This window comes from Streptomyces sp. NPDC020898 (assembly GCF_044333925.1).
Taxonomy (GTDB): Bacteria; Actinomycetota; Actinomycetes; order Streptomycetales; family Streptomycetaceae; genus Streptomyces.
In genome coordinates this window covers 53,637-166,533 of record NZ_JBIRRV010000016.1, presented here as the reverse complement: position 1 = coordinate 166,533, position 112,897 = coordinate 53,637, and the positions used below count along the sequence as shown (strand labels likewise).

Annotated in this window: 110 protein-coding genes, 1 tRNA gene and 1 riboswitch (2 of these 112 only partly in view); of the genes, 61 read left to right on the top strand and 50 right to left on the bottom strand. The window is 70.2% G+C overall.

Going from position 1 to position 112,897, the window contains the following annotated elements:
- Window positions 1-1,443, bottom strand: partial view of a sacsin N-terminal ATP-binding-like domain-containing protein gene (locus ACH4TV_RS37640; RefSeq protein ID WP_398405797.1) — the start only. The gene continues 1,704 nt to the left of window position 1, outside the view; the window shows 1,443 of its 3,147 coding nt (coding positions 1-1,443); it begins with the start codon at window positions 1,441-1,443; the stop codon falls past the left edge of the window.
- A 180-nt stretch (window positions 1,444-1,623) separates the two neighbouring features.
- Here ACH4TV_RS37640 and ACH4TV_RS37635 point away from each other — a divergent pair, with 180 nt between their 5' ends.
- Both ACH4TV_RS37635 and ACH4TV_RS37630 read left to right on the top strand, forming a co-directional pair.
- On the top strand, window positions 1,624-2,508 hold the full coding sequence (locus ACH4TV_RS37635; RefSeq protein WP_398405796.1) for a prohibitin family protein: 885 nt from the start codon (window positions 1,624-1,626) through the stop codon (window positions 2,506-2,508).
- An 87-nt stretch (window positions 2,509-2,595) separates the two neighbouring features.
- Window positions 2,596-3,000, top strand: a complete 405-nt coding sequence (locus ACH4TV_RS37630) for a hypothetical protein (protein WP_398405795.1) — start codon at window positions 2,596-2,598, stop codon at window positions 2,998-3,000.
- 37 nt (window positions 3,001-3,037) lie between these two features.
- On the opposite strand, the gene ACH4TV_RS37625 is transcribed toward ACH4TV_RS37630, so the two are convergent.
- Window positions 3,038-3,985, bottom strand: coding sequence for a DUF3027 domain-containing protein (locus ACH4TV_RS37625; RefSeq protein WP_398405794.1), 948 nt, complete (start codon window positions 3,983-3,985; stop codon window positions 3,038-3,040).
- 486 nt (window positions 3,986-4,471) lie between these two features.
- On the opposite strand from ACH4TV_RS37625, the gene ACH4TV_RS37620 reads away from it, so the two are divergent.
- The 4 genes from ACH4TV_RS37620 (at window position 4,472) to ACH4TV_RS37605 (ending at window position 8,023) form a co-directional block, all read left to right on the top strand.
- A complete protein-coding gene (locus tag ACH4TV_RS37620) occupies window positions 4,472-5,926 on the top strand; it encodes an MFS transporter (protein ID WP_398405792.1) in 1,455 nt (484 codons plus the stop codon).
- Between the two features lie 72 nt (window positions 5,927-5,998).
- Complete coding sequence (locus ACH4TV_RS37615) at window positions 5,999-6,478, top strand: DUF2771 domain-containing protein (protein ID WP_398405791.1); 480 nt, start codon at window positions 5,999-6,001, stop codon at window positions 6,476-6,478.
- Window positions 6,448-7,176, top strand: coding sequence for a futalosine hydrolase (locus tag ACH4TV_RS37610; RefSeq protein ID WP_398405844.1), 729 nt, complete (start codon window positions 6,448-6,450; stop codon window positions 7,174-7,176). Before ACH4TV_RS37615 ends, ACH4TV_RS37610 begins: the two co-directional genes overlap by 31 nt.
- Window positions 7,154-8,023: a 1,4-dihydroxy-6-naphthoate synthase gene (locus ACH4TV_RS37605; RefSeq protein ID WP_398405790.1), complete on the top strand. Its 870-nt coding sequence runs from the start codon at window positions 7,154-7,156 to the stop codon at window positions 8,021-8,023. Before ACH4TV_RS37610 ends, ACH4TV_RS37605 begins: the two co-directional genes overlap by 23 nt.
- Window positions 8,024-8,079: 56 nt before the next feature.
- On the opposite strand, the gene ACH4TV_RS37600 is transcribed toward ACH4TV_RS37605, so the two are convergent.
- A complete protein-coding gene (locus ACH4TV_RS37600) occupies window positions 8,080-8,463 on the bottom strand; it encodes a cold-shock protein (protein ID WP_398405789.1) in 384 nt (127 codons plus the stop codon).
- A gap of 182 nt (window positions 8,464-8,645) precedes the next feature.
- Between ACH4TV_RS37600 and ACH4TV_RS37595 the strand changes: the two genes are divergently transcribed.
- Window positions 8,646-8,900, top strand: coding sequence for a hypothetical protein (locus tag ACH4TV_RS37595; RefSeq protein ID WP_398405788.1), 255 nt, complete (start codon window positions 8,646-8,648; stop codon window positions 8,898-8,900).
- Here the strand turns inward: ACH4TV_RS37595 and ACH4TV_RS37590 are convergent.
- Window positions 8,873-9,511, bottom strand: coding sequence for an HAD family hydrolase (locus tag ACH4TV_RS37590; protein ID WP_398405787.1), 639 nt, complete (start codon window positions 9,509-9,511; stop codon window positions 8,873-8,875). The genes ACH4TV_RS37595 and ACH4TV_RS37590 overlap by 28 nt on opposite strands.
- Before the next feature lie 35 nt (window positions 9,512-9,546).
- On the bottom strand, window positions 9,547-10,605 hold the full coding sequence (locus tag ACH4TV_RS37585; RefSeq protein WP_398405786.1) for a hypothetical protein: 1,059 nt from the start codon (window positions 10,603-10,605) through the stop codon (window positions 9,547-9,549).
- A 225-nt stretch (window positions 10,606-10,830) separates the two neighbouring features.
- Here ACH4TV_RS37585 and ACH4TV_RS37580 point away from each other — a divergent pair, with 225 nt between their 5' ends.
- Window positions 10,831-13,368 (top strand): helicase-associated domain-containing protein, encoded by a 2,538-nt coding sequence (locus ACH4TV_RS37580; RefSeq protein ID WP_398405785.1) that lies wholly within the window; start codon window positions 10,831-10,833, stop codon window positions 13,366-13,368.
- 28 nt (window positions 13,369-13,396) lie between these two features.
- Here the strand turns inward: ACH4TV_RS37580 and ACH4TV_RS37575 are convergent, their stop codons facing one another.
- The 6 genes from ACH4TV_RS37575 to fxsA all read right to left on the bottom strand — a co-directional run bounded on the left by ACH4TV_RS37575 (window position 13,397) and on the right by fxsA (window position 22,193).
- Window positions 13,397-13,942 carry a hypothetical protein gene (locus ACH4TV_RS37575; RefSeq protein ID WP_398405784.1) on the bottom strand — a complete coding sequence of 182 codons (546 nt, stop codon included), beginning with the start codon at window positions 13,940-13,942 and terminating at the stop codon, window positions 13,397-13,399.
- Window positions 13,943-13,985: 43 nt separating this feature from the next.
- Complete coding sequence (locus ACH4TV_RS37570; protein WP_398405782.1) at window positions 13,986-15,116, bottom strand: aKG-HExxH-type peptide beta-hydroxylase; 1,131 nt, start codon at window positions 15,114-15,116, stop codon at window positions 13,986-13,988.
- Between the two features lie 44 nt (window positions 15,117-15,160).
- Window positions 15,161-16,369, bottom strand: a complete 1,209-nt coding sequence (locus tag ACH4TV_RS37565) for an FxsB family cyclophane-forming radical SAM/SPASM peptide maturase (RefSeq protein WP_398405781.1) — start codon at window positions 16,367-16,369, stop codon at window positions 15,161-15,163.
- A gap of 94 nt (window positions 16,370-16,463) precedes the next feature.
- A complete protein-coding gene (gene fxsT / locus ACH4TV_RS37560) occupies window positions 16,464-20,507 on the bottom strand; it encodes an FxSxx-COOH system tetratricopeptide repeat protein (RefSeq protein WP_398405780.1) in 4,044 nt (1,347 codons plus the stop codon).
- Between the two features lie 27 nt (window positions 20,508-20,534).
- On the bottom strand, window positions 20,535-21,875 hold the full coding sequence (gene fsxC / locus ACH4TV_RS37555) for an FxsC protein (RefSeq protein ID WP_398405779.1): 1,341 nt from the start codon (window positions 21,873-21,875) through the stop codon (window positions 20,535-20,537).
- Window positions 21,876-22,007: 132 nt separating this feature from the next.
- Window positions 22,008-22,193 (bottom strand): FxSxx-COOH cyclophane-containing RiPP peptide, encoded by a 186-nt coding sequence (gene fxsA, locus ACH4TV_RS37550; protein WP_398405778.1) that lies wholly within the window; start codon window positions 22,191-22,193, stop codon window positions 22,008-22,010.
- Window positions 22,194-22,416: 223 nt separating this feature from the next.
- On the opposite strand from fxsA, the gene ACH4TV_RS37545 reads away from it, so the two are divergent.
- Entirely contained in the window at window positions 22,417-24,072 is a 1,656-nt protein-coding gene (locus tag ACH4TV_RS37545; protein WP_398405777.1) for a DNA repair helicase XPB, read from the top strand.
- 21 nt (window positions 24,073-24,093) lie between these two features.
- Here ACH4TV_RS37545 and ACH4TV_RS37540 read toward each other — a convergent pair whose 3' ends face one another.
- Window positions 24,094-24,282 (bottom strand): hypothetical protein, encoded by a 189-nt coding sequence (locus ACH4TV_RS37540; RefSeq protein WP_398405776.1) that lies wholly within the window; start codon window positions 24,280-24,282, stop codon window positions 24,094-24,096.
- A gap of 330 nt (window positions 24,283-24,612) precedes the next feature.
- Between ACH4TV_RS37540 and ACH4TV_RS37535 the strand changes: the two genes are divergently transcribed.
- Window positions 24,613-26,679, top strand: coding sequence for a HelD family protein (locus ACH4TV_RS37535; RefSeq protein WP_398405775.1), 2,067 nt, complete (start codon window positions 24,613-24,615; stop codon window positions 26,677-26,679).
- A 916-nt stretch (window positions 26,680-27,595) separates the two neighbouring features.
- Here ACH4TV_RS37535 and ACH4TV_RS37530 read toward each other — a convergent pair.
- The gene (locus ACH4TV_RS37530) at window positions 27,596-27,796 is read right to left on the bottom strand and encodes a hypothetical protein (protein WP_398405774.1); all 201 of its coding nucleotides are present in this window, start codon (window positions 27,794-27,796) and stop codon (window positions 27,596-27,598) included.
- Between the two features lie 184 nt (window positions 27,797-27,980).
- Window positions 27,981-28,424 carry a hypothetical protein gene (locus ACH4TV_RS37525; protein ID WP_398405773.1) on the bottom strand — a complete coding sequence of 148 codons (444 nt, stop codon included), beginning with the start codon at window positions 28,422-28,424 and terminating at the stop codon, window positions 27,981-27,983.
- Window positions 28,425-28,583: 159 nt separating this feature from the next.
- Here ACH4TV_RS37525 and ACH4TV_RS37520 point away from each other — a divergent pair, with 159 nt between their 5' ends.
- From ACH4TV_RS37520 to ACH4TV_RS37500, 5 genes are all read left to right on the top strand, one after another.
- Window positions 28,584-29,738 carry a helix-turn-helix domain-containing protein gene (locus ACH4TV_RS37520; protein ID WP_398405772.1) on the top strand — a complete coding sequence of 385 codons (1,155 nt, stop codon included), beginning with the start codon at window positions 28,584-28,586 and terminating at the stop codon, window positions 29,736-29,738.
- A gap of 512 nt (window positions 29,739-30,250) precedes the next feature.
- Window positions 30,251-30,793, top strand: coding sequence for a winged helix-turn-helix domain-containing protein (locus tag ACH4TV_RS37515; protein ID WP_398405771.1), 543 nt, complete (start codon window positions 30,251-30,253; stop codon window positions 30,791-30,793).
- 166 nt (window positions 30,794-30,959) lie between these two features.
- Complete coding sequence (locus ACH4TV_RS37510) at window positions 30,960-31,133, top strand: hypothetical protein (RefSeq protein WP_398405769.1); 174 nt, start codon at window positions 30,960-30,962, stop codon at window positions 31,131-31,133.
- Between the two features lie 671 nt (window positions 31,134-31,804).
- Window positions 31,805-35,560 carry a hypothetical protein gene (locus ACH4TV_RS37505; RefSeq protein WP_398405768.1) on the top strand — a complete coding sequence of 1,252 codons (3,756 nt, stop codon included), beginning with the start codon at window positions 31,805-31,807 and terminating at the stop codon, window positions 35,558-35,560.
- A gap of 20 nt (window positions 35,561-35,580) precedes the next feature.
- A complete protein-coding gene (locus ACH4TV_RS37500) occupies window positions 35,581-36,117 on the top strand; it encodes a hypothetical protein (protein WP_164323952.1) in 537 nt (178 codons plus the stop codon).
- 450 nt (window positions 36,118-36,567) lie between these two features.
- On the opposite strand, the gene ACH4TV_RS37495 is transcribed toward ACH4TV_RS37500, so the two are convergent.
- Together ACH4TV_RS37495 and ACH4TV_RS37490 are read right to left on the bottom strand one after the other, a co-directional pair.
- Complete coding sequence (locus ACH4TV_RS37495; protein ID WP_398405767.1) at window positions 36,568-37,269, bottom strand: copper homeostasis protein CutC; 702 nt, start codon at window positions 37,267-37,269, stop codon at window positions 36,568-36,570.
- Between the two features lie 83 nt (window positions 37,270-37,352).
- Window positions 37,353-38,048 (bottom strand): maleylpyruvate isomerase family mycothiol-dependent enzyme, encoded by a 696-nt coding sequence (locus tag ACH4TV_RS37490; protein WP_398405766.1) that lies wholly within the window; start codon window positions 38,046-38,048, stop codon window positions 37,353-37,355.
- A 63-nt stretch (window positions 38,049-38,111) separates the two neighbouring features.
- Here ACH4TV_RS37490 and ACH4TV_RS37485 point away from each other — a divergent pair, with 63 nt between their 5' ends.
- Window positions 38,112-38,756, top strand: a complete 645-nt coding sequence (locus ACH4TV_RS37485) for a hypothetical protein (RefSeq protein WP_398405765.1) — start codon at window positions 38,112-38,114, stop codon at window positions 38,754-38,756.
- Between the two features lie 65 nt (window positions 38,757-38,821).
- Window positions 38,822-39,916 carry a GNAT family N-acetyltransferase gene (locus ACH4TV_RS37480; protein WP_398405764.1) on the top strand — a complete coding sequence of 365 codons (1,095 nt, stop codon included), beginning with the start codon at window positions 38,822-38,824 and terminating at the stop codon, window positions 39,914-39,916.
- Here ACH4TV_RS37480 and ACH4TV_RS37475 read toward each other — a convergent pair.
- Together ACH4TV_RS37475 and ACH4TV_RS37470 are read right to left on the bottom strand one after the other, a co-directional pair.
- Window positions 39,898-40,254: a DUF4031 domain-containing protein gene (locus ACH4TV_RS37475; protein ID WP_398405763.1), complete on the bottom strand. Its 357-nt coding sequence runs from the start codon at window positions 40,252-40,254 to the stop codon at window positions 39,898-39,900. The two genes, ACH4TV_RS37480 and ACH4TV_RS37475, sit on opposite strands and share 19 nt — an antisense overlap.
- Window positions 40,251-40,655 (bottom strand): hypothetical protein, encoded by a 405-nt coding sequence (locus tag ACH4TV_RS37470; RefSeq protein WP_398405762.1) that lies wholly within the window; start codon window positions 40,653-40,655, stop codon window positions 40,251-40,253. Before ACH4TV_RS37470 ends, ACH4TV_RS37475 begins: the two co-directional genes overlap by 4 nt.
- Window positions 40,656-40,711: 56 nt before the next feature.
- Here ACH4TV_RS37470 and ACH4TV_RS37465 point away from each other — a divergent pair, with 56 nt between their 5' ends.
- The 8 genes from ACH4TV_RS37465 (at window position 40,712) to ACH4TV_RS37430 (ending at window position 46,729) form a co-directional block, all read left to right on the top strand.
- Window positions 40,712-41,656, top strand: a complete 945-nt coding sequence (locus ACH4TV_RS37465; protein ID WP_398405761.1) for a MurR/RpiR family transcriptional regulator — start codon at window positions 40,712-40,714, stop codon at window positions 41,654-41,656.
- A 51-nt stretch (window positions 41,657-41,707) separates the two neighbouring features.
- On the top strand, window positions 41,708-42,688 hold the full coding sequence (gene murQ, locus ACH4TV_RS37460; protein WP_398405760.1) for an N-acetylmuramic acid 6-phosphate etherase: 981 nt from the start codon (window positions 41,708-41,710) through the stop codon (window positions 42,686-42,688).
- 192 nt (window positions 42,689-42,880) lie between these two features.
- Window positions 42,881-43,414 (top strand): GNAT family N-acetyltransferase, encoded by a 534-nt coding sequence (locus ACH4TV_RS37455; protein ID WP_398405759.1) that lies wholly within the window; start codon window positions 42,881-42,883, stop codon window positions 43,412-43,414.
- A gap of 120 nt (window positions 43,415-43,534) precedes the next feature.
- Window positions 43,535-44,128 (top strand): hypothetical protein, encoded by a 594-nt coding sequence (locus tag ACH4TV_RS37450; RefSeq protein ID WP_398405758.1) that lies wholly within the window; start codon window positions 43,535-43,537, stop codon window positions 44,126-44,128.
- 14 nt (window positions 44,129-44,142) lie between these two features.
- Entirely contained in the window at window positions 44,143-45,003 is an 861-nt protein-coding gene (locus ACH4TV_RS37445; RefSeq protein WP_398405757.1) for an aldo/keto reductase, read from the top strand.
- A gap of 114 nt (window positions 45,004-45,117) precedes the next feature.
- On the top strand, window positions 45,118-45,675 hold the full coding sequence (locus tag ACH4TV_RS37440; protein WP_398405756.1) for a hypothetical protein: 558 nt from the start codon (window positions 45,118-45,120) through the stop codon (window positions 45,673-45,675).
- Between the two features lie 39 nt (window positions 45,676-45,714).
- Window positions 45,715-46,287 (top strand): hypothetical protein, encoded by a 573-nt coding sequence (locus ACH4TV_RS37435; protein ID WP_398405755.1) that lies wholly within the window; start codon window positions 45,715-45,717, stop codon window positions 46,285-46,287.
- 70 nt (window positions 46,288-46,357) lie between these two features.
- Window positions 46,358-46,729 (top strand): iron chaperone, encoded by a 372-nt coding sequence (locus ACH4TV_RS37430; RefSeq protein ID WP_398405754.1) that lies wholly within the window; start codon window positions 46,358-46,360, stop codon window positions 46,727-46,729.
- A 13-nt stretch (window positions 46,730-46,742) separates the two neighbouring features.
- On the opposite strand, the gene ACH4TV_RS37425 is transcribed toward ACH4TV_RS37430, so the two are convergent.
- From ACH4TV_RS37425 to ACH4TV_RS37415, 3 genes are all read right to left on the bottom strand, one after another.
- A complete protein-coding gene (locus ACH4TV_RS37425; RefSeq protein WP_398405753.1) occupies window positions 46,743-47,642 on the bottom strand; it encodes a hypothetical protein in 900 nt (299 codons plus the stop codon).
- A gap of 107 nt (window positions 47,643-47,749) precedes the next feature.
- The gene (locus ACH4TV_RS37420; RefSeq protein ID WP_398405752.1) at window positions 47,750-50,701 is read right to left on the bottom strand and encodes an AAA family ATPase; all 2,952 of its coding nucleotides are present in this window, start codon (window positions 50,699-50,701) and stop codon (window positions 47,750-47,752) included.
- Between the two features lie 215 nt (window positions 50,702-50,916).
- Complete coding sequence (locus ACH4TV_RS37415; protein WP_398405751.1) at window positions 50,917-51,960, bottom strand: ArsR/SmtB family transcription factor; 1,044 nt, start codon at window positions 51,958-51,960, stop codon at window positions 50,917-50,919.
- 226 nt (window positions 51,961-52,186) lie between these two features.
- On the opposite strand from ACH4TV_RS37415, the gene ACH4TV_RS37410 reads away from it, so the two are divergent.
- The gene (locus ACH4TV_RS37410) at window positions 52,187-52,780 is read left to right on the top strand and encodes a peptidase inhibitor family I36 protein (RefSeq protein WP_398405750.1); all 594 of its coding nucleotides are present in this window, start codon (window positions 52,187-52,189) and stop codon (window positions 52,778-52,780) included.
- 189 nt (window positions 52,781-52,969) lie between these two features.
- Complete coding sequence (locus ACH4TV_RS37405) at window positions 52,970-53,260, top strand: DUF6355 family natural product biosynthesis protein (RefSeq protein ID WP_398405749.1); 291 nt, start codon at window positions 52,970-52,972, stop codon at window positions 53,258-53,260.
- A gap of 55 nt (window positions 53,261-53,315) precedes the next feature.
- Here the strand turns inward: ACH4TV_RS37405 and ACH4TV_RS37400 are convergent, their stop codons facing one another.
- Window positions 53,316-53,531 (bottom strand): hypothetical protein, encoded by a 216-nt coding sequence (locus ACH4TV_RS37400; protein WP_398405849.1) that lies wholly within the window; start codon window positions 53,529-53,531, stop codon window positions 53,316-53,318.
- Window positions 53,512-53,745, bottom strand: a complete 234-nt coding sequence (locus ACH4TV_RS37395) for a hypothetical protein (protein WP_398405748.1) — start codon at window positions 53,743-53,745, stop codon at window positions 53,512-53,514. Before ACH4TV_RS37395 ends, ACH4TV_RS37400 begins: the two co-directional genes overlap by 20 nt.
- Window positions 53,746-53,862: 117 nt before the next feature.
- Here ACH4TV_RS37395 and ACH4TV_RS37390 point away from each other — a divergent pair, with 117 nt between their 5' ends.
- From ACH4TV_RS37390 to ACH4TV_RS37370, 5 genes are all read left to right on the top strand, one after another.
- Window positions 53,863-54,705 (top strand): helix-turn-helix domain-containing protein, encoded by an 843-nt coding sequence (locus ACH4TV_RS37390; RefSeq protein WP_398405747.1) that lies wholly within the window; start codon window positions 53,863-53,865, stop codon window positions 54,703-54,705.
- Window positions 54,686-54,895, top strand: coding sequence for a DUF397 domain-containing protein (locus ACH4TV_RS37385; RefSeq protein WP_398405746.1), 210 nt, complete (start codon window positions 54,686-54,688; stop codon window positions 54,893-54,895). The genes ACH4TV_RS37390 and ACH4TV_RS37385 overlap by 20 nt, the downstream gene beginning before the upstream one ends.
- Window positions 54,896-55,006: 111 nt before the next feature.
- Entirely contained in the window at window positions 55,007-55,384 is a 378-nt protein-coding gene (locus tag ACH4TV_RS37380) for a type II toxin-antitoxin system RelE/ParE family toxin (protein WP_398405745.1), read from the top strand.
- Window positions 55,381-55,716 (top strand): helix-turn-helix domain-containing protein, encoded by a 336-nt coding sequence (locus tag ACH4TV_RS37375; protein WP_398405744.1) that lies wholly within the window; start codon window positions 55,381-55,383, stop codon window positions 55,714-55,716. Before ACH4TV_RS37380 ends, ACH4TV_RS37375 begins: the two co-directional genes overlap by 4 nt.
- A gap of 162 nt (window positions 55,717-55,878) precedes the next feature.
- The gene (locus ACH4TV_RS37370) at window positions 55,879-56,457 is read left to right on the top strand and encodes a Uma2 family endonuclease (RefSeq protein WP_398405743.1); all 579 of its coding nucleotides are present in this window, start codon (window positions 55,879-55,881) and stop codon (window positions 56,455-56,457) included.
- Between the two features lie 69 nt (window positions 56,458-56,526).
- Here the strand turns inward: ACH4TV_RS37370 and ACH4TV_RS37365 are convergent, their stop codons facing one another.
- The 5 genes from ACH4TV_RS37365 to thrC form a co-directional block, all read right to left on the bottom strand.
- Window positions 56,527-57,651, bottom strand: a complete 1,125-nt coding sequence (locus tag ACH4TV_RS37365; protein WP_398405742.1) for an NADH:flavin oxidoreductase — start codon at window positions 57,649-57,651, stop codon at window positions 56,527-56,529.
- Between the two features lie 253 nt (window positions 57,652-57,904).
- The gene (groL, locus tag ACH4TV_RS37360) at window positions 57,905-59,533 is read right to left on the bottom strand and encodes a chaperonin GroEL (protein WP_398405741.1); all 1,629 of its coding nucleotides are present in this window, start codon (window positions 59,531-59,533) and stop codon (window positions 57,905-57,907) included.
- Between the two features lie 388 nt (window positions 59,534-59,921).
- On the bottom strand, window positions 59,922-60,128 hold the full coding sequence (locus ACH4TV_RS37355; protein WP_019057200.1) for a cold-shock protein: 207 nt from the start codon (window positions 60,126-60,128) through the stop codon (window positions 59,922-59,924).
- A gap of 452 nt (window positions 60,129-60,580) precedes the next feature.
- On the bottom strand, window positions 60,581-60,856 hold the full coding sequence (locus ACH4TV_RS37350; RefSeq protein ID WP_307628056.1) for a MoaD/ThiS family protein: 276 nt from the start codon (window positions 60,854-60,856) through the stop codon (window positions 60,581-60,583).
- 117 nt (window positions 60,857-60,973) lie between these two features.
- Window positions 60,974-62,296 (bottom strand): threonine synthase, encoded by a 1,323-nt coding sequence (thrC, locus tag ACH4TV_RS37345; protein ID WP_398405740.1) that lies wholly within the window; start codon window positions 62,294-62,296, stop codon window positions 60,974-60,976.
- A 14-nt stretch (window positions 62,297-62,310) separates the two neighbouring features.
- Window positions 62,311-62,459: riboswitch (SAM riboswitch) on the bottom strand.
- A gap of 161 nt (window positions 62,460-62,620) precedes the next feature.
- On the opposite strand from thrC, the gene ACH4TV_RS37340 reads away from it, so the two are divergent.
- A complete protein-coding gene (locus ACH4TV_RS37340) occupies window positions 62,621-63,565 on the top strand; it encodes a glucosyl-3-phosphoglycerate synthase (protein WP_398405739.1) in 945 nt (314 codons plus the stop codon).
- An 87-nt stretch (window positions 63,566-63,652) separates the two neighbouring features.
- A complete protein-coding gene (locus ACH4TV_RS37335; protein WP_398405738.1) occupies window positions 63,653-65,062 on the top strand; it encodes a trehalose-6-phosphate synthase in 1,410 nt (469 codons plus the stop codon).
- Here the strand turns inward: ACH4TV_RS37335 and otsB are convergent.
- The 4 genes from otsB to ACH4TV_RS37315 all read right to left on the bottom strand — a co-directional run bounded on the left by otsB (window position 65,052) and on the right by ACH4TV_RS37315 (window position 69,391).
- The gene (gene otsB, locus ACH4TV_RS37330) at window positions 65,052-65,897 is read right to left on the bottom strand and encodes a trehalose-phosphatase (protein ID WP_398405737.1); all 846 of its coding nucleotides are present in this window, start codon (window positions 65,895-65,897) and stop codon (window positions 65,052-65,054) included. The genes ACH4TV_RS37335 and otsB overlap by 11 nt on opposite strands.
- 392 nt (window positions 65,898-66,289) lie before the next feature.
- Entirely contained in the window at window positions 66,290-66,529 is a 240-nt protein-coding gene (locus ACH4TV_RS37325) for a DUF3263 domain-containing protein (protein ID WP_398405736.1), read from the bottom strand.
- Window positions 66,530-66,583: 54 nt separating this feature from the next.
- On the bottom strand, window positions 66,584-67,861 hold the full coding sequence (locus tag ACH4TV_RS37320; RefSeq protein ID WP_398405735.1) for an extracellular solute-binding protein: 1,278 nt from the start codon (window positions 67,859-67,861) through the stop codon (window positions 66,584-66,586).
- A gap of 276 nt (window positions 67,862-68,137) precedes the next feature.
- Window positions 68,138-69,391: an ABC transporter substrate-binding protein gene (locus tag ACH4TV_RS37315; RefSeq protein ID WP_398405734.1), complete on the bottom strand. Its 1,254-nt coding sequence runs from the start codon at window positions 69,389-69,391 to the stop codon at window positions 68,138-68,140.
- A gap of 143 nt (window positions 69,392-69,534) precedes the next feature.
- Here ACH4TV_RS37315 and ACH4TV_RS37310 point away from each other — a divergent pair, with 143 nt between their 5' ends.
- Genes ACH4TV_RS37310 through ACH4TV_RS37300 form a run of 3 tightly spaced genes read left to right on the top strand, consistent with a single transcriptional unit; the run spans window position 69,535 to window position 72,679 of the window.
- Window positions 69,535-70,479 (top strand): ROK family protein, encoded by a 945-nt coding sequence (locus ACH4TV_RS37310; RefSeq protein ID WP_398405733.1) that lies wholly within the window; start codon window positions 69,535-69,537, stop codon window positions 70,477-70,479.
- A complete protein-coding gene (nagA, locus tag ACH4TV_RS37305; protein WP_398405732.1) occupies window positions 70,479-71,711 on the top strand; it encodes an N-acetylglucosamine-6-phosphate deacetylase in 1,233 nt (410 codons plus the stop codon). Before ACH4TV_RS37310 ends, nagA begins: the two co-directional genes overlap by 1 nt.
- A gap of 23 nt (window positions 71,712-71,734) precedes the next feature.
- On the top strand, window positions 71,735-72,679 hold the full coding sequence (locus tag ACH4TV_RS37300) for a 1-phosphofructokinase family hexose kinase (protein WP_398405731.1): 945 nt from the start codon (window positions 71,735-71,737) through the stop codon (window positions 72,677-72,679).
- 55 nt (window positions 72,680-72,734) lie between these two features.
- On the opposite strand, the gene ACH4TV_RS37295 is transcribed toward ACH4TV_RS37300, so the two are convergent.
- Window positions 72,735-73,742, bottom strand: coding sequence for a CBM35 domain-containing protein (locus ACH4TV_RS37295; protein WP_398405730.1), 1,008 nt, complete (start codon window positions 73,740-73,742; stop codon window positions 72,735-72,737).
- 167 nt (window positions 73,743-73,909) lie between these two features.
- Complete coding sequence (gene cdgB, locus ACH4TV_RS37290; RefSeq protein ID WP_398405729.1) at window positions 73,910-75,631, bottom strand: diguanylate cyclase CdgB; 1,722 nt, start codon at window positions 75,629-75,631, stop codon at window positions 73,910-73,912.
- A 331-nt stretch (window positions 75,632-75,962) separates the two neighbouring features.
- Here cdgB and ACH4TV_RS37285 point away from each other — a divergent pair, with 331 nt between their 5' ends.
- The gene (locus tag ACH4TV_RS37285) at window positions 75,963-76,559 is read left to right on the top strand and encodes a flavin reductase family protein (protein ID WP_398405728.1); all 597 of its coding nucleotides are present in this window, start codon (window positions 75,963-75,965) and stop codon (window positions 76,557-76,559) included.
- Between the two features lie 48 nt (window positions 76,560-76,607).
- Window positions 76,608-77,075: a GNAT family N-acetyltransferase gene (locus ACH4TV_RS37280; protein ID WP_398405727.1), complete on the top strand. Its 468-nt coding sequence runs from the start codon at window positions 76,608-76,610 to the stop codon at window positions 77,073-77,075.
- A gap of 57 nt (window positions 77,076-77,132) precedes the next feature.
- On the opposite strand, the gene arfB is transcribed toward ACH4TV_RS37280, so the two are convergent.
- Complete coding sequence (gene arfB, locus ACH4TV_RS37275) at window positions 77,133-77,570, bottom strand: alternative ribosome rescue aminoacyl-tRNA hydrolase ArfB (RefSeq protein ID WP_398405726.1); 438 nt, start codon at window positions 77,568-77,570, stop codon at window positions 77,133-77,135.
- 200 nt (window positions 77,571-77,770) lie between these two features.
- On the opposite strand from arfB, the gene ACH4TV_RS37270 reads away from it, so the two are divergent.
- The 4 genes from ACH4TV_RS37270 to ACH4TV_RS37255 all read left to right on the top strand — a co-directional run bounded on the left by ACH4TV_RS37270 (window position 77,771) and on the right by ACH4TV_RS37255 (window position 80,364).
- Entirely contained in the window at window positions 77,771-78,346 is a 576-nt protein-coding gene (locus ACH4TV_RS37270) for a TerD family protein (protein WP_398405725.1), read from the top strand.
- 195 nt (window positions 78,347-78,541) lie between these two features.
- On the top strand, window positions 78,542-78,790 hold the full coding sequence (locus tag ACH4TV_RS37265) for a hypothetical protein (RefSeq protein ID WP_398405724.1): 249 nt from the start codon (window positions 78,542-78,544) through the stop codon (window positions 78,788-78,790).
- A 5-nt stretch (window positions 78,791-78,795) separates the two neighbouring features.
- On the top strand, window positions 78,796-79,737 hold the full coding sequence (locus ACH4TV_RS37260; RefSeq protein WP_398405723.1) for an SgcJ/EcaC family oxidoreductase: 942 nt from the start codon (window positions 78,796-78,798) through the stop codon (window positions 79,735-79,737).
- 126 nt (window positions 79,738-79,863) lie between these two features.
- Entirely contained in the window at window positions 79,864-80,364 is a 501-nt protein-coding gene (locus ACH4TV_RS37255; RefSeq protein WP_398405722.1) for a hypothetical protein, read from the top strand.
- Between the two features lie 8 nt (window positions 80,365-80,372).
- On the opposite strand, the gene ACH4TV_RS37250 is transcribed toward ACH4TV_RS37255, so the two are convergent.
- Window positions 80,373-81,089, bottom strand: a complete 717-nt coding sequence (locus tag ACH4TV_RS37250) for a pentapeptide repeat-containing protein (RefSeq protein WP_398405721.1) — start codon at window positions 81,087-81,089, stop codon at window positions 80,373-80,375.
- Window positions 81,090-81,233: 144 nt separating this feature from the next.
- Here ACH4TV_RS37250 and ACH4TV_RS37245 point away from each other — a divergent pair, with 144 nt between their 5' ends.
- The 4 genes from ACH4TV_RS37245 (at window position 81,234) to ACH4TV_RS37230 (ending at window position 86,043) form a co-directional block, all read left to right on the top strand.
- On the top strand, window positions 81,234-82,427 hold the full coding sequence (locus ACH4TV_RS37245) for an FAD-dependent oxidoreductase (protein WP_398405720.1): 1,194 nt from the start codon (window positions 81,234-81,236) through the stop codon (window positions 82,425-82,427).
- A gap of 75 nt (window positions 82,428-82,502) precedes the next feature.
- Entirely contained in the window at window positions 82,503-83,483 is a 981-nt protein-coding gene (locus ACH4TV_RS37240; RefSeq protein ID WP_398405843.1) for a zinc-binding dehydrogenase, read from the top strand.
- An 80-nt stretch (window positions 83,484-83,563) separates the two neighbouring features.
- A complete protein-coding gene (locus tag ACH4TV_RS37235; RefSeq protein WP_398405719.1) occupies window positions 83,564-85,060 on the top strand; it encodes an MFS transporter in 1,497 nt (498 codons plus the stop codon).
- Window positions 85,061-85,149: 89 nt separating this feature from the next.
- Entirely contained in the window at window positions 85,150-86,043 is an 894-nt protein-coding gene (locus ACH4TV_RS37230; RefSeq protein WP_398405718.1) for an aminoglycoside phosphotransferase family protein, read from the top strand.
- Between the two features lie 57 nt (window positions 86,044-86,100).
- Here ACH4TV_RS37230 and ACH4TV_RS37225 read toward each other — a convergent pair.
- A tRNA-Thr gene (locus ACH4TV_RS37225) sits at window positions 86,101-86,175 on the bottom strand.
- 177 nt (window positions 86,176-86,352) lie between these two features.
- On the opposite strand from ACH4TV_RS37225, the gene ACH4TV_RS37220 reads away from it, so the two are divergent.
- From ACH4TV_RS37220 to ACH4TV_RS37205, 4 genes are all read left to right on the top strand, one after another.
- Complete coding sequence (locus ACH4TV_RS37220; RefSeq protein ID WP_398405717.1) at window positions 86,353-87,768, top strand: RNA-guided endonuclease InsQ/TnpB family protein; 1,416 nt, start codon at window positions 86,353-86,355, stop codon at window positions 87,766-87,768.
- 310 nt (window positions 87,769-88,078) lie between these two features.
- Window positions 88,079-89,215 (top strand): ABC transporter ATP-binding protein, encoded by a 1,137-nt coding sequence (locus tag ACH4TV_RS37215; RefSeq protein WP_398405715.1) that lies wholly within the window; start codon window positions 88,079-88,081, stop codon window positions 89,213-89,215.
- Between the two features lie 225 nt (window positions 89,216-89,440).
- Window positions 89,441-89,890 (top strand): hypothetical protein, encoded by a 450-nt coding sequence (locus ACH4TV_RS37210; protein ID WP_398405714.1) that lies wholly within the window; start codon window positions 89,441-89,443, stop codon window positions 89,888-89,890.
- 170 nt (window positions 89,891-90,060) lie between these two features.
- Window positions 90,061-90,792 carry an NDP-sugar synthase gene (locus tag ACH4TV_RS37205; RefSeq protein WP_398405713.1) on the top strand — a complete coding sequence of 244 codons (732 nt, stop codon included), beginning with the start codon at window positions 90,061-90,063 and terminating at the stop codon, window positions 90,790-90,792.
- Between the two features lie 109 nt (window positions 90,793-90,901).
- On the opposite strand, the gene ACH4TV_RS37200 is transcribed toward ACH4TV_RS37205, so the two are convergent.
- The 6 genes from ACH4TV_RS37200 to ACH4TV_RS37175 form a co-directional block, all read right to left on the bottom strand.
- Window positions 90,902-92,608 carry a DoxX family membrane protein gene (locus ACH4TV_RS37200; protein ID WP_398405712.1) on the bottom strand — a complete coding sequence of 569 codons (1,707 nt, stop codon included), beginning with the start codon at window positions 92,606-92,608 and terminating at the stop codon, window positions 90,902-90,904.
- A 117-nt stretch (window positions 92,609-92,725) separates the two neighbouring features.
- The gene (gene rlmB / locus ACH4TV_RS37195) at window positions 92,726-93,667 is read right to left on the bottom strand and encodes a 23S rRNA (guanosine(2251)-2'-O)-methyltransferase RlmB (RefSeq protein WP_398405711.1); all 942 of its coding nucleotides are present in this window, start codon (window positions 93,665-93,667) and stop codon (window positions 92,726-92,728) included.
- Window positions 93,668-93,799: 132 nt separating this feature from the next.
- Window positions 93,800-95,203 (bottom strand): cysteine--tRNA ligase, encoded by a 1,404-nt coding sequence (cysS, locus tag ACH4TV_RS37190; RefSeq protein ID WP_398405710.1) that lies wholly within the window; start codon window positions 95,201-95,203, stop codon window positions 93,800-93,802.
- A gap of 220 nt (window positions 95,204-95,423) precedes the next feature.
- Window positions 95,424-95,942, bottom strand: a complete 519-nt coding sequence (gene ispF / locus ACH4TV_RS37185) for a 2-C-methyl-D-erythritol 2,4-cyclodiphosphate synthase (RefSeq protein ID WP_398405709.1) — start codon at window positions 95,940-95,942, stop codon at window positions 95,424-95,426.
- On the bottom strand, window positions 95,932-96,684 hold the full coding sequence (ispD, locus tag ACH4TV_RS37180; RefSeq protein ID WP_398405708.1) for a 2-C-methyl-D-erythritol 4-phosphate cytidylyltransferase: 753 nt from the start codon (window positions 96,682-96,684) through the stop codon (window positions 95,932-95,934). Before ispD ends, ispF begins: the two co-directional genes overlap by 11 nt.
- A gap of 371 nt (window positions 96,685-97,055) precedes the next feature.
- Window positions 97,056-97,538: a CarD family transcriptional regulator gene (locus ACH4TV_RS37175; RefSeq protein ID WP_006380568.1), complete on the bottom strand. Its 483-nt coding sequence runs from the start codon at window positions 97,536-97,538 to the stop codon at window positions 97,056-97,058.
- Between the two features lie 659 nt (window positions 97,539-98,197).
- Here ACH4TV_RS37175 and ACH4TV_RS37170 point away from each other — a divergent pair.
- Window positions 98,198-98,881 (top strand): DUF461 domain-containing protein, encoded by a 684-nt coding sequence (locus tag ACH4TV_RS37170; protein ID WP_398405707.1) that lies wholly within the window; start codon window positions 98,198-98,200, stop codon window positions 98,879-98,881.
- Window positions 98,882-99,038: 157 nt separating this feature from the next.
- Here the strand turns inward: ACH4TV_RS37170 and ACH4TV_RS37165 are convergent, their stop codons facing one another.
- Complete coding sequence (locus ACH4TV_RS37165) at window positions 99,039-99,719, bottom strand: response regulator transcription factor (protein ID WP_105974768.1); 681 nt, start codon at window positions 99,717-99,719, stop codon at window positions 99,039-99,041.
- Window positions 99,716-101,041: a sensor histidine kinase gene (locus ACH4TV_RS37160; protein ID WP_398405706.1), complete on the bottom strand. Its 1,326-nt coding sequence runs from the start codon at window positions 101,039-101,041 to the stop codon at window positions 99,716-99,718. The genes ACH4TV_RS37165 and ACH4TV_RS37160 overlap by 4 nt, the downstream gene beginning before the upstream one ends.
- A gap of 202 nt (window positions 101,042-101,243) precedes the next feature.
- Here ACH4TV_RS37160 and phoU point away from each other — a divergent pair, with 202 nt between their 5' ends.
- From phoU to ACH4TV_RS37135, 5 genes are all read left to right on the top strand, one after another.
- Window positions 101,244-101,933 (top strand): phosphate signaling complex protein PhoU, encoded by a 690-nt coding sequence (gene phoU / locus ACH4TV_RS37155; RefSeq protein WP_398405705.1) that lies wholly within the window; start codon window positions 101,244-101,246, stop codon window positions 101,931-101,933.
- Between the two features lie 152 nt (window positions 101,934-102,085).
- Window positions 102,086-102,238 (top strand): hypothetical protein, encoded by a 153-nt coding sequence (locus ACH4TV_RS37150; protein ID WP_398405704.1) that lies wholly within the window; start codon window positions 102,086-102,088, stop codon window positions 102,236-102,238.
- 298 nt (window positions 102,239-102,536) lie between these two features.
- Window positions 102,537-103,673: a sugar ABC transporter substrate-binding protein gene (locus ACH4TV_RS37145; RefSeq protein WP_398405703.1), complete on the top strand. Its 1,137-nt coding sequence runs from the start codon at window positions 102,537-102,539 to the stop codon at window positions 103,671-103,673.
- Between the two features lie 141 nt (window positions 103,674-103,814).
- The gene (locus tag ACH4TV_RS37140; protein ID WP_398405702.1) at window positions 103,815-104,063 is read left to right on the top strand and encodes an SCO4226 family nickel-binding protein; all 249 of its coding nucleotides are present in this window, start codon (window positions 103,815-103,817) and stop codon (window positions 104,061-104,063) included.
- A 74-nt stretch (window positions 104,064-104,137) separates the two neighbouring features.
- Window positions 104,138-104,347, top strand: a complete 210-nt coding sequence (locus tag ACH4TV_RS37135) for a hypothetical protein (protein WP_398405701.1) — start codon at window positions 104,138-104,140, stop codon at window positions 104,345-104,347.
- A 64-nt stretch (window positions 104,348-104,411) separates the two neighbouring features.
- Here ACH4TV_RS37135 and ACH4TV_RS37130 read toward each other — a convergent pair whose 3' ends face one another.
- Entirely contained in the window at window positions 104,412-105,218 is an 807-nt protein-coding gene (locus ACH4TV_RS37130; protein WP_398405700.1) for a hypothetical protein, read from the bottom strand.
- Window positions 105,219-105,393: 175 nt separating this feature from the next.
- The gene (locus tag ACH4TV_RS37125) at window positions 105,394-106,155 is read right to left on the bottom strand and encodes a phosphoglyceromutase (protein WP_398405699.1); all 762 of its coding nucleotides are present in this window, start codon (window positions 106,153-106,155) and stop codon (window positions 105,394-105,396) included.
- 150 nt (window positions 106,156-106,305) lie between these two features.
- Here ACH4TV_RS37125 and ACH4TV_RS37120 point away from each other — a divergent pair, with 150 nt between their 5' ends.
- Window positions 106,306-107,616: an MDR family MFS transporter gene (locus ACH4TV_RS37120; protein ID WP_398405698.1), complete on the top strand. Its 1,311-nt coding sequence runs from the start codon at window positions 106,306-106,308 to the stop codon at window positions 107,614-107,616.
- Here the strand turns inward: ACH4TV_RS37120 and ACH4TV_RS37115 are convergent.
- Window positions 107,591-108,049, bottom strand: a complete 459-nt coding sequence (locus ACH4TV_RS37115) for a DUF2000 family protein (RefSeq protein ID WP_398405697.1) — start codon at window positions 108,047-108,049, stop codon at window positions 107,591-107,593. The genes ACH4TV_RS37120 and ACH4TV_RS37115 overlap by 26 nt on opposite strands.
- Between ACH4TV_RS37115 and ACH4TV_RS37110 the strand changes: the two genes are divergently transcribed.
- Window positions 108,048-108,953: an AraC family transcriptional regulator gene (locus ACH4TV_RS37110; RefSeq protein WP_398405696.1), complete on the top strand. Its 906-nt coding sequence runs from the start codon at window positions 108,048-108,050 to the stop codon at window positions 108,951-108,953. The two genes, ACH4TV_RS37115 and ACH4TV_RS37110, sit on opposite strands and share 2 nt — an antisense overlap.
- A 216-nt stretch (window positions 108,954-109,169) precedes the next feature.
- On the opposite strand, the gene ACH4TV_RS37105 is transcribed toward ACH4TV_RS37110, so the two are convergent.
- Together ACH4TV_RS37105 and mshA are read right to left on the bottom strand one after the other, a co-directional pair.
- Window positions 109,170-109,661 carry a YbjN domain-containing protein gene (locus tag ACH4TV_RS37105; protein ID WP_398405695.1) on the bottom strand — a complete coding sequence of 164 codons (492 nt, stop codon included), beginning with the start codon at window positions 109,659-109,661 and terminating at the stop codon, window positions 109,170-109,172.
- Window positions 109,654-110,958, bottom strand: a complete 1,305-nt coding sequence (mshA, locus tag ACH4TV_RS37100) for a D-inositol-3-phosphate glycosyltransferase (RefSeq protein WP_398405694.1) — start codon at window positions 110,956-110,958, stop codon at window positions 109,654-109,656. Before mshA ends, ACH4TV_RS37105 begins: the two co-directional genes overlap by 8 nt.
- A 125-nt stretch (window positions 110,959-111,083) precedes the next feature.
- On the opposite strand from mshA, the gene ACH4TV_RS37095 reads away from it, so the two are divergent.
- On the top strand, window positions 111,084-111,899 hold the full coding sequence (locus ACH4TV_RS37095; RefSeq protein ID WP_398405693.1) for a class I SAM-dependent methyltransferase: 816 nt from the start codon (window positions 111,084-111,086) through the stop codon (window positions 111,897-111,899).
- Window positions 111,900-112,206: 307 nt separating this feature from the next.
- Window positions 112,207-112,897 carry the 5' portion of an NlpC/P60 family protein gene (locus tag ACH4TV_RS37090; RefSeq protein ID WP_398405692.1) on the top strand. The gene runs 389 nt beyond the window's last position, so the window shows 691 of its 1,080 coding nt (coding positions 1-691); its start codon is at window positions 112,207-112,209; its stop codon lies off the right edge, out of view.

Sequence of the window (112,897 nt, the reverse complement as noted above, 5' to 3'; positions counted from 1 at the left end):
CCCGGCGAGCCGGTCGACGGCGTCCGTCAGGGGGACGCGGGCGACCCCCAACGTCCGCAGTTCCACGCGGCGTTCGAGACCGGCGGGCAGCAGGGTGGGCAGCACCTCGGCGAGGACCTGGACGGTCTCGGCGCCTGCGCCCTCGACGACCTCGGCGTCACGGGGCCGGAGCGCGGACGGCAGTTCCTCGTCGTCCCCGGGGTCAAGTGCGGGCGGAAGAAAGGCGGTTCGGGGCAGCCGTTCGAGAATCGCCTGGCGGAGGTTCCCGTCCAGCTCACCCTTGCCCAGCGGGCCGGGCACGAGCGCGATGATGCCCTCCCCCACCGGGCGCCAGTCGGCGAGGAGTTCGGTGTACGCGTCGGCGGCGCGCTGCACCAGGAAGTCGGTGAGCGGACCGGGCGCGGCATGCCGGCGGGCGGTGTCCAGCGGGAGCGAGGCGATGAGCAGCGCCGGTACGCCCAGCGGCTCGTCGCTCGGCGTGGGCGCGTGCACGACGGGGCTGGTCCGGGGCGGTACGGGAGCGCCGTCCGCGTCGACGGGCACGGCCCAGGTGACCGACCAGTGCGGACGCAGCCGCTCCTCGACCGGCCGCCCGACCAGCAGGGCCGCCTCCAGGGGGCCGTGCGCGGAGACGGTACGCCAGCGGCTGACGCCGTCCCGGGAGTCCTCCACGAGGGTCAGCGCGCCGTCGGTGCGCCGACGCACCGTACGGGCCTCGTGCTCCCCCACCTCGATGACGACCTCTTCGAGACCGGGCAGCGTCAGCAGAAGCGCATCGTCGACGCCGCTGAGCAGCCGCTCGGCGAGATCCTCGGCGGCGGTGTCGCGCAACGGGAGGATGACAGCCGTGTCGTACGGGTCCGGGGCAGTCCCTTCGGCCGCGAACGGCAGCCGGAGAAGCGGCACATGACCGTCGCGCCGCCGGACCTCGTCACCGAGTCCGGGACTGTGCCGGGCGATGTCGGCGGCCAGCTCGCGAGCCTCCGTGAGGCTCCACCGCACACCGCCGTGCCGCCCGACGACGGCGGGCTCGTCAGTCACGGCGAGCACGGCGGCGAAGCCGACGCCGAACCGCCCGACGGCGCCCGTCTCCTTGCCGTCCTCCTGGACGTCCCGCTTGGCGGAGGCGCGCAGCGTGGAGAGGGACTCGACACCGGTGGCGTCCAGCGGAGCACCCGTGTTGGCGGCGACGAGGACACCCTCGCGGAGGGTGAGCCGCAGCCGCCCGGGCACCCCGGCCCGCGCCGCCGCGTCCGCCGCGTTCTGAGCGAGCTCGACGACGAGCCGGTCCCGGTACCCACCGAGGACGAGATCCTCCTCGGCGTTGGCATCCTCACGGAACCGGGCGGGGCTGGTGGCCCAGGCGTCCAGAACACCCCGGCGCAGACGGGCCGTACCGAAAGGGTCCGCGCCCTCAGCTGCCGGCCGCACGAACTTGCTCACGTTGACTCTCCTCATCGGCGTGAGCATGAAGGTACCGTGCGCCGCGAGCGCGCCCGCGCACCCGCCCGGGAGGGGGACCGGGCCCGCCCGGCAGCGGCGGCGCCCCTTACGATGCGCTCCGGACCGCGCCCGAGCCGGCGCTGGTCCGTTTCGTGTTCCTGAGGGGGAATCTCTGTGTTCGTGCTGTCCATTCTGCTGCTCATAGCGGCGGTAGTGCTCTTTCTCGTCGGCCGAAGCAGAACCGAAGCCGGTGGCTGGCGGATCGGGGCGGCGCTCAGTGCCGTCGCCGCCGTGCTGGCCGGTGTCTTCGCCTGCGTCCATGTCGTGCGTGCCTACGAGGTCGGGGTGCCGGTGACCTTCGGCAAGGTCGGCCAACCGCTCAACTCCGGCGTCCAGTTCAAGTCGCCGTTCACCGACGTCACGTCCTTCTCCACCCGTCCCGTCGATCTGAACCTCTACGACAAGGACGTCGTCGAGGTCCGCTCCGCACAGGGTGGCGTGCTGTACGCGGACGTCACCATCAAGTGGGCCGTCGTACCGGCCAAGGCGGTCGAGCTGTACCGGCTGGCGGGCAGTGAGGAGGCCGTCCAGGAGCGGCTGGTGTTGCCGGACAGCCGCGAGATCATCCGCAACGTCTTCGCCAAGCACACCAGCGAGGAGGGCTACGCCTCCGCCCGTGAGCAGATCGGTGCGGAGATCGCCGCCCTCATCAAGGAGCGGCTGGCGCCGCGCGGGATCGACGTCACGACCGTCAACCTGCGCAATGTGAGGCCGTCGGACAAGCTCCAGGACCAGATCGACAAGAAGATCCAGCAGGAGCAGGCCACCGAGCGGGCCGTCGAGGCCTCGCGTACGGCCACGGCGGAGGCCGAGCGCAAGCGGATCGAGGCGGAGGGCATCGCCCGCGCCAACACGATCCTCTCGAAGTCGCTGAGCGACAAGGTGCTGTACAACCAGTGCCTGGAGGCCTACAAGGAGGCCGCCAGGGCCAACCCGGTGTACGCGGTCCCGTGCGGCACGGCCGCGAACGGCACCCCGGTGATCGTGGACAGCACCAAGAACTAACCAGCATGGAGCAGACCGCCAAGTACTCAGCCGGCACTGAGTACTTGGGCTCTGTCCGCTCCCTGACCGAAGCGGAACGCTGGGGCCATGCGACAACAACGGCACCTGGCGTTCCACCTGTCGGCGACTCTTCTGCTGGCCGTGGTGGCATCGGCGATGTGGGCCGCCTGGCTGGGCTGGGACCAGCAGTACGACGTGCACCCCGACGGCTCACAGACCGGCCCGTACGAGGCGTGGCAGGTGATCGGGCTGGTGCTGACCCTGCTGGCGCCGGTGTGCTGGGTGGCATCCCGGCGCCACTTCCCGGTCGCCGTGATCGGCGTCCCGATCGGCCTGACCGTTGCCGCCTTCTACGACTGGTCGGACGACGGCAGCGGCCTCTACGTGATCGGCGGGGGGATGGTCATGATGGGAAGCCTCGCCGCGACCATCGCCGTCTCCGCCGTGATCATCTTTCTGAAACGAGACCGACGGGACCACGTAGACCGCTGACCAGCATCCCTCGGGGAGCGTGCGCTCCCCCACGGGCCTACGAGTGCCCCAACTCCGCCACAGCCTCGTCCGCCCCGCTCACCGGGACCGACCCCGAGTCGGCCGCGGGCCGCAGCGGGAACGGGTCCACCTTCATCTCGTCGATCACCGGCGGCGGCGGCACCGGCGGCGTCGGCATGACCGCTGCCTCCGAGTGCCCCCCGCAGCCGTACGCCAAAGACACCACACGCCCGTCCGCCGGAGCGAACTCGTTCGTGCACACGCCGAAGGCCTGCCCGAGCGAGCCCCCGATCGCCACGAGGAACCCGCAGCTCACGCAGCTCGCCGGGGCGGCCTGGGCCATGGGCGTCTGGGAACCGTAGGAGTCCTCCCAGCGGTCGGCGGCGCTGTGGAGGCCGTACCGGGACAGGACACGCGCCCGGCGCATGCCCAGTTCCTCGGCCACCGCCGCGATCGACCCGCGGGCCGGTACGACCGTGAAGTCCGCCGGTGAGCCCGCCGTGACATCCGCGTCCTCGGCGTCCGCCAGATCCGCGGCCAGTTCCACCGTCGCCGTCGCCTGTGCGAGAACGGAGTTGGGCAGGGGTTCGTCCTCGCCCGAGTAGCCAGGCTCCAGACGCAGGTCCTCCGCGTCCGTGGGGAGCAGGTCCCCCGGGCCCATGTCCCCCGGGCGCAGGCGCTCGCTCCACGGCACCCATTCCGGTGCCTGGAGGGCGTCGGGACCGGGGAGGAGGACCACCTCGTCCAGGGTGACGAGCTTGGCCCGGGACGCCCGGGCGACCGTCACCGCCCAGCGCCAGCCCCGGTAGCCGAACTCCTTGCACTCGAAGAAGTGCGTGACGACCCGGTCGCCCTCGGACACCAGGCCCGAGTGCTCACCCACCACGCCTGGTGCCGCCGCTTCCTCCGCCGCGGAACGGGCGAGGTCGACGGCCTCGGCGCACAGGCGGTCGGGGGTGCGGCTTCGCGTTGTCGCTGCGCTCACAGGTATCGCTTCTCTCCTACGCCGTCTCACGAGTGCGCCCGTCCCGACGGGATGCGAACGGTTGCGAACGGAGCGGACCAGAGGGCCGCGTCAACGTTCACACCCGATCACGCTCGGGCGCACCTACGTCATCCATTCTGCGGGATGGCCGAGAGGCGCGCGGCCGAGAACAACCGCCACTGCGCGCTACGCACGCTACCTTCTCCAGCGCCCGGGGCCCACACCGACGGGACGGTTCACGGCGACAGACATGTATCAGTCCCATCACCGTCCCGCCTCCGATCGCCCGCAGATCACCCCGCCGATCACCCGCTGATCACGCCTTCGGGCCATCCCTCACCCACTCTTCCCACCCTCCGATGGCCGGAAAACACCCCGTCCGAACCGCCCGAGAGACACGCCCCGCCCCACCCGCCCCGACACCACTCGGCCCCTATACGTGCGGTAACCGCACTAGGTACGCCCGTCTCGGGGCACTATTGCGGAGTGGCAAGCGAGAGGTCGCCCCACGGCGCCACCGGGATCGGTGGGGTCCAGGGCGACAACCGGAGCGGCACCGGCACCGAGAGCGGCCGGCGTGGCGTACGGGACCGGGTGAACGGGGCCGTACGCGCGGTCGGTCGCGCCCTGCATTTCCCCGTGACCGGTACCGCCCGCGGCATCCGCAAAGCCACCCACGCGCACGGCGCCGGAGAGTCCGGGCTCGGAAAACTCATCGAACTGCACGCGGTGAACGGCGCCGGCGACATGATGATCACCGTCGCCCTCGCCTCCACCGTCTTCTTCTCCGTCCCCACCGACGAGGCACGCGGGCGCGTGGCCATCTACCTCGGCATCACCATGGCGCCCTTCACCCTCCTCGCCCCCGTGATCGGCCCGCTCCTCGACCGCCTCCCGCACGGCCGCCGCGCCGCGATGGCCTGCGCGATGCTCGCCCGCGCCCTCCTCGCCCTGCTCCTGGCCGGCGCGGTCGCCACCGGCAGCATCGAGCTGTACCCGGCCGCACTGGGCGTCCTGGTCGCGTCGAAGGCGTACGGCGTGGTCCGCAGCGCGGTCGTCCCCCGCCTCCTGCCACCCCTCTTCTCCCTCGTGAAGGCCAATTCACGGGTCACCCTCAGCGGCCTGCTCGCCACCGGCATCGCGGCCCCCATCGGCGCGGGCCTGCAGGCCCTCGGTCCACGCTGGCCGCTCTACGGCGCCTTCGTGATCTTCATCGCGGGTACGTTCCTGTCCTTCACGCTCCCCCACAAGGTGGACTCCGCCAAGGGCGAGGACATCGCCCTGCTGGCCGCCGACCCGGAGCACCTGCACGGCCCGCACCGCGCCGAGACCCTGCGCCGCCCGGGCCTGCGCACGGTCGGTACGGCCGTCACCCACGCCCTCGGCGCCAACGCCGCCCTGCGCTGCCTCTCGGGCTTCCTGATCTTCTTCCTCGCCTTCCTGCTCCGCGAGCACCCGCTCACCGGCGAGAGCGCCGCGTGGTCGCTGGGCATCGTCGCCGTCGCGGCGGGCACCGGCAACGCGCTCGGTACGGCGGTCGGCGCGGCCCTGAAACAACGCGCGCCGGAGCTGATCATCGTGACGGTCGTCGCCGTGGTCCTCGGCGCGGCGATCGTCGCCACGGTCTTCTTCGGCGCCGCCATGGTGGCCTGCCTCGCCGCGGTCGCCGGGTTCTGCCAGGCCCTCGCCAAGCTGTCCCTGGACGCGCTGATCCAGCGGGACGTCCCCGAGCACGTCCGCTCCTCCGCGTTCGCCCGTTCGGAGACGCTGCTCCAGATGGCCTGGGTGCTCGGCGGCGCGATCGGTATCGCGCTTCCCCTGATCGGCACCCTGGGCCTCGGGGTGGCCGCCGCGATCGTCGCCACGGGCTGGCTGACGACCGTCCGGGGCCTGGTCGGGTCGGCCCGGCACGGGGGCACGGCACGCCCCCGCGTCGCGTAGCGGGACCCGCCGGGGCACGGCACGCCGTACCCACGTGACAGCCGTGCCGTACGTGCCCGATAGCCTTCGGCCATGACCTCGTTGCGTTCCGCTTCCACTGCGCGCCGTCGCCGCGCTGTTGCCGCCGTCGCCGCCGTTGGTGCCGGACTGCTCGTCCTGTCCGCCTGCGACAAGCCGACGCCGATCTCCACGATCACCGTCGGCAGTTCCTCGGTGAACTCGGAGGCCTCCTGCTACGACGACGGCAAGGAACTGAAGACGGCCGCCGTGGCCGAGTGCCTCAAGGACACGGACATCAAGAGCATCACGGTCGACCCGGACGAGACCGTGCGCTTCGGCGTCGACCCGGAGATCGCCGACAAGGGCTGGACGATCCTGATGAACGGTCAGCCGCTGACCGACGCCAGCACCAAGACGTACCGCACGATCCCGGGCAGCGTGTTCTTCAACGCCCAGTACGGCGCGCAGGGAAACTCGACGCTCGTCTCCGTCAAGGAGGGCGAGAACGAGGTCAGCGGCCTCTGGTCGTTCAAGCTGAAGAAGGACTCCTGACAACGTCAGGAGTCCGGGTCCTCGTAGCCACCGCGGTCCCCGCCGAACGGGACGCGGTGGCACAGGCGTTCCCGGCCGACCCCGCTGACGTCGACGTCATCGACATCATCGCCGTGGGCGTCGGCCCCGCCGCCGCCGCGGCCTCCGTCGCCTCGGCGCTCACCGCCGCCGACCTCCTGGGCGCCCCGTACCACCTGGTCGTCTCGGCGGGCATCGCCGGCGGTTTCCAGCCGGAGGCCCCCGTGGGCTCGCTCGTCGTCGCCGACGAGATCACCGTCGCGGACCTGGGCGCCGAGACCGCGGACGGGTTCGTTCCGGTCACCGGACTCGGCTTCGGCACCGTCACCCACCGTCCGCCGGAAGCACTCGTACGAGAGGTCACGGCCGCGACCGGCGCCCGCGCCGGTGCCGTCCTGACCGTCTCCACGGTGACCGGCAGTGCCGAACGCGCCCGCGTACTGCGCTCCCGGCACCCGAGCGCGCTGGCCGAGGCCATGGAGGGCTTCGGGGTCGCCGAGGCCGCCGCCCGGCACGGTGTGCCGGTGCTGGAGATCCGGGCCGTGTCCAACCCCGTCGGCCCCCGCGACCGCGCCGCCTGGCGCATCGGCGACGCGCTCACGGCCCTGACGGAGGCCTTCGGGAAGCTCACACCGGCACTGGAGAGTTGGAACCCGCATGAGCACCCAGACGAACCCTGAGAAGCCCGGGAAACTGCGGATCGCGTACTCGCCCTGCCCGAACGACACCTTCGTCTTCGACGCCTGGGCCCATGACCGGGTGCCGGGCGCGCCCGCCCTCGACGTGACCTTCGCGGACATCGACATCACCAACGGCATGGCCGAGCGCGGCGAGTTCGACGTACTGAAGGTGTCGTACGCCGTGTTGCCGTACGTCCTCGACCAGTACGCGCTGCTGCCCTGCGGGGGCGCCCTGGGGCGGGGCTGCGGCCCGCTGGTGCTCACCCGGGAGGCGGGGGCCGACCTGACCGGGCGTACGGTCGCCGTGCCCAGCGAGAGGTCGACGGCGTATCTGCTGTTCCGTCTCTGGGCCGCGGACACGATCCCCGGTGGGGTCGGCGGGATCGTGGTCATGCCGTTCCACGAGATCATGCCGGCCGTGCGGGACGGGAAGGTCGACGCGGGGCTCGTCATCCACGAGGCGCGCTTCACGTACCAGAACTACGGGCTGCACAAACTCGCGGACATGGGCGAGCACTGGGAGGCGACGACCGGGCTGCCGATCCCGCTCGGCGCGATCATCGCCAAGCGGTCGCTGGGGGCACAGACGCTGGAACTGCTGGCCGAGGCCGCCCGGACGTCCGTACGGGCGGCCTGGGACGATCCCGAGGCCTCCAGGGCGTATGTCCTGGAGCACGCTCAGGAGATGGACCCGAAGGTCGCCGACCAGCACATCGGTCTGTACGTCAACGAGTTCACCGCCGACCTCGGCGAGGACGGATACGCGGCGGTCAGGGGGCTGTTGACGCGCGCGGCGGCCGAGGGGCTGGTGCCGCCCCTCGGCCCGAATGCGCTCGATTTCCCCTAGAAATCCCCGAAGCCGCCGAAGTCTCCGCAGTCCTTCTCAAAGCCCCCGGAAACCTCTTACACGTCCAACTGGTCCGCGACCGCTCGCAGCAGGCCCGCGATCTGCTTGCCGGAGGTCTTCTCGGGGTAGCGGCCCCGCTCCAGCATCGGGGTGATGTTCTCCAGGAGGGTCGTCAAATCCTGGACGATGGAGGCCAGTTCGTCCGGCTTCTTGCGCTGCGCCGCCGCGACCGACGGGGTCGGGTCCAGGATGACGACGGAAAGTGCCTGGTCACCGCGTTGCCCGGCGACAACTCCGAACTCCACCCGCTGGCCCGGCTTGAGGGAATCGACTCCGGCGGGCAGGACCGAGGAATGGACGAAGACGTCACCGCCGTCGTCGCGGGAGAGAAAGCCGAAGCCCTTCTCACTGTTGAACCACTTGACCTTGCCGGTGGGCACGTCTGTTCCTCGTCCTCGTACTCGTCGGAAAACTGCTTCGGGCTGCTGTTAACTCTTCAAGAAACCGGGTCTGGATAGCACTTGGGCGGGTCGTGGACCCGCCGATACCAAGGCTAGTGGGCGACAGGCCGGTGACAAGACGTCGCCGTGTTGTTCCTTCGGGCAGGAACTACCCTGGTCGAGTGCGTGACAAAACCCAAACGAATTCCGCCGCGGCCGGAGATCGGCTGATCCGTGTCGGTGCCATCGTCTTCTTCGTCGGTACGGTGGCCACTTTGGTCACCGTGGCCCCATTGCTCCTCGGCACGACGCCATTTCCGACGTACATGTTCGGCTTGAGCATGCTGATGGGCGTCGGCTTCCTTCTCGCGGGCGCGGGAGTGCTGCAGTCGGCGGCCGAGGGCCGCCGTCAGGCCCGCGCGGCCACACCTCGGTAGGAGGCCAGCCAGGCCGGGAAGTGGGTGAGGTCGTCGAGGACGACGTCCGCGCCCGCCGTACGCAGTTCGGTGGCGTCGCAGGGCCCGGTGGGCACGGCCACGGACAGGGCACCGGCGGTCCGGGCGCCGCGTACGTCTCCGACGTGGTCGCCGACGTACACGCTCGCGCCGTGCTCGCGCAGCGCCACCGCCTTCTGCTCGGCCCACAGGTTTCCGATGACCGCGTCGGGCTCGATGCCGAGGTGCGCGAGGTGCAGTTTCGCGTTCGGTTCGTACTTGGCGGTGACGACGATCGCCCGCCCGCCGGACTCCCGTACGGCCGCTATTGCCTCACGGGCGCCGGTCATCGCGGGGGTCGCGGTGATGGCGATGGCCGGATACATCGCACGGTAGAGGTCGCTCATGGCCGCGATCCGATCGGCCGGAAACCAGTGCACGAGTTCGTCCGCGAGCGGCGGGCCGAGCCGTGTGATGGCCAGATCGGCGTCGATGAAGGTGCCCGTGCGCTCGGCGAGGGCCACGTAGCAGGCGTGGATGCCGGGGCGGGAGTCGATGAGGGTCATGTCGAGGTCGAACCCGACGGTGAGCGCGCCGGAGGTCGTCGATGTCATATGCACCATTGTGCGGGAGCGGTCGGGGGCGGTGTTCAGCGCGAACGCTGGGAGCGCCAGACCAGGAACAGCGCGGAGGCGATCGCCGCGCCCCGCACGACCCACGGCCAGGTCCCGGCGAGGGCCTCGTTCATGTGCCCCTCGGCGATGGGATCGCCCCAGCGGCCCTCCGTACGCCCCCACAGCCATCCGGCGCCGGCCGCGACCGCCGCGCCCGGCAGGTAGACGACCGCCCACTTCGTCTCGGCCTGGGAGAGCCGGCGGGAGGCGTAGGCGATGGCCCAGCCGAGGAGGAGGGCGTACAGGTTTCCGAGGACCGCCCCCGCGACGAGGAGTCCGGCGGCGATGAGGAGCAGCGGGTTGCTCCAGCGGCCGGAGGGGAGAGGCAGCGGGATCCGTAGCCGGCGGCGCCGACGCGGGGCGGCCTCCGCCTCCGCGTCTCCTCCGGCGGCCTCGGGCTCGGCCTCCTGCTCGACCGCCTCGTCCGCCGCGGGCTTGGCCTTGTCCGGCCTGGGCGGCGGCTTGAGCAGGTCGGCGATCTCCACGCCACCGACGAACCCGGGCGGCAGGCTGTCCGCGTCCACGAACGGCCCCCCGGGGTTGGTCCGCCACCAGTCCGGGTGCAGCCGGGCGTCCCCGAGCTCGTCCGCGCCCGCGAGGTGGGGCGGGGCGGGGCCGTCGCCGGAGGGGAAGGGCGCGAACGCTTCCGGCACCTCCGAACCCGGTGCCGTCCCCTTACTGGCCTTACCGGCGTCCGCCGAACGCGGGCGCGGGACGAGACGCCCGAGCCTCTTGCCCTTGGGCTGCGGCTCGTCACGGTCACGCTGTACGGGTACGGCGGCGCGCGGCGCCTCGGGCGCACCGGCGGCGGTGCCGGCCCCGGCCACGATCTCGTCCGGGGTGCCGATGCGGTCGAGGATGCGGCGTACGGCGGCGGGGCTGTCGACCGGTGCCTTGGCGCGGCGCCGGTCGATCTCCTCGCGCAACTCCGAGACGAGCCGCATCCGGGCGCCGGACGGCAACTGGCGCTGCTGGGCCAGGTCTCCGACCCTGCTCAGATACTCGTAGACGACCTGGTCGCTCTCGATACCCACGAAGTCAGACGTTACCTCTGCATTCCGCGACACCGACCCGCATCTCCAGAGCACCGACCTGTATCTCCACAGCACCGGCCCGCACCCCCAGCCCGTCCGGCGTTTGAGGACGAGCGCGTTCAGCGCGAAAGGGGGGTCCGGGGGCGCAGCCCCCGGTGACGCCCACACCAACTCCCCGCACCGACGAAAGACACCTCACCGCACCCACCCGCTACCGTGGGCGGGATGAGCACCGAGGAGACACCGGCGCCGCGTTCTCTCGCGGAGGCGCTTCGCGCGCGGGACGACGCGTCGCTGGCCGCGCTGCTGCGCAGCCGTCCGGACCTCATCACCCCCGTCCCCACCGACCTCACCCAGCTGGCCACCCGCGCCGGCACCCGCGCGTCGGTCGTGCGCGCGCTGGAGCGGCTGGACCGGTTCACGCTCCAGACGGCGCAGGCGCTGGCCGTGGCCCAGGACCCGGCGGCGTACGACGAGCTGCTGGCCCTGCTCGCGGGCGATGCCGCCGATCCGGCCGTCACGGCGGCCCTCCCCCGTGCCCTGGGCGTGCTGCGGGAGCAGGCGCTCGTATGGGGGCCCGTGGATCGGCTACGGCTCGTCCGTACCGCACGTGAGCTGCTCGCGCCCTCGCCGCAGCATCCGTCTCCGACGGGGCTCGGTCCGACGGTCGCGGAGGCGACGGCGGGGATGTCGCCGGGGCGTATCCAGGAGATCGTGGCGGCGGCGGGGCTCACGTCGACGCACGACGCCGTGAGCGCGGTGGCCTCGCTGACGGCCCTGTTCACCGACCGGAAGCGGATGGCGGCGCTGCTGGCGGAGGCGTCCCCGGACTCCCTCGACGTGCTGAACCGTCTGGTCTGGGGCCCGCCGTACGGCCAGGTCACCGCCGAGCCGGCCGCGCATCTGCGTCGGCTGCTGGACCGGGGTCTCCTGCTGCCCACGGCGCCCGGGACGGTCGTACTGCCGCGCGAGGTGGCCCTGCATCTGCGGGGCGGCCGGGCGCATCGGGTCACCGAGCCGTTGCCGCCCGGGGTGGAGGCCGCCGCGACCCATCGTCCACAGGTTGTGGACAGCGCGGCGGCGGGGCAGGCGTACACGGCGCTGGCGACCGTCGAGGAGCTGCTGAAGGAGTGGGACGAGGGCGGTCCGGCGGTGCTGCGGGCCGGCGGGCTGAGTGTCCGTGATCTGAAGCGGACGGCCGTCGCCCTCGACCTGTCCGAGCCGGTGGCCGCCTTCTGGGTCGAACTCGCCTATGCGGCGGGCCTGTTGGCGTCCGACGGGGAGGCCGAGGAGCGGTACGCGGCGACCCCTGCGTACGACGAGTGGCTGGAGCAGCCCGCCGCGCGGCGCTGGGCGCGGCTCGCGGAGGCCTGGCTGACGGCGACCCGGACGGCCGGGCTGATCGGCGGCCGGGACGTCAAGGAGCGCACGCTGTCCACGCTCGGCCCGGGTCTGGACCGCTCGGCCGCCCCGGAGGTACGGCACCGGGTGCTGACCCTGCTGGCCGCGCTCCCGGAGGGCACGTCCCCCACCGCCGACTCGGTGCTGGCCCGGCTGCACTGGGAGCGTCCGGTGCGCGGCCCGCGGCAGGAGCGGGGCGGTGACGAGGACCTGCGGACCAGGCTCGCCCGCTGGACCCTGTCCGAGGCCGAGTCGCTGGGCGTCACGGGCCGGGGCGCGCTCTCGTCCCAGGGCCGGGCGCTGCTCGGCCTCCCCGCCGCGCCGGTGAAGGCGGCCGAGCCGACCGGCCCCGGCGACAAACTCCCCGTCCACCACCGCGACCACCCGCCGATGGAGCCCCTCTCCGCCCCCGAGCAGGCCACCGCGTCGGCCACCGCCGCCCGTCTGCTCACCCCGCTCCTCCCCGAGCCGCTCGACCACGTCCTCCTCCAGGCGGACCTGACGGCGGTGGCCCCGGGCCCGCTCAAGCGCGCCCTGGCGGACGTGCTCGATGTGCTGGCGGATGTGGAGTCGAAGGGCGGCGCGACGGTCTACCGCTTCACCCCGGGCTCCGTACGCCGTGCCCTGGACGCCGGACGCTCCGCCTCCGACCTGCACGACTTCCTGACCGCCCACTCCCGTACGCCGGTTCCGCAGCCCCTCGCCTACCTCATCGACGACGTGGCGCGTCGCCACGGCCACCTGCGGATCGGCGCGGCCTCGGCGTACGTGCGCTGCGACGACGACGGGGTGCTCAACGAGATCCTGGCGGACAAACGGTCCGCGAACCTGCGTCTGCGCCGCCTGGCCCCGACGGTCCTGGCGGCCCAGGCCGACCCGGCGACGCTTCTCGACGGCCTGCGCGCGATGGGCTTCGCGCCGGCCGCCGAGTCCGCCGAGGGCGACGTCCTGATCACCCGCGCCCACGCCCACCGCACCCCGCCCCGCACAGCTCCCGACCCGGTTCCGGAGGGCCCGCCGACCCCCGACGCCACGCTTCTCTCGGCGGCGATCCGTGCCATCAGGGCGGGCGACCTGGCCTCCACGGCCCCCCTCAAGCCCACCGAGACCCCGGTTGCGAACGGCGACCTCCCGCGCACCAGCTCCGCCGAGACCCTGGCCACCATGCAGGCCGCCGTCATGACGGGCGAGGCCGTATGGATCGGGTACGTCAACGCCGAGGGCGCCGCCAGCCAGCGCGTCATCGCCCCGATCCGGGTCGAGGGCGGCTTCGTGACGGCCTACGACCACACGGCGGACGAGGTACGGACGTATCCGCTGCACCGGGTCACGGGCGTGGCGGAACTGGCGGAGGACGGATAGGCGGGGACGCTCTGCGGTCAGCAGACCGTCAGCAGGCCGTCACCCGAGCGTCCCCGGGCAGACCGAAGTGGGCTCGGGCGGCGGCTTCCAGGGAGGTGGGTGACACGGTGTCGTCGACCTCGGACTCGGTGAGGAAGCCGAAGTGGTCCTGCGTCCACTCCGCGTACCCCGCGCCGTCCGGTGGTTCCTCCCGGGACACGACGCGGTAGTCGCCGTCCGCCTCGCGCTCCAGCCGCACCACCTGCGGGTATCCGGAGCCGCCGCACTCCACCAGAGCGCCCCCGCTCACCCCGTACTCCATGCACAGGGTGTTGACGCCCGCCCGTACGACGCCGCCGGGGTCCTCGCGGAGCTCCAGCGCCCGCGCCCCGCAGAACCACCGCGCCCTGAGACCGGGCACGGTCTCCCCGTAACCGGTGCCCCGTGAATCGGCCACGAGCCGGGTCTCGATCACGGGCCGCACCTCGGCCCACAACCCCGCGTCGACCTCCTGGGCCGCCATGACCCACGACCCTGTGGCCACCAGTACCGCCACGGCTCCGAAGCCGGTTCCCCAGACGCGTACGGATGTCACCGAGAGCTCCTCCCCGCCCGCGCGCACCGCACGGGCCGCCCGTTCAGACCGTCGGAGTGCGTTCTTGGTTGCCGGAGACCTCTCGCGAATTGGCGAGGGCACGGCGCATCCCCTCGGCGAAGCGGCGGCCGGGTGGCAGGAGTTCGCCGCTGGCGAGGAGCGTGTCGACGGCGCTGCGTGTATGCCGGTACCAGGTGGTGTGCTCCTGCTCGGCCCGGGGGTCGGGCCGGGCGGCGGTCCGTTCGGTGTGCCAGAAGTCACAGACTCCCAGGTGGGCGTACGTCCCCTGGAGGAGTGCGTCGAGCGGGCGGGGGTCGGGGCGCCAGGGGGCGTGGTAGCGGGCCGTGGAGGGCGGGCCGTGGAGCGGGACCAGGTCGAGCAGGGCGCCGAGCTGGACGTGCAGGAACTCGTGGACCAGGGTGAGCGCGAGGAGCACCGGGTCGTCCGGCGGGGAAAGGGCGACCGCGCCGTGGGCCCGGCGGGCCGCCGAGCTCACCGACGTACCGCCGGGTGCGGGGTGCAGCGGCACCAGGGTGGACAGGCAGGCGGCGACGGCCCGGGCGTGCCAGGGGTGACGGCGGACCAGAACCCGCCAGGCGCCGTCCAGCGACCGCTGCCAGTGGCGAACCTCGTCCGGGGTCTGCGGGCCGGCCGGGGGGTGGCCGTGGACGGCGCGGAACGGCCCGCGGTCGTCCAGTCGAACACGCAGTACGGCGCCGTCACACTCGGTGGACAGCGCGTGCGGGCCGGACAGCGCGGCCGGTCCGCCCTGGACCAGTTCGCCGAACCAGGCGAGATCGGGGCGTCCGCCCTGGGCGCACTCGGCCAGCGCGCGGGCCAGGCCCTCGTCCAGGTAGGGGTAGAGCATCGTCCGCTGCCAGCGGTCCGGATCCTCACGGTGCATCTCCGACAGCCGCCGGTAGGGCTCCTCCAGGCCGGCGTCGGGGAGCAGCGCCCGGCGTGCGGCCACGGTCAGCAGCATGCGTTTGCTCAGCTGGCCCTGGCGCAGCACCACCACGGCCGCGGCGCCACCCCGGGCGCGAGCGACGGCGTCGAACAGGTCCGGGTCGAAGTCGTGGGGGGCGAGGGAGCCGGTGGCGGAGGAGGACCCCAGGGCGTCGGAGGGGGTGTCGGGGGGCGGACCGGAGGGCGGGAGGGGGGTCGGGGCGGACACTGCGGGATTACTCCTCGCGGTCGAGGCGGTGCGGGGCGCCGCCGTCATCTCGATACCGGGCCCACCGGCGCGACGAGGTCCGTGACGTCCCGGCGCAGGCGGCCGGCGATGTGGTCGACGAGAACGGCCAGGTCGGGGCAGTAGACCGACGGGGCGGCGAAGGGGTTCGGCGCGGCCCCGGGACGGTAGCGGTGGGCGTACAGGCCGCCGCCGCAGACCGTCGCTCGGGGGCAGGCCGCGCAGACCGGGGCGAGGCCGGCCCTGCCGCGCTGGCGGGCCCGGAACGCCTCGTGGCGGGCCGCGTCCGCGAAGGTGTGGCCGAAGACGTCCAGGCCGGTGGCCGGGGCGCCCGGGTAGGTGACCTTGAGGGAGTCGGCCTGTTCGATCGTGCCGTCGGTCTCCACGACCACCAAGTCCACCGGGGCGAGGCCGACCGACTCGCTGCGGGCGGTGCCGCCGAGCAGCAGGATCGCGATCTCCTCGAAGAGCCGGATGCCGGTCCGCCGGCTCGGGGCTCCGTACCAGTGGTCGAACACCGTGCAGAGCCAGCGCGCGTACGGCACCGGCTCCTCGGGGTCGGCTCCCGGCGCGGTCCGGGGCGGGAGGGTGCGGCCGGGCAGGCCGGGCGGCGGGGTGTGCCAGGTGGCATGCGGCAGGAGCAGGTCCAGGCGGGGCGGGGCGAACTCCAGCAGGGCCTCGTACGTCTCCACCGGGTCGGCCGTCAGGTCGATGGCGCACAGTACGCCCGCGTACAGGGGGCGGTACGGACCATCGGCGAGGAGGCGCAGCGCCCTTGCGACACCCGCGTGGCTGCCCCGGCCGTCCGGGCGGCGGCGGTGCCGGTCGTGGTTGGCCGGGGTGCCGTCGAGGCTGACGCCGATCCGTACGCCGTACCGGGCCAGGACGGGTAACAGCGCCGGGTCCTCGGCGAGCCGCAGGCCGTTGGTCTGGAGCGTGAGCCGCAGGGCCGCCACCCCGTCGAGGGCGTCGACGAGCACCCCCAGCAAGGCTTCCAGCCTCGCCGCGCCCACCAGCAGCGGCTCGCCGCCGTGCAGGATGACCTGGACCTCGGCCAGGGCGTGGGTGCGGGCGTGTTCGGCGATGAGGGCGGCGGCGCGGCGGACCGTCGCCAGGTCCATGGTCCGGGGACGGTCGCGCCAGCTCTGGTCGGCCGACTCGTACACGTAGCAGTAGTCGCACGCGAGGTTGCAACGGCTGTGGATCTTCAGCAGGAACTGCCGGAAGGGAACCATGGTCCGGCCTCGCTGGATCAGGGTATGCGGGTTGCAGGTGGCGGCAGCCTACAGCCTGTCAGTTACCGCCCGAGCGCCCTCCCATGACGCCGGCTCATGTCGTCGGCGGCTCGATGTCCGAGTCCAGGCGTATCCCCTCCGCGACCGCACGGGTCGTCGGATGGTCCGGACCCAGGGTGCGCCTGGCCCGTTCCAGGGCGTCGTTGTGCAGGTCGTCCGCCTCTGTCGTGCGGTTCAGGGCGCGCAGGGTCAGCGACAGATTGGAGGTGCAGCCGATGACGTCGTAGTGGTCAGGCCCGAGGACGGGCAGCAGTCCGTCCCGTACGGTGGTCTCCAGGGCGACCGCCTCCTCGGTCCGGCCGGCCGTCACCAGGTCGTTGGCGTGGTTGAGCATGCAGCTGTACGTGTACAGGTGCGACTCCCCGAGGACGGTGCGCAGCTGTTCCGTGGTGCGGCCCGAGAACGCGAGCGCCTCCTCCACGCGGCCCAGCAGCCGCAGGTACACCGACATGTTGCTGGCGCAGACCAGGGTGACCGGGTGTTCCTCCCCCAGGTAGTCCTTGTAGCGGCCGAGGGCCCGTTCGGCCAGCTCCAGCGCCTGGGTGATCTCGCCGAGCGCGGCGTAGTCGCTGGCCAGGTTGCAGGCGGCGGCGAGGGTGTCGTAGTGGTCGGCGCCATGGGCCAGGAGGAGGCGGTTGTAGATGTCCTGGTCGATGTCGTGGGCGTCCGCGTAGCGGCCGTCCCGGCGCAGGGCGACGGCCAGGTTCTTGCGGGCCCGGAGGGTGTCGCTGTGCCCGTCGCCGAGGATCTGCTGGTAGAGGCGGGTGATCATCTCCAGCAGGCGCAGGGCCTCCGCCAGTTCGCCGGTCTCGCGCAGGTCACGGGCGTAGTTGTTGGCCAGGTTCAGGGTGCGCGGCTTCAGGTTGCCCTGGTTCTGCCGCTGGCGTTCGTAGGCCGAGCGGTGCAGGTGCAGGGCAGCCCGGCGGTCGCCCGCCAGATACTCGGACATGCCGAGGTTGTTGAGGTACATCAGGGTCCGCTGGTGGTCCTCGCCGAACTCGCGGAGCGCCACCTCGCAGGTGTGCCGGTCCAGTTCACGGGCCTCCCGGTAGCGGCCGAGGGCCCGCAGGTCGGCGCCGACGTTGCCGGCCGCGGCGAGGGTGGCGGGGTACTCGGCTCCCTTGGCGGCGGTGAATCTCCGCAGGACGTCGGAGTCGAGTTCGTACGCCTCCGTGAGCCTGCCCTGCGAGCGCAGTACGTTGCCCAGCTGGGTCCGGAGCAGCAGGGTCTGTACGTCGTCGGGGCCGCCGCCCTGGAAGCCCGGCCGCCCCCAGCGTTCCAGGGTGCGTACGGCGAGGTCGTGGGCCGTGCCGTAGAGGCTGCGCCGCCACAGGTAGCGCACCGAGTCGGTGATCAGCCTGCGGACCTCGGGGTTGGGGTCGGCCGACGCGCGCGACGGCTCCAGGTGCGGCAGGAGTTCGTCGTACGCGTCCCAGTCGGCGGTGGCATCCGGGTTGCCGGGGTTGGCGTCCGCCAGTGCCGCGTGCACCACCCCGCGCAGCTCCTTCCAGCGCTGTGCGCCGACGCCGTCCCGGATGACCGCCTGGACCAGCCGGTGCACGGTCAGGGTCTCGCTGCCCTGGTCGCTGCGGGCCAGTCCGAACCTGCTGAGGGCGCGCAGCAGCATGGCGACGGCCATGTCGTCGCGGGATTCGTCGTCCAGGGTGAGGGCGCGGGTGACGGCACGGCTGTAGAGCAGCCGCATGGGAATCGGGTCGGGGCCGAAGAAGGAGCAGATCTCCAGCATCTCGACGGCGGCCTGGTTGCGCCCGCGCAGTTCGTCCACCGCCATCTTCCAGGTCCGGGCGGCGGAGGTGGGGTACTCCTTGGGCGGCAGCGAGGTGTCGTCGAGGATGTCCGTGGGCCGGTCGCGCAGCCGGGCGAGGTACGTCTCGACGGGCATGCTGCTCTGGCTGAGCCAGACCGCCGCCTGGCCCACCGCGAGCGGCAGGTCGCCGAGTTCGTGGGCGACCTGTTCGGCGTCCTCCAGGGCGAGCCGCGGGCTGAACCTGTTCAGCAGTTCCACGCTCTCCGCACGGGTGAACACCTCCACCTCGGCCCGGCCCACGATGTTGACCCAGGCCCGGTCACGGGAGGTGACGAGCACATGCCCGCCGGGCGGCCCCTCGGGCAGCAGGCCTTCCAGCTCGGTGGGGCTGCCCGCGTTGTCGTACACCAGGAGCCAGCGGTTGTACGGTCGTCCCTGCCCGAGCGCGCGCAGCACGGCCTCGGCGGTGCCGCGCACGTCCTCGACCTCCTCCAGGTCGAGGTACGGGGCGAGGTCGGCGAGGGCGGAGCGGATGTAGCCGGGCTGGGCGGCGTCGATCCACCAGACCACGTCGTAGGCGGACTTGTAGCGGTGGGCGTACTCCAGCGCGGTCTGGGTCTTGCCCATGCCGCCGAGCCCGTACAGCACCTGGCTGGGTACGGCGGTCGTGGGTCCGGCGGTGAAGTGGTCGCGCAGCCGCTCCAGGAGCGGTCCGCGTCCGGTGAAGGTGAGGTTGCGGGAGGGCAGGCGCTGGGCCATCGGGTCCGAGCCGGGGAAACCGGGCAGGGTGGTGCCCACGGCAGGGGCCGAGCCGTCCGGGAGACGGCGGCCCGGGGGCAGTCCGAGCACGGCGACGAGCTGGTCGAAGGCCTCGGCCGGGCCGTGGCGGCTGAGGTCGGCGGCCGTGCTGTCGAGGTAGGGCTCGGAGGCGGCCGGGTCGAGGTCCTGGAGGCGGACGGCGATCAGGCCGGGGGCGCCGGCGGTCTCGTGCCCGGCCAGCTGGAAGCGGATCGCGGCGGCCCGGGGCTGGGCCGCGTACTCGGGGGACAGCAGGGCCAGCAGCCGGCCCTGGCCGCTGAGGGTGCCGGCCACCTCAGGCAGCACACCGCCGGCCGGGGCGACCGTGCTGTGCAGCGAGACCTGGTAGCCGACCGACTCCAGGGCCTCCACCGCCCACTCGGCCCACATCCGGCCCAGCGGTGCGTAGCTGACGTAGATCTGGGTGGGCAGGGTGCGGGAGACGCGCAGATAGGCGGTACGCAGTTCGGCACGCCGGTCGGCGGGCAGCGGGGCGAGCCGGCGCACCTGCCCCTCCGAGATCCATTCGGTGAGCCGCTCGAAGGCGGTGAGCAGCGAGCGTTCCTGCCGCGGCCGGTCGGCGACCGTGGCGGGTATCTCCTCGTAGGCGTAGAACGCCTTGTACGGGATCTCGATCTCGCCCCAGTAGCGGGCGTGCTCCTCCTCCCCCAGCCAGGACAGGAAGGGCGCGAACTCGGTCCGGCTGAAGTCCCGGCCGGCCTCCAGCCGTTCGGTCTCGGCCTCCTCGACCCGCATGGGGACCGGCAGCACCCTGATGGGGCGGGGCGCGGAGCGCTGTACGGCGGCTGCCGCGTCCACCCCGCCCCGGATGCTCTGGACGCTCATGGTGAAGCAGTCGACGAGGATGTCGGGCAGGAGGATGGTGCAGATGCCGGAGGTGTCGCTCACGCCGGTCCGGCTGTCGATCAGCACATAGTCGTAGGAGGAGATCATCTCCTCGCGCAGGGCCTGGAGAAAGTGCCCGCCGCCGCGCTGGTCGTAGAAGGTGTGCCAGTTGAAGCTGGTGACCGCGGCGGAGTAGGCGGCCGACTGGCGTCCTGCGGGCACGAAGTCGAGCCGGCCGCCGGACGGCAGTTCCAGCAGCAGCCCGATGGTGTACGGCGCGAGGTCCGTCGCGGCCCGCAGCCAGTCGTCGGTCTCGGCGGTGGTGGTAGCCGTGGTGGAGGCGGAGGCGGCCGGGCGTGACTGCTGCGGGCCGCCACCGGCGGGCGTCGCGCGTACCGCAGGCTCCTGGGGACTCAGGACCGTACGTACGTACGACTGCACCATGTTGATCAGACCGTTGGAGGAGCGCAGCTCGGGATCGACCAGCAGCGGGTGCAGATAGCGGTGCAGGCCGGGGGCCTCCAGGTCCCAGTCGACCAGCAGGACCCGGTGCCCGGCGCTGGCAAGGATCCAGCCGACGTTGGCCAGCGCCATGGTGCGACCGGTGCCGCCCTTGTACGAGTAGAACGTGACGATCTTGCCCGGTCCGGTAGGCCTGGTGGTCATCGTCCTAGTGGTCATCGTCGTGTGTCCTTAGTAGCGAGGCGCGGGCGGTCCGCCGGGCTCCCCGGGCTCGTGGGGGTCATGGGGGTCGTGGGCGCTGTGTCCGCCGAAGTCCCGGGGCGGCTCCTGCGGAGCCGAGGGCGGCGGGCCCGGGATGGTGAGACCGTTCAGCGGCGGCGGGGGCGGGCCCACCGGAAGCCGGTAGGGGGTGGTGCTCTCCATCTCCATCAGCCGGTTCTGCGCCACCGTCAGCATCACGGCGAGGCGGTCGTCGAACTCCTCCGCGTCCACGCGCACCCGGAACAGCTGGTCGTGCGGGTCGTTGCGCCGGCGCCAGTTGCGCCACAGCACCTGGCTCAGGTCCTGCCAGATCGCCTCGCCGACGGACTCCTCGTCGGCGTCGTGGCAGGGCACCAGGACGCCGGTGGCCGGGCGGTACTGACCGTCGTACTCGGCGAGCACGTCCCGGTAGGCCTCGGAACGCACCGCCCACGGGTCGACCAGCAGGATGCTCGTCTGGTTGTTCACCATCGTCTCGTCGAGGCGACCGCTCAGACCGGCGTCGACGACCTCGATGTTGCTGGTGTACCCCTCCTCCACGATCACCTTCTGCGCCCGGTGGGCGACCGTGGGGTACTTGGGCGGGTGGTACGGCGTCCACTCCCGCGGTAAGCGGCCGTAGTACTCCGTCCTCTGCCGCCCTTCCGGCAGCGGGTCGGCGACCCCGGCGGCCAGGAAGAGCTGAACATGCCCGGTGCCCGGTTCGGCGGGCCGCTGCTGCTCGGCCACCGGGAACAGGCCACGTACGTCGCCGAGGTCCAGGCCTGGCGTGAGAGGCAGCCGGAAGCGGTCCGCGGCCATCCGCACCCGGGCGGCGACCTTCTCGACGACCATGCGGTACACCGGGCCCGTCGGGTCGGTGCGCAGGATGTGCATCAGACCGTGGGTGGCATAGTCCTGGCCCATGCCCGCCTCGTTGTACTGGTAGCGGGCTATCCCCTCCGGCAGCTCACCCTCCATGGGGACCCACAGCACCGGAACCAGGGCCGGCACCTCGATCTCGGTCTCCTGGCGGTACTTGTCCAGCCGCTCCCGGAACGCCGTCCACTCCTTGCCGCAGTACTCACTGCTCAGATAGGAGGGGGAGTACAGCGCGACGAACGCACGGCAGTGCCCGACGGCCCCGCCGAGCACCCGCGCCCAGTCCGCGCCGAGGCCGAGCCGCTCGACGTCCCGGAACGGCGGCTGTGCGGACGGATCGGCGCCGATGCGGCGCAGCTCCAGTGCGAGATCGTCGTAGAACCGCTTCACGAACTCGTCGCGATCGTCCTTCCGCGCATAGCTGAGGAAGAAGTACGGCTCCTGAACCAAAGCGCCCCCCGATACCTCCCGGGCCGACCTGACGGCATGCCGCATGTCCGCCGGTGCACGTCCGGGTCATGGTCATACCCAGAGCGGTACCGGCTCAAGCTGCCCAACCCGATCTCGAACGCCGGCCGGATGTCAGATCGACGATTCGAACGCGGCGTACGGCACCCCGACCGGATTGACCGCCTCGTCGACCACGCGTCGCAGCATCGCACCCAGCACGTTGTCGGGCAGCTTTTCGAGCAGGTCATCCAGCGCGTCCATGCTCAGGTCCGTGACATCGAGCAGACATGAGTCGATCCGGGCGGCGCTGGAGTCCATCGGCATCCTTCACACGTACACGCATACACATGCGCCGTCGAGTCCGAGGCACACGAAACCTCACGCAGCGTATAGGGACTGGGACGCCTGATCCAGAACAACAAGCCACTCCGTACACCCCGGTACGCCCTTCCCGTCGGGCTCGGGCCCCGGGATCACCGGCGCGATGGGGCACACTGGACGTTTGGCCACACGAACAGGCCATGCTGAAAGGGTGCCGCGCGTGAATGGTCCACTCATCGTCCAGTCCGACAAAACCCTGCTCCTCGAAGTCGACCACGAGCAGGCCGGCGAGTGCCGTCGGGCCATCGCGCCGTTCGCCGAGCTGGAGCGGGCGCCCGAGCACATCCACACCTACCGGGTGACCCCGCTGGGGCTCTGGAACGCGCGGGCGGCGGGCCACGACGCCGAGCAGGTCGTCGACGCGCTCGTGCAGTACAGCCGCTATCCCGTGCCGCACGCGCTGCTCGTCGACATCGCCGAGACGATGGACCGCTACGGACGCCTCACCCTCTCCAAGCACCCGGCGCACGGACTGGTCCTCACGACCACCGACCGTCCGATCCTCGAAGAGATCCTGCGCTCCAAGCGGATCATTCCGCTCATCGGCGCGCGTCTCGACCCGGACACCGTGGCCGTGCACCCCTCCGAGCGCGGCCAGATCAAGCAGGTGCTGCTGAAGCTGGGCTGGCCGGCCGAGGACCTCGCCGGGTACGTCGACGGCGAGGCGCATCCGATCGAGCTGGCCGAGGACGGGTGGGCGCTGCGCCCGTACCAGAAGCAGGCCGTGGAGAACTTCTGGCACGGCGGGAGCGGAGTCGTCGTCCTTCCCTGTGGTGCGGGGAAGACGCTGGTCGGGGCCGGTGCGATGGCCGAGGCGAAGGCGACGACGCTGATCCTCGTCACGAACACGGTCTCCGCGCGGCAGTGGAAGAGCGAGCTGATCAAGCGGACGTCGCTGACCGAGGAGGAGATCGGCGAGTACAGCGGGACGCGCAAGGAGATCCGGCCGGTCACCATCGCCACCTACCAGGTGCTGACGACCAGGCGGAAGGGCGTCTATCCGCACCTGGAGCTGTTCGACTCCCGCGACTGGGGGCTCATCCTCTACGACGAGGTGCACCTGCTGCCCGCACCGGTCTTCAAGTTCACGGCGGACCTGCAGGCCCGCCGGCGCCTGGGCCTCACCGCGACCCTCGTACGGGAGGACGGGCGCGAGTCGGACGTCTTCTCGCTCATCGGGCCGAAGCGGTTCGACGCGCCCTGGAAGGAGATCGAGGCGCAGGGGTACATCGCGCCCGCGGACTGTGTGGAGGTCAGGGTCAACCTGACGGACTCGGAGCGGCTCGCCTACGCCACCGCCGAGACCGAGGAGAAGTACCGCTTCTGCGCGACCACCGCGACCAAGCGCAAGGTGACCGAGGCGATCGTGCGGCGCTTCGCGGGGCAGCAGATCCTCGTCATCGGCCAGTACATCGACCAGCTCGACGAACTGGGCGAGCACTTGAACGCGCCCGTCATCAAGGGCGAGACCCCGAACTCGCAGCGCGAGAAGCTCTTCGACGCGTTCCGGCAGGGCGAGATCAGCGTGCTGGTCGTGTCCAAGGTCGCGAACTTCTCGATCGACCTGCCGGAGGCGACGGTCGCCATCCAGGTCTCGGGCACGTTCGGGTCACGGCAGGAGGAGGCCCAGCGGCTGGGGCGGGTGCTGCGGCCCAAGGCCGACGGGCACAAGGCCCACTTCTACTCGGTGGTCGCCCGGGACACCATCGACCAGGACTTCGCCGCGCACCGCCAGCGGTTCCTGGCGGAACAGGGATACGCGTACCGGATCGTGGACGCGGACGAGTTGCTGGCTTCCGACGTCGACGAGCTCTGACCGGGGCGCCGCATCGGTCGCTCACCTGCGGCGCACGCCCGCCTCTTCCCCGTACTCGCCGAGGAGTACGACGCTCAGGGCGGCGCCCGCGAACACCTTGACGGCGCGCAGGGCGTCGCCGACGGGGTGCCGGTGGCCGCCCCGCGCGGGGGTGGCGCCGGGGCGGCTGACGGAGGTCACGGACGCTGGGGTGAAGGTCGCTGTACTCATGTGTCCATGGTGGATCGCGGGGCCCGCGTTTCCATCGCCCTGCGGGCCGAGCCTCCGTCGTCCCCCTGTACGACTCCGGGCGGACGTGTCCCCCATAGGAAGGGGGAGTACGCCCCCTAGGGGACTGCGGATGACGTACACCACGGCGTGCGGCATGAGGTGCGGCACGAGGTACGGCATGGGGTGCGCCGAAATTGATTGGCCTCCGCCCCCTCCCCTCCCCTAAAATCTCCGCTCTTGCCCGCCTCCCTCTCACGGAGTGCCGCTGCCCGGACGGAAACCGGTCGGCTCTCGACGTCACATGCCAGCAGGCCACCCGGAGGCACCCCCTTGTCCAGCGCCGTTTCCGAAGCCGTATCCGACGATCCCCTCGGCCGCGAACGCTCCCACCTCACCGCCTCCCGAGCGGCTCTCCGTGCCATGCGTGAGGACGCGGAGGCCCTCGACATCAAGGACGTCACCGCGAACTGGGTCAACGCGGCGGTCCTCTCCCACCAGATCGAGGAGCGGATCAAGGCCCTCGCCGATCTCAGTCACACGCCACTGTTCTTCGGCCGCCTCGACTATCTGCACGCCCCCGGCGCCGAGCAGGCCGAGGGCGCGGAGGGCGAGCAGTTCTACATCGGGCGCCGGCACGTCCACGACGCCGACGGTGACCCCATGGTCATCGACTGGCGCGCCCCGGTGTCCCAGCCGTTCTACCGGGCGTCCAAGAACGCCCCGATGAATGTCGGGCTGCGCCGCCGGTTCGGTTACACCGGCGGAGACCTCACCGCCTACGAGGACGAGCACCTCTCCGACCCCACGGAGTCGGCGGCCACCAGCAAGCTGCTCCAGCAGGAGATCGAGCGCCCGCGCGTGGGCCCGATGCGCGACATCGTGGCGACCATCCAGCCCGAGCAGGACGAGATCGTACGCAGCGGGCTGGGCGGCTCGGTGTGCGTGCAGGGAGGTCCGGGGACCGGAAAGACGGCCGTCGGTCTGCACCGGGTCGCGTACCTGCTCTACGCCCACCGCGAGCGACTGGCCCGCACCGGCACCCTGGTCATCGGTCCGAACCGCTCCTTCCTCCACTACATCGAGCAAGTGCTGCCCGCACTGGGGGAGTTGGAGGTCAAGCAGGCCACCGTCGACGACCTGGTCGCCCATGTGGAGGTACGCGGCACGGACGACGCCCCGGCGGCGATCGTCAAGGGCGACGCGAGGATGGCAGAGGTTCTCAGGAAGGCCGTCTACTCCCATGTGACGATGCCCACCGAGCCCGTGATGGTCGTACGGGGGTCACGGCGCTGGCGCGTTCCGGCGTACGAACTCGAAGGCCTCGTCCGGGAGTTGCTGGACCGGGGCATCCGTTACGGCGCCGCCCGCGAGGCGCTGCCGCAGCGCGTCGCGCACATGGTCCTCGTCCAGATGGAGCGGTCGGGCGAGGCCCCCGACGACCGCGTCCAGGACTCCGTCGCCCGCAACGCGGCGGTGAAGGCGGCCGTGAAGACCGTCTGGCCGCCCGTCGATCCCGCGAAACTCGTCCTGCGCCTGCTCACCGACGCCGACTTCCTCGCCGTGCACGCGGCCGGAATCCTCGACGAGGACGAGCAGAAGGAGATCCTCTGGGCGAAGCCGGTACGGTCGGTCAAGGCGGCCAAGTGGTCAGCTGCGGACGCCGTGTTGATCGACGAGACGACCGACCTGGTCCAGCGCACGCACTCCCTCGGCCATGTCGTCCTCGACGAGGCGCAGGACCTCTCGCCGATGCAGTACCGGGCGGTGGGCCGGCGCTGCACGACCGGTTCGGCGACGGTTCTCGGCGACCTCGCGCAGGGCACCACCCCTTGGGCGACCCGGAGTTGGGAGGAGGCGTTGGCCCACCTGGGCAAGTCGGACGCCGTGGTCGAGGAACTGACGGCCGGTTTCCGCGTCCCGACGGACGTCATCACGTACGCCTCACGGCTGCTGCCGTACATCGCGCCCGGTCTGACCCCGGTGGCGTCGGTCCGCGAGAACCCGGGGTTCTTCGACGTACGGGCGACCGGCGGGACGGATTCCCCGGACGCTCAAGTGGTGGGCGCCTGTGAGGAGTTGCTGCGCAATGAGGGCTCGACGGGCCTGATCGCGGCGGACGCCAGAATCCCGGTGCTGGCCCAGGCGCTGACGGCGGCGGGCATCGGCTACCTCTCCCCGGGTGAGGAGACGACGTACGAGACCCGGCTGACCCTGGTCCCGGCGTCGCTGGCGAAGGGCCTGGAGTACGACTACGTGGTCCTGGACGAACCCCAGGCCGTGGTCGACGCCGAACCCGACGAACGCACCGGCCTGCGGCGCCTGTACGTGGCGTTGACGCGAGCGGTGTCGGGGCTGATCGTGACGCACGCGGCTGCATTGCCACGCGAACTGGCCTGACGGCTTCTCTTTCCCACCCACCCACCCGTTGCCAGTCCGTCAGCCGGGCGCCCTCGAACCTCTCGACGCCGCCCGGCATTTCAGGTCCGAGCCGCTCAGCCTGCTTTCCCGCCCACCCGCCCCAGCCGCTTCTTCAGCCCAGCCCTGGCCCGGTCCAGCGTGTCCGGTGCCTGAGAGGCTGGGTCAGTGCCGCCCAGGCCGTGTTTCCCACCCGCCCACCCGTCTCGCCTCGATTGCCGGACGACCTCGGAACTTCTCACCGCCGGCCCGCGCCTTCAGCCCATCCGGCGTTCGAGGACGAGCGCATTCAGCGCGAAAGGGGGGCTGGGGGCAGGCGCCTTCCCAGTAGCGGATCTCTTCCGTGTGCAGTTCGATCCCGACCCGTTGGCCTCACGGATGATCTGCTCGGTTTCGTGGTGTCTGGTCATCACGGGTCTCCCCCTGCCGCCGGTTCGGGCACCCGAAGTGGGGCAGCCACGAACCCTCGCGCGGGGCCTGGTGAGTGTGGACAGCCACGGCGTCCGCCTCGTACGACCACCCCTCGGGACTGTCGGCAGCGGCACGTACGGCTTCGGGGTCTGCGATGGTTCCCGGAAGGCAGCCACGGAGACTGACTAGCATGCTCGGTACGTCCCGTCCCGTGAGCGTGCCCTGTTCCCACGCGCGCCCGTCCCGGGTGATCTCCCAACACACGCGGTACCAAGTCGCCCTGGTGTCAGGGGAGTTCATGCGCTCCCTCCCTTCACCAGGACTGGAGTCATCCGGTGACAGCAGCACGTGCAGACCAGGTAGCGCAGTCCCGGCACACCGCTCTCGCGGGGTTCCGCGTCACGGCACCGGTCGTGTGTGCCGATGGTGCAGCGGCCGGACACGTACGGGGGTTCTGGCGTCCAACTCGACTGCTCCAAAGGGGATTTCATCGCTCACCCGCCCCCTTGTCGGTGTTGGTCATGGGGTGGAGCCGGATCACGCCCCACGTGCGGCCCCAGGGGTCGCGGTGGTCCCCGTCGTGCCCGTGGGGGAGGACACAGGCGCCCAACTCGCTGAGGATTGGGGCACCGTAGAAGAGCGACGCGCGCGCCTTCCCGCACCGGTCTGTGTTCATCGGTGTCGTCATCGAGACTCCCCGTGTGCACGGCGGTAGGTCGCCCACAATTCACGCCCGGTCTCGCAGCCATCCAGAGCCCGGCCCGCACCTTTGCAGCCGTCGGCGCACCTGCGGGTGTGCTCGTGCCACAGCCGGTAGGCACGCAGCATGGCGTCCTCGGCGAGCCTCACGGACGCTCTGACCCTCGCGCCGGTCATCGGGACCTCACGCCGTCCAGAACGGCGTGAATGTTGCGGGTGTCCACGTCGAGCCCGAAATCTGCGGCCAGTACAGAGGCGGTACGCCTTCCGAATTGGGCCACGCGTTCCCATCCCGTCCAGTACGGCCGGACACTCACCGTGCGCGGACTCAGGGGCTCCTTGGGTGCCATGTCGGCGAGAGCGGGCAGGTAGGGCCGCGACAGGCGCGACGCGGAACCGTCCAGTGCTCCCCGGTCTGTGCTGTACGGCGACCGGCGCTGAACTGGCACCCGCGCCACCAGGTGCACATGATCCTCTATGTCCTTACAGGTCACGGCGGTTCGAATTGCCGTCGACACCTTCCGGCGCGTGCCGGTCGGCGGGAACAGGCGGGTGAGCCCCCAAATAGCCAGGGGCACCACAAGCCAGTGCAACGCAGCCGCGCTACGCTCGGCCATGTTCATCAACTCCCGTTCAGTTGGTGGACCACGCCCCCGGCCGGTCGCACGGCGCGGGGGTCTCTCCATCAGTTGACCAGCATCGATGCTCAGCAAGGCCGCACGGGAGTTGACCAGCGTTGACTACGATGAGAGTCAACAGTCAACGGGAGCGGTTCCATGATCGACTTCGGCACTGAAGTGAGGGCGGCACTCAAGGCGCAAGGCAAAAGCCTGAGAGGTGCAGCCAGAGAGTTGCACTATGACGTTGCGTACCTGAGCCGAGTCATCAACGGGAAGCAGGCTCCTTCTTCTGAAGTCATCCAGGCCGTTAACGAATACCTCGGTCTGTCGCTCAAGGCAGAAGACGCCAGCGGTCCCCAGGATGACGAAATGGACGCTTGGGAGCTTGCCCGGCGAGTACAGGCCAGCGATGTCGGTAACGCCACCCTCGAACGCCTTGAACACACCTTTGACCGTTTGGCCATGGCTTACCCAAGGGCGACACCAGAGGACTTGTTGCGTCAAGTCCGTAAGCATTCTGGTTACGTTGTAAAACTTTTAGACGGTCGGAAAACTCTCGCCGAACACCGACGCTTGTTGGTTCTCGGGGGTTGGCTCTCCCTGCTCGCGGCAACAGTCCATATCGACTTGATGCAGAACGATGCAGCTACGGCCAGACTAGAGGCAGCTGCGACCTTGGCGAGGGAAGCCAGACATCCGGACATTGAGGCCTGGTGTTATGAAACCGAGGCTTGGCGTGTACTCACCGATGGTGATTACGTCCAGGCAGTAGACCTTTCCAGAGCGGCTCAGGAAGTAGCTCCGTCAGATAGTTCAGCATTGATCCAGGCGTCGGCTCAAGAGGGCCGTGCACACGCACGGTTGGGCAACGCAACTGAGACCTATGCGGCTATTGAGCGGGTACAGGAGTTGTCGGCATCGCTAGGCACTCCTGATACGCCAGATCATCACTACCGATACGACCCCAGCAAGTCGCTCTCCTATGCGGCGACAACCCTTGCTTGGCTAGGAGATCCAGCCGCAGAGCCCTATGCGCGGGAAGTCATCAGACGACTGAGCCCAAGCAACGATCTCACTAAGTGGCCCAGGCGAGTAGCGTCCGCCAACATCGATCTAGCCCTAGTTCTGTTGAAGGAAAACCGGCTTGACGAAGCATGCGACTCGGCGCAGAAAGCCATACTGTCGGGACGCGTAGTTCCCTCGAACCATTGGCGTGCGCTGGAAGTCGTAAAGGCGGTTGAGGTCCGACAACTCCCCGAGAGCGTTGATCTGAGAGAGGCGTACCAAGGTCTAAAAGCCATTGAACAATAGGCGTACCGACCGCAGAGCAGGAGCCGGCGAATCCTCCAACCTCCAGGGGAGAGTCTCCCGAGTGGGAAGCATGGCCATACGGTGAGCCCGGCTCAAAAACTCCGCACTCATTCCGCCTGCAAACTTTCGGTACGACATACGATGAACGCAATGGATCACACGTCGACAGCCTGAAAGCGTACGAGATCGTCAGCTACGACGAGGTAGACGGCAACGTTGATCGATGCGGCATCGAGCACGAGGTGGCAATATGTCGAGCGGGAACGATTGCAAGCGCGACCTACTAGAGAGATTGAAAGGATTCGGGAAAGAGATCGCGTGGGATGTTTGGAATATGCCTAGACGCGAGGGCTTCAATGAAGCAGCCGATATCCGCTTGAACCTTATATCGAATAACATCGAGGGATTGTCGATAAAGATAAAGTCCTCTTGGGCGTCAGAGTCAATACTGAGGTTGAACTCGTAGGGCTGGGTTGGCCGACAGGTCTTGATCGTCGCGGTATGCCGGATGTATGAGGTATGCGCGAGGTGGTGGGCTGACGCCGAAGCAGCAGGCGGCCCGTGAGCGGGTGCGGTTAGAGGCGGCGGAGTGGTTCGAGCGGGGAGAGAAGACCACGGACATCGCCGAGGCGTTTGACGTCGGGGTGAGTCGGGTGGAGAAGTGGCGGCGGGCTTGGCGTGAGGGCGGGGTGGAAGCCCTGCGGTCGAAGGGGCCGATGTGCGTGGAGCTGTTGAGTCCTGCGCAGTGGGAGCGTCTGGTGCGGGAGTTGGAGCGGGGGGCCCTGGCGCACGGCTGGGACGAGGAGCAGGGCTGGACGCTGGTGCGGATCCGTGCGCTGATCATCCGGTTGTTCGGAGTGGGGTACACGGTGCAGGGGATGTGGAAGCTGATGCGGCGGCACGGCTGGTCTGCGCAGGTGCCGGCGAGGCGGGCGCTGGAGCGGGACGACGCGAGTGTCGAGCGGTGGTGGAGTGAGGTGTGGGAGACGGTAGAGCCACCGCGGCGGCCCGGGACGCCTACATCTGCTTCGAGGACGGGGCGGGGCAGGGGCTGAGGCCGCCGAGGGGACACACGTGGGCGCCGCGCGGGCGGACGCCCGTGGTGCGGGTGCGCGGTGCGAACCGGGGACGGGTCTCTGTGGCGGGCGTGGTCTGCTACAGGAGCGGCGAACGATCGCGTCTGTTCTACCGGTTGCACGTGTACCGAGGGCGGAAGGACGAGTGAAGAGCTTCGTCCGGCAGGACTACCGCGACTTGATCGTTGTGGCGCATCACCGGCTCAAGGCCCCCGTGGTCTGGGTCTGGGACAACCTCAATGTCCATCTCGCCGAGGAGCTCGCGCTGTTCTTCGTGGAGAACGAGGAGTGGCTGACGGTGTTCCAGTTACCCAGTTGAGCTCCTGAGCTCAACCCGCAGGAAGGCATCTGGTCGCTGGTCAAGCGCGGCCTGGCCGACTTCGCCGCCGCCAACCTCGACCGCCTGGCCCGTGTCATGAAGCGCAAGCTCAAGAAGATCCAGTACCGGGCGGAGTTGATCGACGGCTGCCTCACCGAGACCGGACTGATCATGGGAGCCACTTGATCGCCTGAACCACCCTCACGAGTTCAACCTCAGCACAAGGGGACCGCCGGGGGAACCATTGATTCCGGAAGGGAGCTTGCGGGACTTCCGTCGGGAACGGCACTTTCTAAATCGCTTACGAAAATTTATTCGGTATGTAAAGATCGCTCTGCAAACGGGGGGAAGGGGCGGAAGGACGAGGACGGGTGTGCCTGACCAGCGCACTGGTGTTTCCTCAGCCTTGTTGGACCGTGACCGGCATGTCCTGTCGGCAGGTATTGCCCTGCCGGTATTTGGTGATCCGTCAGTTTTTAGTGTCCCACTATGGGCACGCACTGTCGCGCTTCCTCCCGGGTCGATTCATCGCGATCGTTCCGACGAGGAGAGCAGGAATCGAAGTGCGCGGATCGCTACTTTTACGGGGTAATCGCCTGCGGGGTAATCGCCGCGGCCGTTCCAGACGGCACGCGGGCTTAGCCGGAATCGCGCTGCTGACAGCGGTCTCCGTGGTGACGGGACTGGTACAGGCGGTTCCCGCGAGCGCCGCCGTCGCCGTGGACCCGCTACCGGACACCGGTGGCTCACGGATCTCCTTTGGACAGGATGCCCGCGCCAACCGCTGCGAAGCCGGTTTCGGCCTGCACATCGGCGGTCCGGCGCTCAAGGCCGCCGCGGCAAAGGCCCTCAACGGCACTGACGCTGACCTGGCTGCCGACCTGCTGCGCCCCAGCAACATCTATCCCAGCGTGCTGGACGACGCCGTACGCGTGGACGTGAGCGGCGTCTCCGACTACGTGGACGCGTCCAACGCCAACGAAACGCGCTGGGAAGCGGCCAACCGGACCTACGCGCTCTCCTACTTCGGTGGTGACGACGCCGTTACGGTGAACGCGCCCGAGTTTGACGCAGACATAACAACTTTCACCATCGGCCCGCAGCTGAAGCTGTACGACATGTTCGGCCAGGACGGCCGCAGCATGCCGGGTGCTGCCGCCATCACCGCGGCGAAGAGCCTCAACGCCGCCATCAAGGGCCAGAACCCCGGCGACGACCGGCTCGCCGACCTGATGCTGTCCCCCAGCGGCCTCTCTGCGCCCTACAACAACACCACCGCCAGCGACATTGCCCGTTATCTGCGCCAGGGCGGTTTCCCGAAGCAGGCCCCGGTGGATGGGTCAGCGGAGTACCGAATGGAGGTCGAGGCACTCAAGATCGCGTGGGGGAGCTGCGACAGCTGGAACCCCACCGACCCGCGCCGAGTGCTGGCCTCCGTGACGGCCACCGCCTATGCGGAGTGGGAGCAGGAGTACGCGGCCCAGGCCCAACCCCGCAGAGACATCATGGCGGCCGAGGTGACCGCCGCCGCCCAACTGCACAAGGCCACCGACGCGATGATCGAGTCCATCGCGCAGGCATGGCTGGCTGAGCAGATCCTGCTCTGGCAGAAGTACTGGGCCGGTCAGTCCGCAACCGACCCGCTGCGGCCCAAGGCGGCCGTCTTCACCCAGGCCACCACCAACCTCGCCAGCGCCCGTACCCGGGCCGCCGCCCAGCTCACCCTGGCCAACACCGCCGTGACCGCCGCCGGTGCGGCCTCCGCCAAGGCCACCAACGCCCAGACCACCGCGTACGCCATCGCCGACGCGGCCAAACTCCCGCGCGGGCGGGGCCTGTTGTACGCCCAGCAGTCCGTGCAGTCCGTCAAGGCGTCCTACGCCGCAGCCCAGGCAGCGGCCAAGGCCACCCAGACCGCGGTGAACGCGGCGAAGGCGACGGCCGCCGACAGCAAGGCGCAGCTCGCGCTGTCGCAGACCCAGGCGCACGCTCTCAACACCGAGTTCCGCCGGGCCGCCGCACAGGAGGCGGCAGCGCAGGCCAAGGCCGCCGCGACCGCCGCAGCGGCCCAGGCCACCGAAGCCGCCACCAACGCCACCAAGGCCAGGACGGCGCAGACCACCGCCGAGACCGCCGAACAGACCGCCAAGACCGGCGCGGCGAAGGCCAGGTCGGAACGCGGCAAGGCCGAAGCGGCCCGCGACACCGCCAAGGCCGAACACGCCAACGCCACCCGCGAACGTGGCAAGGCAAGCGACGCGGAATCCCGCGCCCAGGCCGACCGGGACGCCGCAGCCACCGCCCGCAGTGCGGCGGAAACGGCCGGTGCCACGGCTTACACGAAGTTGGAAACGGCGGAAGACGCCGAGGCCGACGCATATCGGGCACGTGATGCCGCTCGGAACGCCGAGGTCGACAAGCAGGCGAAACTGTCCCGCGCCTCGGCGCTCGAAGCAGCCGCGGCCGCCGCGGCCGGTTCCGCTTCCGCCGACGAGGCCAGGACCGCGGCCACGGAAGCCCGGACAGCCGCCAACAGCGCGACAAGCGCGGCGACCAGCGCCCGCGCCAACGCCAACATCGCGAGCAATGCGGCTGTGGCGGCCCGTGCCGCGGCGACCCGGGCGGACGGGGCCGCGTCCCGCGCCCAGGCTGCGGCCGACGCCGCCGCAGCTGCGGCCCTCACCACCCACGCCGCCGCCGTCACCGCGCACGCGGCGGCAGCCACCGCGATCGCTGCCGCAACCGCGGCCCAGAAGAACGCCGTCGCCGCCGAGGTAGAGGCCAAGAAGGCCGCTGCCGCCGCCGTAGCCGCGCGGAACGAGGCAACCGCTGCCCAGGAGGAAGCCGCCAAGACGGCCTCCTGGTCCGCCATCACCGCGGGCCAGGCCTACGCGGCCGGCGAAGCCGCCACCGCGGCCCGCGACTCGGCAGCCGAAGTCATCAAACCCGCCAACGACGCCATCAACATCGGCACCCCGTACAAGGAGACCGACTCCTCCGCCGCGTTCGCCGTCCTCGTCGGCCAGACCTCCATGACGCTGGCCGAACAGCAGGCGGCAGCAGCGAAGGCCAAGTCCGACGACGCTGCCAAGGCTGCGACCGTCGCCAAGGCGCTCGCCGACAAGGCGGCAGGAGATGCCAAGGCGGCCGCCACCGCCGCTTCGGCGGCAGCGGCCGACGCCGCGAAGGCCGCTCTCTCCGTGGCCGCAGCCCAAGCCTCCGCCGCTGCCGCGGCCAAATCTGCCGCAGCCGCCAAGAAGGCGGACACCAGCGCCCAGAACTACGACGCACAAGCAGGCGCTGACGCCAACTACGCGCAGGTCGCGGCCACAACAGCGAAGTCCGAAGCCGCCGCCGCCGACAACGAGGCCACCGCGGCGGAACGCGACGCGGCCGGCGCGCATACCGCCGCCACCGCAGCCGAAAGCGACGCGGCCAGTGCCCGTGGTACTGCCGCCCAGGCCGAAAAGGACGCCAGCGCCGCCGAAACGGCCGCCGCCAACGCCGACGGTGCCGCCAAGGACGCGGACAAGGCAGCCGACAGCGCGGAGGAGCAGGAGCGCAAGGACCAGGAAGCTGCCCGCAAAGCCGCCATGGCGACAGGCGACACGGGCGTCCTCGACGCTGACCCGGGCCCTGCGTTGTCTGCCGAGGACGAGGCCATCCTGCTCGCGGAATGCGGCCAGGGTTGCGTCGACGACTACCGGCAGGCGCGGGCAGCCCTGGCGATGACCATCGTCGATTGGCTCAAGGCGAACGGCGCGGAAATCCTGCTGGAAGTCATCGGCGTCGAAAACATCAAACGCTGCATTGGCGAGTACGACGTCGAAAGCTGCCTCTGGTCGTTCGTCGACGTCGCCACACTGGTCGCCGTCGTCGGCAAGCTCCCGGCCGTCAGCAAGGCAGTTGTCCGAGTGGCGACGGGCATCGCCAAATTCTTCGAGAAGGCAGAATGGGCCAAGCGGACCACGGAACGGCTGCGCCAGGTCATCAAACTGGCGAAGAAGTTCCCCAAGCCGTCCTGCCTGGAAAAGCCACTCGCCCGGACGGCCGGTACACCGAAGTCGGCGGGTTCGCCCGCCCGGTCCGACGACGCTCCGAAGTCTCCGTGCCCGACGCTCATCACCGCCGGCAAGAACTTCAAATCTCACTACCAAAGCCACAAGTCATTGCTTGAGGCCGTCCTCGGGAAAAAGTATCCGAAATGGAAGGTCGATGAAGGTGAGACGTTCCTCATCGACCTTTTGGAGATGATCCGCGGCGGTAAGCTCAAGTACAAGGGAATAGGGACACTCAATAGGGACTCGGGGCCTGGTCTGATCTTCCGTGGCGAAGGACTTACCCTGGTCCTGAAAGCCCCCGGAGAGTTCTGGACACTCCTCGAATCGGGCAAGGGAAGGGATTTGGCTATCCTGATGGTCGGATGAGTACTACGAGGAGCAGGCCGGTGCATGAGATCCACTCCGTGTTCGAGCCCTTGGCCGGGCGGAGCGTCTGGGACGTCCAAGTACCCGGCTTCGTGGACCGTGATGAGGCCGTTCCACGGTTCATGCCGCTGGCAGCCACCGTCTACCTGGCTCTTGGCGAGGGATACTTCCGGCTCGACTCGGTCGGCAACTACGGACAGTTGGCCATGAGCCTGGTCACAGAGACGGAACCCCCTCCCGCGCTCCAGGGCGAGGACGAGGAGTTCACGCTGGCTTCCTGCGGCGATTCCTTCTTCGCCGACTCCTACTCCGAGTACCGGATCACGCGGATTCGCTATGCGCTCAACAACGAGTCCGTGCCGGGCGGCGGAACGGTGAGGTGCGCGGAGTTCGAGTTCGAGAACCGCTTCGTCGTCTTCGCCGACCCGATGTATCACTTCGGAATCCGATTGCAGGGCGTGGGCGCCTACGACCGCTGGGTCAAGGACAGCCGGGACGAGTCGGCCGCGTTCGGGCCGACCCGGGAGGGAATCTGGGTGCCGGCCAAGACCACCTGAATCCGGATATCCATGCCGAGGCGATCCAGAAAACCGGCTTGAGGTCGGGTTTCCCTTGGAGCGCCCGGTCGCCGAGGGTGTGACTGAACGTGCAGAAGCTCCGTTGAGGCAGGCGTGACCTCAAGTCACCTGCGTACAACGGAGCTTCGGCAATTCGTGAGCCTGAACTCGTGGGCGGCCGAGCTCGCCCGGAACCTGGAAGGAGAAGAGACGTGCCGACTGCCCGGACCAACCCCTGAACTGCCGAGCGTGGTGCTCGACGCACTCATGCCCACGACTCACTGAGGTCGTCAGCCCACCACCTCGCGCATACCTCATGCATCCGGCATACCGCGACGATCAAGACCTGTCAGCCGACCCAGCCCTACGAGTTCAACCTCAGTAGACAGTGAGAGATCGTGATCATGCAGGGATGGGACGGGTAGGGGCGGCGGGGGCGAACCCCTCACCTCAGCCCCCGTCCAGCACCCCCCGCCACTCCGCCACCGCCGCCGCCGACACCGGCTCGCCCCACCCACCCGGCCGCGCCGCCCCGCCGATGTGGAAGGCGTCCACCCCGGCGGCACGCAGCCGAGGCACGTGGTCCAACCGCAGTCCGCCCCCCACGAGAAGCCGCTGCTCGTACCCCGGTTCCCCGCGCCGCGCCGCCTCAGCGAGCAGCGTGGAGAGGCCTGCGTCGACCCCGACCGCAGAGCCGGCGGTGAGATAGGTGTCAAGGCCGGGGAGACCGTCGAGCTGCTTGCGCAGGGCGTCCCGGTCGACGACGTGGTCGATCGCCCGGTGGAACGTCCACCGGCAGCCGTCGAGCCCGGCGACGACCCGCTCGACGGCCGCGAGATCGACGCCTCCGTCGCCGTCGAGGAACCCGAGCACGAACTCGTCGGCCCCGGCACCCCGCAACTCCCCGGCGACCCCGACCAGCCGGTCGAGGTCACCGGCGTCTCCGGCAGCGAACCCGTCCGTCAGCCGCAGCATCACCCGCAGCGGGATGTCGACGGCGGCCCGGATCCCGGCGAAGGCCGCGACCGTCGGGGTGAGCCCGTCGGCGGCCATTTCGGTGACCAGCTCCAGCCGGTCCGCACCCCCGGCCCGGGCGGCGACGGCGTCCTCGACACCGAGGGCGATCACCTCCAGGACTGCACGCTGGCTCATCGGACCCCTTTCCCTGGTTTCCCTTGGACCGACTACAGGTCTAGTCCAATCCACGGTACGCCCATGAGGCCCGCCCCCGCTCCTCACCCCCCGTACATGTTCAGCTCCCCCTCCTCCACCCCCGCCAGCTCATACGCCGCCGCCCTCACACCCGCGCCCTCCGTCGACCGCCCCATGTACAGCCGTACAAGCGTGGCCGCATCCCCGATGTACCGCCCCGGCGGCCTCTCCCCCGACGCGTCCCCGAGCTTCAGCGGCTCGTCGAGTTCGTCGACGTCGGCGTGGACCGGCACCATCCCGCGCTCCCGGCTCAGCCGCGTGAGCAGGGCCAGCGCGTACGGCAGCCCGGGCCCCCCGTAGGCGCCCGGCTCGCCGAGCGCCTCGCGTACGTCGCCGGCGTGCACCCACTCGCCCAGCGCGACCCCGTCCAGGGCGCCGCCGGCCTTGGCGATCACGGCCCCGGCCTCGCCCATCCCCTTCTCCAGCTCGTCCACGACCTGTGCGTTCGTCCAGTCGCCCCGCTCGGCGATGTCGCGGTCGTTCGACTCGGGCGAGAAGGCCCCCTTCTCGAACCGCCCCTCCATCACCCTCAGCAGCACGGCCGAACAGTGCGCGAGCACGTCCCGCACGGTCCACTCCGGGCACCCGGTGGTCACGATCTTGAAGTCGTCCTCGGGCCTGGCCCGCAGCAGCGGTACCAGCGCGTCGCGCTCGACGGTCAGGAGCCGCCCGGGCAGCTCGGGGTCGCGTACGTCGTTCACATCCGCAGGAGTAGTCATGCCTCCCACGCTAGGGGGCGACCTCGCCGCACGGGAGAACGCCTCTGCGAGGAGAATGCCCGCATGGCCGATCTCGACGCGCTCCGCTCCCGCTGGTTGCGCACCCTGCTCCCAGCCCGCGACGGCGCCTGTCATCCCGCCCCGTACGCGTACGCCGACAACCTCCTCGCCCGCTGGCAGGAGCCCCAACGTCGGTACCACACCCTCGCCCACCTCACCGCGGTCCTGGACCACATCGACGTGCTGGCCGAGGCGGGGTACGCGGACGACCCGGACCTCGTCCGCCTCGCCGCCTGGTTCCACGACGCGGTGTACGCCCCCGAGCGCTCGACGAACGAGGAACGCTCCGCCCGTCTCGCCGAGCGCGCGCTCCCCGAGGCCGGTGTCCCGGCGGCGGGCACGGCGGAGGTGGCCCGTCTGGTCCGCCTCACCGTCACCCACGACCCGGCGCCCGACGACCGCAACGGCCAGGTCCTGTGCGACGCGGACCTGGCGATCCTGGCGGCGCCCCAGGAGACGTACGACGCCTACGCGGCCGCCGTCCGAGAGGAGTACGCCTTCGTCCCGGACGAAGACTTCCGGGCGGGCCGGGCGGCCGTACTGCGCCAACTCCTCGCCCTGCCCCGGCTGTTCCGGACGCCGTACGGGGCGCAGCGGTGGGAGAAGGCGGCGCGCGCCAACCTCGCGGCGGAGCTGGAGCGGCTTTAGCGTGAACAAGCCGAGGCCCCTTTAATCCATGTCCCGCCGACCGCCCCACCGCCTATCCTCGCCGCATGCTGAGCATGGGTGGGGACGAAGTGGACGAGGCCGTCGCGAGCGTGGTGGCGCTGTTGCGGCCCGTGGTGGACCGGGACTGGGTGGGGGTCAACGCCGGGCTGCTGGAGTGGAGTTGCCGGCAGACGGCCGAGCATGTCGCCAGTGACCTCATCGCCTACGCGGGACAGTTGGCGGGACGGGCACAGAGCGCGTACGTCCCCTTCGAGATCACCCTCGACGGCAGCGAGGACGGTCTGGACCCCGCCGACAACGCGGGCGTCCTCGATGTCCTCACCGCGACCGGCGCCCTGCTCACCGCAGCCGTACGCACCGCACCCCGTCACGTCCGGGCCTTCCACCCGTACCCCTTCCGCAGCGCGAACCGCGAGGGCTTCGCCGCGATGGGCGTGGCGGAAGTGATCCTGCACGCCCACGACATCGCCGAGGGTCTCGGGCTGCCGTACGAACCGCCCACCCAGCTGGCCGAGTTCGTCCTCACCCGGATCTTCCCGCACGTCCAGCCCGGCCCCGACCGCTGGCAGACCCTGCTCTGGGCGACCGGACGCGCCCACCTCCCCGGCCGCGCCCCGCTCGCCGAGTGGCGCTGGAGCAACAACCTCGTCATCGACACCGAACGCCTCCGGATGGAGGGCGTCACCCCGGCCGCGGCCGTCGACCTGAGCACGGGCGGTACCGGCGGCTTCGACTGGATCGAGGGCGGCCCCTTCTACGGCACGCGGGAGGCCGCCGGGATGGTGGTCAAGGCGTACGAAGCGGGCGTACACCGCCCGGAGTTCGGCCTGTTCGTCCTCGTACGGCGGGAGGACGACCGCGCGATCGGCGGCATGGGCTTCCACGGGGCACCGGACGAGGAGCACAAGGCCGAGGTCGGCTACGACCTCGCGGAACCGGCCCGCGGCCACGGCTACGCCACCGAGGCGCTGCGCACGCTGACAGAGCGGGCGCTGGCCCGCGACGACGTACGGTCCCTGTTCGCGACCGTCAAGCCGGACAACGCCCCGTCCCAGGCGGTGATCGGCCGCGTCGGATTCGTACGGGTGAGCGAGGAACTCGACGCGGAAGGGCTCCAGGCCTACGAGCTGCGCGGCTGACCCGGCTGACCCGGCTGACCCGGCTGACCCGGCTGACCCGGCTGCGGCCGAACCGGCTCCTCAGGTCTTTCAAGCCCCTCGGACCCCTTGCGCCTGCGCAGCCCCGCCCCGTGCAGCAGCCGCACCACCTCGCGGCTGCTGATCTCCACCGCCCCGGCCGCCACCACATCCCCATACCGATGCGACGGTATGTCGTAGTGATCGCGCTCGAAGGCCCGCCGGGGAACCCCCAACTCGTCGGCGAACGCGTGCAGTTCGTCGTACGAGACGTCGCTCACGAGGTGTGACCAGACGCGGCCGTGGCCGGGCCAGACCGGTGGGTCGATGTAGATCGTCACGAGGACGCCGTCCCGCCCGAGGCCGCGCCCAGCGCGCCGACCGCCGAGACGCGCACCCCCGCTTTGTGGCACACCCACTGCGGGTCGGGGCCCAGCTCAGGCTCGACGTCCAGGGCGTGCGGGTCTCCGGAGCCGCAGACCGGGCAGAGCGGCCAGCGGCCGTACGTCTCCAGGAGCGCGTCCTGGACGTCCTGGGCGACCAGCCCGGCCACGTAGCCCGCGCCCTCCGGCCACTGTTCGACCCACCATCGCCGCTGCACGACCGACTCCTCGACCATCGAGACGACGTCCGCCTCGGCGACCTCGCGCGCGGCCAGGTCGGCGAGGACGAGGGCGCGTGCCGCGTGCAACGCCTGCTCCAGGGGAGTGATGGGGAGACTGGGGTCGCCGGGGGGGGTCATGCACCCATTGTGCGCACCCTTGACCTCACCTCCGAATGGAAAATATCTTTCATCGTGTGACCCATGAAGTGAAGGAAATTTTCGGCATGACGGGCACGCCTGGCAGTACCCCGCCCGCGCCCGCCGCCCTCGCGGCCAAGGTGCGGACGCTGGCGCCCTCGATGACCCGCTCCATGCAGCGCGTCGCCGAGGCGGTCGCCGCGGACCCGGCCGGATGCGCGGCCCTCACGATCACCGGCCTCGCCGAACTCACCGGCACCAGCGAGGCGACGGTCGTCCGTACCGCCCGTCTGCTCGGCTACCCCGGGTATCGCGACCTGCGCCTCGCGCTCGCCGGCCTCGCCGCCCAGCAGCAGTCGGGACGCTCCCCCGCCGTGACCGCCGACATCTCGGTCGACGACCCGCTGGCCGACGTCGTGGCGAAACTGGCGTACGACGAGCAGCAGACCCTCGCCGACACCGCGGCCGGACTCGATGTGGTCCAACTGGCCGCCGCCGTCAGCGCGCTCGCCGCGGCCCGCCGTATCGACATCTACGGGGTGGGCGCGTCCGGACTGGTCGCCCAGGACCTCACCCAGAAGCTGCTGCGCATAGGGCTGATAGCGCACGCCCACAGCGACCCGCACCTCGCCGTCACCAACGCCGTGCAGCTGCGCGCGAAGGACGTCGCCGTCGCGATCACGCACTCGGGGTCGACGGGCGATGTCATCGAGCCGTTGCGCGTCGCCTTCGAGCACGGGGCCACGACCGTGGCGATCACGGGGCGGCCCGACGGGCCCGTCACGCAGTACGCCGACCACATCCTCACCACGTCCACGGCCCGCGAGAGCGAGCTGCGGCCGGCGGCCATGTCGTCGCGCACCAGTCAACTCCTCGTCGTGGACTGCCTGTTCATAGGGGTGGCGCAGAAGACGTACGAGACGGCCGCACCGGCGCTCTCGGCCTCGTACGAGGCCCTGGCGCACCGCCACACCCCGCGCAGCACCACGAACCGGCGGTAGGAATCCGGAGCGCCAGCTCCCCTGCCGGAAGATCGGAAAGAGCAGCACGCCATGACCTCCACCGCTGACGCCTCCTACCCCTCTCCTTCCTCCCCTTCCGCCTCTTCCTCCAACTACCGTGCGCTGAAAGAGGAGTTGGAGTCGCTGACGACCGAGGCGTTCCGCCCGGAACTGGCCGACATCGACCAGCTGGCCACTCTCGACCTCGTCAGGCTGATGAACGCCGAGGACACGACCGTCCCGGCCGCCGTCGCCGAACGGCTCCCGGAGATCGCCGCCGCGATCGACGCCCTGGCCGCCCGGATGGCACGCGGCGGCCGGCTCGTCTACGCGGGTGCGGGTACGGCGGGCCGCCTCGGTGTACTGGACGCGTCCGAGTGCCCGCCCACCTTCAACACCGACCCCGCGCAGGTCACGGGCGTGATCGCGGGCGGCCCCGAGGCCATGGTCACCTCGGTCGAGGGCGCCGAGGACTCCCGGGAGCTGGCGGCCGGTGACCTCGACGCGCTCGGCATCACCGCCCTGGACACAGTGGTCGGGGTTTCCGCGTCCGGCCGTACGCCGTACGCGATCGGGGCCGTCGAACACGCCCGCGCGCGGGGCGCGTTGACGATCGGCCTGTCCTGCAACGCGCACAGCGCCCTCGCCGCTGCCGCCGATCACGGCATCGAGGTCGTCGTGGGTCCGGAGCTGCTGACCGGGTCGACGCGGCTCAAGGCGGGCACGGCCCAGAAGCTGGTCCTCAACATGCTGTCGACGATCACGATGATCCGGCTGGGCAAGACGTACGGGAACCTGATGGTCGACGTACGGGCGTCGAACGAGAAGCTCCGCGCCCGCTCACGCCGGATCGTCGCCCTGGCGACGGGCGCGGCCGACGAGGAGATCGAGGCGGCACTCGCGGCGACGGACGGGGAGACGAAGGACGCGATCCTCGTCGTCCTGGGCGGAGTGGACGGCCCGACGGCCGCCCGCCTCCTCGCGGAGAACGACGGCCACCTGCGGGCGGCGCTGGCAACGGCCCTCGCCTGACGCCCACCGGGCGGCCGAGTGGCCGAGTGGCTGGGCCACCGGGAGGCCAGGTGGCCGAGTGGCCGAACCACCGAACCACCGAACCACCGAACCACCAGGCCACCGAACCACCAGGCCACCAGGCCACCGAGAGGCCGAACCACCGGACCACTGATTCACTCACCCGTTCACCGGTCGGGCAGGATGGGCGCCATGACCGAGATCCACACCCCGCGCCTCCTCCTCCGCCGCTGGACCGACGACGACCTCGTGCCCCTGGCGGAGATCCACGCGGACTCCCAGGTCATGCGCTGGATCGATGACGGCTCGGTGCGCGACCTGGAGTACACGGCGGAGGCCATCGAGCGGTGGGAGGAGGAGTGGGACGAGGAGGGCTTCGGCCTCTTCGCCGTCGAGCTGCTCGCCTCGGGTGAACTGATCGGCGCGGTCGGCCTGTCCGTGCCCGCGTTCCTGCCGGAGGTCGCCTCCGACGTGGCGATCAGCTGGCTGCTCGGCTCCCAGTTCTGGGGCCAGGGGTACGGCTCCGAGGCCGCCCACGCCACCCTGGAGTTCGCCCTCCAGGACCGTGGCCTCGACCGCGTGATCAGCGTCAGCAGGGCGGGCGACGACGCCTCGGAGAACATCATCCGCAAGCTGGGCATGACAGAGGAGCGGGTGACGACCCACCCCGTGTACGGCCACCAGCTGTTCGTGCACGCCATCGACCTGACGGAGTTCGAGGCGTAGAGGCGCAGAGGCGCAGAGGCATAGAGGCATAGGCGGGCTCGCACCCGCGTTGTCAGTGACGTGTGCGACGGTGGAGACCGCTGAGCGCTCAGCGCACCGCACGCCGAAGGGACGACCACCGTGAACCACGCCCAGCTGACCGCCCTCGGGCGAGCCCTGCGCGTCCTCGGCGAACACGGGGACGCGCTTTCCGCCGACAGCGCCGACACGAAACTGCACGAGATCAAGGCCGACCTGAAACGGGCCCTGGCGATCCTGGACGACACGGTGACCGGGTCGGCGCCCACGACCCGCTGCGCCGAACACCCCAACGGCCCGGTGGACGAAAGCGCCAACGACCTCTGCCTGCTCTGCGAGACGCGCCGCCGCAGCGCCCGCCGCTCCCAGCAGAACGGCGGCTACTCCCCGCAAGGCCGCCCCTCCGACCCGGAGTCGGCGGCCCCCGAGCGCACGATGTCCCGCTACGGCGTCCGCGCCGACCGTCCGCAGCCCCAGCAGCGCTGGCTCCCGGAGGTCTGGACCGGCCAGAACTGGCAGCTCTGCGGCACCCCGCGCCGCGACCGCCAGGAGGCCGAGCACTACCTTTCCGCCGAGCGCCGCGCCCCCCGCCCCGGCATCGCCTACCGCCTGGTCCACGAGTTCACCGACTACGAGGTCCTGCGGATCTGGGGCACACCGGTGAAGGTGGACATCGAACCGATGGGCAACTTGTGACCGATGGGGAACCCGTGACCGATAAGAAACCTGTGAGCACCTTCCGTATCGGCGGGACCCTGCCGGTGGACCGGCTCGGCTTCGGCGCCATGCACCTGCCCACCGAACCGGCCGCCGACCGTGCGAACGCCGTCGCGGTGGCCCGGCGGGCCGTCGAGCTGGGCGTCACCCTCATCGACACGGCCCATCTCTACGGCGGCGGAGCCAACGAGGAGCTCCTGGCCGAGGCGCTGCATCCCTACCCCGACGACCTGCTGATCACGACGAAGGTCGGCTTCACCCGCTCCCCGTCCGGCGAGTGGCGCAACGACGGCCGCCCGGACAGTCTCCGCACCCAGGTCGAGGAGGCGCTGCGCCGGCTGCGCGTCGAACGCCTCGAACTGCTCCAGCTCCACCGCCTCGACCCGGGGATCCCGCTCGCCGAACAGCTGGGCGCGCTGGCGGAGTTGAGGGCTGCGGGCAAGGTCGGCCTGATAGGCCTGTCGGAGGTGACGGTCGCGGAACTGGACGAAGCCCGGGGCATCGTCGACGACATCGCGAGCGTGCAGAACCGGTACAACCTGCTCGACCGCGAGCACGAGCCCGTACTCAGGGCCTGCGAGGCGGCGGGGATCGCGTTCCTGCCGTGGCGCCCGGTGGCCTGGGGATCGACGGGCGAACAGGCGACGATCGCCGCCATCGCCCACGAACTCGACGCCACCCCCACCCAGATCGCCCTCGCCTGGCTCCTCCACCACTCCCCGGCGCTCCTCCCGATCCCGGGTACGGCCAGGATCGCGCACCTGGAGGAGAACGTGGCGGCGGGAGACGTAGCGCTGACTCCGGCGCACCTGGAAAGGCTGGACGGCCTCGCCGAGAGCCCTGAAGGCTCCTGAAGGCCAGGGTGATTCTGATGGATCTCCGCATCTCCGTTTCAACGACAAATCAATGGCAACTCCCATAGAAGGGGACATAAGGAACGCGGTAGACGCACGTTAGGGGGTCCCCCGATGTCAACAGGGACACTTCTGGCGATCATCATTCCCATCGCGGTGGTGATCGTCGTCTCGGTCATGGTGGCCTGGCTGCTCATGCGCCGCCGGAAGCTGCGCGAGCGCTTCGGCCCGGAGTACACACGCACGATGGAGGATGCCGACAGCCGCCTGGCCGGGGAGCGTGAGCTCAAGAGCCGCGAGAAGCGGCACGACTCACTGGACATCAAGCCGCTGGACGACCGTGTCAGGGACCGGTACAGCCGGGACTGGACCAGCGTGCAGGACGAGTTCGTGGACCATCCGGAGGACGCCGTCCACGACGCCGACCGCCTGGTGTCGTCCTTGATGCACGAGCGCGGATATCCGACCCAGGACTTCGAGCAGCAGCTCAAGGATCTGTCGGTCGAGCACGGCCGCACGCTTGAGCACTACCGGGCCGCCCACGACGTCGATGAGCTCAGCACCCGCCACGAGGCGACCACCGAACAGCTGCGGGGTGCCATGGTGCACTACCGGACCCTGTTCGACGAGCTGCTCTCCGACGGCGGCGAACCCCGCCACGCCCGGGCCTGAACGGATCGGGCCCGGACGTCCGGGAACGGAGAAGAAGACATGGAAGACAAGAACGCACCGGACACCGCCACCGCGAGCGGCCTGTCCACCGACGACCTCGCCCGCCCCCGACCTCAGGACCCGTCCACGCGGGAGGGCCCGGCGAGCATGCCGACCGAGGTACCGACCTTCCCCGGCGAGAGCACGGACGAACGTACTGACGAGAGCACGGACACCCCGGGCCCGCCCGCCGAGGACGAAGCCCCGGAAGCCGACTCCGGCACCCGGTACGAGGCCACGGACCCGGACATCGACGCCGACGCCCGCACCCGCACCCACGCCGAGGCCGACGCCGAGGACGAGGCCCTCCAGCTCCTCGCCCCGGAGGACGAAGAAGGGTTCCGCAGCCGCTGGCAGGAGGTGCAGAACGAGTTCGTGGACGACCCGCGCGACGCCGTACACGCCGCCGACGCCCTCGTCGCCGACGTGATGCAACAGCTGGCCACCACGTTCGCCGACCACAAACAAGAACTGGAAGGACAGTGGAACCGGGGCGAACAGGCGAACACCGAGGACCTGCGGCTGGCACTGCGCCACTACCGCTCGTTCTTCAACCGCCTGCTGGTCACCTGAGAAACCCGGGCCGACACCGGGCCGACACCGCCACCGCCCTGGCGGCCCGGTGGCGTGCCACACTGACGCCATGGGCAGGCCGCAGACCATCGACGAGTACGTCGAGGAGCTCGCCGGACAGAGCCGCGAGCTGCTTGAGCAGGTGCGGGCGCTCGCCCACGAGGTGGCGCCCGGGGCGACCGAGGCGATCAAATGGGGGGCTCCGGCCTGGCTGCACTCGTCCGGGACGATCCTGTTCATGGCCAGCGCCCATGCGAAACACGCGAACGTCGTGTTCACACCCAGCACCCGCGAGGCGTTCGACCCCGACCTCGCAACCTTCACCACCGGCAAGGGCTCGGTCAAGCTGCCGTACGGCCAACCCGTCCCGGACGACCTGCTGCGCCGGATGATGGCGTTCCGTGTCCGCGAGCACGAGCAGGAAGGCGTGCTGTGGATGTGACATGCCTGCCGGATCAGTCGCCACCCCCGGAGTCACCGCCGGAGTCACCGCCGTCGTGCGACGTGTCCACGTCCGCCGGATCGCCGATGTCTCCTGGTCCCTTGCCGGAGTGTGGCGCCCGCGAGGGCCGGCGGCGCCCCGCCCCGGGCTTCCCCTGGCGCCCGCGCGGAGCCGGGTACACGGCCCGCGAGACCCAGTCGCGGTTCTGCGTGCTCTCGCCGACCAGCGCCTGCGAGAGGGCGGCGCGACAGCGGGGGGTGAACCGGGGCCAGGGGCGGGACGTCTCCGGCGGCCACAACGCCGCGAGAGCGGCCAGGACGGCCCACACCGGGATCCACAGGAACGTCCAGTACCCCGGGTCCTGGTCGGGCAGGCCCGGCACGCCGTGGCGCTCGATCATCGCGTGCATGGCTATGCCGATAGCCACCGTGAAGCCGGCGGTCACCGCGGGCACGCGGTAATTGCCGAACCATCTGCGCAGCGGGGCGCGACGCGACTCCAGGACCGTCCGGAACCTCGTGAAGCGCGGCTCGGTGCGGAGTTGGAGGACCGTGACGCTCCCGTGCCGGCGCATTGCGGCCACGAGCGCCGCGAGAACCGGGTCCGCGCGTGATCGGGACGGCCCGGGCGTCAGGGTGACCCGGCCGCGCTCGTCGACCTCGGCGTCCCCGGCCGCGATCAGCAGACGTACGGCCACCTCGACGGCGTACGACTCCTGCTGTGCCGCGGCCTCCCCCGAGGAGGTGCCGAGCCACCAGGCCGCCTGGATCGGGTCCACATCCGTGCCGTCGCTCTCCTTGAGGAACCGTCGCTCGGCCCGCGTCCGCTTCCGGAAGGACACGAACAGCGCCCCGTTGAACCCGGCGAACGCCAGCAGCCAGCCGCCGGCGATCCACGCCATCCCCTCGCTCATGGATGTCCACGCTCCCCGAACCCGCCCCTGATGGCTTCGGTGAAACTACGCAATTCGGTACGCAGGTCTGCCGGGCCTGCACTCGCGCCTGGATTCAGCGCTCCGTGCTATCCGTCCGCGCTGTCGCGGGCCACCATGGACGCCAGCGCCGCGCGGGAGGACACCGCCGTCTTGCGGTAGATCCGGCTGAGGTGGCTCTCGACGGTGCGTGGGCTGAGGTAGAGCTCGGTGGCGATCGCCTGGCTGGTGAGGCCTGCGGCGACCAGCTCGGCGATCTCCCGCTCGCGCCGGGTCAACGCGCCCAGCCCGGTGACCTGGTCGGGCTGTTCCACTGGTGAGGCCGAGTCCTCGAACACTGCCGGGCGTGTCAGTTCGGCCAGGCCGGCCAGCAGTCGCGCTCCGCCCTGCGAGGCCAGATGGGAGCCCCGGCGCCACATGGCCGCCGCGCGCGGGCCGTCTCCGGCGGCTTTCATGTGGGGGGCGCCGAGCAGCAGGGACTGTGCCTCCCGCAGCGCCGCCCCGGACCGTACGCTCTCCGCTGCGGCCTCGGCGAACAACCGGGCCGCCTCGGCAGTGTCGCCGCGGTGTGCCGCGATCTGGGCGTGGCCGCGCAGCGCCGCTCCGCGCTGGGACGGCAGGTGGAGCTGTTCGGCTTCCTTGTGGGCGCGCTCGGCCCAGCGTTCGGCTTCTTCCACGTCACCGGTACCGATCGCGGCCACCGTGAGCAGCTCCAGGAAGTTGGGGCGTACCGAGGGCTGCAGCCGCCGCAGGTCGCTTCCGCCGCCCGCCCCCAGCAGGACGTCCCGTACCCGGTGCGGATCACCTGCCATGTACGCGGCGTAGGCGAGCATGCACCGGGCCAGTGACGCCCACCAGCTGTCGCTCGTCCCGGCGGCGGCCACCGCCTCCTCGGCGACGGCCAGTGCGCCGGGATCGCCCGGAGGACGCGCCTGGAGCAGGATCTGGGATCTGAACGCCAGGGTGAAGGCGAGCAGTTCGCTGCTGCCCAGGGCCCGCGAGATGGGCTCGGCCTCGTCGGCCAGTTCCAACGCGGTGGTGATCCGGCAGGTGTGGAAGTGGATGTGGGCCTTGCACAGCAGGAACTGTGGCAGCAGATAGAGCTGGCCGGTCCGCCGGGCGATCTCCAGTCCGCGGTCGGCATGCCGTTCCGCGGTGGTGTAGTTCTCCAGGAACACCTCGGCCCAGGCCAGTCGGGACAGGGGGTCGCCCAGGCCGGCGAGGTCGTCGTCGGTCAGCGCGTCCGCCAGCTGAGCCGCGGATGCGGCGACCTTACGGGCCGCGGCCATGTCACCCTCGTACGCCTCGCCCATGGCGACCAGTGCCAGGGCGCGCACCTCGCGGACCTCGTCGCCCAGGGAACGCGCGGTCGCCAGGGCCTCGGTGACCTCCGCGCGCACCTCCGGGAAACGGGCCGCGGACAGCGCGCCGAAGCCCAGTCCGAGGCGGAGCTCGACCGTCTGGGCAGCCGGTCGTCGAGGCGAGCGGGCCAGCTCGCGGCGCAGTAGCGCGTCACTCTCCGCATAGCGGCCGAGCCGGCGCTCCATCAGGGCACACAGGGCGATCGCGGACGTGCGAACGGCGTCATCGTCCTCACCCGGCATACCGATCGCCTGGTGCAGCAGCTTCCGGCTCTCCCTCAACCCGCCGGTCAGACCGAGCGCCTGGGCCCGCAGCATCATCAACTCGCGGCGCCGGGAACGGTGTTCCACCGTGTTCGGCAGGAGACGCAGGACGACCTCCAGCCAGTGGGCGGAGATGGCCGGAGCGGTCATGGCGGTCTGCTCGGCGGCCTCGGCGAGTACGGTGGCCGCCTGCGGGTCCCAGCGGGTCAGTGCCTGTTCGAGGTGGTGTGCCTGCTCGACGACGGCCGCGCCGGCCCGGGCCAGTTCCGCTGCCGCCCGGCCATGGAACTCCTGGCGCCGCCAGGGGTCGATGGCTTCGTGGACGAGCGTCCGGATCAGCGGGTGGCGCAGCGCCAGCCCGCGTCCTCCCTGCCCCGGCCGCACCAGATCGCGCCGCATCAGCTGTTCCAGCGCCTCGACGGTGTCGGCCACACCGAAGCCGGTGAGGTCGCTGATCACGGCGGGAGTGGTGTGGTCTCCGAGGACCGCCACCGCCTCGACCGTCCGGCGCTCCAGCGGGCTCAGCGGCGACAACTCGTCGATCAGCAACGCCTGGAGGTCGCCGGACAGGATGTTCCGCCCTCCCGGTACGGCGGAGTCCGGGGCTGTCGAGGAGGGCGTTCGGGGTGGCCGGGCCGCGCGCCGGGCCTGGAGGAGCGCGAGGAAGTACAGCGGGTTGCCCTCGCTCACCGCGTAGAGCTCGGCCGCCTGCGGACGCGGCAGGTCGCAGGCCAGTTCCTCGACGCAGTCGCGTTCACCCAGCGGCCCCAGCGCGAGCCGCAGCACCGCTCCGGTGTCCACACCACGGGCCAGCGTGGTGGCGACCCCCGCGGGTATCTGCCGGTCCCGCCGTGAGACGACGAGCAGCAGCGGGGCCGGCACCGGGTGCCGGACAAGGTGGTCCACAAGCTCCAGCGACGCCGGGTCCGCCCAGTGCAGGTCGTCCAGCATCACCACCAGCCCCGCACCACCGACCCGCCCCAGCACGCCCGCCGTCGCCTGGTACAGACCGAACCGGTCACCACCACCCGGCCCTCCCGAACCCCCCGGACCCGGACCCCCCACCCCTCCCACCCCTCCCGGTCCTCCCGGTCCTCCCGGTCCTTCGACAGCGCCTCGCAGAACCGGGGAGAGCTCCGACAACGCCGGAAAGGCCAGCAGTGCCCGCCGGTCGAGGTCGGCGAAGGCATCGGCGAACGGCCGGAACGGGCTGTGGCGCTCGTACTCCGTGGCCCGGCCACGCAGCACGGTCAGCCCCCGGCGGCGGGCCCGCGCACTGAACTCCACCAGCAGCCGGCTCTTGCCGATACCCGCCTCACCGGTGACATCGACGACCGCCGGACCCCCCGTCCCCAGCCGCGCCAGCACCGAGTCCAGCCGGCCGATCTCCGCGGCCCTGCTGACGAACGGCGCCATGTCAGCGTGCTCCTGTGGCCTGCCGTACGCCTCTGCCACCGCGAATCCCCTAACGGAAGAAACCCTCACCACGTGCCCCGGTCGCCGGCCGCCCCGGCCGATCCCGGCCCGGGGCGGAGCACTGACGTCCAGTTTTCGTCTATGGCACTTTTGTACAACATGGCTGCAACTACGCCGTGTTGGCCACCGAGACGGCATCCACATGACACGCCCTCTCAGGCCGAGGAGTGGCCGCCGAGCGCCAGGGTGGTTCCCAGGGATGTGCGGCTGTGCCGTACGGAGGCCCCGCGTCGCTCCGTGGCGACCAGGCCTGCCGCGCGCAGTGCCGCGGCGTGGCGGCTGGCCGCCGTGGTGGAGATGCGGAGGCGTGCCGCGAGCGTGGTGGTGCTGTGGCTGGTGGCGAGACAGTGCAGCACGGCGGCACGGGTGGCTCCGAGCAGTACGTCGAGGCCCGACCCGCCAGAGGTACCGGTGGCGATGTGGGCGTCGGTGGTGCCGGTGACCGGTTCCGGGATCCACAGTGGCTTTCGGGCCACCGAGTAGACCAGTACCGGCGGCAGTTCGGGGAGGGCGAGCGTGATGGGGTGGCCGTCGTGGCAGAAGAAGCTGGGGATGATCGTCAGGCCGCGCCCGTCCAGGTGGAGGTCCCGCTCGACGGGGTAGTCGACTTCGAGGACGGGCGGCCTCCAGCGGGAGGTGGGGCCGAGGTTGGCCAGGACGTTCTCGCTGCCGTGCTCAAGTACGTCGCGCACCCGATGCTGCCGGTCGCGGTGGACACTGGCCGCCGACTCGGCGGCGTGCGGAGCCACCGCGACGCCGTGGTAGCGGTGCAGCACGGTGCCGAGGCGGCGCAGGGCGGGGACTCGGCCCGAGGCGATGTCGTCGAGCCACACGGACGGACGGGACCGGTCGGCGGCGAGGCGGGTGATGTCGGCGCGAAGCCGGTCTTTGCTGGTGGAGAGCACCATGTCGAGCCCCGCGTTCAACACGGGTTCGGCACCGGCACCGCCTGTGGGAGTTGTGGGAGTGAGGAAGTCCGGGAAGTAGGAGGCACGCGGGGCCAGGACAGTGAGCATCCGGACCCCGTGGCCTAAACCGACGGCGGCCAGCGCGGTGCGGGTGCGGCGGCACCACGGGGCGAAGAAGGGGTCGGGCCGGACCAGTTGGTGCAGACTCAGCACCGTTTCCCACATGGCGTCCGGCTGCTCGGCCAGCCTGATCCGCCCAAGATCCTCGCCGGTGAAATGGATGCGAAGCACGTATTTCCCCCGATCTGGCGCCGCTGTTGTTTGCAGGGTGCACAGATGCGGATCGGGATCTCGAAGCGGCGCGCCGAACCGTGGAGCCCGTTGCCGACGCCCATCGCATTAGCACAAGCAACGCATCGATGTCCCGAGATTGCGGTACCCAGGGAAGGCTTTTGCCCACCTATGGCCGACGGGCACCGTAATCCACGTCATCACGACCAGAAGGGACACGATTCCTGTGCGTACGACAACAAAACTGGCGGTCGCTCTCTCGGCCGGCGCCCTGACCATCGTCGGAACGGCCGGTCCGACCTCCGCCGCGACCCCACTCGACAGGACGATCGCGGCCCAGGCAGAACGGGCCGACCTCAACCGGAGCGAAGTCGCCGATCTGCAGAAGCAGATCGACAAGCAGCTGGCCGCCACCCCGGGCGGCGAGCAGATCGGCGTCAACCAGGTCGCCTGGCGTGACGGCAAGTCGGTCATGACGTTCCCGCTGCCGGGCGAGAAGCAGGCCCGCGCGGTCGACGAGGCGGTCGGGACGCTCGGTACGGCGAACTGTAGTTACGAGTACACCTGCCTCTACGAGCACGACGACTACGACGGCCGTCGACTGAGCTGGGCGGACTGTTTCTTCGTCAACCTCGCCGACCACAACTTCAACGACAAGGCGTCGTCCTGGCACAACAACCAAACCAGCGGTACCAGGACCAGGGTCTACAACTGGACCGGCAGCGTCTTCTCCCAGATCTGGACCTCCGTCGCTCCGTCGCGGGACAACTACGTCGGTGCCGCCGACAACGACAAGGCCGACGGCATCGACCCCTGCTGACCTCACGCCGGTGTGACGTACGGCCCGTGGCCCGCACTGTCTGCCGACAGACATGGCGGGCCACGGGCCACACGACCGGGTGAACCAGGTCCCCCGTCCGAGGAGAATGCCGGGGAAAGTGCCGTTTCAGGGTGCGGTGATCGTTAATGCTGCCTGTGTCCGAATCCTTCCTGACCAGGAGACCGTCCCTTGAACGTTCGCCGCTTCCTGACCACCGCCCTCGCCGTCGTCGCCCCTGCGACCGGCGCCCTGGTGCTCGCCATCGCCGCACCGACGGCCACGGCCGCCGCGGCCCCCTGCGGGTTCTACGAGACCAGCAGCGACGCGCGCTACAACCACTGCACGAGCGACGGCTCACGTGTCGTGATCGAGGTGGAGGTGTTCGGCCCGAACTACGAGAAGTGCGTGGGCCCCGGCGACACCTGGCTCGGCAGCGCCAGCAAGATCGACGGCGCGTTCTACGTCGGCCGCACCTGCTGACCTGATCCAGGCCGGCCCCGGTCCCGCCGCACCCCCGGGTGCGGCGGGCCGCACGTCACGGCAGCCGCCCCTCCCTGTTCACCCGCCGCACCCGCTCCCTCAGCACGTCCCCCGGCGGTACGTCCCCCAGCGCGTCCGGCGGACAGTCCCACTCGCACCCGCCGCCCACGGGCCGCAACTGCACGTACCCGCCCTCGCGCCCCATCACCTCGCCGATGCGTCCGTCGCGCACATCAAGGGCGTACGACACCTCACGCACCTTCGTCGCCACCTGCGGCCACACCTTCCAGTACGGCGGCCAGTCGCGTCGCCACCTGAACATTGCACCGCCCGAGCCGCACCAGCGCGAACGGCTCGTCGCTCGCACCGGTGACCGGGTCGACGCCCAGGGACGGCAGGGCCAGCCCGACCCCTTTCAGCGCCGCCCGCAGCCGCACCACCACCTCGTCCGTCGTCGGTACCCGACCGTTCGACAGCAGTTCCATCGCGCCGATCCCTCTCCACTCTGAGTGTTCACGTTCTCCACACAGCGTGGCGGCCACCTGTCCAACCTGGCCAGAGGCAACAACCCAACAACCCCATGTGATGGACAGGGAGTTGCGATGGCAGGACCGAAGGACCTCGACCCGTCCTCCTCACCCCGGGCCTTCCTCGGCGCCGAGCTGCGCCACGCCCGCGAGGCGGCGGGCCTGAGCCAGGAAGAACTGGGCCGGCCGCTCTTCGTCAGCGGTTCGTTCATCGGCCAACTGGAGGCCGGTACGCGGCGGATGATGCACGAGTACGCCGTCCAGATAGACGAGATCCTGGGCACGAAGGACTTCTTCGAGCGCAACTGCGAGGCTCTCGCCAAGTCGAAGTACCCGGACCACTTCGCCGAGGCGGCGGAGGCGGAAGCAATCGCCACGGCGATCAGGGAGTACGCCCAGCTCCTCATCCCAGGGTTGCTGCAGACCAAGGCGTACGCGGAGGCGGTGTTCCGCGCCTACAAGCCGCTGGCGCAGGACGCCGAGATCGACGAGGACGTGGCGAATCGCCTCGACCGCGCCCGTCTCCTCAACAACCCAACAACCCCGATGTTGTGGTCCGTTCTCGACGAAGCAGTGCTCCGGCGAGTGGTCGGCGGCCCGGCCGTGATGGCGGAGGCGTTGCGGCACGTGGCCGCGCTGATCCGGGAGCACCGGATCATCGTGCAGGTGCTGCCGTTCGGCGCCGGGGCGCACGCGTCGATGCACGGCTCCCTGAAGCTCATGGAGTTCGAGGACGCGGCCCCGCTCTCCTTCGTCGAGGCACCGGACATGGGGAAGCTCCAGGACGACCCGGCCACCGTCAGCCGCCACACCCTGATGTTCAACCTCCTCCAGGCCGCGGCACTTTCACCTCAAGATTCACTGGCCCTGATTGAGTCGGTGGCGCAGGATTACGAACATGGAGAAAAGCGCTCTTGAGCACGTTCTGAGTACAGCCAGCTGGCACAAGTCGTCGTACAGCGGCGGCGACGGCGGCAACTGCCTGGAAGTCGCGGACGGCCACCCCGCCCTCGTCCCCGTCCGCGACTCCAAGAACCCGCAGGGCCCGAAGCTCGCGTTCCGGGCGGAGGCGTGGACGGTGTTCGTCGACGACCTCAAGCAGCAGTAGGGCGACGGGCACCGCCCGGACCTCGGACCAGCCACTGGACCGCATCACTCCATCGAGTGACCGTTTCCCAACAGCGCGAGTATGCTGCTGACGACATAATACGGTCGCGGCATGGACGACCTGTACGTGATCGAGCTGGAGCCCGAGGTGCGGTCATGGCTTGAGCTACTTCCCGACAAGCATCACCGGAAGGTCGAGGAGTACGCAGAGTTACTGGCCACCCTGGGCCCGCGGACGCCCATGCCGTTCGCCCGCCCGCTGGAAGAGGGGGTGTACGAGCTGCGCCCCACACTCGGCGGCGTGAGCACGCGGATCACGTACTGGTTCGCGCCAGGGCGCCGCGTCGTGCTTCTCACCGTCTTCCGCAAGACCCGAATGCACGAGGCAGCCCAGATCGACCGTGCGGTGTCCGCCCGCAAGGTGTGCGCCGACGTACACGGACCAGCCCACACCGTGTACAGCCGCGGCCAGGAAGGACAGAGCGCATGAACCACACCCGCTGGAAACTGGCCCGTGAACGGAACCTGGCCGAAGGAGACACCGAGTCTCCGGAGGTCAAAGCCGAGCGTGCGGAGATCCGGCTGGCCATGGCCTTCGCCAAGGCCGTGTACGACCGCCGCACGGAGCTGGGGCTGACACAGACCCAGCTCGCCGAGCGGGCCGGCCTCAACCAGGCGAAGATCTCCCGCATCGAAGGCGCCGACGCCGTACCGACCCTGCCCTTGCTGCGCCGCCTGGCCCTGGCACTGGACGCTTCGTTGAACATCGCTCTGGACGACAACCGCGAGGAAGTCACTTTCGTCGGCCACTCGGCGGCCTGAGGCATCGCACTCCCTCGCTGGACGGGCCGGAGCGGGCGGAGTGTCACGGCGAGACGGCGAGACCCCGCCCCGTCCTGCCTCGTCCCTGCCTGCCTCCGCGATCCCCTCCCGCGCGACCGACATCCGCGCCGCGATGTCCCGGCGCCGAGAAGAGAGCCGTACGTGACCAGTACGCACCCGCAGATTCCCCAGATGCCGCTCGACGACTTCGAAGACCTGGCTCGTGGGGCGCCCGAAACCGTCTGGCTGGAGTTCGTCCGAGGCAGGGTGGAGGTGAAACCGCCGTCGGACGGCGATCACAGCGAGATCCTGGTGTCACTGCTGGAGCAGTTCGCGTCGAAAGACAGGACATGGAACCTGTTTCCGTACGCCGGACTGTGCACGGAAACCTCGCTGGCGGGCCGATACCTGCCCGACGCCATTCTCGTACGGAGGGGCCATCGCCTGAGGCGCGACCACTGGGCGAGCCCGGACATCGTCTCGGCGGTCGTGGAAGTCGTCCACCGCACCTCGGGCAAGGACCACCGGGACCACGAAGCCAAACGCGCCGGCTGCGCGCCCGTGGGCATCCCGGTCCACGTCATCGTCGATCGTGACAACAACACCGTCACCGTCTCCAGTGAGCCCAAGGACGGCCGCTACCTGTCGGCTGCCTCGCACCCCTGGGGAACGACCGTCCAACTCCCCTCCCCGGTAGACGTCGTGCTGAACACCGAGAAGCTCAAGGACTACGCCAACTGAGCCCCGCCCGAGAACCCCGAAAGGCGGCCCCCAGAAGGAGCCGCCCCCGGAAAACAGGCCAACCGGTGCTCAGCTCAACGACCCCAGCGCCGACGCGTCGTACGCCGCCAGCTCGCCGGTCCGGTCCGCCAGGACCTTCGCCGCCCACTCCGGGTCCTGGAGCAGCGCGCGGCCCACGGCCACGAGGTCGAACTCGTCGTTCTCCATGCGGTCCAGGAGTTCGTCGAGGCTCTTGAGCGGGGCGCCCTCGCCCGCGAAGCCCTTCAGGAAGTCGCCGTCGAGGCCGACCGAGCCGACCGTGATGGTGGGCTTGCCGGTGAGCTTCTTCGTCCAGCCGGCGAGGTTGAGGTCCGAGCCCTCGAACTCCGGGAGCCAGTAGCGGCGCGTGGACGCGTGGAAGGCGTCCACTCCGGCCGCGGCGAGCGGGGCCAGGAGCGCCTCCAGCTCCTGGGGGGTCTCGGCGAGGCGGGCGTCGTACGCCTCCTGCTTCCACTGCGAGTAGCGGAACAGGATCGGGAAGTCCGCGGACACCGCCTCGCGTACGGCGGCCACGATCTCCGTCGCGAACTTCGTACGGGCGACCAGGTCGCCCCCGTACGCGTCCGTGCGGCGGTTGGTGCCGGCCCACAGGAACTGGTCGAGCAGGTAGCCGTGGGCGCCGTGGAGTTCGATGCCGTCGAAGCCGATGCGCTCGGCGGCCACCGCGGCCTCGACGAACGCGTCGATGACGTCGTCCAGGTCCTCCTGCGTCATCTCCTTGCCGGTACCGGCGGTACCGTCCAGGCGCAGGCCGGACGGGCCGACGGCCGGGGCGTCGGCGTACGGGGGCTGCCCGGCCTCCCGCACCATGCCGATGTGCCACAGCTGCGGCACGATCTTCCCGCCGGCCGCGTGCACGGCCTCGGCGACCTTCGCCCACCCCGCGAGCTGCTCCTCGCCGTGGAAACGGGGGATGCTGTCGTTCTGGCCGGCCGAGTCGTGGCCGATGTACGTGCCCTCGGTGACGATCAGGCCGACGCCCGCTGCCGCGCGCCGGGCGTAGTACGAGGCCACGTTCTCGCCGGGGATCCCGCCGGGCGAGAACGCGCGCGTCATCGGCGCCATCACGATCCGGTTCGGCACGGTCAGGCCGTTCACCGTGAGGGGGCGGGAGAGGATCTGGGCCGCGCGGGAGGTCTGGGCGGGGGCTGTCACGTGGGGACTCCTGGGAGGGGTGGCAGGGTGAGCGGAGGTGAGCGGAGGAGCAGTTGTGTGCATGTGCATCAACTGTCCCCGGCCGTCCGCGCATTCCGGCGCCTACGCACAGGGCGCTGTGATCCCGGCCACTTACCGGGGTCGGCGTCCGCGTCCCGCAAACGCCCGAGGGCGGCACCCCTCTGGAAGAAGGGTGCCGCCCTCGAACTGATACGCGTGGTACGGCGATGAACTGCCGATCCCTGGAAGGGGATCAGAAGTCCATGTCACCGCCCGGCATGCCGCCACCGGCGCCGGCGCCGGCGCCCGCCTTCTCCGGCTTGTCGGCGATGACTGCCTCGGTGGTGAGGAAGAGCGCAGCGATCGACGCGGCGTTCTGCAGCGCGGAACGCGTCACCTTCGCCGGGTCGATGATGCCCTCGGCGATCATGTCGACGTACTCACCGGTCGCGGCGTTGAGGCCGTGGCCGACGGGAAGGTTGCGGACCTTCTCGACGATGACGCCGCCCTCGAGACCACCGTTGACGGCGATCTGCTTGAGCGGGGCTTCCAGGGCGAGACGCACGATGTTGGCGCCCGTCGCCTCGTCACCCGTCAGCTCGAGCTTCTCGAAGACCGAGGAGGCCTGGAGCAGGGCCACGCCACCACCGGCGACGATGCCCTCCTCGACGGCCGCCTTCGCGTTGCGAACGGCGTCCTCGATGCGGTGCTTGCGCTCCTTGAGCTCGACCTCCGTGGCGGCACCGGCCTTGATGACGGCCACGCCGCCGGCCAGCTTCGCCAGGCGCTCCTGGAGCTTCTCGCGGTCGTAGTCCGAGTCGCTGTTCTCGATCTCGGCACGAATCTGCTTCACGCGACCCGCGACCTGGTCGGCGGTGCCGCCACCGTCGACGATCGTGGTCTCGTCCTTGGTGATGACGACCTTGCGCGCACGGCCCAGGAGGTCCAGGGAGGTGTTCTCGAGCTTGAGACCGACCTCCTCGGAGATGACCTCGCCACCCGTGAGGATCGCGATGTCGTTCAGCATCGCCTTGCGGCGGTCACCGAAGCCCGGGGCCTTGACCGCGACGGACTTGAAGGTCCCGCGGATCTTGTTGACGACCAGGGTCGAGAGGGCCTCGCCCTCCACGTCCTCGGCGATGATCAGCAGCGGCTTGCCCGACTGCATGACCTTCTCCAGGAGCGGGAGCAGGTCCTTGACCGAGGAGATCTTGGAGTTGGCGATGAGGATGTAGGGGTCCTCGAGCGACGACTCCATGCGCTCCATGTCGGTCGCGAAGTACGCCGAGATGTAGCCCTTGTCGAAGCGCATACCCTCGGTGAGTTCCAGCTCCAGACCGAAGGTCTGGGACTCCTCGACGGTGATGACGCCTTCCTTGCCGACCTTGTCCATCGCCTCGGCGATGAGCTCGCCGATCTGGGTGTCGGCGGCGGAGATGGAGGCCGTCGAAGCGATCTGCTCCTTGGTCTCGACCTCCTTGGCCTGGTCGAGCAGCGCACCGGAGACGGCCTCGACGGCCTTCTCGATGCCGCGCTTCAGGGCCATCGGGTTCGCACCGGCGGCAACGTTGCGCAGTCCTTCGCGGACCAGCGCCTGGGCCAGGACAGTCGCGGTCGTCGTGCCGTCACCGGCGACGTCGTCCGTCTTCTTCGCGACTTCCTTGACCAGCTCGGCGCCGATCTTTTCGTACGGGTCCTCGAGCTCGATCTCCTTGGCGATGGATACACCATCGTTGGTGATCGTGGGGGCGCCCCACTTCTTCTCGAGGACGACGTTCCGGCCCTTGGGGCCGAGGGTGACCTTGACGGCGTCTGCGAGCTGGTTCATCCCGCGCTCGAGACCGCGCCGTGCCTCCTCGTTGAACGCGATGATCTTGGCCATGTGAAGTGGTCCTCCCGGACTGGGGTGGATTGCTCCGGACCGCGCTGGCGCCCGCGACGGACGGCCTGCCTGCCCTGGTGATTCCTTGCACCACCTGGCCTGCGGGCCTCACCCACCCGGTCCTTCGTTATCACTCTCACCTGCAGAGTGCTAACGCCAATGATTAGCACTCGCCCCTACCGAGTGCAAGCGGCTCTCGAAGATCCGCAGGTGAACAGGGGGGCGGGCAAGCGCACACAAGGCCACGCGAGAGGGCCGGAGGACGTACTGGACGTACTGAAGCCGAGGGACGTACCGACGGACATGCCGAAGGGCTCGTACCCCGTGAGGTCCCACGGAGTACGAGCCCTTCAAAGAAGAACGTCGCTGCGGTGCGCCGGCGCGTGCTTCAGCTGGTCGCCAGACGGACCATGTCCGCCTGCGGCCCCTTCTGGCCCTGCGAGATCTCGAAATCGACCCGCTGACCTTCCTCGAGGGTGCGGTAGCCGTCCATCTGAATCGCGCTGTAGTGGACGAAAACATCCGCACCACCGTCGACCGCGATGAAGCCGTACCCCTTCTCCGCGTTGAACCACTTGACGGTGCCCTGAGCCATGCCTAACTCCCCTATTACTGGCCCTTGCACAGATCCACACTTCGCGGATCCGGGTCAGACCTCACCCCCCCAACCGGTGGGAGTGTGCGCCGGAACGCGTCGACCGCGGCCGAATGTATCTGTCCAACTGCCCTCTGCAACAGGTCAATCGGACGAGAAATCCGGGCACGCCAGGTCGGGAATATGCGGAGAATTCACGCAACTTCAGGGCAAGCCGGGCCCCACAAAGGGAACAAAAAACGCAAAAGACCTGCACACTTTGGCTACTTCTCGTAGGGCGCTCGGCAAGAATTCATATGCGTGCGGCAAGCGAAGTGGTGCGGCTTCCCCAACTGTACCGCGCTCAACCATAGAGAATTGCCCCCTCCGCTTCTCTCACGGAGGGGGCAATTCGATGAACTCTCGGTAATCACTGTTACCGACGGTTACTACTCGCCGGTATCAGTCGCCTGTCAGCCACCCGCGACCGCGGGAATGATCGACACACCCGCACCGTCCGGCGTCGCCGTCTCCAGCCCCTGCTCGAAGCGGACGTCGTCGTCATTGACGTACACGTTGACGAACCGGCGCAGCTTGCCCTGATCGTCGAGCACCCGGGCCGCGATGCCCGTGTGGTTCTTCTCCAGATCAGCGATGACCTCGGCCAGGGTCCCACCCTCGGCAGCCACCTCGGCCTTACCGCCGGTGTAGGTACGCAGGATGGTGGGGATGCGGACGGAAACGCTCATAACTTTCGACCTCCGGTCAGGTGACGCGCCCGATAGGGGCGCGGGGCTGTGCTGGATTTGCGGCTACCGCCACGTGGGCGCGACCAGCCCCCACGGCCCCGCAGACAATCAACGGGGTTATACGAGCCCGGCTTCCCGGAACGACTCAAGGCTGGGCCGAATCGTCGCGGTCAGCCCGACGTCAGCCACCGCATCCAACGTCTTGAGACCATCCCCGGTGTTCAGCACCACCGTCGTGAGCGTCGGATCGAGCAGCCCGTTCTCGATCAGCTTCTTCGTCACCCCCACGGTCACCCCACCGGCGGTCTCCGCGAAGATCCCTTCCGTGCGCGCGAGCAGCCGAATCGCATCGACGATCTGCCCGTCGTTCACGTCCTCCACCGCCCCGCCCGTCCGCCGCGCGATATCCAGCACGTACGGCCCGTCCGCCGGGTTGCCGATCGCCAGCGACTTGGCGATGGTGTCGGGCTTCTGGGGCCGTACGACGTCGTGTCCGGCCTTGTAGGCCACGGACACCGGCGAGCAGCCCTCGGCCTGCGCACCGAAGATCTTGTACGGCTTGTCCTCGACGAGCCCGAGCTCGATGAGCTCCTTCAGCCCCTTGTCGATCTTCGTGAGCTGCGACCCGGAGGCGATGGGCACGACGAGCTGGTCCGGCAGCTGCCAGCCGAGCTGCTCGCAGATCTCGTACGCCAGGGTCTTGCTGCCCTCCGCGTAGTACGGACGCAGGTTGACGTTGACGAAGCCCCAGCCCTCGCCGGCCGGGTCGCCGATCAGCTCGGAGCAGAAGCGGTTCACGTCGTCGTAGTTGCCCTCGATGCCGACGAGCTCGCCGCCGTACACCGCGGCCATGACGACCTTGCCCTGCTCCAGGTCGTGCGGGATGAACACGCAGGACCGGAAACCGGCCCGGGCGGCGGCGGCGCCGACCGCGCCGGCCAGGTTGCCCGTGGAGGAGCAGGAGAGGGTGGTGAAGCCGAAGGCGCGGGCGGCCTCGATGGCCTGGGCGACGACCCGGTCCTTGAAGGAGTGGGTCGGGTTGCCGGAGTCGTCCTTCACGAACAGCTTGCCGGCGTCGACACCCAGCTCGCGGGCGAGGTTGTCGGCCTGGACGAGCTTGGTCCAGCCGGGGTTGATGTTCGGCTTCTCGGCGACGTTCGCGGGCACCGGGAGGAGGGGCGCGTAGCGCCAGATGTTCGCGGGGCCCGCTTCGATGCGCTTGCGGAGTTCCTCGGTGTCGGCCGCCGACTGGATACCGAAGTCGTAGGCGATCTCCAGCGGGCCGAAACACTCCTCGCAGGCGAACACCGGACCGAGGGGGACGCGGTGGCCGCATTCGCGGCAGGAGAGTGCGACGGCGGGACCGAGGTCTACAGAGGTGACGGAGTCGGCGGCACCGGCAGTGGGAGCAGCGGTGCTCTGAGCAGTTTGCGCAGCCATGGAGGCGAGGCCCTTCCTCATCTTCCTCACGACGCATTTCGCCGTGAGACGGATTTGGCACCTTCCCGAGCCGGGAGCCTCGCCACATGAACATGCGACAAGACCGGCTGGAGGGTTGCCGGGGCTTCAACGGGCCGTATCCCTCTGCCCCTCTGGATGAGCGGTATGAAGTTGTGAGGTGGTGAACGCCGGTGACCTCGGACATGCGATGGTCACCCACGTTGTTCAAGACTGTAACCGAAGGCTTGGATGGTGGTGGGAGCCGTCCGAACCGCGAGATAGAAGATCGCGCTTCCCCCCATGCAACGTAAGGGAGAGCCGCACGTGCTGGAAGACGCCGAGCGCTGGCTGAACACACGCTCCTGGTCCGTTGGCGACCGCCCGCTCAAGAAGCTGATCGCCGCGAAGCGTTCCTCGAACGCCACGGTGAGTGTCGTCCTGCCCGCGCTGAACGAGGAGGAGACGGTCGGCGAGATCGTCGCCGTCATCCGCCGCGACCTGATGCTGAAGGTTCCGCTGGTCGACGAGATCGTCGTCATCGACTCGGGATCGACCGACCGCACCTCCGAGGTGGCCGCCGCGGCGGGTGCCCGGGTCGTCCACCGCGACGACATCCTGCCGCGCATCCCGGCCGTGCCGGGCAAGGGCGAGGTGCTGTGGCGCTCGCTCCTCGTCACCAGCGGGGACATCGTCTGCTTCATCGACGCGGACCTGAAGGAGTTCTCGTCGGACTTCGTCTCCGGAATCGTGGGCCCGTTGCTCACGAACCCCGGCGTCGACCTCGTCAAGGCGATGTACGACCGTCCGCTCGGCCAGGCGGCGGGGCAGGGCGGCCGGGTCACCGAGATGATGGCCCGCCCCCTCCTCAACATGCACTGGCCGCAGCTGGCGGGCTTCGTCCAGCCGCTCGGCGGCGAGTACGCGGCCCGCCGCTCGCTCCTCGAACAGCTCCCGTTCCCCGTCGGCTACGGCGTGGAGCTGGGCATGCTGATCGACGCCCTGCACCTGGTGGGCCTCGACGCGCTGGCCCAGGTCGACGTGGGCGTGCGCAGGCACCGCCACCAGGACGGCCAGGCCCTGGGCCGGATGTCCGCCGCGATCTACCGCACCGCCCAGCTCCGGCTGGCCCGAGGCCATCTGATCCGCCCCGCGATCACCCAGTTCGAACGCGGAGAGGACGGTTTCGAGCCACGCACGTACTCGGTGGACACGGAGGAACGCCCGCCGATGGCGGAGATCGCGGAGTACGCGACGAGGAAGGCGGCGTAGGCCCGGGGCGCCGCCTGAGGCCTTGTATACGGCTGAGGCGTACGTGCGTACGTTTGAGTGTTTCCGGGCCGGGCTAAGTTGAGGCGTATGGCTTCGACGCAGGGTGCAAAAGGTGAGTTCCGGGTGCTGGTCGCGTCCAACCGCGGCCCGGTCACGTACGAGGTCCGTGAGGACGGCTCGCTGCACGCCAAGCGCGGCGGCGGCGGGCTGGTCTCCGGCCTGTCGGCGATCGGGCCGGACGCGGGTGCCCTGTGGATCTGCTCGGCCCTCGGTGAGGGCGACCGCGAGGCGGTGCGGCGCGGCGAGGGCGAGCCGGGCGTACGGATGCTCGCGATCCCGGCGAACGTGCACGAGGACGCGTACAACGGCATCGCCAACTCCGTCCTCTGGTTCGTGAACCACCTGCTGTACCAGACCCCGCTGGAGCCGGTCTTCGACGCGGAGTTCCGGCGCCAGTGGGCGTCGTACGAGGCCTACAACCGCGCGTTCGCCCAGGCACTGGCCGAGGAGGCGGCGCCGGGCGCGTCGGTGGTGGTCCAGGACTACCACCTGTGCCTGGTGCCGGGCATGCTGCGCGCCCTCCGCCCCGACCTGCGCATCGGCCACTTCTCGCACACGCCGTGGGCACCGCCGGACTACTTCCGGATGCTGCCGGACGACATCTCCGAGCAGCTCCTGCGCGGCATGCTCGGCGCGGACCGCCTCGGCTTCCTCACCCGCCGGTGGGCGGACGCGTTCACCGCCTGCTGTACGGACCTGGTCGGCGGCGTCGGCGACACGCGGATCGGGGTGCACGGGCTGGGCGCGGACGCGGACTTCCTGCGCCGGCGCGCGCACGAGCCGGACGTCGAGGAGCGGATGGCCGCGCTGCGGGCGGAGATCGGCGAGGGCCCCGAGGGTGGCCGGAAGACGATCGTGCGGGTGGACCGTACCGAGCTGTCGAAGAACATCGTGCGGGGCCTGCTGGCGTACCGCCAGCTGCTCGACGACCGCCCGGAGTGGCGGGAACGGGTCGTGCACGTGGCGTTCGCGTACCCGTCCCGCCAGGACCTCGCCGTCTACCGCGATTACATGGCCGAGGTGCAGCGGGTGGCCGACGACATCAACGCGGCGTACGGAACGCCGACCTGGACCCCGGTCATCCTGCACCTCAAGGACGACTTCGCCCGCTCCCTGGCCGCCTACCGGCTCGCCGACGTGGCCCTCGTCAACCCCGTCCGCGACGGCATGAACCTCGTCGCCAAGGAGATCCCAGTGGTCTCCGACGAAGGGTGCGCGCTGGTGCTGTCGCGGGAGGCGGGGGCGTACGAGGAACTGGGCGAGGACGCGATCGTGGTGAACCCGTACGACGTGATCCAGACGGCGCGGGCACTGGAGGAAGCGCTGAACATGGGCGCCGGGGAACGCGCGGAGCGCACGAAGCGCCTCGCCGCGGCGGCCACCGCGCTGCCGCCGGCCCAGTGGTTCCTGGACCAGCTGAACGCGCTCAGCGAGTGACGACGGACCGGCCGATGGCCGTCAGCAGCTGTACGACTCCTGCGGGGCCGTCGACGACGAGGTCGGCGCGTTCCGACAGCTCCGTGACCGCCTCGGTGGCGTTGCCGCTGCACACCAGCAGCCCCGGAACACCGTTCTGGCGGAGCTTCTCCACCGCCGCGAACGCCGGGAGGTCGCCGAGGTCGTCGCCGGCGTAGAGGACGGAGGTGGCGCCGATCTCACGGACGTACTCCTGGAGGGCGACGCCCTTGTCCATGCCGGGCGGGCGCAACTCCAGTACGAGGCGGCCGGGCTCGACGATGAGACCGTGCCGGGTCGCCAGGTCGGCGAGGGGCTCGCGCAGGGCCTCGAACGCGGCCTGCGGGTCCGTGGCGCGGCGCGTGTGCACGGCGACGGCCCGGCCCTTCTCCTCGATCCACGTGCCCTGCCAGGCGCCGATCCGGTCGAGGAACCCGGGAAGTTCGGCGCGGGCCTCGGCGACGCCGGGATGAGGGGCGGGGGCGCTGACCGTGCCGGTCACGGCGTCCCAGCGTTCGGTGCCGTAGTGGCCCAGGACGACGAGGTGCTCCAGTCCGGGTACGCCCGCGAAACCGCCGAGACGCACCGCGACACCGGCGGGGCGTCCGGTGAGGACGGCCACGGAGGCGACGCTGGGGGCGAGGGCGGAGAGGGCGCCGAGCGTGTCGGGGTGCGCGCGGGCCTGCTCGGGGTCGGCGACGATCGGAGCGAGCGTCCCGTCGAAGTCAAGGACGACAACAGCACCGGCGGGGCGCCGCAAAATGGCACCCAGCCCATCACGGCCGGCCCCCGTCACGGGCGTAGGCAGGGAATCCATGGCCCCGACCCTATCCGGCACCCCGAGCGGACCGCTGCGCCAGCCCAGGCCGTTCTTTCCCACCCACCCACCCGACTCGGCCCGTTTGCCAGTCGCCCTCGAACCTCTCGGCGCTGGCCGACATCTCCCACCCACCCGCCCCCGCCGCTTCTTCAGCCCAGGCCCCGGTATCTCCATCGCGTCCGGCGATCCGAGGCCGAGGCCGGTACAGCCCAGGCTGTGTTTCCCACCCGCCCACCCGTTTGCCGTATCTGTTCAGCGCAGGACCAGGCATCTCAGCCCGTCCGGCGTTTGAGGACAAGGCCCGTTCAGGGCCGTAGCGGGGGTCTGGAGGCGCAGCCCCCAGGGATGGGCCGGGTAGGGGCGGCGGGGGCGAGGAAACCCCCCGTCGCCTACCGCTCGCCCCGCCGGGACTCCCGTACCCTCCGCAGCCGGTTCACCGTCACCGGATCGCACGCCAGCGCCCGCTCGTCATCCAGCAGCGCATTGAGCAGCTGGTAATACCGCACCGGCACCAGCCCCAGTTCCTCCCGGATCGCCCGCTCCTTCGCACCCGGCCCCACGAACCCCCGGCGCTCCAGCGCGAGGATGTCCTGTTCCCGTTGGTCCAGTCGCAACCGCTCTCCGTCCATGGAACGAACCGTAGCCCGCACCACCGACACCCGGACGGCACCCGGCGCTATGCGCTACTCCGCCGCCGTATCCGCCTCCGCAACCTTCTCCGCCGCCGCAGCCCCCCGCTGTATCGCCCCCAGCACCTGCCCGGGATTCCCCCGCCCCAGCACCGCCCCGCCGATCGTCTTCTGGATGCTCCGGCTCGTGTCCGTCCACGTCGGCTTGCCGATCGGGTAGAGCTGGGCGGCGCCGAGCGCGTCCAGGCCGTCCCACAGCTCCTCGTACGTCGCGTTCGCGCGCATCGACGCGGACGCCGACGACGTCACCGGCAGCAGCTGGTACGTGCCCGCCAGATCCACCATGTTCTTGTCCTCGTACAGGAAGTTCAGATACGTACCGATCTCCGTGGCATGGCCGCCGTGCTTGAACGCGGCGATCCAGTCCGACGTGCCGACCGTCGCCGTCGTCACGCCCGCCGTGCGGCCCGGCATGGGGACGGCCTCGTACGCCACCGGCTCCACCGACCGCTCGATCTCCCGCACGAGCGCGCCCGGCGCGCTGACCATGCCGGCCTCGCCGTTCACGAAGGCCTGGAGGGCGGCCTTGCGGTTGAGGCGGTTCGGGGGGACCGGGCCGGTCAGGCCGTCGCCGACGAGGCGGTCGCGCAGCCAGGTGAGGGTGGCGATGTTGCGGGTGGAGTCGATGGCGTACTCGCCGCTGTCGTCGGTGTAGCCGCCGCCTCCGCCGAGCAGCCACTGCAGGGTCTCGGCCTGCGCCTCCTCCGGGCCGAGCGGCAGGGCGTACGGGTACTTCACGCCCCGCTCGTCGAGGACCTGCGCCGCGTTCCTCAACTCGGCCCAGGTGGTGGGGGGTTCGAGGCCGGCCTCGTCGAAGAGGGTCTTGTTGACGTAGAGGAGGCGGGTGGAGGCGAGGAACGGCAGGCCGTACTGGGCGCGGCCCGTGGTGCCCGCGTCGACGAGGTTGGGCAGGAAGTTGGCCTGGACGCGGATGGAGAGCAGGTCGTCGGCGGGGTGGAGGAGGCCGTCGGCGGCGTAGTCGGCGTAGTTGCCGATCTGGGCGATGTCGGGCGGGTCGCCGGCCGCGACCATCTTGGCGACCTGGGCCTCGGCCTCGGCGGGTTCGTACACGCTGACGTCGAGCTGGATGCCGGGGTGGGCGGCCTCGAAGGCGGTGTCGACCCGGTTCCAGTACGACTCCGAGTTCTTGACGATGCCGTCGCCGTAGTTCGTGGCGACGACGGTGAGGGTGACGTTGCCCGACCCCTCGGTGCCCGTACCGCAGCCGCCGAGCACCAGGACGGCGCCCAGCCCCAGCGCGGCGGCGGACACGGGCCCCCGCCGCACCTGTCGCCGACCGCCACGCCCGTTACGCCCGTTACGTATCCGGCCCTTTTCTCGCACGGCAGACCGCTCCCCTGGGAGGCACACGCGTCACGCTCTGTGGACGCGCGTAGAGCCTCCCGCATCAGGGGCTCCGCTCCAATGCCGCGAGCGTTTCGGACAGGCAACATTTCCTGTGGCCAGGCACTGCTGCTCACCCACTACTCACCACTTCACCACTACTCACCACTTCACCACTACTCACCACTTCACCACTACTCGCCACTACTCGGCGTTCTCCTCCTCGTTCTCCACCGAGTTCGCCTCCGTCTGGAGCTCCGTGAGGACCGTCGCCGGGTTGCCGTTCGCCGCGAACGCCGTACCGATCCGCTGCTTGATGTCCGCGCTGACCTGCGCCCAGGACGTCTTGCCGACCGGGTAGAGCTGGGCGGTCGGGAGTTCCGCCAGGAAGGGGGCGAGGTCCTTGTCCTGGGCGGCGGTGGACATCACCTTGGACGCGGAGGCGGTGACCGGCAGCAGGTCGTACTCGCGGGAGAAGGCGAGCACGTTCTTCTCGTTGTAGACGAAGTCGAGGAACTCGCCGATCTGAGTGCGGTGGCCGTTCTTCTTGAAGGCCATCATCCAGTCGGCGACGCCCATCCCGGACCGGGTCGGGGCCTCCTCGCCCGGCATCGGCACGATGCCGAAGTCCACGCCCTTCGCCGCCGCCATCTTCATCAGCGAGGGGTGGCCGTTGAGCATGCCGACCTCACCGCGCGCGAACGCGGCGAAGGCGGCGGCCCGGTTGAGCTTGGCAGGGGCGACGGGCCCGGTGAGGCCCTTGTCGACGAGTTCGTTCTTGAGCCAGGTGAACGTCTGGACGTTCTGCGGGGAGTCGATGCCGTAGGTGCCGACCGTGCTGGTGTAGCCGTCGCCGCCGCTGAGCAGCCACTGCATCGCCTCGGCCTGCGCCTCCTCGGGCCCGAGCGGGAGGGCGTACGGGTACTGCACGCCCTCCTCCTTCAGCGCGGCGGCGTCGGCGGCCAGCTCGCTCCAGGTGGTGGGCGCGGTGAGGCCGGCCGCGGTGAAGAGCTCCTTGTTGTAGAAGAGGAGGCGGGTGGAGGCGGCGAAGGGGAGGCCGTACTGGGTGCGCTTGAGCTGTCCGGCGTCGGCGAGCCGGGCGACGAAGTCTGCCTGGGTCGGGATGGAGAGCAGGTCCGAGGCGGGGTACAGCTCGTCCTTGGCCGCGTAGTCGGCGTACGCGCCGATCTGCGCCATGTCGGGCGCCTCACCGGCGGCGACCATCTCCTTGACCTTGCGGTCGACGTCGTTCCAGGAGTAGACGCTGACGTCGACCTTCACGTCGGGGTTGGTGGCCTCGTACTCCTCGACCAGCTTGTCCCAGTACTTCTGGGAACTGTTGGCATCGGAGTCCCCGTAGTCGGCGGCGACCAGCTTGAGGGTGACCTCCCCCGAGCCGGAGCCTCCACAGCCGCTGAGTGCCGCCGTCATTCCCAGTGCGGACACCGCCGCGATCATGCCTGTCCTACGCCGCTGCACTGCTGTAACCCCAACCGGTCGTTCACGTATGTGTTCATTGGTACGTTCAACTTCTTACCCATAAGGTCTACACCACGCGAGTGGACTAGACCTCTTCCGGGTCGACGGGCCACACTGTCCCCGTGAGACATGTCATCGCCCTCGACGTGGGCGGCACCGCGATGAAAGCGGCCCTGACCGGGCCGGACGGCGCCCTGCTCCACCGCGCCCGCCGGGCGACCGGCCGCGAGCAAGGACCCAGCGCCGTCGTCGAGGCGATCCTCGACTTCGCCACCGACCTCCGCGCCCACGGCATCGCCCACCTCGGCGAGAGCGCCTCGGCCGCCGGGGTCTCCGTCCCCGGCATCGTCGACGCCGAACACGGCATCGCCGTCTACGCGGCGAACCTCGGCTGGCGTGACGTACCCCTGCGCGCACTGCTCTCCGAACGGCTCGGCCTGCCGGTCGCCCTCGGCCACGACGTACGCAGCGGCGGGCTGGCGGAGGGCCGGATCGGGGCCGGCCAGGGCGCCGACCGCTTCCTCTTCGTCGCCCTCGGCACCGGGATCGCCGGCGCGATCGGCGTCGACGGCCGGGTGGAGGCGGGCGCGCACGGCTTCGCGGGCGAGATCGGCCACATCGTCGTACGGCCCGGCGGGACCCCGTGCCCGTGCGGCCAGCGCGGCTGTCTGGAACGGTACGCGTCGGCGTCCGCGGTGAGCGAGGCATGGGCCACGGCCTCCGGCGCCCCCGGCGCGGACGCGGCGGACTGCGCCAAGGCCGTCGACGCCGGCGACCCACGCGCCGCCCAGGTCTGGCAGGACGCGGTGGACGCCCTGGCCGACGGCCTGGTGACCGCCCTCACCCTCCTCGACCCACGCACCCTGATCATCGGCGGCGGCCTGGCAGAAGCGGGCGACACCTTGTTCACCCCGCTGCGCACAGCGGTACAACGACGGATCACCTTCCAGAAGCTCCCGTCCATCGTCCCCGCAGCCCTCGGAGACACAGCAGGCTGCCTGGGCGCGGGTTTGCTGGCCTGGGACCTCCTCACCCCCATGACCGACCTCACGGAGGCAACGCCCTGATGGCAACCAACCCAGCGGCGGCGGCCCCCATGGCAACGGACCTAGGGGCGCGGGGAACTGCGCGAACAACCCCCACCGGCCGGCAGCCCGCACACAACCTGGTGTTCAGAGGCGCCCGAGCAGTACTCCCCGAAGGCATCATCAACGACGCCCAACTCGCCGTAGAGGGCACCAAGTTCACCGCCCACGCCCCCGAGAACGCCCACGTGATCGACGTACGAAACCACTGGCTGATCCCCGGTTTCGTAGACCTCCACAACCACGGCGGCGGCGGAGCCTCCTTCACCTCCGGCACAGCAGAAGACATCCTCAGAGGCATCCACACCCACCGAACCCACGGCACCACCACCCTCGTGGCCAGCACCGTCACCGGCGACATGGACACCCTCACCGCCCAGGCCGGCCTCCTCTCCGAACTCGCCGAACAGGGCGACCTCGCCGGCGTGCACTTCGAGGGCCCCTTCATCTCGCCGTGCCGCAAGGGCGCCCACTCCGAGGCGCTGCTGCGCGACCCGGACCCGGCGGAGGTACGGAAGCTGATCGACGCGGCCCGCGGCCGGGCCAAAATGGTCACCCTCGCCACCGAACTCCCCGGCGGCCTCGACTCCGTCAGACTCCTCGCCGAACACGGCGTCATCGCGGCGATCGGGCACACGGACGCGACGTACGAACAGACGGTGAACGCCATCGACGCGGGCGCCACGGTCGCCACGCACCTCTTCAACGCGATGCCCGCCCTGGGCCACCGCACCCCCGGCCCGATCACCGCCCTCCTCGAAGACGAACGCGTCACCGTCGAGCTCATCAACGACGGCACGCACCTGCACCCCGCCGCCCTCCAACTGGCCTTCCACCACGCGGGCGCACACCGCGTGGCGTTCATCACGGACGCCATGGACGCGGCCGGCTTCGGCGACGGCCGCTATCTGCTCGGCCCGCTGGAGGTCGAGGTCAGCGGGGGCGTGGCGCGGCTGGTCGAGGGCGGCTCGATCGCGGGCTCGACACTCACCCAGGACCGCGCCTTCCGGCGGGCGGTGACGATCGACCGCCTCACGGTCACGGACGCGGTCGCCGCCCTGTCCGCCAACCCGGCCCGGCTGCTGGGCATGTACGACACGATCGGCTCCCTGGAACCGGGCAAGGACGCGGACCTCGTCCTGCTGGACGCGGACTTCACCCTCAAGGGAGTGATGCGCAAGGGGAGTTGGGTAGTGAAGCCCCAACTACCCTGAACTGAAGAGGGGAGGCCGACGGAATGATCCTCACGGTCACGCTGAACACAGCCCTCGACATCACGTACCGCGTACGGGAGTTACGCCCGTACGCCTCCCACCGGGTCACGTCCGTGACCGAACGCCCGGGCGGCAAGGGCCTGAACGTGGCCCGCGTCCTGGCCGCCCTCGGCCACGAGGTGACGGTCACCGGCTTCACGGGCGGCCCGACCGGACGGACCGTACAGGAACAACTCACCGCCACACCTGGCGTGTTGGACGCCCTGGTCCCGGTCTCCGGCCCAACTCGCCGCACGATAGCGGTGATCGACGAAACAGCCGGAGACACCCGCCCGACGGACGCGACCCAACTCAACGAGCCCGGCCCGCAGATCACCCCGGCCGAGTGGTCCGCCTTCCAGGACGTGTACGAGGGACTGCTGCCGTCCGTCTCCGTGGTCGCTCTCTGCGGAAGCCTGCCACCGGGGGTACCGGTGGGCGCGTACGCCCAGCTGATCCGCACGGCACGGTCGGCCGACGTACCCGTGCTGCTCGACACCAGCGGGGAGCCGTTGCGCCGCGGGGTCGCGGCCCGCCCCGACCTGGTCAAGCCGAACGCCGGTGAACTCGCCGAACTCACCGGCTCCCACGAGCCGTTGCAGGCGACCCAGGACGCCCGCAGACGGGGTGCGCGAACCGTGGTGGCCTCGCTGGGCGTGGACGGGCTGCTCGCGGTGACCCCGGACGGCCGCTGGCGGGCGACCCCGCCGGCCCGCATCCGGGGCAATCCGACGGGCGCGGGCGACTCGGCGGTCGCGGGCCTGCTGTCGGGCCTCGTCGACCGGCTCACGTGGCCCGAACGACTGACCCGGGCGGTGGCCCTGTCGGCGGCGACCGTACTGGCGCCGGTGGCAGGCGAGTTCGACCGGGCGGCGTACGACGAACTACTGGGCCGGGTGACGGTGACACGCGAGGCGACGGCTGCCTAGCAGGCCGCTCGGACCGGCCCTTGGCCGATCAACTGGCCACTCAACCGTCGTCCGCTCAGCCGTTCTTGTCGGTCAGGTACAGCTGGTCCAGGTTGACGTCGCACTGGTTGCCCTGCTCGCAGGAGATCTTGATGGTGTTGGTGCCCTTGTTCAGCCGAACGGACGCCCATGTGTTCGTCCAGCCCTTCGCGTAGTCGCCCTCGGCGGCGTTCGCGAAGTTCTTCATGTTGAGCGGGCGGGTCTGGGCCGTGCCGTTGACCGTGATCGTGGCGGAGGCGTCCTTGCCGGGTACGCCGTAGTTGACGTACAACCGGTATTCGTCCGCCTTGGTGATGCCACTCACGTTCCACGTGACCGACGCGCCCACGTTGTTGAAGTTGCCCACATAGACACCGTCGGCCGCCTTCGCGCCGTCGACGTCCGACACGGTGGTGGCGCCGCCGCCGAGGAGCAGGGCCTTCGCGTCGATGGTCGGGAGGTCCTCCGCCGCCGCCGCCGAGGTGCTGGTCGACGGGGACGGTGCGGCGCTCTGGCCGGTCGAGGGGGTCGTGCCGGCCTCGTTGCCCTTGTCGCTGGGGTCGTCGTCGCCGCCCATCATGGCCACGCCGATGCCGATGACGACCGCGGCGACCACCGCGATGGCGCCGATCAGCAGCCCCTTGGTGTTGGGCCCGCTCCCCCGCCCGCCGCCGCCACCCGAGCCGTACCCGTGCTGCTGCGGGGCCGCGGGGCCACCGCCGAAGGCCTCGGGTGCCTGGTAGTGGGCGTTCGGGCCGCCGTACACACCCTGCTGCGGGACGGGCGCCTGGCCGTACTGCGCGGTCGGGGCGGTCTGGCCGTACGCCGGCTGCTGCGGCTGCTGGCCGGGGCCGGGACCCTGTCCAGGGGGGCCTGCCGGCGGGCTGTACTGACGCTCTCCGACCGGCCGCACCCGGCCGACCGAGTTCGGGTAGCCGTAACCACTGCTCGGCGGCTGGGCTCCGTTGGCCCGCCCGTCTTCGTACAGGTAGCCGAACGGGTCGTCGTCCTCGGGCGTGCTCGCGCCGTTGTTGCCGGGCGTCATCCCTTGGGTACTCCTCAACAGGTGCGGGGTGGGGCGGGGGCTGGGCCTACAAGGTGTTGCGAGGTTCTGCGAAACATGTAAGGCAAATAGCGAGCCTACCCGCTCCCACTGCCCCAAACGGGTGACTCGCATCGCACAGGGCCGCCGTCAGGTCACCGACCTGGAGATCATCCCGCCCGGCGGTGCTGTTTGGGACGAGATCGTTTCTCGACGTACATCCGTTCGTCAGCTGACTTCAGGACCTCGTCCGCTGTCATCCCGCACTGTGCCCACCCGATGCCGAAGCTCGCACCGACCCGCATCACGCGCCCGTCGACCCGGACGGGCTGGATGATCTCGTTGCGCAGGCGTACGGCGAGGTCCTGGGCGTCGGCCCGGCCGAGGCCGTCGGCGAGCACCACGAACTCGTCGCCGCCGAGCCGGGCCACGGTGTCGCCGTCGCGCACGGCGCCGCCGAGCCGCCGGGCCACCTCGATCAGCACCGCGTCCCCGGCGTTGTGCCCGAAGCGGTCGTTGATCGACTTGAAGCCGTCGAGGTCGCAGAAGAGGACCGCGAGCCCCTTCGTGCCGTCGTCCTGCTCACCCTCGGGGGCGACGACATGGACGTGGTGGTCGTAGGCGCCGTACACCTCGGGGGCGGCGCGGAAGTCGAAACCGTGGCCGTTCACGTCGTACGGCTGGAGGCCGCCGTCCGTCGCCGTCGCCGTGTACTGGTCGCGTTGGCCGTACGGGTCGAGCTGGCCGTGACCGTAGGCCGCGTCGACCGCCTCGACCAGGCCGGGCTCCGCCGACTGCGGGCGCTGGCAGAGGCGGGAGCTGAGCCGGGTCTTCAGCTCGGCCGAGTTGGGCAGGCCGGTGAGCGAGTCGTGGGAGGCGCGGTGGGCGAGCTGGAGCTCGCGGCGCTTGCGCTCCTCTATGTCCTCGACGTGGGTGAGCAGGAAGCGCGGGCCGTCGGTGGCGTCCGCGACGACGGAGTTGCGCAGCGACACCCACAGGTACGAACCGTCACGGCGGCAAAGTCTGAGTTCGGTGCGCCCGCCCTCGGCGGAGGTGCGCAGCAGCGTGCCGATGTCCTCGGGGTGCACGAGGTCGGAGAAGGCGTACCGGCGCATCGCGGAGGCGGGGCGGCCCAGGAGACGGCACAGGGCGTCGTTGGTCCGGAGTATTCGCCCGTGCTGGTCGCCGCCCATCTCGGCGATGGCCATGCCGGAGGGGGCGTACTCGAAGGCCTGGCGGAAGCTTTCCTCACTGGCCCGCAGCGCCTGCTGCTCGCGTTCGAGTCTGACCAGTGCCCGCTGCATATTCGCGCGTAGACGCGCGTTGCTGATCGCGATGGCGGCCTGGAACGCGTACATCTGGAGCGCTTCTTTGCCCCATGCCCCCGGTCGGCGACCGTTGCGGGGCCGGTCCACGGACAGGACACCGATCAGTTCGCCGCAGCTGCCGCCGGGCACGCCCGGCGTGAACATGGGCGCGAAGAGCCGGTCCGACGGATGCCACTCGTCCTCGAAGCGCGGCGCGGGGCCGTCGGTGTACCACTGCGGGACGTCGTCGTCGTCGAGGACCCAGCCCTCGGTGTGCGGTATGAAGACGAGGTCGCCCCAGTTCTCGCCCATCGCGAGCCGGCGCTCCCAGGAGTCGCGCGAGCCGACGCGGCCGGTGATGAGAGCCTCGGCGGCGGAGTTCCCGGCGAAGGCGGCGACGACCAGATCGCCGTCGGGGCGGACGAGGTTGACGCACGCCAGCTCGTACCCAAGGCCGTTGACGACGCCGTCTGCGACGGTCTGAAGGGTGTCCGCCAGACTGCGCGCGGTGTTCATGTCCGCCATGACCTGGTGCAGTTGCCGCAAGGTCGCGAGACGGACGTACGGCTCCTGGTCGGTCTCCATTCGCCCTCCTTCCGCCTTTCTCACCTTCCCCGCCACTGAATCACAGCGCGCTGCCCACTCGGTACACAGGGTCAACAAAAAAGGTCACCTGTGACTCAAGTCACAGCGAAAGATGAGCAATTGAGTGGAGTTTCTGAGTTCTCCCTGTGCGTTTACTGAACGCAAACTTTGTATCTGTGGGGATAGTACGGGCGGGGCGAACCCGGCGAAGGCGGTTCCTGATCTTTGCTGTCCGTCGGTCGGTCCGTCGGTCGGTCCGTCCGGAGTCCTAGGACCCGGTTCGGGCGCTGGTCCGATGCGGCGGCACAGGAGAGGCGCATAGCTTTTCCGTGTGCTGACTCCCTCTGCCGTACCCGTCACGTCCGCCCCGCGTGCCACCACCGCCTCCCCGGCCGGGCATCCTGGGGGAGTGAGCAACGACGACTTCCGCGCCGCGATGTCCCGCCTGGCCTCGGGCGTGGTCCTGGTGACCGCGCGGGAGCCGTCCCTCGACCCCGACGACCCCCAGGCACCCGCCGGCGAGGACGTCGGCATGACGGCCACCGCCTTCCTGTCGGTCTCCCTGGACCCGCCCCTGGTCATGGTCAGCGTGCGCGAGGGCTCCCGGATGGACGACCTGCTCGCCGAGCAGCCCACCTGGGCGGTCTCCGTCCTCGCCGAGAGCCAGCAGCACATCGCGGGCCGGTTCGCGATGAAGGGCCGCATCAGCGACCGCCTGCTCTTCGAGGACATCCCGTACGTCCGCGGCGAGGCGTCCGGCGCCCTCCTGGTGCGCGGCTCCCTGGCGACCCTGGAGTGCCGTACGGAACAACTGGTGCCCGCCGGCGACCACACCCTGGTGATCGGCCGCGTCCTGGCGGCGACGGCACCGAACGCGGACGGGGGCCCGCTGGCCTACTTCCGGGGCCGCTACCGGCAGTTGGGCTGACGGGTAACTCGCTGGTCACTCGGGTACCGGGCGGCTTAGGTTGCCCGTATGACGAACGACGCGCTCAGGCTGGAGCGGATCACCACCGACAACTTCGAGGCGGCCGTCGCCGTACGGGTCCGCCCGGACCAGGAACACGCGGTCGACCCGGTCGTGAAGTCCCTGGCCGAGGCGTACGTCCGTGCGCGCATCGCCTGGCCCCGGCTGATCCTCGACGGCGAGCGGCCCGTCGGCTTCCTCATGGCCTTCTTCGACATCTCCTGGGGCGACACCGGCACCGACATACGCTCCGGCCTCTGGCGCCTGAACATCGACGCCGCCGAACAGGGCAAGGGCTACGGCCGCTTCGCCGTCGAGTCCGTCGCCGCCGAACTCCGCCGACGCGAGGGCACCGACCTCTACGTCACCTGGCACCCCGGCCCCACCGGCCCCGAGCTCTTCTACCTGGGCCTGGGCTTCCGCCCCACCGGGGAGACGAGCGGGGGCCAGACGGTCGGGGTACTGAAACTGACCTAGCCTGCGGGTCTGCCGGCCCAGTGGCGCCAAGCCCTGAACTCCGGACTCCGGGCCCTATTACCAGTCCCGTCCCGCGTCCCGTCCCGTACGCCCTCGCTTCACGTCCGCGCGCGCCTTCTTCTGACGCAACCGGCGTTCGTTGATTCCGCGCGGGATACGGGTCGGGGTGCGGGGCTTGGGTGGAGGTGCGGTGGCCTCGGCGAGGAGGGCGGCCAGACGGACGGCCGCCGACTCACGGTTGCGCCACTGGGAACGGTGCTCGGAGGAGCGGACGGTGACGACTCCGTCGACGAGCCGTCCGGCGAGGCGCTCCAGCGCACGCTGCTTCCACACCTCGGGCAGTGCTTCGGTGCCTGCGAGGTCGAGGCTCAACTCCACCCTGGAGTCACTGGTGTTGACGTGCTGCCCGCCCGGCCCACCGGACCGCGAGAAACGCCACATGAGCTCGGCCTCGGGGAGCGAGACGGAGCCGCGGATGAGGTAGGGACCGGACATGCCCCTATGGTCGCGCGCCTGTCCGGTCCACGTCACCCTGTTTTCACGCCGGTAGGTAAAGAAAGTAAAGGCGCGCGGAACCTTCCGGCCCCCCGTCGGCGTTCATAGGGATGACGGTAGCTTCGTCCCGTACGGAGCTGCCGGTACGGGGTTCCACGCACCGCACGCATGTACGCCAAACGATGGAAGGACTCCCAACAATGGCTGTAAGCCTGTCCAAGGGTGGCAACGTCTCGCTCACCAAGGAGGCTCCGGGCCTGACCGCCGTCACCGTGGGCCTCGGCTGGGACGTCCGCACCACCACCGGCACGGACTTCGACCTCGACGCCTCGGCGATCGCGGTGAACCCGCAGGGCAAGGTCTACTCGGACGGCCACTTCGTCTTCTTCAACAACAAGGAGACCCCGGACAAGACCATCGTCCACACCGGCGACAACCGCACGGGCGAGGGCGCTGGCGACGACGAGGCGATCAAGGTCAACCTCGCCGGCCTCCCGGCCGACGTCGAGAAGATCGTCTTCCCGGTCTCGATCTACGACGCGGAGAACCGCTCGCAGAACTTCGGCCAGGTCCGCAACGCGTACATCCGCATCCTGAACGAGGCGGGCGGCGCCGAGATCGCGCGCTACGACCTGTCGGAGGACGCGGCCACGGAGACGGCGATGGTCTTCGGCGAGCTGTACCGCAACGGCGCGGAGTGGAAGTTCCGCGCGGTCGGCCAGGGCTACGCCTCGGGTCTGGTGGGCATCGCCCAGGACTTCGGCGTCAACGTCTAAGTCGCACAAGGCGGTTGAAAAGCCCCCGGCCGGGCGCGAACTCGCGGTTTGGCCGGGGGCTTTCGCATGCCCGCACAGAGGGATAACCCCAGAATCCCGGGCCATTGCTGGAACCTTCAAGAACGACCCCCCTACGCTCCCGACTCGTACGCCCCCCGAAGAGACACCCGTACGAGAAGCGGAGACAAGTCACCCATGCCCGCCTTATCGGACGAACACTGTCCGCCCGGAAAGAATCCCGGCAGTGCTCCCCCCACCGTCCTGAGGGACAACCACGCTCTCGACGAACTCCGCGCGGCCGCCGTCCTCGGCATCCCCGGCCCCGGCCCCGGGACCCAGCACATCGAGCGCCTCACCTTCGGCCGCGCCGCCCGCACCTCCGCCCCGGCGGCCCGCCTCGAACTCCCCCTGCGCATCCGTACGCGAACCAAGGTCGGGGTGTAACCACCATGACGACGCCCAACACGCGCAACACGCACAGTCCACGCGGCTCGCACAGCCCGCGCAGTTCGCACAGCTCCACGGCCGACAGCACCGGCGACGCGATCCGCTCCCTGTGGGAGACCATGGCCCGCGGCTGGGCGGCCGGCGACGCCGTGCTGTTCGCCGCGAGCTTCGCGACGGACTGCGACTTCACGACCGTACGCGGCGACAAGCCGCCGGGCCGCGCGGGCATCGAGGCCGACCACGACCACCTCTTCCGCACGCGGTACGCCGGGACCCGCCTCGACGCCCGGGTGACCGCCGTACGGCAGCTGCGCCCGGGCCTGGCCACCGTCGACGCGGAGTCCACGATCCGCGCCGCCGACGGCACCGCCCTCACGTCGACCCACGCCCTGGCCGTCGTCGAACGCACCGGCACGCACAACGGCCCGGACCTCTGGCAGATCGTCGCCTTCCACCACATGATCCCGGCCGCACCCGCTCCCACCCCGACCGCCGCCACTCCCGCACCGGCCCCCGCCGCGTCCGGGGAAGGCCTGACGGAGACCGGCCGCCCCCAGCTGCGGCACCTGGCGATCGTGGCCCGCGACCCCGAGAGGCTGGCCGCGTTCTACAGCACCGTCTTCTCGATGGAACCGTTCCACCAGGCCCCCGACGGCAGCTGCGTCCTCTCCGACGGCCACCTCTCCCTCGCCCTCCTCAAGCACCGGCTCGACGGCGACACCCCGGTCGGCATGAACCACTTCGGCTTCCACATCGCCGATACGGCGGCCACCTCGGCGACGCTGATCGAGGCGGGCGCGGACGAACCGGCGGAACGCTTCACCGACCGCGCCTTCACCCGCCGCCCCTCCCCCGAGTACCGCGCGATGGACCCGGAAGGCAACTGGTTCGCCCTCTCCGAACACGGCTTCGGCGGCCCGGCCAACGGCCCCGAGCAGCCGTAACGACAGCTGTACCGACAGCCGTAACGAGGACGTCCCCGGGCCACCCTTGGTCCGCCCCTGGCACCCCGGCGGCCCATCGCCCCCGTCATGGGCTGCCGGGTCCGGGGGCGTGACACCATCACGTCCGTGCTTGATATCGGCTACGCCCTCTCCAACCGCTTCCCGGATCCCCCGCAGACCGACTACCGCCGCGCGGACGTCCACGCGCTGCGCCACGACCTGTTCTGCGGTGACGTCTACCTCGCCGACACGAAGGCGGACCGGGAACTGTCCACAGCCTGGGGATGGGTGCCGGTGCTCGACTTCGCGTGGGCGCTGTGCGACATCGTGGAGCAGCTGGACCAGGATCCCGCAGGCTCGCGCGCGTCCCGCCCCCAGTACGCGGAGCTGGACTTCACCGAATCCACCGACCGCATGCTCTTCCAGCGCCGCTTCGGCTGGGTGGACATCGAGTCCGACTGGATGCCGGCGGAGGAACCCCCGCTCACCTTCTCCCACGCCGAACTCCGCAAAGAGGCACGGGACTTCCTGCACGACGTGCTGGCCGACCTGACCGACCTCCACGACGCCCTCGCCGAGAACCCGGCCATCTGGACGCTCCAGGCCCGCTTCCCCAGGGTGCGCTGACCCGCGGCCTACTCAGCCGCCTCCACCCGCACCCCCAGCTCCGCCGCGAACACCGCCGCCAGATCAAGCAACTGCGCCGGACTGATCACCGCCCCCGCCAACCGGTCCACCCCCCGCGCGAACTCCAGCTCCGCCGCCCCGCGGAAGTCCACGTCGCTCAGCCTCGCCGCGCCGAAGTCCGCCCCCTTCACCACGCACCCCACGAACTCGACCCGCTCCAGCACCGCACCCCCGAAGTCCGGCTCCACCAGCACGCACCCCTCGAAGACGACATCCTTGAGCTTCGCCTTGCGCAGGTTCAGATAGTCGATCTTGCCGCCCCGCACCAGCACCCGCTCCAGCACCGCCCCGTGCAACTGCACCCCGCCCAGCCGGGCGTCGACCAGCTCCACATCACGCAGGGTCGACTCGGCGAGGTTCGTGCCGACCCCTCGTATGCCCGTGAGGACCGAGTCGAGCAGCCGGGCGTGATGCAGCCGCGTCTCGTCCAGCGCGCACCCCGTCAGCGCGCAGTCCATGAAACGGGCGCCCCCGCCGTCCTGCCCGGCGAAGTCGGCCTCGCGGAACTCCAGCCCGTCGTAGTCCCCGTCCGCCTCCAACTCCCCGCCCCCGAACGGCTCCAGCACCGGCAACCGCACCTCGGGCCGCCGCGCCCCCTTCACCCCGGCCACGGAACCCCGCGCACCACCCGTACCCCTCGCTCCACCCACCGCTCGCCTCGCCATGCCCCCATCCTGCACCCCACCACTGACAATCCCCCTGACCTGCGCAAACCCGTCTCCCACCACCCCCATGTCACATTCCGGCCCCCTCGATCAGTCGTACTGACAGAAAGCAGAAAGGCGCCCCACCACAAGGAGACCCACACCATGCACCCCGCCCGCCCCCGCACACGCCCCCACACCCCCCTCGCCGTCATCGGCGGCGGCTTCGCCGGCCTCACCGCCGCCATCGCCGCCGCCGAGGCGGGCGCCAAGGTCACCGTGTACGAGGCCCACCACACCCTCGGCGGCCGAGGCCGGACCGCCGAGGGGCCGTACCGTACGAACGACGGCCCGCACGCCCTCTACAGCGGCGGCCCGCACTGGACCTGGCTCGCCCAGCGCGACCTGATCGGCCCGCTCGCCCCGCTCCCGCCCCTCGAAGCCGCCCGGTTCCACTTCCGCCACCAGGGCACCCTGCGCCGCACCCCACCCCTCGCGATGCTCAAGCTGCTCCGTCGCAGCGCCCAACATGCCCCCGTGGACGTCGACTTCATGACCTGGGCCACCGAGCAGGCGGGCGAGAAGGGCGCCCGGGCAGCCGCGCACTACTCCGCCGTCGCCCTCTTCCACCACGACCCCGGCACCCTGTCCGCGGCCTTCGTCCAGGAACGGCTGCGCCGCGCCGCCGCCCTCCCGCCCGAGGCCCATTACCCGCGCGGCGGCTGGGCCAGCGTGATCGACCGGATGGCCGCCCGCGCCTGGAACCTGGGCGTACGGGTCGAGACGCTGTCCCGCGTCGACACGCTCCCCACGGGCGCCCCCGTCATCGTCGCCACCTCCCTCGACGCCGCCCGGCACCTCCTGCGCGACGACACCCTCACCTGGACCGGCGCCCGTACAGTCCTCCTCGACCTCGCCGTACGGACCCGGCGGGGCGACCCCTTCGTCGTCTCCGACCTGGACGCGCCAGGCTGGCTGGAACGCTTCACCGCACAGGACCGCACCCTCGCCCCGGCCGGCGAACAGCTCCTCCAAGGGCAGTTCCCGATCGCGCCGCGCGCCTCCCGCGCCGACGGCATCGCCCGTGCCGAACAGCTGCTCGACCTGGCCTTCGACGGCTGGCGCGAACGCGTCACCTGGCGGCGCGAGTCCACCGCCAACGGCCGTACCGGCGCGGTCGACCTGCCGGGCACCAGCTGGCGCGACCGGCCCGCGATCGAACGCGGCGACGGTGTCTACCTCGCGGGCGACCAGGTCGCCGCCCCCGGCGTCCTCTCGGAGGTCTCGTTCAACAGCGCGCTCACCGCGGTGTCCCTGGCACTCGGCCACCGCCGGTCCCTTGACCTCAAGCATGCCTGAGGTTGAAGAGTGGGTGACGGAACCGCACAACACCGCACCACCTACTCGCCACCCGTCGCCACCTGGGGGACCCACATGCACGCCATCCGCCTGCACACCTTCGGCCCCGCCGAGAACCTGACCCACGAACAGGTCACAGACCCGGTACCCGGCCCCGGCCAGGTCCGTATCGCCGTCGCCGCAGCCGGCGTACACCTCCTGGACACAGCCCTGCGCGAGGGCATGCAGGGCCCCGCCCCGGCGCCCGCCGCGCTACCGACCATCCCCGGCCGCGAGGTCGCCGGCACCGTCGACGCCCTCGGCGAGGGCACCCCGGCGCTGTGGCTGGGCAAGCGCGTCGTCGCCCACCTCGGCTTCCAGCCCGGCGGATACGCCGAACTCGCCGTCACCGACATGGAACGCCTCCACGAGATCCCGGCCACCCTCGACTTCGCCCAGGCCGTCGCGATGATCGGCACCGGCCGCACGACCATGGGCATCCTCCAGTTCACCGACCTCGGCCCCGACTCCGTGGCCGTGATCCCGGCCGCCGCGGGCGGCATCGGCACCCTCCTCGTGCAGTACGCCCGACACGCCGGCGCCACCGTCATCGGCCTCGCCGGCGGCCCCGCCAAGGCCGCCCTCGTCGAGGCGAACGGCGCCGATCTCGCCATCGACTACACCGACCCCGCATGGCCGGACAAAGTCCGCGCCTACCTCGGCGGACGGCCCGCCACCGTCGTCTTCGACGGAGTGGGCGGCGAGATCGCCCGCGAGGCCACGGCACTCCTGGGACCCTCCGGACAACACCTCGTCTTCGGCTGGTCCGGCGAAGGCATCCACGACGGCGAACCCTTCCTCGTCGACGGCCTCTCCGAACAGGTACTCGGCCCCGAGATGCTGGGCAGGACAGGCGGCCCCAACCCCCTGCGCACCCTCGAACTCCGCGCCCTCACCGAAGCCGCCACCGGCCACCTCACCCCGGCCGTCCACCGCTTCCCGCTCACCCAGGCCGCCGCAGCCCACCGCGCCCTCGAAAACCGCGGCACCACCGGCAAGGTGGTCCTGGAGCCATGACCAGCCACAACAGCACAGAACCCGACGCCACCCGTACCGCCGAAAGTGCGACCCATACCGATCCATGGTCTTCTGACCGCGTGAGCCGCACCCAAACGGGTGTACCCGACACCCGTCCCGGCACCGACCCCCACAGCTGGTGGGCCCTGGTCGTCATCGCACTCGCCCAGCTGATGATCGTCCTCGACGCGACCATCGTGAACATCGCGCTCCCCTCCGCACAGCGCGACCTGCACATGTCCGACGCCAACAGGCAATGGGTCATCACCGCCTACACCCTCGCCTTCGGCGGACTGCTCCTGCTGGGCGGCCGGATCGCCGACCTCGTCGGCCGCAAACGCACCTTCCTCTTCGGCCTGGTCGGCTTCGCCGCCGCCTCCGCACTCGGCGGCGCCGCCACCACCGCAGGCATGCTCTTCAGCGCCCGCGCCCTCCAGGGCGTCTTCGCCGCCGTCCTGGCCCCCTCCGCCCTCAGCCTCCTCACCACCACCTTCACCAACCCCAAGGAACGCGGAAAGGCCTTCGGTATCTACGGAGCCGTCGCGGGCGGCGGATCGGCGATCGGACTGATCGCGGGCGGCCTGCTCACCGAGTACCTGAACTGGCGCTGGTGCCTGTACGTCAACATCCCCATCGCCGTCCTCGCAGTCGTCGGAGCCCTCACCCTCCTCCACGACCGCCCCGGCCACCCGGGCGTCCGCCTCGACATACCCGGCGCACTCCTCGGCTGCGGCGGCCTCCTCGCGATCGTCTACGGCTTCAGCGAAGCCCAACCGCGCGGCTGGACAGACCCGATGGTGCTGACGCTGTTCGCGGTCGGCATCGTCCTGCTGACCGCCTTCGTGTGGTGGCAGCGCAGGGCACCCGTACCGCTGCTGCCCCTGCACATCGTCAAGGACCGCAACCGCGCCGGCTGCTTCCTCACCATGGGCCTGGCCGTCATCGGCATGTTCGGCATGTTCCTCTTCATGACGTACTACCTACAGGTAGTACTCGGCTACTCCCCCGTGAAAGCGGGCCTCGCCTTCCTGCCCATGACCGCCGCGATCATCACCGGCTCCACCCAGATCTCGGCCCGCCTGATGAACCGCGTACCCCCACGCCTCCTGATGGCCCCCGGCATGCTCCTCGCCGCGACCGGCATGCTGATCCTCACCCAGCTCACCGTCGACTCCACGTACGCCACCGAAATCCTCCCCGCCATGCTCCTGATCGGCCTCGGCATGGGCCTCACCTTCATGCCGGTCTTCTCCACCGCCACCGCGGACATCGCACCCCAGGACGCCGGCGTCACCTCCGCCACCGTCAACACCGCCCAACAGGTGGGCGGTTCGATCGGCACCGCCCTCCTCAACACCATCGCCACCACCAGCAGCACCGCCTACGTCGCCGCCCACCTCCACGACCCCGCCACCCGCGAACTGATCACCCGCGAAGGCATCGTCCACGGCTACACAGTCGCCATCTGGTGGGCCGCCGGCATCATGCTCCTCGCCGGCCTGATCGCCGCCCTGATGGTCACGACGAAGCCCCCGAAACAGCCACCACCGGCCCCGGCACCGGAACCGGCCATCTGACCGACAGCGGGCCCCACAGAGGGGACGCCCCACGCGGACCCGCCGAAAACCGCATGCCCCACATTTACGCACGCACATACAGTCGCCGAATGACCCGCACCCCGGTCGACATCCCCGACGAACTGGCCGCCGCCCAGCTCAAGTACAACGGAGAAGCGGGCCGCACCTTCATCACCGAACTCCCGGCACGCACCGCCGACTTCCTGAACCACTGGAACCTCCGCATCGACGGCCCGTCAATGCACGGCGTAACAGCCCTGGTCCTCCCAGTCCTCCGCACCGACAACACCCCCGCAGCCCTGAAACTGCAACTACTCGACGACGAGAGCGAGGGAGAACCGACCGCCCTGCGCACCTGGAACGGCAACCACGCGGTACGCCTCCTCGCCCACGACCCCACCACCGGCACGATGCTCCTGGAACGCCTCGACCACACCCGGATGCTGTCCCACCTCCCGGACCCCCACGAAGCCACCCTGGTCATCGCCGACCTCCTGACCCACCTCACCGCCGTACCCGCCCCACCGGGCATCCGCCGCCTCGGCGACATCGCACAGCGCATGCTCGACCGGACCCCACAGGCCCTGCGCCAGATCCCGGACCCGACCTCCAGAACCCTGATGGCGGACTGCGCGGCAGCCCTACGAGAGGTCGCCACCGACCCCGGCGACCGCCTCCTCCACTGGGACCTGCACTTCGAGAACGTCCTCGCCTCAGACCGCGCCCCCTGGCTGGCGATCGACCCGAAACCCCTCGCAGGAGACCCCGGCTTCGACCTCTGGCCGGCCATCAACAACCGCTTCGACCCCGCCGACATCCTCTGGCGCTTCGACGCCCTGACGGACGTACTGGCCCTGAACCGAGAACGGGCCCGCGCGTGGACGCTGGCCCGGGTGCTGCAGAACGCCCTGTGGAGCATCGAGGACGGGGAACCGCTGGAGGAGACGGAACTGGAGATCGCGCGGCGGCTGCGGGCCAGGTAACGGACCCGCGCGAACACGAAGAAGCCCAGGTCAACTTGGGGCTGACCTGGGCTGTTGAGCCCCCTGTCGGATTCGAACCGACGACCTGATCATTACAAGTGATCTGCTCTGGCCGGACTGAGCTAAGGGGGCATCGCGCACCACAAAGCCGCACGCGAAGGCGGCTCCACTGTACACAGAGCGCGTTCCCCCAAGCCACGAAGTTCGTGGCTCACCTCCTCCTCGAAAACCAAACGTAACCATCCGCGCACCCGTTCGTTGATCGCTCTGACGTGCTGTTCCGAAGATCGGATCGTCGGGGAGGGGTTCATGGGGGAGCCGGAGGAGTCGGCGGAGAAGCCGAGGCTGGAAGCAGTGAAGGGTGAGGAGGCCCAGCGCATCAAGCGCGAGGCCCTCGGTATCGGCGACCGCCGCAAGCACCACAAGCGCGCGGCGACTCCGCTGAAGGCGCACCTCAAGGAACCGGATACGCAGCACCGCCTGTACCGCTTCCGCTTCTATCCGACCGCCGAGCAGGCGGAGCAGTTGGCGAAGACGTTCGGTGCCTGTCGGTGGGTCTACAACGAAGGGCTGGCGCTGCGGTCCGGGGCCTGGGAGACGCACCGCGTGAATGTGGGGTTCGCGGAGTCGTGCCGGGCGCTGACGGGCTGGAAGCGGGTGGAGGGGACCGAGTGGCTCGGGGAGGTGTCGTCGACGGTTCTGCAGCAGTCGTTGCGGCATCTCGATCAGGCGTTTGGGCGGTTCTTCAAGGGTTCGGGGAAGTATCCGCAGCGGAAGAAGAAGGGGCGTTCGCGGGATTCGGCGACCTACGTACGGACCGGTTTCCGGTGGGTGGAGGATCCGGAGCGGCCGGGTACGGGGCTCATCACGCTGGCGAAGCAGGCGGGGCCGTTGGATGTCCGGTGGTCACGGGCGCTGCCCGCGGGGACCGTCCCGGTGCGTTTGTCGGTGACGCGGGACCGGGCCGGGCGTTTCTTCGTGTCGACGCTCGTGGAGGAGCGGATCGCGCCTCTTCCTACCGCCCTTGTGCCGGGTTCGCGGGCGCCGAAGGCGGTGGGGCTGGATCTGGGGCTGGCGTCGCTCGTGACTCTGGACGACGGGACGAAGGTCGATCATCCGCGTCTGTTGAGGCGGTACGCGGAGAAGTTGGCGCGGTTGCAGCGGGAGTTGCACAAGAAGGTGAGGGGTTCGGCGAACCGGGACAAGGTGAGGCGGAAGATCGCGCGTCTCTACGCGCTCATCGGTGACGTACGCAGGGACATGTTGGACCAGTTCACGACCCGCCTGGTGCGCGAGAACCAAGTGCTCGTGGTGGAGGATCTGGCCATCGCCAACCTGTTGCGTCCGGCGCGTGGCAAGGGTCGTCGTCGGAAGGCGAAGCTGAATGAAGCGATCATCGATGCCGCGTGGGGCGAGTTGCTGCGGCAGCTGCGGTACAAGTGCGCGTGGTACGGGCGGACGCTGGTGATTGTCGACCGGTTCTTCCCTTCGACTCGGCGCTGCTCCGCTTGTCACACGAAGGGTCCGAAGTTGGATGTCTCGGTCCGGGAGTGGACGTGTGCTGAGTGCGGGGTCGTCCATGACCGGGATGTGAATGCCGCCGTGAACCTTCGGGACGAGGGCCTACGCCTGTACTGGCTGGTGGCGGCTGGGCTGCCGCCTACGAAGAAGGTGCCGACGGTGATCAGGGCGTCGGAGCTGGAGGATTGTTTGCTGGCCGCGTAAGGCGGCTGGGTGGTACGGACCGACGGGCCGTCGGCCGGAATGCCCGTGGAGCGCGTGTAAGACCGTGCGGGCGCAGTTCACGAGGACTGCGTGCGTCGGCGGTGCGTGCAGAAGCAGGAAGCCGTGAGGCAAGGTCAAAAGACAGTTGCTCGGCCGTCTCGAAAATTCCCGCGAAGTTCACATCCCCCCAACTACTGACAGACGCCCAAACCCCAGGTACCGTCCAGATTCAGTCCACGCACGTGGACTACACCACCTTCCACTACGGATCGTCCGGCACGTTCCTGCCGGTGAAGGGGGCCTAGTACCCATGGCCACTGTTTCGTTCGACAAGGCGACCCGCATCTACCCGGGCACCGAGAAGCCCGCCGTCGATGGTCTGGAGATCGAGGTCGGGGACGGCGAGTTCCTGGTTCTCGTCGGGCCGTCCGGCTGCGGCAAGTCCACCTCGCTCCGCATGCTCGCGGGGCTCGAGGACGTGAACGCCGGCGCCATCCGCATCGGTGACCGCGACGTCACGCACCTGCCGCCCAAGGACCGGGACATCGCCATGGTGTTCCAGAACTACGCGCTGTACCCGCACATGACGGTCGCCGACAACATGGGCTTCGCGCTCAAGATCGCCGGCGTCAACAAGGCCGAGATCCGTCAGAAGGTCGAGGACGCGGCGAAGATCCTGGACCTCACGGACTACCTGGCCCGTAAGCCGAAGGCGCTCTCCGGTGGTCAGCGTCAGCGTGTCGCCATGGGTCGTGCCATCGTGCGTGAGCCCCAGGTGTTCCTCATGGACGAGCCGCTGTCGAACCTCGACGCCAAGCTCCGTGTGTCGACGCGTACGCAGATCGCGTCGCTGCAGCGCCGCCTCGGCATCACCACCGTGTACGTCACCCACGACCAGGTCGAGGCCATGACCATGGGTGACCGGGTGGCCGTGCTGAAGGACGGTCTGCTCCAGCAGGTCGACTCGCCGCGCAACATGTACGACCGCCCGAAGAACCTCTTCGTGGCCGGCTTCATCGGCTCCCCGGCGATGAACCTGATCGAGGTTCCGATCACCGACGGCGGCGTGAAGTTCGGCAACTCGGTCGTCCCGGTCAGCCGCGAGGCCCTCACGGCCGCCGCGGACAAGGGTGACACCACCGTCACGGTCGGCGTCCGTCCCGAGCACTTCGATGTCGTCGAGCACAACGGTGCCGCCGCCGACGCGCTGTCCAAGGCCTCCGAGGACGCCCCGGCCGGTCTCGCCGTCACGGTGAACGTCGTCGAGGAGCTGGGCGCCGACGGTTACGTCTACGGCAGCGCCAAGCTCGACGACGTCGTGAAGGACCTGGTCGTCCGTGTCAGCGGCCGTGCCGTCCCGGACAAGGGCGCCACGCTGCACGTCGTGCCGCGTCCGGGCGAGATCCACGTGTTCTCGACCTCCACGGGCGAGCGCCTCACCGACTGACGCGCCACCTGAACACCGAAGGGCCCCGCGGCTTGCCGCGGGGCCCTTCGCGTACCCCTGACGCGTACCCCTGACGCGTGCCCCTGATCCGGGTGCCCGATACCCCGCCAGACCAGGCATTTCGAATATGTACGTCAACGCACTACCCAGAAATCAGCACCAATCCATCCCCCGAATGGGTGACTAAATGTCGCCAAATCATCACCGAGCGCTACCCTCACTCGCGTGAAGCACTCCACTAACCAACTGACGCGAAGTGGCCGTGGCCCCGCCCGCCGGATCGGCCGTAGCCTCGCCCTTGTCCTGCCCGTCGTCCTGGTACTTTCCGGGACCCTCGCGGTCACCCGAGTCAACTGGTCGGGAAACCCCTCGGACTCGGTGCTCACCGCCTCCGCCGAGGACGTGGCCGCCCGCACCGCCGCTGCCCGCACACCGCAGGACGTCCTGCGCGACCAGCTGCTCCTGGAACTCCACGAGAAGGACCCGGGGATCGCACTCACCCACCTCCAGCAGGCGGTGAACGGCCACCCGTCGCTGGCGAAGCACTGCACTTCGATCGCCCGCGCCCTCGGCCGCGCCGCGGTCCGCGTGTACGGCCCGTCGCGAGCCCAGTCGTTCTCCCGCCCGGTCTGCGACACGTCCTTCGCCACGGGGGTCGCCGCGGCCCACAGCTGACCCGAGAGAGCCCCTGCGGCAGCGGCCCCTGTAGGCGCCCCGCAGGGGCCGCCTACAGGGGCGCGGGGAACTGCGCGACCAGCCCCCACCGAGCCCGCAGATCCCCACCACAGCCCCACCACCCACAACCCACCCGCAAAACCCGCAGAGCGCCCCGTAAGGTTCGGATCATGACCGATCCGAACGCCTCGTCACGCCCCACTCAGGCCGTGGTCCTCGCCGGCGGCCAAGGCTCCCGGCTGCGTCCCTACACCGACGACCGGCCCAAGCCGATGGTCGAGATCCCCGGCACGGGGACGCCGATCATCGGCCATCAGCTCGTCTGGCTCGCCGAGGAGGGCGTGACGGACGTGGTGGTCAGCTGCGGCCATCTCGCCGAGGTCCTCCAGCAGTGGCTGGAGACCGCCGATCTGCCGCTGAACGTGACGACGGTCGTCGAGTCGGAGCCGCTGGGCCGTGGCGGCGGCCTCAAGTACGCCGCCGCGCACCTGCCCGCGCCGGAGCAGCCCTGGTACGCCACCAACGGCGACATCTGGACCCGGTTCTCGCTGCGCGACATGGCGGACTTCCACGCCGAGCGCGACGCCGTCGCGACGCTGGCGCTGGCCCGTCCGCGTATCCCGTGGGGCGCTGTCCAGACGGACGGCTTCGGTCACATCACGGACTTCATAGAGTCTCCGCCGTCGACCTTCGAGATCAACGCGGGCGTGTACGTCTTCTCCCCCGAGTTCGCGGCCCTGCTGCCGGAGCGTGGCGACCACGAGCGCACCACGTTCCCCCATCTGGCCCGCGAACTCCGGCTGGCCGGCTTCCCGATCCCGCACGGCGCCTACTGGCGTGCCATCGACACCGCGAAGGACCTCACGGAGGCCGCGAAGGAGCTGGCGGCGCTGGGCCGCTGAGGCCGCCCGTTCATCAACTGCTGGTCATCAACTGCTTGTGTACGTACGTCAATGGGGTCCCGCGCTGTCACACACAGCGCGGGACCCCATTGACGTATGGGTGCGGGGGTTACCCGAGGAGGCCGCCCACCAGGCCCGGCTGGCCCGTGGAGGAGCCGCCGGTGCTGCCGCCGCCGTCGCTGCCTCCGGTGCTGCTGCCGCCCGTGGTGGTGCCGCTGGTGCCGCCCGGGGTGCCCGTGCTGCCGCCCGAGGAGGTCGGTCCGGCGGTGGTGCTGGGCGCCTGCTCGGCCGGGGTGGTCTGCTGCGGCGGGGCCTCGCCGGCGCTGCCCTGGGTCTGGCTGGGCCGGCTTCCGGTGACGCTGCCGCTCTCGCGGGCCTCCTCGGGGGTGGTCGCGGCGTCGCCGGTTGTGGGGGTGGCCGAAGTGGCGCCCTGGGTGGGTGAGTTGGTGGTCGCCGAGGGGCTCTTCGAGGCGGGGCGGCGCTCGCCGGACTGCTCGGGGAGCGGGGAGCCGGGGAGTTCGTTGCGCGGGGCCTCGCCGGGGCCGGGCACGACCACGCGGTCGGCGTCGCGGACGGCGCCGCCGAGGAGTGAGCCGATGAGGAACGTGAGCCCGACGACGACGGCTGTGATGAGGGCGCCGCGGCGCACGACGTAACTGCGCAGTTCCCAGATGTCGGTGCGTGGGCCGAGGCGTCGCCAGGCGCTGCCTGCGAGGCGGCCGTCGATGGAGTAGACGGGGGCGCCGGCGATGATCAGCGGCGACCAGGCGGCGAGGTAGATGATGTCGGGGGCGTCGTAGACGGGGACGCTCTTCCAGCTGACCGTGACGAGCAGCGCGGCGGACAGGAGTGCGCCGCCGATCGCGGCGACCCGCTGCCACAGTCCGAGGACTGTGAGGACGCCCACGATGACCTGGAGGAAGGCGATGACGAGGCCGGAGCCGACGGGGTGCTGGAGGGCGAACTGCCGTAGTGGCTCGGCGACTTCCCAGGGGTGCAGGGTGTTGAGCCACTTCATCATGGAGCCGCGCTTGCCGCCGTCGAAGTAGACGGGGTCGCAGAGTTTGCCCATGCCGGCGTAGATGGAGATGAAGCCGAGGAAGATGCGCAGCGGGAGCAGGACGACGCCGAGGTTCATGCGGCGGCCGGGGTAATAGGCGTGCCGTACGGGGTCGTTGCCCTGTCGCCGGGCGCCGGTGCGTCGTCCGTCGGCGTCGCGCGCGTAGCCGTCGTCGCCGAACTCGTCGTCGCCGTACGGTGGTTGGCCGTAGCCGGAGTCGTAGCCGGCTTCCTCGTAGGCGCTGCCGACGGTGCGCATGTTGGGGAGCAGGCGGCCGGATTCGGGGCCGGAGCCGTGGGTGCGCTGGCTGCCGACGATGGGGGTCTCGACGGTCTGGTCGAGGGTGCTGCCCGCGTAGTCGAGGTCGTCGTCGATGCGGGGGATGACCTGCGTCGCTCCGGCGTCGGCGGTGGGCGGCTGCTCGCCGTGGCGCACGCTGGAGCCCCGTACGGCCTGGAGCAGGCGGTGCGCGCCGGTGTCGTCGGGGGCGGACTTGCCGCTCCAGACGACGGGGCGGCGGCGCCCGCCGCCTGGCGTGGTGGCGCCGGCCGTGCCGACGGCGGGGATGCGCGTCGTGTCCTCGGTCAGGTGCCGTGCGACGCGGGACGAGGGTGCCGCCCGCCGCGTCGAGGCCCCCAACTGCACGCGGAAGCTCGCATGGTTGACGATGACCTGCGCCGGATCGCTCGGCACTTTCACCATGCTCAGCGCGGGAGCGTCGTCGTATCCCGACGGTGTTCTGGTGTCCACACTCATCTAACCGAGTGACGTGAGGTTAGGACACTGCTTTGACTTGGCGGATGTGTCCGGACCGCGTCAAGGTCACGTCACCCGGCCGGATTCCCCCGTCCGGGTGACGTCGTGCACGCGTGTTCAGGCGCGACGGCGGGCCGCTTCGTACAGCACGATCCCGGCCGCGACACCGGCGTTGAGGGACTCGGTGCCGCCGGGCATCGGGATCCGCACGAGGTGGTCGCAGGTCTCGCCGACCAGCCGGGAGAGCCCCTTGCCCTCGCTGCCGACGACGATGACGACGGGCCCGCCGAGGGCGGGCAGCTCGCCGACCTCGGTGGTGCCGTCGGCGGCGAGCCCGATGACGACGATCCCGGCCTTCTGGTACGCCTCCAGGGCGCGCGTCAGGTTGGTGGCACGGGCGACGGGTGTACGGGCGGCGGCGCCGGCGGAGCTCTTCCAGGCACCGGCGGTCATGCCGGCGGCGCGCCGCTCGGGGACGACGACCCCGTGTCCGCCGAAGGCGGAGACGGAGCGGACGACGGCGCCGAGGTTGCGCGGGTCGGTGACGCCGTCGAGGGCGACGATGAGGGGGTCCACGCCGCTGTCGTAGGCGGCGTTGGCGAGGTCCTCGGGGTGGGCGTACTCGTACGGCGGGACCTGGAGCACGAGCCCCTGGTGGTTGAGTCCCTTGGTCATCCGGTCGAGCTCGGGGCGGGGCGCTTCCATCAGGTGGATGCCGCCGCGCTCACCGGCCAGTTGGAGTGCCTCGCGCACGCGCTCGTCGTTGTCGATGAACTGCTGGACGTAGAGCATCGAGGCCGGGACGCCCTCGCGCAGCGCCTCCACCACGGAGTTGCGCCCGACGACGAGTTCGGAGGAGGCCTTCGCGCCACGGCCCTTGGGTGCGGGCCGGCGCTGGATCTGCTTGGCCTTGGCTCCGGCAATACGGTTCTTCTTGTGGCCCTTGCGCGCCTCGGCGGGCGGCGTCGGGCCCTTGCCCTCGAGCCCCCGGCGCCGCTGGCCGCCACTGCCGACCTGCGCGCCCTTCTTGCCGGACATGCGGCGGTTGTTAGCGGCCATGACCTACCTGTTCTGTGTGAAGGCGTGCGTGTGTACGTCTATGAGTGTGCCGCCCGGGGACCCGGGCGGCACAATCGATCAAGGGGATGCAAGGACATATGCGGAGAAATGCGGTGAACTGCGGGGCATTGCTCAGCGTGGGCCGAGGGTCCAGCGCGGTCCCTCCGCGCAGTCCTCGATGACGAGGCCGGACTGGTTGAGCTGATCGCGGATGGCGTCGGCGGTGCCCCAGTCCTTGCGCCCGCGGGCGGCCTCGCGCTGGTCGAGGACGAGCCGTACGAGGCTGTCGACCACTCCGTGCAGGTCTTCGCCGCGGTCAGCGGCGTCGCCGGCCCAGTGCGGGTCGAGCGGGTCGAGTCCGAGGACGCCGAGCATGGCCCGCACCTCGGCGAGGCGGGCGACGGCGGCTTCCTTGTCGTCGGCGGCGAGGGCGCTGTTGCCCTGTCGGACGGTGGTGTGCACGATGGCGAGGGCCTGCGGCACGCCCAGGTCGTCGTCCATGACCTCGGCGAAGGCGGGCGGCACCTCGGCGGAGGGCTCGACGACACCGCCGGCCTTCTCGATGACGCGCTGCACGAACCCCTCGATCCGGGCGAACGCCGACTCGGCCTCGCGCAGGGCCTCCTCGCTGTACTCGATCATCGAGCGGTAGTGCGGGGTGCCGAGGTAGTAGCGCAGGACGATGGGCCGCCAGGCCTTGACCATCTCGCTGACGAGGACGGAGTTGCCGAGGGACTTCGACATCTTCTCGCCGCTCATGGTGACCCAGGCGTTGTGCACCCAGTACGAGGCGAAGTCGTCGCCGAAGGCCTTGGCCTGGGCGATCTCGTTCTCGTGGTGGGGGAAGATCAGGTCGAGTCCGCCGCCGTGGATGTCGAAGGCGGTCCCCAGGTACTTGTGCGCCATGGCGGAGCATTCGAGATGCCAGCCGGGCCGTCCGCGCCCCCAGGGCGTCTCCCAGCTCGGCTCGCCCGGCTTCACGGCCTTCCACATGGCGAAGTCACGGGGGTCGCGCTTGCCGGTCTCGCCGTCCCCGCCGGGCTGGAGCAGGTTGTCGAGTTCCTGGTTGGACAGTTGCAGATACCCGGGGAAGGACCGCACATCGAAGTAGACGTTCCCGTCGGCCTCGTACGCGTGCCCTCGCTCGATGAGCCCCTGCATCATCTCGACCATCTCGGTCACGTGCCCGGTGGCACGGGGCTCGTAGGTCGGGGGCAGGCAGCCGAGCGCGGAGTAACCGTCGTCGAAGGCCCGCTCGTTCTCGAAACCGATGGACCACCAGGGGCGCTCCTGCTCGGAGGCCTTCCTGATGATCTTGTCGTCGATGTCGGTGACGTTGCGGATGAACGTGACGTCGTACCCGCGGTAGGTGAACCAGCGGCGCAGGATGTCGAAGTTGAGGCCGGACCGGATATGCCCGATGTGCGGGGCGGCCTGCACGGTGGCACCACACAGGTAGATCGAGACGCAACCCGGCGTGAGCGGGGCGAAGTCACGGATCTGCCGGGCGCTGGTGTCGTACAGGCGAATGGTCACGAGTCCAGGGTAGTGGCCCCCACCCGGTGCCCTGCGACCCTTACCCACAAGGGCCACATATTCGTGACATTGCCACCGGCGGTTGGGCGGAGAGGTTGTGCGGGCGAGCTGGGGGCGCGCGTCCCCTGGGGGCTGCCGCCCCCAGACCCCCGCTTCGGCCCTGAATGGGCCTCGTCCTCAAACGCCGGACGGGCTGGAAATGCCGGCCGGTACTGGTACTTCAGCCTCTCCGGGCCACCAGTGCCGTGGCCACCGCCATGAGCCCTTCTTCGCGCCCCGGGAACCCGAGCCCGTCCGTCGTCGCGCCGGACACCGACACCGGCACTCCCACCGCTTCCGACAGCACCTTCTGTGCCTCGTCGCGCCGCTTTCCGATCTTGGGCCGGGGGCCGATCACCTGTACGGCGACGTTGCCGATCGTGAACCCCGCCGCCCGTACGATCCGCGCCGCCTCGGTCAACAGCGTCACCCCGGACGCCCCGGACCACTCCGGGCGCCCGGTGCCGAAGTGCTGTCCCAGGTCGCCCAGTCCGGCCGCCGAGAACAGCGCGTTGCAGGCGGCGTGGGCGACGACGTCCGCGTCGGAGTGACCTGCGAGCCCGGTCCCCTCGCCCTCCCACTTCAGGCCGGCGCACCACAGCTCGCGCCCGTCCTCGAAGGCGTGGATGTCCGTACCGATCCCGACCTGGGGCAGCACCACTGCCGACGCCGCGTCCCTCTTCTCGTCCTCAGAAGCCATCGTTGAGCCTCCGTCGTGCGAGGACCGCCTCGGCCAGCACCAGATCCAGCGGCCTCGTCACCTTGAACGCCTCCTCGTGGCCGGGCACGACCACGACCCGCAGGCCCAGCTGTTCCACCATGCTCGCGTCGTCGGTGACGTTGTCCGTCACCGTCGCGTGGGCCCGTACGAGCGTGTCGACGTCGAAGCCCTGCGGTGTCTGGACCGCGCGCAGCCGTGCCCGTTCCGGGGTCGCCAGCACCGGTTCCGGCTCGCCCGGTGTCGTCGCCGGCTCGACCTCCTTGACGGTGTCCGCGAGGGGCAGCGCGGGGACCACGGCCGGGGCGCCGTCGCGTACCGCCTCGATCACCGCGTCGACGGTGTCGACCGGTACCAGGGGCCGGGCGGCGTCGTGGACGAGCACGATGTCGATGCCGGGCGGCAGCGCGTCCAGGCCCAGCTTCACCGACTCCTGCCTGGACTCGCCGCCGGGTACGACCAGGAAGTCCGTGCGTTCGGGCAGCGCGTGGGTGTCGAGGAGGGTCTTCACCTCGGGGGCGCCGTCCGGCGGGGCCACGACGACGACCAGCGAGACGGCACGCGACGCGGCCATCGCGCGGACCGCGTGAATGAGCATGGGCGTGCCGTTCAGCGCGCGCAGCGCTTTGGGGGCGCCCGGGCCGAGGCGTACGCCCCGGCCGGCGGCCGGAATCACTGCGGCCGTACGTGCCCCGGGCGGTGTGGGGCGCGATTCGTCAGACATCGGTTCCTGTCAGGTTTGTGTGCCGAGCCCTCGTGGGTATGGCCTGGAGGAGTGCCGGGCGCGAGCCTCGATCGGACCCTTCCGTGACATCCGGTCGAGACAGCTGCCCGGGCCCGGCACACCTAGTTGTCAGTACCGCCAGAGAATCCGCTGGTGGCCGGGCTTCTCGGGGCTGTCTTCTCGAAAATAATGCGGCAAAAAAATATCAAAAATTATTCGGGAACGAACATGCCGCAGCGCCCGGCGACATTGGATACGTCATCGGGCACCGCGGCATTTCACTGTGATGCAGAGTGATGCGGAGCTGCTGAGTCAAGGCTGAGTGAGCGGGCTTTCAGGGCCTGCCTGTGTCAGTCCGGACGCAGTGTTTCTCAGGACGCGAGCACCTCGTCGAGCAGTGCCTCGGCCTTGTCCTCGTTCGTGTTCTCCGCGAGGGCGAGTTCACTCACCAGGATCTGACGAGCCTTGGCGAGCATGCGCTTCTCACCCGCGGAGAGTCCGCGCTCACGCTCACGACGCCACAGGTCACGCACGACTTCCGCGACCTTGATGACATCGCCGGAGGCGAGCTTCTCCAGATTTGCCTTGTAACGGCGCGACCAGTTCGTGGGCTCCTCGGCATACGGAGCGCGCAGCACCTCGAAGACCCGGTCCAGCCCTTCCTGACCGACCACGTCACGTACGCCGACGAACTCCGCATTGTCCGCTGGCACACGTACAGTCAGGTCACCCTGGGCGACCTTCAGCACCAAGTAGGTCTTGTCCACGCCTTTGATCTGGCGAGTTTCGATGGCCTCGATCAGCGCGGCCCCGTGATGGGGATAGACCACGGTGTCGCCAACCTTGAACGTCATGTGACAGGTACCCCTTCCGTGGCTATCCAGGGTAACACGGAAACTGCGGGTTCTGAATGACGTTTTCGCAGGTCAGAGCATATCTCGGGGCTTGACAACTGCAACAGGAACGTGCTTCGGGAGCACCCTCGGGGCGAGGTCGAAGGCGGTATTCGCAGGTCGGAGCGGCTCTCCGGAGGAAGCGAAACCCGGACGTTACACACACCTGGAGGCCGCCACAGGCGACCAAACATCCACTTATGTCCGCTTCCAAGCGTTCGACTTCCGGTACTCCGTTCGATGAGCGGAGTCGGGTGCGGGGTGAATCCAGAATTGATCACGGCAGTTGGTGATCCAGTGGATGAGCGGCCCGATGGCCAAACGGATGATCTACAAGTGATCAATTCCGGACCCCTGGTTCTTTGCTTCACCGGAAATCCGCAAGCAGGTACCTCTGTTTGCCTACGGCGCTTATGTGAATGACGGACCGGTGCGAGTCCAAGTCGCTCATGAGTGACTCCCGAGACGGCCGCTCACTCCCGGGGGAGCCGCCCCGGACGCCCCCAGAGGCGGGTCGGGTGCAGTGGCGCGGGAACGGCTCGGTAACCTAAGGCCGCTGACAGACACTTAGGGCGGCTTTATAAGGAGCCGTTCGTGCGTTCCTAGGAGTTGCCGCCGCCGTGAGCAGCAGCCTTCGACGCGGCGCCCTCGCCGCATCCGCCCTCGCGTTCTCGGTCGCCACGCTCGCCGGGTGCGCAGCCGGAAACAACGCCCAGACGCTGGAGGTCAAGCCGGACAACGCGGCCACGACCGAAGGCGACATCAAGCTGCAGAACGTCGTGATCATCATCCAGCCCGAGCACGAGTCGACCGGCCCGGCCGCCGTCGCCGCGACCGTGTTCAACAGCGGCATCACCGCCCAGACGCTGGAGTCGGTCACCATCCCCGGCAGCGGCAAGACCGCCGAGCTGACCCCTGCGAAGGGCAAGAGCCTGAGCATCCCGGCCGGCGGCTCGCTCATCATCGGCGGTGCGAACAACGCCTCCGCGGTGCTGCCCAGCGTCGGTGAGACGGTCAAGGACGGCAACGCGCAGAAGATCACCTTCACCTTCAGCAAGACCGGTGACGTGAGCCTGCGCGCGTTCGTCGTCCCGTCCGAGAGCTTCTTCTCCTCGTGGGGCCCGACCGAGGTCCCGGCCGCGCCGGGCACCTCCCCCACCTCGCCCGGCGCCGCTGTCTCCGGCGTGCCGTCGGAGCCGGTGGTGTCCGGCTCGCCGACCCCGACGGGGGCCGCCGGGACGCCTGCCGCGGGGGCGACCCCGAGCACCCCGGTGACGCCGACGGACGCGGCTGCCGGTCACTGAACCCTCGTACGCCGAAGGGCGGGACCTCTCCAGGAGGTCCCGCCCTTCGGCGTACGTGCTGAGCGGCCGCCCCTCTTGACGCGCCCCTCGCACTGCTTCGCAGGCTTCGGGCCGCTGCGCCGGACTCCGTCCGCCGGCTCCGGTCGGCCTCAGCGGTCTACGGCTCGAACTTGTAGCCCAGGCCTCGCACCGTGACCAGGTACCGGGGCGCTCCCGGGTCCGGTTCGATCTTGGCGCGCAGGCGCTTGACGTGGACGTCGAGGGTCTTGGTGTCGCCCACGTAGTCGGCGCCCCAGACGCGGTCGATGAGCTGCATACGGGTCAGCACGCGGCCGGCGTTGCGCAGCAGCATCTCCAGCAGGTCGAACTCCTTGAGCGGGAGGTCGACCTTGGCGCCGGAGACGGTGACCACGTGGCGGTCGACGTCCATGCGGACGGGGCCGGCCTCCAGCGCGGCCGGGGTGACCTCCTCGGGCTCGCCGCGGCGGCGCAGGACGGCCCGGATGCGGGCGACCAGTTCGCGGGAGGAGAAGGGCTTGGTGACGTAGTCGTCGGCTCCTATTTCGAGGCCGACCACCTTGTCGATCTCGCTGTCCTTGGCGGTGACCATGATCACCGGGACGTTGGACTTGACGCGCAGTTGACGGCAGACCTCCGTGCCGGGCAGGCCCGGCAGCATCAGGTCCAGGAGGACGAGGTCGGCGCCGTTGCGCTCGAACTCGTCGAGTCCGTCGGGGCCGGTCGCCGCGATGGCGACCTCGAAACCCTCCTTGCGGAGCATGTACGACAGGGCGTCGGAGAAGGACTCCTCGTCCTCGACGACGAGCACTCGGGTCACGGAAGGACCTCCGGGGAGCGAAGCGGATCGTAAGGGGATGTACCGGTGGTCCGGTCGGCCACTTCGCCGGGGTCGGACGGTCCGTCCCCGGCTTCGGGGTCGGAGTCTGGGTATGACTCGGGGAGGGAGTCATCGTCGTACAGATGCGGCCGGTTCGCGCGGGCTCGGCGGCCGGTGGCCGCCTCCGGCAGGCGCAGGGTGAACGTGGAGCCCTGACCCTCGGAGCTCCACACCGTGACCTCCCCGCCATGCGAGGCGGCCACGTGCTTGACGATCGCCAGCCCGAGGCCCGTACCGCCGGTGGCGCGGGAGCGGGCCGGGTCGACGCGGTAGAAGCGCTCGAAGATGCGTTCCTTGTCCTTGTCGGAGATGCCTATGCCCTGGTCGGTCACGGCGACCTCGATCAGGTCTCCGCCCGGCGCGTTCACCCGGCGGGCGGCTATGCCGACGCGGGTGGTGGAGGGCGAGTAGTTGACGGCGTTCTCGACGAGGTTGCCGAGGGCGGCGGCGAGCTGGCCGCGGTTGCCCCAGACGCGCAGGTCGGCGGTGCCTCCGGAGGCGATGGTGATCTGTTTGGTGCCGGCCTGGTGGCGGCAGCGGTCGACGGCCTCGGCGACGAGTTCGTCGACGCGGACCGGTTCGGCGTCCTCCAGCGGGTCGTCGTTCTGCACCCGGGAGAGGTCGATGAGTTCCTGGACGAGGCTGGTCAGCCGGGTCGCCTCGATCTGCATCCGGCCGGCGAAGCGCTCGACGGCCTCCGGGTCGTCCGAGGCGCCCATGACGGCCTCGGAGAGGAGGGAGAGCGCGCCGGTGGGCGTCTTCAGCTCGTGGCTGACGTTGGCGACGAAGTCGCGCCGTACGGCCTCGATGCGCCGGGCCTCGGTGAGGTCCTCGACGAGGAGGAGGACCAGGCGCGAGCCGAGCGGGGCGACGCGGGCGGAGACCGCCAGGGCCTCGCCGCGTCCGGTGCCGCGCCGGGGGAGGTCCAGCTCGACCTGGCGTATCTCACCGTCGCGCCGGGTGTCGCGGGCCATCTGGAGCATTGGATCCACCGAAAGCTTTCCGCCACGGACCAGCCCGAGGGCGTACGCCGCCGAGCTGGCCTTGACGACGGCGTCCGCCTCGTCGAGTACGACGGCCGAGGACCGCAGCACGGACAGCACCGTGTCCACACCGGGCGGCAGCACGGGGTCCGTGTGCAGGGAGGTGCGGGTGGGGCGTTTCTGGTCGCGCTCGCTCCAGCGGAACGCCAGGGCGGCGATGACACCGGTGAGCACCCCGGCGATCGCTGCCGCTGCGGCGACTGCCGCGTTCACGTCCATGCTTCCAGGTTAGGCATGGGGTACGACATGGCCACAGCCATCAAGGTGCGACCTCGAACACTCGTCGCCCAGAGTTCACCTTGGAGCCAGTATTGGTTCATTTGTCGGGGCGGAAAAGGACGCGTACAGGCCCGAACGTGGGAGCGTGGGGGTCACGGGGCCCGGTGTTGCCCCCGTTCGGACGTCAAGAGAGGGACACCTGATGCGTGACGCGTACCACGAGGAACTTGACTCGATCGGCGAGGGGCTGGTCGAGATGGCCCGGCTCGTCGGGTCGGCGATCGGGCGTGCCACGACGGCGATCCTCGATGCCGACCTGAAGCTGGCCGAAAGTGTGATCGAGGCCGATGCCAAGGTCGACGAGCTCCAGCACGACCTGGAGGCCCGCGCGATAGCGCTGCTGGCCCGCCAGCAGCCGGTGGCGACCGATCTGCGGATCGTCGTCACGTCGCTGCGGATGAGCGCCGACCTCGAGCGCTCGGGCGACCTCGCCCAGCACGTCGCCAAGCTGGCCCGGCTGCGCTTCCCCGAGCGCGCGGTCCCGCGCGACCTGCACGCCACGATCCTGGAGATGGGCCAGCTCGCCCAGCGCCTGATGGCGAAGGCGGCCGAGGTCATCATCACCAAGGACGTCGACCTGGCGATGCAACTGGAGACCGACGACGACGAGATGGACCTCCTGCACCGCACCCTCTTCCGGCACCTGATCGACGAGCGCTGGAAGCACGGCATCGAGACGGCGGTCGACGTCACGCTGCTGGGCCGCTACTACGAGCGCTTCGCCGACCACGCGGTGTCGGTCGCCAAGCGCGTGGTGTTCCTGGTGACGGGTGAGCACGCGGACGAGCTCCAGCAGGACGTGCAGCCGCCCACAGGGGTCGAGGGCGCGTAACTCCGGCTGGTTGCCGCGTGGGGGCGTGCGGTGCCGGGCCGCCCGCCCCCGGGGCCGGCGCGAGCCTCTGTGCGCCGTTGATGCGCCCAGCGGAACGGGCATGCAATGGGGAGAAGGCACCCGTCTCCAGGACCAGTTCCCAGGAGGGACCCATGGCCGAGACCCCCAGCACGCCCGACCCGACGCAGGAACGCGAGACGCAGCAGCCCGCCGAGATCAAGAACCTGCCCCTGTTCGGCGCCTGCGGCTGCGGCTCCGGGTGCGGGTGCGGCTGCCAGTCGGGCAATCCCTGTCAGTGCGGCTGACGGTGTAAGTACGGCGCGAGCGCGGTACAGCGGTACAGGACCCTGTCTTCCGTTTCCCGGGGGCGGGGTCCTTTTGCGTCGGGATGGGGTTGTTCATCCCTGTTCGGGGCGGTGAAGGGCGACCTCGGTGGTCGTTGAACGGGCATACACTTCACAGCAGTTGACGCTCCGGCTCCGTCCATGCACAACAGGCACCCCGTTGCCATCTCGTTAACCGGTATTCCTTGACGTTACGTGCCGAGGCCGCGTTGGCTTCCCTAACTGGGTCGTCCTGTTCCCCGCCTGGAAGGCACCTGACGTGAACGCTCGTTCCCCCCGTCGGATCACTGTGCGCCGTACCGCCATCGCGGTGACGGCCACTGTCTCGGCCCTCTCGCTCGCCGCGTGCGGCGTCATCGACAGCGCCGACGGAAGCAGTGGCTCCGCGGCGCCCAAGAAGGGCGACGACATCACTGTGGGGCTTCTCCTGCCCGACAAGGAGACGAAGCGCTTCGAGAAGTTCGACTACCCGCTCATAAAGAAGCAGGTCACCGCCCTCACCAACGGCAAGGGCGAGGTCCTCTACGCCAACGCCGAGGCGAACGCGGCCCAGCAGAGCAAGCAGCTCGAAGAGATGATCGCCGAGAAGGTCGACGTCCTCCTCGTGGACGCGGTGGACTCCAAGGCCATCGCGCCGGCCGTCGAGAAGGCCAGCGAGGCGGGCATTCCGGTCATCGCGTACGACCGGCTCGCGCAGGGTCCGATCGACGCGTACGTCTCCCACGACAACGAGCTCGTCGGTGAGGTGCAGGGCCGCTCGATCGTCGAGGCCCTCGGCACCAAGGCCGCGACCAGCAAGGTCGTCATGATCAACGGTTCGCTCGCGGACCCGAACACGGCGCGGTTCAAGGACGGCGCGATGACCGAGCTCCAGGGCAAGGTCCAGATCGTGGGGTCGTACGACACCAAGGACTGGCTGCCCGAGGTCGCCAAGACCAACATGGAGACGGCGATCAGGGCCGTCGGGCTGAGCAACATCGACGCGGTGTACTCGGCGAACGACGGCATGGCCGGCGCGGTCATCGACGCGCTGAAGGAGGCGGGCGCCAGCAAGATCCCGCCGGTGACCGGGCAGGACGCGGACCTGGCGGCGGTGCAGCGGATCGTCTCCGGCGAGCAGTACATGAGCGTCTACAAGTCGTTCATCCTGGAGGCCACCAACGCCGCGTCGATGGCGGTGGCCAAGGTCCAGGGCCGCTCGATCGAGTTCGACGCGCTGACCCGCGACAGCGTCGACAGCCCCACGAAGAAGAAGATCCCCTCGATGCTGGTGCCGGTGGTGGCCCTCACGCAGGAGAACATCAAGGACACGGTGATCCGGGACGGCGTCTACACGATCAAGGACATCTGCACCCCGGACTACGCGGCGGACTGCGCGGCGATCAACCTGACGTAGGGGCTGCCTTCACCCGGTCGCGGCGGCGGCCGTAGGGGCTGAGGATGGAACACGGGGGAAGCACTCCCCCGTAGGAAGATCCAGGCAGCTCCGGGCACTCCGGGCAGCTCCGGGAAGATCAGGGATAGGAGGTGCGGCGCCATGCCCCAGTTCATGGACGTCCACCACGGCATGGAGGGCATCACGGCCGACCAGCTGAACGAGGCCCACCAAGCCGACCTGGCCATAGAGAAGGACGAGGGGGTCCACTTCGAGAAGGCCTGGGCGGACCCCGGTTCCGGCGTCGTCTACTGCCTCTCCGAGGCCCCCTCGGCGGAAGCGGTCCAACGCATCCACGAACGCGCCGGCCACCCCGCCGACGAGGTTCATCCGGTCCCGCTGACGGTGTGAGAACCGGGCGACTCCGCGGGCGGACCGCGCACCGGATCTCCGGGTCACAGTCCGCCCCCGGAAGGAAACCTCCCATGAAGCCGACGCCGCCTTCGAAGCCGGGCACTCCGCTGGAATCCCCGGCCGCGCCTGCCCGCGAGACCGATCTCGCCGCGCTGCTCACCGCCTGGGACCGGGCCCACCCCACCGTCGCCGACCCGGACTGGCGCCATCTCCTGGACGAGATCGCCCACCCCCGGACCACTCAGGCCTTCCACCACCTGCCGGTGGCCCGGGGCTCGTAGGTCCGAGGGGGTCCCCGCCCGCCGGTGTGACGGGCAGGGGACGGTCACTTCATCGCGTACGGGCTCACTTCACATCGACGTAGTCGGTGAAGCCGGCCGCCGGCATGGTGAGGTTCGTGCCCGCGAAGTCGTAGCGGTACGCGCCGTCCGCCGTCGCCTTCACGGTGGCCGCGGCCCAGCCGTTGCGGTCGGTCTTGATCTTCTGCACCGTCTTGAAGGGGCCGCTCGTGCCCTGGCGGTACTGGAGCAGCACCTGGTGCCCGACGAGGGGCACGTTCGTGTTCGTCGCCCAGCTGGCGACGGTCATCCGGGCCTTGACCGTGAGGTTCTGGCCCTTCTTCACCGGCTCCGGGTTGGCGTCGGTCTGGGACATGTAGGTCGTGCGCTTGATGCGGGCGAAAGATGTGAGGTCGTAGAGGCCGTCCCCGCGGGTGACGTTGCCTTCGCCGTCGGTGGCGATGAAGCTCAGGTACCAGAGACCGGCGAGGGCGTTGTTGTGGAGGTTGACCTTCGGGTTGGCGGTCAGCAGGCCCTCGCACCAGGAGGTGATCGCGTTGGTCGTGTGGCAGTTGGCGCCCGCGGTGATGACCGCGTCGGGCTTCTCCGCGTCGTCTCCGCGCCTCAGCTCGACCGTCACGCTCTTGATGCCCTGCGGGTCGCTGACCGTCGCGGAGATCGGGATCAGTCTCTTCGTCGCGGCGTCGACGCCGACGGTGTAGTCCTGCCAGTCGTGGTTGACATCGATGTTCGAGAACGTCGAGGCCGAGTCGTCCTGGTCGGCACCGGCGGCCGGGACGGCGAGAGCGGTGACGGCCAGCGCGGCGCTGAGGGCAGCGGCGGTAGCGGTGGCGACAGTGGCGCGTATGCGCATGGTGTGGTTTCCCCCACGTCTGGTGAATCGAGTGGTGACTTCACTTGCGTGAGACAGGGGAGGCGCCTGGGAGGTTGTGCACTTTCGCCAACTTCCTTACGCCCGGGATGAATTCGAGCATGGAAACGCCCCCGACCCGCGCCGTGAGCGCGGTTCGGGGGCATGATCACGGGACCTACTTCTTCTTGCCTTGATTCTTGACCGCCTCGATCGCCGCCGCGGCCGCGTCCGGGTCGAGGTAGGTGCCGCCCGGCTTCAGCGGCTTGAAGTCGGCGTCCAGTTCGTAGGCGAGGGGGATGCCCGTCGGGATGTTCAGGCCGGAGATGGCCTCGTCGGAGACGCCGTCCAGGTGCTTGACCAGGCCGCGGAGGCTGTTGCCGTGGGCCGCGACCAGGACCGTGCGGCCGGCGAGGAGGTCCGGGACGATGCCGTCGTACCAGTACGGGAGCATGCGGACGACGACGTCCTTGAGGCACTCCGTGCGGGGGCGCAGCTCCGGGGGGATCGTCGCGTAGCGGGGGTCGGCCGACTGGGAGAACTCCGTGCCGTCCGCCAGCTCCGGCGGCGGGGTGTCGTACGAGCGGCGCCAGAGCATGAACTGCTCCTCGCCGAACTCGGCGAGGGTCTGGGCCTTGTCCTTGCCCTGGAGGGCGCCGTAGTGGCGCTCGTTGAGGCGCCACGAACGGTGTACGGGAATCCAGTGGCGGTCCGCGGACTCCAGGGCCAGCTGGGCCGTGCGGATCGCGCGCTTCTGGAGGGACGTGTGGAGAACGTCGGGCAGCAGGCCGGCGTCCTTGAGCAGCTCACCGCCGCGGACCGCCTCCTTCTCGCCCTTCTCGGTGAGGTTGACGTCCACCCAACCGGTGAACAGGTTCTTCGCGTTCCATTCGCTCTCGCCGTGGCGGAGGAGGATCAGCTTGTACGGTGCGTCGGCCATGCCCCGAGCGTAATAGAACGGTCTGATCCCCTGCTCGGCCGCCCGGTAGCCGGACGGTTGACGGGATCTGTTAATTGAGTGGTCCCCTCGCGCGACCCGCTCGTAAGTTGTCATCACCGTCCGAGCTGCTTACGTCCGTGGGGGATCCCTGTGTCACTCGCCGCCCTGAAACGCGCTGCCCGAGAATCCGTGTCCGGGCTGCCCCGCGAGTTCTGGTGGCTGTGGACCAGCACCCTCGTCAACCGGCTCGGGGCCTTCGTCGCCACGTTCATGGTGATCTATCTGACCCTTGAGGCCGGCTACTCCGCCTCGTACGCCGGGCTGGTCGTCGCGCTGCACGGGCTCGGCGGAGTCGTGTCGTCGATCGGCGGCGGGGTCATGACCGACCGGCTCGGACGACGCCCCACCCTCCTCATCGCCCAGTCGTCGACGGCCTTCTCCGTCGCGCTGCTCGGCTTCGTGCACGACCCGGTCGCCATCGCCGGTGTCGCCTTCCTGGTGGGGATGGCGAGCAACGCCTCGCGGCCGGCCGTGCAGGCGATGATCGCGGACATCGTGCGGCCCGAGGACCGCGTCCGCGCCTTCTCCCTCAACTACTGGGCCATCAACGTCGGCTTCGCCGTCTCCTCCGCCGGCGCCGGCTTCATCGTCGAGGTCAGTTACGTCGCCGGTTTCCTCGTCGAGGCCGGGATGACACTGGCCTGCGCGGTCGTCATCTTCCTCAAGCTGCCCGAGTCACGGCCGACGCAGACCCCGAAGGCGGCACAGGAGGAAGCCTCCGTCGGACTGGGGACCGTGCTGCGCGACGGACGCTTCATGAGCGTCGTCGGGCTGGCGTTCCTCGTCGCGCTCATCTTCCAGCAGGGCCTGGTCGGGCTGCCGATCGCGATGGGCGAGGCCGGGTTCACCCCGGCGGACTTCGGCATGGTCGTCGCCGTCAACGGCGTACTGGTGGTCGTGCTGCAGATCCCGGTCACCCGTTTCATCGAGCACCGGGACGCCCGCCGGCTCCTCGTGGCCTCGTCCCTCCTCGCCGGGTACGGGTTCGGGCTCACCGCGTTCGCCGGGTCGGTCGGCGTCTTCATCCTCACGGTGTGCGTCTGGACGCTGGCCGAGATCGTCAACGCGCCCACGCAGACCGGGCTGGTCGTGCGGCTGTCCCCGGTGCACGGGCGCGGTCGCTACCAGGGCATGTACACGATGTCCTGGTCGGTGGCCGGTCTGGTCGCCCCGCTGATGTCGGGCTTCGTCATCGACCACTTGGGCGCCGAGTGGCTGTGGGGGCTGTGCGCGGTCATCGGGACGGTGGCGGGCGTGGGGTACGGGGTGCTGATGCGGCGGCTTCCGGCGGAGGGGCCGACAGAGGAGTCCGCGGAGGAAGCGGAGACGGAGAAGCCCGCCCCCGTCCACGCGCCCCCCGCCGCCGGCGCCGCCGTCACGGATGCATCCGCGTCCCCTTGATCACCTTGTCCACCGCGTTCTTCGGCCCGTAGACCGCGACCCCCACCACGTCCAACTCCCCTGCCGCCACGGCCCGTACGGCCGCCCGGTTGTCCCGGTCGTTGCCCGTGGCGAACAGGTCGGACGTGAAGACGGAGCACGGCAGGGAGCGGGACACCGCCCGTCCGTGGGCCGCTGTCAGGGTCTCCTTCGTGGCCTCGAAGACGAGGACCGGCTGACGGAACATCGGCAGGTACGGTGTGCCGTCCGCGTCCTCGTACGGCTCGCCGATCACCTCGGGGACCGTCGTCCCCAGGCCGCTGACCAGGAACGCGGTCACGTTCAGGCGCTGCCAGGGTTCCAGGTCCGCGCGCAGGACCACGGCGATCTTCGTGTCGAAGCGGACGGGTTCGTGGCCGGCGGCGGGGGCAGTGGTCGTGTCCGTTGCGTTCATGGGTCGAGACTGCCGAGCCGCCTGCCTCCACGTCTTGTACGTTCTTTGCGTGGCCGCCGTACCCCCGCAGCAGCGAAACGTTTCCGCCTGGCGCCCGCGCGTCCCGGGTGTCCTTGAGGTGTTCCACGCCCACTTCGTCGAGTACGCCTACCCGATGCACGTACACGACTCCTGGACGCTGCTCATCGTCGACGACGGCGCCGTACGGTACGACCTCGACCGGCATGAGCGGGGCACCCCGCACGACACCGTGACGCTGCTGCCGCCGCATGTGCCGCACAACGGGTCGCCCGCGACTCCGGGCGGGTTCCGCAAGCGGGTGCTCTATCTCGACTCCACCCATCTCGGCGACGAGTTCATCGGGGCCGCCGTGGACCGGCCCGACCTGCGTGATCCCCTGCTGCGGCGGCGCGTCGGGCAGTTGCACGGGGCGCTCGTGCGGTCCGGGGAGGAGTTCGAGGCCGCGAGCCGGCTGGCGCTCGTCGCGGAGCGGCTGCGTACCCGGTTGCGGGCGACGGACGTACCCCGCCCTCCGTCCGCCGATCCGCCGCTCGCCCGGCGGCTGCGCGAACTCCTCGACGAGCGGCTCGTCGAGGGGCTCGCCCTCGACGAGGCGGCGCGGCTCGTGCATGCCCATCCCGCGCATCTCGTACGGGCGTTCAGCGCGGCTTTCGGGATGGCGCCGCACCAGTATCTGACGGCCCGTCGTGTGCAGCGGGCGCGTCGGCTGCTCCTCGACGGGCTGTCGCCGGGTGAGGTCGCGGCGGCGACCGGTTTCTACGACCAGGCCCATCTGGCGCGGCACTTCAAGAAGTTGGTGGGCGTGCCGCCGGGGCGTTACCGGCTAGGACCTGTCCGGCCGATCAGGTCGCAGGAAAGGGGCGGGGCCTTGGAGCGCCGGTGAGCGGGGTGACGGGGGTCCCCCCGCGCGAGGGTGTTCGAGCGTGGGGGGAGCGTGCAGCTGCAAGGCGGAGGAGGGCGTCGACGCGATGGGGGTCCCCCCGCGAACGCGAGCGCAGCCGAGCGTGGGGGAGTCGGCATCCGACGACAACGCCGCAGATGTGCGTGCCGCACCCCGCGTCCGCGGCATGATCGGCCGGACAGGTCCTAAGCGGCGCCGTCACTCCGTAAGGCGCCGGGTCAGGTGGGTGAACGCGTCCAGGTTGCGGGTCGACTCGCCCCGGGACACCCGCCAGGCGTACTCCTTGCGGATCGCCGACGCGAAGCCCAGCTCCAGGAGGGTGTTGAAGCCGCCGTCGGCCGCCTCCAGGACCGAACCGAGGAGTCGGTCGATCTCCTCCGGGGTGATCGCGGCCAGGGGGAGCTTGGACGTCACGTAGACGTCGCCGAGGCGGTCCACCGCGTAACTCACGCCGTACAGCTTGAGGTTGCGTTCCAGGAGCCAGCGGTGGACGCCCTGCTCGTTCTCGTCGGGGTGGCGGATCACGAACGCGTTGAGCGACAGGGAGTGCTTGCCCACCAGCAGCGAGACCGTCGTCGAGAGTTTGCGGGTGCCCGGGAGTTTCACGACGTAGTTGCCGGGGTTCGGGCTCTCCCAGTCCAGCTCGGCCTCGGTGAGGACCTGCTCGATGATCGACGCTGCGTCAGCCATGCAGGGAGCGTACGCGACGCCTGTGGGCCTGCATCGCGGCCGTGTAGGCGTCCGCCGTGGCGGCCGCCGAGGCGTCCCAGCCGAAGCGCTGGGCGTGCCGGGCCGCCGCCGCGCCCATCCGGGCGGTCAGGGTCTCGTCGTCGGCGAAATCGCGCAGCACACGCGCGTAGGCGGCGGGATCGTGGCCCTGTACGAGGAATCCGGTACGCCCCTGGTCGACGGCCACCGGGAGGCCGCCCACCGCCGCCGCGAGGACCGGGGTGCCCGCCGCCTGGGCCTCTATGGCCACCAGGCCGAACGATTCGCTGTAGGACGGCATGACCAGGACGGAGGCCGCCCGGAACCAGTCGGCGAGCTGCTCCTGGCCGACGGGCGGGCGGAAACACACGACGTCCGCGATGCCCAGGCGGGCGGCCAGCTTCTGCAGGCCCTCCGGCTTGGCCAGGCCGCTGCCGCTGGGGCCGCCGACTATCGGTACGACGATGTTGGCGCGCAGCTCGGGGCGCTCGTCCAGGAGGACGGCGACCGCGCGGAGCAGCACGTCGGGGGCCTTCAGGGGCTGTATGCGGCCCGCGAAGAGGGGGATCAGGGCGTCCTGCGGGAGGCCGAGGCGGGCGCGGGCGGCGGCGCGGCCGTCGGCCGGGGAGAAGCGGCCGAGGTTGACGCCGGGGTGGACGACGGCGACCTTGCCGGGGTCGGCGTCGTAGTGCCGTACGAGCTCGTCGGCCTCTTCGGAGGTGTTGGCGATGAGGCGGTCGGCGGCGGCCACGATCTGCATCTCGCCGATCACGCGGGCGGCGGGCTCGGGGTTGTCGCCGTCGGCCAGGGCGGCGTTCTTGACCTTGGCCATGGTGTGCATGGCGTGGACCAGGGGGGCGCCCCAGCGCTGGGCGGCGAGCCAGCCGACGTGGCCGGAGAGCCAGTAGTGCGAGTGCACGAGGTCGTAGTGGCCGGGGCGCTGGCCGGCCCAGGCCTGCATGACCCCGTGCGTGAAGGCGCACAGCTGGGCCGGCAGGTCCTCCTTGGGGAGGCCTTCGTAGGGGCCCGCGTCGATATGGCGCACGAGGACGCCGGGGGCCAGCTCCACGGCCGGGGGCAGGGCTGCCGTGGTGGCCCGGGTGAAGATCTCGACCTCGATGTTGATCGCCGCGAGGCGCTGCGCCAGTTCGACGATGTAGACGTTCATCCCGCCGGCGTCGCCCGTGCCGGGCTGGTGGAGGGGGGAGGTGTGCACGGAGAGCATGGCTACGCGGCGGGGCCTGCGACGGCGGCCCAGCCGGCCGATGTACTGGCTCACGTGACGTTCCTCCTTCTCGTCCGAAGGGGAAACGCCGGGAAGAGGCGGCCCATTTCCTCTTTGCCCAATCATTACCATTTATCGCTCAACCGTTCGAGGCTCGGGCGCCCCTTACTCTCGTACGCATGACTCCCCGCGCATCGACATCCCGGCCCGTGGGAACGGTGACGCGCGGGACGACCAACCCCAATCGCCTGCGCCGCATGGACCGCTGGATCGCGGCCACGCACGGCGCGGAACTCCGCCGGACCGGCGACCCCCTGGCCGTCGACCTCGGATACGGCGCCGCGCCCTGGACCGCCGTCGAGCTGCTCGCCCGGCTGCGTACCGTGTCTCCACGCGCGCGCGTGGTGGGCGTCGAGATCGAACCGGCGCGGGTCGAGGCGGCGCGACCGTACGAGCGCGAGGGGCTCACCTTCCGGCACGGCGGCTTCGAGATCCCGGTCCCGCGGCGGCCGGCGCTCATCCGCGCGGCGAACGTGCTGCGGCAGTACGAGGAGGCCGAGGTCGCCGGAGTCTGGGCGCGGCTGTGCGCCCGGCTCGCCCCGGCCACGGAGACCTCCGGGGGCGGGCTGCTCGTCGAGGGGACGTGCGACGAGATCGGGCGGCGGCACGTGTGGGTCGCCCTCGGCCCCGAGGGCCCGCGCACGGTCACCTTCGCGACCCGGCTCGGCTCCCTGGAGCGCCCCTCCGACCTCGCCGAGCGCCTCCCGAAGGCCCTCATCCACCGCAACGTCCCCGGCGAACCCGTGCACGCCTTCCTGCGCGACTTCGACCGCGCCTGGGCGGCCGCGGCGCCCTACGCGTCGTACGGGGCCCGCCAGCGCTGGATCCGGGCGGTACGGGACCTGACGACCGACTGGCCGGTGACGGACGGGCCGGTGCGCTGGCGGCAGGGTGAAGTGACCGTGGAGTGGCGGGCGTTGGCGCCCCGGCACTGACGCGCCTGCCTTCCGGACTGCTTCCGGACTGCTTCCGGGCTGCTTCGGTGCTGCTTCGGGGCCGCCTCCGAGTGGCCCTCGCCTGGCCTTCGATTGGTCTCCGACCGGCCTCCGACTGGCTTTCAGGTGCCTCGAATTGCCCGTGGTTCGAGGGCAACGATCTCTGTGCGCCGTTCGTCAGACATGCGGGGGCCGCGGGAAGGGCAGGCAACGTGAAGGAGGCCTGTTGCTTTTTGCGGTGACATGGCACGATCCCCCAGGTGTCCGTAAGTTACTGACGGTTAATCAGTTGTTGGGGGTACGGGGAATGGGAGCCGGCAAGCGGAGTCTGATCGCGACAGCCGTGGGACTGGTCTGCGCGGTCACCGTCCTGAGCGGTGCGGGCACGGCGTTCGCGGCCCCCGCACCGACACCGACGCCCACACCGCCCCCGGGCGTGACGCTGCCGCCCAACAAGGACCTGGAAGCCGTACACAAGCAGTTGGAGAAGCTCTACCACGACGCGGCGGTCGCCACGGACGCGTACAACGCGGCCGAGGAGGAGACCGAGCGGCAGTCCACCGAGATCGTCGAGCTGGCCCGGGAGATCGTCAAGGGGCAGGAGCGGCTGGCCGAGTTGAAGGACCGCGCGGGTGCCGCGGCCCGCGCCCAGTACCGCTCCGGAGGCCTGCCGCCGGAGGCGCGGCTGTGGCTCAGCGACGATCCGCAGGCGTGGCTGGACGGCGCCGGCCGGGTCCGGCAGGGGCAGAAGGGCACCAAGGACCTGCTCGCCGAAATGACGCGCACACAGCAGGACTTGGAGCAGTACGCGCAGGACGCCTCGGCCCAGTGGAAGAAGCTGGACACGAGCCGCAAGGCCAAGGCCGCCGCCCAGAAGAAGATCAAGGAACAGATCGCGGCGGCCGAGAAGCTGGAGTCCCAGCTGAAGAAGGCCGAGAAGGAACGCCTCGCGGAGCTGGAGCGCGAGGCCGCGACCCGGGCGCAGACGACCTGGCTCG

Coding starts and splice junctions, on each gene's coding strand:
- ACH4TV_RS37630 (WP_398405795.1), top strand. CDS start 2,596: ATGCGACAACAACGGCACCTGGCGTTCCACCTGTCGGCGACTCTTCTG.
- ACH4TV_RS37615 (WP_398405791.1), top strand. CDS start 5,999: ATGACCTCGTTGCGTTCCGCTTCCACTGCGCGCCGTCGCCGCGCTGTT.
- ACH4TV_RS37605 (WP_398405790.1), top strand. CDS start 7,154: ATGAGCACCCAGACGAACCCTGAGAAGCCCGGGAAACTGCGGATCGCG.
- ACH4TV_RS37590 (WP_398405787.1), bottom strand. CDS start 9,511: ATGACATCGACGACCTCCGGCGCGCTCACCGTCGGGTTCGACCTCGAC.
- ACH4TV_RS37580 (WP_398405785.1), top strand. CDS start 10,831: ATGAGCACCGAGGAGACACCGGCGCCGCGTTCTCTCGCGGAGGCGCTT.
- ACH4TV_RS37565 (WP_398405781.1), bottom strand. CDS start 16,369: ATGGTTCCCTTCCGGCAGTTCCTGCTGAAGATCCACAGCCGTTGCAAC.
- fxsT (WP_398405780.1), bottom strand. CDS start 20,507: ATGACCACCAGGCCTACCGGACCGGGCAAGATCGTCACGTTCTACTCG.
- fxsA (WP_398405778.1), bottom strand. CDS start 22,193: ATGGACTCCAGCGCCGCCCGGATCGACTCATGTCTGCTCGATGTCACG.
- ACH4TV_RS37540 (WP_398405776.1), bottom strand. CDS start 24,282: ATGAGTACAGCGACCTTCACCCCAGCGTCCGTGACCTCCGTCAGCCGC.
- ACH4TV_RS37530 (WP_398405774.1), bottom strand. CDS start 27,796: ATGACGACACCGATGAACACAGACCGGTGCGGGAAGGCGCGCGCGTCG.
- ACH4TV_RS37525 (WP_398405773.1), bottom strand. CDS start 28,424: ATGGCCGAGCGTAGCGCGGCTGCGTTGCACTGGCTTGTGGTGCCCCTG.
- ACH4TV_RS37520 (WP_398405772.1), top strand. CDS start 28,584: ATGATCGACTTCGGCACTGAAGTGAGGGCGGCACTCAAGGCGCAAGGC.
- ACH4TV_RS37515 (WP_398405771.1), top strand. CDS start 30,251: ATGAGGTATGCGCGAGGTGGTGGGCTGACGCCGAAGCAGCAGGCGGCC.
- ACH4TV_RS37495 (WP_398405767.1), bottom strand. CDS start 37,269: ATGAGCCAGCGTGCAGTCCTGGAGGTGATCGCCCTCGGTGTCGAGGAC.
- ACH4TV_RS37490 (WP_398405766.1), bottom strand. CDS start 38,048: ATGACTACTCCTGCGGATGTGAACGACGTACGCGACCCCGAGCTGCCC.
- ACH4TV_RS37485 (WP_398405765.1), top strand. CDS start 38,112: ATGGCCGATCTCGACGCGCTCCGCTCCCGCTGGTTGCGCACCCTGCTC.
- ACH4TV_RS37480 (WP_398405764.1), top strand. CDS start 38,822: ATGCTGAGCATGGGTGGGGACGAAGTGGACGAGGCCGTCGCGAGCGTG.
- ACH4TV_RS37470 (WP_398405762.1), bottom strand. CDS start 40,655: ATGACCCCCCCCGGCGACCCCAGTCTCCCCATCACTCCCCTGGAGCAG.
- murQ (WP_398405760.1), top strand. CDS start 41,708: ATGACCTCCACCGCTGACGCCTCCTACCCCTCTCCTTCCTCCCCTTCC.
- ACH4TV_RS37455 (WP_398405759.1), top strand. CDS start 42,881: ATGACCGAGATCCACACCCCGCGCCTCCTCCTCCGCCGCTGGACCGAC.
- ACH4TV_RS37440 (WP_398405756.1), top strand. CDS start 45,118: ATGTCAACAGGGACACTTCTGGCGATCATCATTCCCATCGCGGTGGTG.
- ACH4TV_RS37435 (WP_398405755.1), top strand. CDS start 45,715: ATGGAAGACAAGAACGCACCGGACACCGCCACCGCGAGCGGCCTGTCC.
- ACH4TV_RS37430 (WP_398405754.1), top strand. CDS start 46,358: ATGGGCAGGCCGCAGACCATCGACGAGTACGTCGAGGAGCTCGCCGGA.
- ACH4TV_RS37425 (WP_398405753.1), bottom strand. CDS start 47,642: ATGAGCGAGGGGATGGCGTGGATCGCCGGCGGCTGGCTGCTGGCGTTC.
- ACH4TV_RS37420 (WP_398405752.1), bottom strand. CDS start 50,701: ATGGCGCCGTTCGTCAGCAGGGCCGCGGAGATCGGCCGGCTGGACTCG.
- ACH4TV_RS37395 (WP_398405748.1), bottom strand. CDS start 53,745: ATGGAACTGCTGTCGAACGGTCGGGTACCGACGACGGACGAGGTGGTG.
- ACH4TV_RS37390 (WP_398405747.1), top strand. CDS start 53,863: ATGGCAGGACCGAAGGACCTCGACCCGTCCTCCTCACCCCGGGCCTTC.
- ACH4TV_RS37385 (WP_398405746.1), top strand. CDS start 54,686: ATGGAGAAAAGCGCTCTTGAGCACGTTCTGAGTACAGCCAGCTGGCAC.
- ACH4TV_RS37380 (WP_398405745.1), top strand. CDS start 55,007: ATGGACGACCTGTACGTGATCGAGCTGGAGCCCGAGGTGCGGTCATGG.
- ACH4TV_RS37375 (WP_398405744.1), top strand. CDS start 55,381: ATGAACCACACCCGCTGGAAACTGGCCCGTGAACGGAACCTGGCCGAA.
- groL (WP_398405741.1), bottom strand. CDS start 59,533: ATGGCCAAGATCATCGCGTTCAACGAGGAGGCACGGCGCGGTCTCGAG.
- ACH4TV_RS37355 (WP_019057200.1), bottom strand. CDS start 60,128: ATGGCTCAGGGCACCGTCAAGTGGTTCAACGCGGAGAAGGGGTACGGC.
- ACH4TV_RS37350 (WP_307628056.1), bottom strand. CDS start 60,856: ATGAGCGTTTCCGTCCGCATCCCCACCATCCTGCGTACCTACACCGGC.
- thrC (WP_398405740.1), bottom strand. CDS start 62,296: ATGGCTGCGCAAACTGCTCAGAGCACCGCTGCTCCCACTGCCGGTGCC.
- ACH4TV_RS37335 (WP_398405738.1), top strand. CDS start 63,653: ATGGCTTCGACGCAGGGTGCAAAAGGTGAGTTCCGGGTGCTGGTCGCG.
- otsB (WP_398405737.1), bottom strand. CDS start 65,897: ATGGATTCCCTGCCTACGCCCGTGACGGGGGCCGGCCGTGATGGGCTG.
- ACH4TV_RS37325 (WP_398405736.1), bottom strand. CDS start 66,529: ATGGACGGAGAGCGGTTGCGACTGGACCAACGGGAACAGGACATCCTC.
- ACH4TV_RS37315 (WP_398405734.1), bottom strand. CDS start 69,391: ATGATCGCGGCGGTGTCCGCACTGGGAATGACGGCGGCACTCAGCGGC.
- nagA (WP_398405732.1), top strand. CDS start 70,479: ATGGCAACCAACCCAGCGGCGGCGGCCCCCATGGCAACGGACCTAGGG.
- ACH4TV_RS37300 (WP_398405731.1), top strand. CDS start 71,735: ATGATCCTCACGGTCACGCTGAACACAGCCCTCGACATCACGTACCGC.
- ACH4TV_RS37295 (WP_398405730.1), bottom strand. CDS start 73,742: ATGACGCCCGGCAACAACGGCGCGAGCACGCCCGAGGACGACGACCCG.
- cdgB (WP_398405729.1), bottom strand. CDS start 75,631: ATGGAGACCGACCAGGAGCCGTACGTCCGTCTCGCGACCTTGCGGCAA.
- ACH4TV_RS37280 (WP_398405727.1), top strand. CDS start 76,608: ATGACGAACGACGCGCTCAGGCTGGAGCGGATCACCACCGACAACTTC.
- arfB (WP_398405726.1), bottom strand. CDS start 77,570: ATGTCCGGTCCCTACCTCATCCGCGGCTCCGTCTCGCTCCCCGAGGCC.
- ACH4TV_RS37270 (WP_398405725.1), top strand. CDS start 77,771: ATGGCTGTAAGCCTGTCCAAGGGTGGCAACGTCTCGCTCACCAAGGAG.
- ACH4TV_RS37265 (WP_398405724.1), top strand. CDS start 78,542: ATGCCCGCCTTATCGGACGAACACTGTCCGCCCGGAAAGAATCCCGGC.
- ACH4TV_RS37260 (WP_398405723.1), top strand. CDS start 78,796: ATGACGACGCCCAACACGCGCAACACGCACAGTCCACGCGGCTCGCAC.
- ACH4TV_RS37250 (WP_398405721.1), bottom strand. CDS start 81,089: ATGGCGAGGCGAGCGGTGGGTGGAGCGAGGGGTACGGGTGGTGCGCGG.
- ACH4TV_RS37245 (WP_398405720.1), top strand. CDS start 81,234: ATGCACCCCGCCCGCCCCCGCACACGCCCCCACACCCCCCTCGCCGTC.
- ACH4TV_RS37240 (WP_398405843.1), top strand. CDS start 82,503: ATGCACGCCATCCGCCTGCACACCTTCGGCCCCGCCGAGAACCTGACC.
- ACH4TV_RS37230 (WP_398405718.1), top strand. CDS start 85,150: ATGACCCGCACCCCGGTCGACATCCCCGACGAACTGGCCGCCGCCCAG.
- ACH4TV_RS37220 (WP_398405717.1), top strand. CDS start 86,353: ATGGGGGAGCCGGAGGAGTCGGCGGAGAAGCCGAGGCTGGAAGCAGTG.
- ACH4TV_RS37215 (WP_398405715.1), top strand. CDS start 88,079: ATGGCCACTGTTTCGTTCGACAAGGCGACCCGCATCTACCCGGGCACC.
- ACH4TV_RS37205 (WP_398405713.1), top strand. CDS start 90,061: ATGACCGATCCGAACGCCTCGTCACGCCCCACTCAGGCCGTGGTCCTC.
- ACH4TV_RS37200 (WP_398405712.1), bottom strand. CDS start 92,608: ATGAGTGTGGACACCAGAACACCGTCGGGATACGACGACGCTCCCGCG.
- rlmB (WP_398405711.1), bottom strand. CDS start 93,667: ATGGCCGCTAACAACCGCCGCATGTCCGGCAAGAAGGGCGCGCAGGTC.
- ispF (WP_398405709.1), bottom strand. CDS start 95,942: ATGGCTTCTGAGGACGAGAAGAGGGACGCGGCGTCGGCAGTGGTGCTG.
- ispD (WP_398405708.1), bottom strand. CDS start 96,684: ATGTCTGACGAATCGCGCCCCACACCGCCCGGGGCACGTACGGCCGCA.
- ACH4TV_RS37175 (WP_006380568.1), bottom strand. CDS start 97,538: ATGACGTTCAAGGTTGGCGACACCGTGGTCTATCCCCATCACGGGGCC.
- ACH4TV_RS37160 (WP_398405706.1), bottom strand. CDS start 101,041: ATGGACGTGAACGCGGCAGTCGCCGCAGCGGCAGCGATCGCCGGGGTG.
- phoU (WP_398405705.1), top strand. CDS start 101,244: ATGCGTGACGCGTACCACGAGGAACTTGACTCGATCGGCGAGGGGCTG.
- ACH4TV_RS37150 (WP_398405704.1), top strand. CDS start 102,086: ATGGCCGAGACCCCCAGCACGCCCGACCCGACGCAGGAACGCGAGACG.
- ACH4TV_RS37140 (WP_398405702.1), top strand. CDS start 103,815: ATGCCCCAGTTCATGGACGTCCACCACGGCATGGAGGGCATCACGGCC.
- ACH4TV_RS37135 (WP_398405701.1), top strand. CDS start 104,138: ATGAAGCCGACGCCGCCTTCGAAGCCGGGCACTCCGCTGGAATCCCCG.
- ACH4TV_RS37130 (WP_398405700.1), bottom strand. CDS start 105,218: ATGCGCATACGCGCCACTGTCGCCACCGCTACCGCCGCTGCCCTCAGC.
- ACH4TV_RS37125 (WP_398405699.1), bottom strand. CDS start 106,155: ATGGCCGACGCACCGTACAAGCTGATCCTCCTCCGCCACGGCGAGAGC.
- ACH4TV_RS37110 (WP_398405696.1), top strand. CDS start 108,048: ATGGGTCGAGACTGCCGAGCCGCCTGCCTCCACGTCTTGTACGTTCTT.
- ACH4TV_RS37115 (WP_398405697.1), bottom strand. CDS start 108,049: ATGAACGCAACGGACACGACCACTGCCCCCGCCGCCGGCCACGAACCC.
- ACH4TV_RS37105 (WP_398405695.1), bottom strand. CDS start 109,661: ATGGCTGACGCAGCGTCGATCATCGAGCAGGTCCTCACCGAGGCCGAG.
- ACH4TV_RS37095 (WP_398405693.1), top strand. CDS start 111,084: ATGACTCCCCGCGCATCGACATCCCGGCCCGTGGGAACGGTGACGCGC.